At 68.4% G+C, this 113625-nt stretch carries 103 protein-coding genes (2 of these 103 cut by a window edge); 46 read left to right on the plus strand and 57 right to left on the minus strand.

Going from position 1 to position 113625, the window contains the following annotated elements; translation table 11 throughout:
• The 6 genes in view from OHA70_RS24465 to OHA70_RS24490 are tightly spaced (at most 5 nt apart) and all read right to left on the minus strand, a layout consistent with a single transcriptional unit that may run on beyond the window.
• A protein-coding gene (locus OHA70_RS24465) for a phosphomannomutase/phosphoglucomutase (RefSeq protein ID WP_328321473.1) crosses the window boundary here: on the minus strand, positions 1-986 show its 5' portion. 373 nt of this gene lie to the left of the window's left edge; the window shows 986 of its 1359 coding nt (coding positions 1-986); the start codon lies at positions 984-986; the stop codon falls past the left edge of the window.
• A 3-nt stretch (positions 987-989) separates the two neighbouring features.
• Positions 990-2045, minus strand: coding sequence for a glycoside hydrolase family 130 protein (locus tag OHA70_RS24470; protein ID WP_328321475.1), 1056 nt, complete (start codon positions 2043-2045; stop codon positions 990-992).
• Between the two features lie 5 nt (positions 2046-2050).
• Entirely contained in the window at positions 2051-2869 is an 819-nt protein-coding gene (locus OHA70_RS24475; RefSeq protein WP_328321477.1) for a carbohydrate ABC transporter permease, read from the minus strand.
• On the minus strand, positions 2869-3765 hold the full coding sequence (locus OHA70_RS24480) for a carbohydrate ABC transporter permease (protein WP_328321479.1): 897 nt from the start codon (positions 3763-3765) through the stop codon (positions 2869-2871). Before OHA70_RS24480 ends, OHA70_RS24475 begins: the two co-directional genes overlap by 1 nt.
• Positions 3762-5042 (minus strand): extracellular solute-binding protein, encoded by a 1281-nt coding sequence (locus OHA70_RS24485; protein ID WP_328321481.1) that lies wholly within the window; start codon positions 5040-5042, stop codon positions 3762-3764. Before OHA70_RS24485 ends, OHA70_RS24480 begins: the two co-directional genes overlap by 4 nt.
• Complete coding sequence (locus OHA70_RS24490) at positions 5039-5626, minus strand: sigma-70 family RNA polymerase sigma factor (protein WP_328321483.1); 588 nt, start codon at positions 5624-5626, stop codon at positions 5039-5041. Before OHA70_RS24490 ends, OHA70_RS24485 begins: the two co-directional genes overlap by 4 nt.
• Positions 5627-5814: 188 nt before the next feature.
• Between OHA70_RS24490 and OHA70_RS24495 the strand changes: the two genes are divergently transcribed.
• From OHA70_RS24495 to argF, 3 genes are read left to right on the plus strand one after another with little or no spacing between them, the layout of a single operon-like run.
• Positions 5815-7179 carry an amino acid permease gene (locus OHA70_RS24495; protein WP_328321485.1) on the plus strand — a complete coding sequence of 455 codons (1365 nt, stop codon included), beginning with the start codon at positions 5815-5817 and terminating at the stop codon, positions 7177-7179.
• Complete coding sequence (locus OHA70_RS24500; protein ID WP_328321487.1) at positions 7176-8435, plus strand: arginine deiminase; 1260 nt, start codon at positions 7176-7178, stop codon at positions 8433-8435. Before OHA70_RS24495 ends, OHA70_RS24500 begins: the two co-directional genes overlap by 4 nt.
• A gap of 9 nt (positions 8436-8444) precedes the next feature.
• The gene (gene argF / locus OHA70_RS24505; protein WP_328321489.1) at positions 8445-9461 is read left to right on the plus strand and encodes an ornithine carbamoyltransferase; all 1017 of its coding nucleotides are present in this window, start codon (positions 8445-8447) and stop codon (positions 9459-9461) included.
• A 6-nt stretch (positions 9462-9467) separates the two neighbouring features.
• Here the strand turns inward: argF and OHA70_RS24510 are convergent, their stop codons facing one another.
• From OHA70_RS24510 to OHA70_RS24520, 3 genes are read right to left on the minus strand one after another with little or no spacing between them, the layout of a single operon-like run.
• Entirely contained in the window at positions 9468-9833 is a 366-nt protein-coding gene (locus OHA70_RS24510; RefSeq protein WP_328321491.1) for a nuclear transport factor 2 family protein, read from the minus strand.
• A 3-nt stretch (positions 9834-9836) separates the two neighbouring features.
• Positions 9837-11702 (minus strand): helix-turn-helix transcriptional regulator, encoded by a 1866-nt coding sequence (locus OHA70_RS24515; protein ID WP_328321493.1) that lies wholly within the window; start codon positions 11700-11702, stop codon positions 9837-9839.
• Positions 11699-12268, minus strand: coding sequence for a redoxin domain-containing protein (locus tag OHA70_RS24520; protein WP_328321495.1), 570 nt, complete (start codon positions 12266-12268; stop codon positions 11699-11701). Before OHA70_RS24520 ends, OHA70_RS24515 begins: the two co-directional genes overlap by 4 nt.
• A 211-nt stretch (positions 12269-12479) precedes the next feature.
• Between OHA70_RS24520 and OHA70_RS24525 the strand changes: the two genes are divergently transcribed.
• Both OHA70_RS24525 and OHA70_RS24530 read left to right on the plus strand, forming a co-directional pair.
• Entirely contained in the window at positions 12480-15242 is a 2763-nt protein-coding gene (locus OHA70_RS24525; protein ID WP_328321497.1) for an ATP-binding protein, read from the plus strand.
• Between the two features lie 88 nt (positions 15243-15330).
• A complete protein-coding gene (locus OHA70_RS24530; RefSeq protein ID WP_328321499.1) occupies positions 15331-18111 on the plus strand; it encodes an ATP-binding protein in 2781 nt (926 codons plus the stop codon).
• Here OHA70_RS24530 and OHA70_RS24535 read toward each other — a convergent pair.
• Positions 18101-18826: an SDR family oxidoreductase gene (locus tag OHA70_RS24535; RefSeq protein ID WP_328321501.1), complete on the minus strand. Its 726-nt coding sequence runs from the start codon at positions 18824-18826 to the stop codon at positions 18101-18103. The two genes, OHA70_RS24530 and OHA70_RS24535, sit on opposite strands and share 11 nt — an antisense overlap.
• A gap of 22 nt (positions 18827-18848) precedes the next feature.
• Positions 18849-20357: an MFS transporter gene (locus OHA70_RS24540; protein WP_328321503.1), complete on the minus strand. Its 1509-nt coding sequence runs from the start codon at positions 20355-20357 to the stop codon at positions 18849-18851.
• 178 nt (positions 20358-20535) lie between these two features.
• On the opposite strand from OHA70_RS24540, the gene OHA70_RS24545 reads away from it, so the two are divergent.
• Positions 20536-21279, plus strand: a complete 744-nt coding sequence (locus tag OHA70_RS24545; RefSeq protein WP_328321505.1) for an SDR family oxidoreductase — start codon at positions 20536-20538, stop codon at positions 21277-21279.
• Here OHA70_RS24545 and OHA70_RS24550 read toward each other — a convergent pair.
• From OHA70_RS24550 to OHA70_RS24590, 9 genes are all read right to left on the minus strand, one after another.
• The gene (locus OHA70_RS24550; RefSeq protein ID WP_328321507.1) at positions 21239-21601 is read right to left on the minus strand and encodes a hypothetical protein; all 363 of its coding nucleotides are present in this window, start codon (positions 21599-21601) and stop codon (positions 21239-21241) included. The two genes, OHA70_RS24545 and OHA70_RS24550, sit on opposite strands and share 41 nt — an antisense overlap.
• Before the next feature lie 11 nt (positions 21602-21612).
• Complete coding sequence (locus OHA70_RS24555) at positions 21613-22299, minus strand: YoaK family protein (RefSeq protein ID WP_328321509.1); 687 nt, start codon at positions 22297-22299, stop codon at positions 21613-21615.
• Positions 22296-23603 carry a threonine/serine exporter family protein gene (locus tag OHA70_RS24560; protein WP_328321511.1) on the minus strand — a complete coding sequence of 436 codons (1308 nt, stop codon included), beginning with the start codon at positions 23601-23603 and terminating at the stop codon, positions 22296-22298. Before OHA70_RS24560 ends, OHA70_RS24555 begins: the two co-directional genes overlap by 4 nt.
• Positions 23603-25069 (minus strand): class II fumarate hydratase, encoded by a 1467-nt coding sequence (fumC, locus tag OHA70_RS24565; RefSeq protein ID WP_328321513.1) that lies wholly within the window; start codon positions 25067-25069, stop codon positions 23603-23605. Before fumC ends, OHA70_RS24560 begins: the two co-directional genes overlap by 1 nt.
• Before the next feature lies 1 nt (position 25070).
• The gene (locus OHA70_RS24570; protein ID WP_328321515.1) at positions 25071-26078 is read right to left on the minus strand and encodes a DUF4331 family protein; all 1008 of its coding nucleotides are present in this window, start codon (positions 26076-26078) and stop codon (positions 25071-25073) included.
• A gap of 105 nt (positions 26079-26183) precedes the next feature.
• Positions 26184-28937 carry an ATP-binding protein gene (locus tag OHA70_RS24575; protein ID WP_328321517.1) on the minus strand — a complete coding sequence of 918 codons (2754 nt, stop codon included), beginning with the start codon at positions 28935-28937 and terminating at the stop codon, positions 26184-26186.
• A gap of 172 nt (positions 28938-29109) precedes the next feature.
• Positions 29110-29847: a GntR family transcriptional regulator gene (locus OHA70_RS24580; RefSeq protein WP_328321519.1), complete on the minus strand. Its 738-nt coding sequence runs from the start codon at positions 29845-29847 to the stop codon at positions 29110-29112.
• A gap of 79 nt (positions 29848-29926) precedes the next feature.
• Positions 29927-30901, minus strand: a complete 975-nt coding sequence (locus OHA70_RS24585) for a glycoside hydrolase family 16 protein (RefSeq protein ID WP_328321521.1) — start codon at positions 30899-30901, stop codon at positions 29927-29929.
• A gap of 162 nt (positions 30902-31063) precedes the next feature.
• Positions 31064-31492: a MarR family winged helix-turn-helix transcriptional regulator gene (locus OHA70_RS24590; protein WP_328321523.1), complete on the minus strand. Its 429-nt coding sequence runs from the start codon at positions 31490-31492 to the stop codon at positions 31064-31066.
• A gap of 91 nt (positions 31493-31583) precedes the next feature.
• Between OHA70_RS24590 and OHA70_RS24595 the strand changes: the two genes are divergently transcribed.
• A complete protein-coding gene (locus OHA70_RS24595; RefSeq protein WP_328321525.1) occupies positions 31584-32471 on the plus strand; it encodes an LLM class flavin-dependent oxidoreductase in 888 nt (295 codons plus the stop codon).
• Between the two features lie 4 nt (positions 32472-32475).
• Here the strand turns inward: OHA70_RS24595 and OHA70_RS24600 are convergent, their stop codons facing one another.
• The 7 genes from OHA70_RS24600 to OHA70_RS24630 all read right to left on the minus strand — a co-directional run bounded on the left by OHA70_RS24600 (position 32476) and on the right by OHA70_RS24630 (position 40774).
• A complete protein-coding gene (locus OHA70_RS24600; protein WP_328321527.1) occupies positions 32476-33321 on the minus strand; it encodes a haloalkane dehalogenase in 846 nt (281 codons plus the stop codon).
• Between the two features lie 31 nt (positions 33322-33352).
• Positions 33353-34861, minus strand: a complete 1509-nt coding sequence (locus OHA70_RS24605; protein ID WP_328321529.1) for an agmatine deiminase family protein — start codon at positions 34859-34861, stop codon at positions 33353-33355.
• A 190-nt stretch (positions 34862-35051) separates the two neighbouring features.
• The gene (locus OHA70_RS24610; protein WP_328321531.1) at positions 35052-35627 is read right to left on the minus strand and encodes a TetR/AcrR family transcriptional regulator; all 576 of its coding nucleotides are present in this window, start codon (positions 35625-35627) and stop codon (positions 35052-35054) included.
• Between the two features lie 38 nt (positions 35628-35665).
• Entirely contained in the window at positions 35666-37381 is a 1716-nt protein-coding gene (locus OHA70_RS24615; protein ID WP_328321533.1) for an ABC transporter permease subunit, read from the minus strand.
• A complete protein-coding gene (locus OHA70_RS24620) occupies positions 37378-38496 on the minus strand; it encodes a polyamine ABC transporter substrate-binding protein (RefSeq protein ID WP_328321535.1) in 1119 nt (372 codons plus the stop codon). The genes OHA70_RS24615 and OHA70_RS24620 overlap by 4 nt, the downstream gene beginning before the upstream one ends.
• Entirely contained in the window at positions 38493-39599 is a 1107-nt protein-coding gene (locus tag OHA70_RS24625) for an ABC transporter ATP-binding protein (protein ID WP_328321537.1), read from the minus strand. The genes OHA70_RS24620 and OHA70_RS24625 overlap by 4 nt, the downstream gene beginning before the upstream one ends.
• Positions 39596-40774, minus strand: a complete 1179-nt coding sequence (locus OHA70_RS24630) for an agmatine deiminase family protein (protein ID WP_328321539.1) — start codon at positions 40772-40774, stop codon at positions 39596-39598. The genes OHA70_RS24625 and OHA70_RS24630 overlap by 4 nt, the downstream gene beginning before the upstream one ends.
• A 70-nt stretch (positions 40775-40844) precedes the next feature.
• Between OHA70_RS24630 and ureB the strand changes: the two genes are divergently transcribed.
• Genes ureB through OHA70_RS24655 form a run of 5 tightly spaced genes read left to right on the plus strand, consistent with a single transcriptional unit; the run spans position 40845 to position 47097 of the window.
• The gene (ureB, locus tag OHA70_RS24635) at positions 40845-41624 is read left to right on the plus strand and encodes an urease subunit beta (protein WP_328321541.1); all 780 of its coding nucleotides are present in this window, start codon (positions 40845-40847) and stop codon (positions 41622-41624) included.
• Positions 41621-43294: an urease subunit alpha gene (locus OHA70_RS24640; protein ID WP_328321543.1), complete on the plus strand. Its 1674-nt coding sequence runs from the start codon at positions 41621-41623 to the stop codon at positions 43292-43294. Before ureB ends, OHA70_RS24640 begins: the two co-directional genes overlap by 4 nt.
• Positions 43295-43312: 18 nt before the next feature.
• Complete coding sequence (locus tag OHA70_RS24645; RefSeq protein ID WP_328321545.1) at positions 43313-44707, plus strand: aspartate aminotransferase family protein; 1395 nt, start codon at positions 43313-43315, stop codon at positions 44705-44707.
• An 18-nt stretch (positions 44708-44725) separates the two neighbouring features.
• Entirely contained in the window at positions 44726-45838 is a 1113-nt protein-coding gene (ald, locus tag OHA70_RS24650; RefSeq protein WP_328321547.1) for an alanine dehydrogenase, read from the plus strand.
• The gene (locus tag OHA70_RS24655) at positions 45835-47097 is read left to right on the plus strand and encodes an ATP-binding protein (RefSeq protein WP_328321549.1); all 1263 of its coding nucleotides are present in this window, start codon (positions 45835-45837) and stop codon (positions 47095-47097) included. The genes ald and OHA70_RS24655 overlap by 4 nt, the downstream gene beginning before the upstream one ends.
• A gap of 9 nt (positions 47098-47106) precedes the next feature.
• On the opposite strand, the gene OHA70_RS24660 is transcribed toward OHA70_RS24655, so the two are convergent.
• Positions 47107-47721: a TetR/AcrR family transcriptional regulator gene (locus tag OHA70_RS24660; RefSeq protein WP_328321551.1), complete on the minus strand. Its 615-nt coding sequence runs from the start codon at positions 47719-47721 to the stop codon at positions 47107-47109.
• A gap of 46 nt (positions 47722-47767) precedes the next feature.
• Here OHA70_RS24660 and OHA70_RS24665 point away from each other — a divergent pair, with 46 nt between their 5' ends.
• Positions 47768-49156: an agmatine deiminase family protein gene (locus tag OHA70_RS24665; RefSeq protein ID WP_328321553.1), complete on the plus strand. Its 1389-nt coding sequence runs from the start codon at positions 47768-47770 to the stop codon at positions 49154-49156.
• Here the strand turns inward: OHA70_RS24665 and OHA70_RS24670 are convergent.
• Positions 49153-50502, minus strand: a complete 1350-nt coding sequence (locus OHA70_RS24670) for an NAD-dependent succinate-semialdehyde dehydrogenase (protein ID WP_328321555.1) — start codon at positions 50500-50502, stop codon at positions 49153-49155. The two genes, OHA70_RS24665 and OHA70_RS24670, sit on opposite strands and share 4 nt — an antisense overlap.
• Entirely contained in the window at positions 50499-51845 is a 1347-nt protein-coding gene (gabT, locus tag OHA70_RS24675; RefSeq protein ID WP_328321557.1) for a 4-aminobutyrate--2-oxoglutarate transaminase, read from the minus strand. The genes OHA70_RS24670 and gabT overlap by 4 nt, the downstream gene beginning before the upstream one ends.
• An 86-nt stretch (positions 51846-51931) precedes the next feature.
• Between gabT and OHA70_RS24680 the strand changes: the two genes are divergently transcribed.
• Positions 51932-53428 carry a PucR family transcriptional regulator gene (locus OHA70_RS24680; RefSeq protein ID WP_328321559.1) on the plus strand — a complete coding sequence of 499 codons (1497 nt, stop codon included), beginning with the start codon at positions 51932-51934 and terminating at the stop codon, positions 53426-53428.
• On the opposite strand, the gene OHA70_RS24685 is transcribed toward OHA70_RS24680, so the two are convergent.
• Positions 53416-54441 carry a hypothetical protein gene (locus OHA70_RS24685; protein ID WP_328321561.1) on the minus strand — a complete coding sequence of 342 codons (1026 nt, stop codon included), beginning with the start codon at positions 54439-54441 and terminating at the stop codon, positions 53416-53418. The two genes, OHA70_RS24680 and OHA70_RS24685, sit on opposite strands and share 13 nt — an antisense overlap.
• 136 nt (positions 54442-54577) lie before the next feature.
• Here OHA70_RS24685 and OHA70_RS24690 point away from each other — a divergent pair, with 136 nt between their 5' ends.
• A complete protein-coding gene (locus OHA70_RS24690; RefSeq protein ID WP_328321563.1) occupies positions 54578-56293 on the plus strand; it encodes a cation:proton antiporter in 1716 nt (571 codons plus the stop codon).
• A 30-nt stretch (positions 56294-56323) separates the two neighbouring features.
• Here the strand turns inward: OHA70_RS24690 and OHA70_RS24695 are convergent, their stop codons facing one another.
• The 3 genes from OHA70_RS24695 to sigJ all read right to left on the minus strand — a co-directional run bounded on the left by OHA70_RS24695 (position 56324) and on the right by sigJ (position 59638).
• Entirely contained in the window at positions 56324-57187 is an 864-nt protein-coding gene (locus OHA70_RS24695) for an ABC transporter substrate-binding protein (protein ID WP_328321565.1), read from the minus strand.
• Between the two features lie 86 nt (positions 57188-57273).
• On the minus strand, positions 57274-58596 hold the full coding sequence (locus tag OHA70_RS24700) for a hypothetical protein (RefSeq protein WP_328321567.1): 1323 nt from the start codon (positions 58594-58596) through the stop codon (positions 57274-57276).
• 160 nt (positions 58597-58756) lie between these two features.
• Positions 58757-59638, minus strand: coding sequence for an RNA polymerase sigma factor SigJ (gene sigJ / locus OHA70_RS24705; protein ID WP_328321569.1), 882 nt, complete (start codon positions 59636-59638; stop codon positions 58757-58759).
• Between the two features lie 126 nt (positions 59639-59764).
• On the opposite strand from sigJ, the gene OHA70_RS24710 reads away from it, so the two are divergent.
• From OHA70_RS24710 to OHA70_RS24720, 3 genes are all read left to right on the plus strand, one after another.
• A complete protein-coding gene (locus OHA70_RS24710; RefSeq protein ID WP_328321571.1) occupies positions 59765-60244 on the plus strand; it encodes a nuclear transport factor 2 family protein in 480 nt (159 codons plus the stop codon).
• A gap of 429 nt (positions 60245-60673) precedes the next feature.
• A complete protein-coding gene (locus OHA70_RS24715; RefSeq protein ID WP_328321573.1) occupies positions 60674-61672 on the plus strand; it encodes a Gfo/Idh/MocA family protein in 999 nt (332 codons plus the stop codon).
• Entirely contained in the window at positions 61669-62661 is a 993-nt protein-coding gene (locus OHA70_RS24720; RefSeq protein WP_328321574.1) for a Gfo/Idh/MocA family protein, read from the plus strand. Before OHA70_RS24715 ends, OHA70_RS24720 begins: the two co-directional genes overlap by 4 nt.
• A gap of 21 nt (positions 62662-62682) precedes the next feature.
• On the opposite strand, the gene OHA70_RS24725 is transcribed toward OHA70_RS24720, so the two are convergent.
• Genes OHA70_RS24725 through OHA70_RS24735 form a run of 3 tightly spaced genes read right to left on the minus strand, consistent with a single transcriptional unit; the run spans position 62683 to position 64981 of the window.
• A complete protein-coding gene (locus OHA70_RS24725; RefSeq protein WP_328321575.1) occupies positions 62683-63081 on the minus strand; it encodes an MAPEG family protein in 399 nt (132 codons plus the stop codon).
• Positions 63078-64049: a hypothetical protein gene (locus OHA70_RS24730; protein WP_328321576.1), complete on the minus strand. Its 972-nt coding sequence runs from the start codon at positions 64047-64049 to the stop codon at positions 63078-63080. The genes OHA70_RS24725 and OHA70_RS24730 overlap by 4 nt, the downstream gene beginning before the upstream one ends.
• Positions 64046-64981 (minus strand): glutamate-cysteine ligase family protein, encoded by a 936-nt coding sequence (locus OHA70_RS24735; RefSeq protein ID WP_328321577.1) that lies wholly within the window; start codon positions 64979-64981, stop codon positions 64046-64048. The genes OHA70_RS24730 and OHA70_RS24735 overlap by 4 nt, the downstream gene beginning before the upstream one ends.
• A 56-nt stretch (positions 64982-65037) precedes the next feature.
• On the opposite strand from OHA70_RS24735, the gene OHA70_RS24740 reads away from it, so the two are divergent.
• The 3 genes from OHA70_RS24740 to OHA70_RS24750 all read left to right on the plus strand — a co-directional run bounded on the left by OHA70_RS24740 (position 65038) and on the right by OHA70_RS24750 (position 67504).
• Positions 65038-65526: a MarR family winged helix-turn-helix transcriptional regulator gene (locus OHA70_RS24740; protein WP_328321579.1), complete on the plus strand. Its 489-nt coding sequence runs from the start codon at positions 65038-65040 to the stop codon at positions 65524-65526.
• 88 nt (positions 65527-65614) lie between these two features.
• Positions 65615-66202 (plus strand): NAD(P)H-binding protein, encoded by a 588-nt coding sequence (locus OHA70_RS24745; protein WP_328321581.1) that lies wholly within the window; start codon positions 65615-65617, stop codon positions 66200-66202.
• 9 nt (positions 66203-66211) lie between these two features.
• The gene (locus OHA70_RS24750; protein WP_328321583.1) at positions 66212-67504 is read left to right on the plus strand and encodes an MFS transporter; all 1293 of its coding nucleotides are present in this window, start codon (positions 66212-66214) and stop codon (positions 67502-67504) included.
• Here OHA70_RS24750 and OHA70_RS24755 read toward each other — a convergent pair.
• Positions 67390-68220 carry a PHP domain-containing protein gene (locus OHA70_RS24755; protein ID WP_328321585.1) on the minus strand — a complete coding sequence of 277 codons (831 nt, stop codon included), beginning with the start codon at positions 68218-68220 and terminating at the stop codon, positions 67390-67392. The genes OHA70_RS24750 and OHA70_RS24755 overlap by 115 nt on opposite strands.
• A gap of 14 nt (positions 68221-68234) precedes the next feature.
• Complete coding sequence (locus tag OHA70_RS24760) at positions 68235-68642, minus strand: MarR family winged helix-turn-helix transcriptional regulator (protein WP_328321587.1); 408 nt, start codon at positions 68640-68642, stop codon at positions 68235-68237.
• 76 nt (positions 68643-68718) lie between these two features.
• Here OHA70_RS24760 and OHA70_RS24765 point away from each other — a divergent pair, with 76 nt between their 5' ends.
• Both OHA70_RS24765 and OHA70_RS24770 read left to right on the plus strand, forming a co-directional pair.
• Positions 68719-69651, plus strand: a complete 933-nt coding sequence (locus OHA70_RS24765; protein WP_328321589.1) for a quinone oxidoreductase family protein — start codon at positions 68719-68721, stop codon at positions 69649-69651.
• A gap of 10 nt (positions 69652-69661) precedes the next feature.
• The gene (locus tag OHA70_RS24770; protein WP_328321591.1) at positions 69662-71716 is read left to right on the plus strand and encodes a GMC oxidoreductase; all 2055 of its coding nucleotides are present in this window, start codon (positions 69662-69664) and stop codon (positions 71714-71716) included.
• A 5-nt stretch (positions 71717-71721) separates the two neighbouring features.
• Here OHA70_RS24770 and OHA70_RS24775 read toward each other — a convergent pair whose 3' ends face one another.
• A complete protein-coding gene (locus tag OHA70_RS24775; protein WP_328321593.1) occupies positions 71722-73737 on the minus strand; it encodes an MDR family MFS transporter in 2016 nt (671 codons plus the stop codon).
• An 87-nt stretch (positions 73738-73824) separates the two neighbouring features.
• On the opposite strand from OHA70_RS24775, the gene hemW reads away from it, so the two are divergent.
• The 3 genes from hemW (at position 73825) to OHA70_RS24790 (ending at position 77705) form a co-directional block, all read left to right on the plus strand.
• On the plus strand, positions 73825-75036 hold the full coding sequence (hemW, locus tag OHA70_RS24780; protein ID WP_328321595.1) for a radical SAM family heme chaperone HemW: 1212 nt from the start codon (positions 73825-73827) through the stop codon (positions 75034-75036).
• 217 nt (positions 75037-75253) lie between these two features.
• Positions 75254-76582, plus strand: a complete 1329-nt coding sequence (locus OHA70_RS24785; RefSeq protein ID WP_328321598.1) for an extracellular solute-binding protein — start codon at positions 75254-75256, stop codon at positions 76580-76582.
• A 109-nt stretch (positions 76583-76691) separates the two neighbouring features.
• Positions 76692-77705: a LacI family DNA-binding transcriptional regulator gene (locus tag OHA70_RS24790; protein ID WP_328321600.1), complete on the plus strand. Its 1014-nt coding sequence runs from the start codon at positions 76692-76694 to the stop codon at positions 77703-77705.
• Here OHA70_RS24790 and OHA70_RS24795 read toward each other — a convergent pair.
• Both OHA70_RS24795 and OHA70_RS24800 read right to left on the minus strand, forming a co-directional pair.
• The gene (locus tag OHA70_RS24795) at positions 77702-78535 is read right to left on the minus strand and encodes a hypothetical protein (protein ID WP_328321602.1); all 834 of its coding nucleotides are present in this window, start codon (positions 78533-78535) and stop codon (positions 77702-77704) included. The genes OHA70_RS24790 and OHA70_RS24795 overlap by 4 nt on opposite strands.
• Positions 78528-79106, minus strand: a complete 579-nt coding sequence (locus tag OHA70_RS24800) for a hypothetical protein (RefSeq protein WP_328321604.1) — start codon at positions 79104-79106, stop codon at positions 78528-78530. The genes OHA70_RS24795 and OHA70_RS24800 overlap by 8 nt, the downstream gene beginning before the upstream one ends.
• A gap of 137 nt (positions 79107-79243) precedes the next feature.
• Here OHA70_RS24800 and OHA70_RS24805 point away from each other — a divergent pair, with 137 nt between their 5' ends.
• The gene (locus OHA70_RS24805) at positions 79244-81838 is read left to right on the plus strand and encodes a DUF3376 domain-containing protein (protein ID WP_328321606.1); all 2595 of its coding nucleotides are present in this window, start codon (positions 79244-79246) and stop codon (positions 81836-81838) included.
• Here the strand turns inward: OHA70_RS24805 and OHA70_RS24810 are convergent.
• From OHA70_RS24810 to OHA70_RS24835, 6 genes are all read right to left on the minus strand, one after another.
• Complete coding sequence (locus OHA70_RS24810) at positions 81813-82673, minus strand: DUF3097 domain-containing protein (protein ID WP_328321608.1); 861 nt, start codon at positions 82671-82673, stop codon at positions 81813-81815. The two genes, OHA70_RS24805 and OHA70_RS24810, sit on opposite strands and share 26 nt — an antisense overlap.
• A gap of 421 nt (positions 82674-83094) precedes the next feature.
• Positions 83095-84729 (minus strand): fatty acyl-AMP ligase, encoded by a 1635-nt coding sequence (locus tag OHA70_RS24815; protein ID WP_328321610.1) that lies wholly within the window; start codon positions 84727-84729, stop codon positions 83095-83097.
• Complete coding sequence (locus tag OHA70_RS24820; RefSeq protein WP_328321612.1) at positions 84726-86447, minus strand: acyltransferase domain-containing protein; 1722 nt, start codon at positions 86445-86447, stop codon at positions 84726-84728. The genes OHA70_RS24815 and OHA70_RS24820 overlap by 4 nt, the downstream gene beginning before the upstream one ends.
• Before the next feature lie 44 nt (positions 86448-86491).
• Positions 86492-88042, minus strand: a complete 1551-nt coding sequence (locus tag OHA70_RS24825) for an NCS1 family nucleobase:cation symporter-1 (protein ID WP_328321614.1) — start codon at positions 88040-88042, stop codon at positions 86492-86494.
• Between the two features lie 108 nt (positions 88043-88150).
• The gene (locus tag OHA70_RS24830) at positions 88151-88939 is read right to left on the minus strand and encodes an MBL fold metallo-hydrolase (protein ID WP_328321616.1); all 789 of its coding nucleotides are present in this window, start codon (positions 88937-88939) and stop codon (positions 88151-88153) included.
• 23 nt (positions 88940-88962) lie between these two features.
• Positions 88963-89340 carry an EF-Tu/IF-2/RF-3 family GTPase gene (locus OHA70_RS24835; protein ID WP_328321618.1) on the minus strand — a complete coding sequence of 126 codons (378 nt, stop codon included), beginning with the start codon at positions 89338-89340 and terminating at the stop codon, positions 88963-88965.
• A 130-nt stretch (positions 89341-89470) separates the two neighbouring features.
• Between OHA70_RS24835 and OHA70_RS24840 the strand changes: the two genes are divergently transcribed.
• The 6 genes from OHA70_RS24840 (at position 89471) to OHA70_RS24865 (ending at position 94900) form a co-directional block, all read left to right on the plus strand.
• Positions 89471-90112 carry a ThuA domain-containing protein gene (locus tag OHA70_RS24840; protein ID WP_328321620.1) on the plus strand — a complete coding sequence of 214 codons (642 nt, stop codon included), beginning with the start codon at positions 89471-89473 and terminating at the stop codon, positions 90110-90112.
• Positions 90097-91200, plus strand: coding sequence for a Gfo/Idh/MocA family protein (locus tag OHA70_RS24845; protein ID WP_328321622.1), 1104 nt, complete (start codon positions 90097-90099; stop codon positions 91198-91200). Before OHA70_RS24840 ends, OHA70_RS24845 begins: the two co-directional genes overlap by 16 nt.
• 110 nt (positions 91201-91310) lie before the next feature.
• Positions 91311-92330: a heat-inducible transcriptional repressor HrcA gene (gene hrcA, locus OHA70_RS24850; RefSeq protein ID WP_328335204.1), complete on the plus strand. Its 1020-nt coding sequence runs from the start codon at positions 91311-91313 to the stop codon at positions 92328-92330.
• 49 nt (positions 92331-92379) lie between these two features.
• Entirely contained in the window at positions 92380-93522 is a 1143-nt protein-coding gene (gene dnaJ / locus OHA70_RS24855; RefSeq protein WP_328321624.1) for a molecular chaperone DnaJ, read from the plus strand.
• Between the two features lie 22 nt (positions 93523-93544).
• Entirely contained in the window at positions 93545-94261 is a 717-nt protein-coding gene (locus OHA70_RS24860) for a 16S rRNA (uracil(1498)-N(3))-methyltransferase (RefSeq protein WP_328321626.1), read from the plus strand.
• 6 nt (positions 94262-94267) lie between these two features.
• Positions 94268-94900 (plus strand): SAM-dependent methyltransferase, encoded by a 633-nt coding sequence (locus OHA70_RS24865; RefSeq protein ID WP_328321628.1) that lies wholly within the window; start codon positions 94268-94270, stop codon positions 94898-94900.
• Here the strand turns inward: OHA70_RS24865 and OHA70_RS24870 are convergent.
• Positions 94888-96006 (minus strand): Gmad2 immunoglobulin-like domain-containing protein, encoded by a 1119-nt coding sequence (locus OHA70_RS24870; protein WP_328321630.1) that lies wholly within the window; start codon positions 96004-96006, stop codon positions 94888-94890. The genes OHA70_RS24865 and OHA70_RS24870 overlap by 13 nt on opposite strands.
• A complete protein-coding gene (locus OHA70_RS24875; RefSeq protein WP_328321632.1) occupies positions 96003-96512 on the minus strand; it encodes a SigE family RNA polymerase sigma factor in 510 nt (169 codons plus the stop codon). Before OHA70_RS24875 ends, OHA70_RS24870 begins: the two co-directional genes overlap by 4 nt.
• A 125-nt stretch (positions 96513-96637) precedes the next feature.
• On the opposite strand from OHA70_RS24875, the gene OHA70_RS24880 reads away from it, so the two are divergent.
• From OHA70_RS24880 to OHA70_RS24910, 7 genes are all read left to right on the plus strand, one after another.
• The gene (locus OHA70_RS24880) at positions 96638-97597 is read left to right on the plus strand and encodes a hypothetical protein (RefSeq protein WP_328321634.1); all 960 of its coding nucleotides are present in this window, start codon (positions 96638-96640) and stop codon (positions 97595-97597) included.
• A 214-nt stretch (positions 97598-97811) separates the two neighbouring features.
• Complete coding sequence (locus tag OHA70_RS24885) at positions 97812-98738, plus strand: PhoH family protein (protein ID WP_328335206.1); 927 nt, start codon at positions 97812-97814, stop codon at positions 98736-98738.
• Positions 98735-99214, plus strand: coding sequence for an rRNA maturation RNase YbeY (ybeY, locus tag OHA70_RS24890; RefSeq protein WP_328321635.1), 480 nt, complete (start codon positions 98735-98737; stop codon positions 99212-99214). The genes OHA70_RS24885 and ybeY overlap by 4 nt, the downstream gene beginning before the upstream one ends.
• 7 nt (positions 99215-99221) lie before the next feature.
• The gene (locus OHA70_RS24895) at positions 99222-100532 is read left to right on the plus strand and encodes a hemolysin family protein (protein WP_328321637.1); all 1311 of its coding nucleotides are present in this window, start codon (positions 99222-99224) and stop codon (positions 100530-100532) included.
• Between the two features lie 25 nt (positions 100533-100557).
• Complete coding sequence (locus OHA70_RS24900) at positions 100558-100899, plus strand: cytidine deaminase (RefSeq protein ID WP_328321639.1); 342 nt, start codon at positions 100558-100560, stop codon at positions 100897-100899.
• A complete protein-coding gene (gene era, locus OHA70_RS24905) occupies positions 100883-101836 on the plus strand; it encodes a GTPase Era (RefSeq protein WP_328321641.1) in 954 nt (317 codons plus the stop codon). Before OHA70_RS24900 ends, era begins: the two co-directional genes overlap by 17 nt.
• A gap of 1 nt (position 101837) precedes the next feature.
• A complete protein-coding gene (locus OHA70_RS24910) occupies positions 101838-102518 on the plus strand; it encodes a GNAT family N-acetyltransferase (protein ID WP_328321643.1) in 681 nt (226 codons plus the stop codon).
• Here OHA70_RS24910 and OHA70_RS24915 read toward each other — a convergent pair.
• A complete protein-coding gene (locus tag OHA70_RS24915) occupies positions 102496-103185 on the minus strand; it encodes a nitroreductase family protein (protein WP_328321645.1) in 690 nt (229 codons plus the stop codon). The genes OHA70_RS24910 and OHA70_RS24915 overlap by 23 nt on opposite strands.
• Positions 103186-103256: 71 nt before the next feature.
• Here OHA70_RS24915 and OHA70_RS24920 point away from each other — a divergent pair, with 71 nt between their 5' ends.
• Positions 103257-104192: a LysR family transcriptional regulator gene (locus OHA70_RS24920; protein ID WP_328321647.1), complete on the plus strand. Its 936-nt coding sequence runs from the start codon at positions 103257-103259 to the stop codon at positions 104190-104192.
• Here OHA70_RS24920 and OHA70_RS24925 read toward each other — a convergent pair.
• Entirely contained in the window at positions 104152-105141 is a 990-nt protein-coding gene (locus OHA70_RS24925; RefSeq protein ID WP_328321649.1) for a GNAT family N-acetyltransferase, read from the minus strand. The two genes, OHA70_RS24920 and OHA70_RS24925, sit on opposite strands and share 41 nt — an antisense overlap.
• A gap of 41 nt (positions 105142-105182) precedes the next feature.
• Complete coding sequence (locus OHA70_RS24930; protein ID WP_328321651.1) at positions 105183-106172, minus strand: oxidoreductase; 990 nt, start codon at positions 106170-106172, stop codon at positions 105183-105185.
• A 55-nt stretch (positions 106173-106227) separates the two neighbouring features.
• On the opposite strand from OHA70_RS24930, the gene OHA70_RS24935 reads away from it, so the two are divergent.
• The gene (locus tag OHA70_RS24935) at positions 106228-107193 is read left to right on the plus strand and encodes an AraC family transcriptional regulator (protein WP_328321653.1); all 966 of its coding nucleotides are present in this window, start codon (positions 106228-106230) and stop codon (positions 107191-107193) included.
• On the opposite strand, the gene OHA70_RS24940 is transcribed toward OHA70_RS24935, so the two are convergent.
• Positions 107159-107557, minus strand: a complete 399-nt coding sequence (locus OHA70_RS24940) for a PPOX class F420-dependent oxidoreductase (protein ID WP_328321655.1) — start codon at positions 107555-107557, stop codon at positions 107159-107161. The genes OHA70_RS24935 and OHA70_RS24940 overlap by 35 nt on opposite strands.
• Before the next feature lie 264 nt (positions 107558-107821).
• On the opposite strand from OHA70_RS24940, the gene leuA reads away from it, so the two are divergent.
• The 4 genes from leuA to OHA70_RS24960 all read left to right on the plus strand — a co-directional run bounded on the left by leuA (position 107822) and on the right by OHA70_RS24960 (position 111543).
• Positions 107822-109540, plus strand: a complete 1719-nt coding sequence (gene leuA, locus OHA70_RS24945; protein WP_328321657.1) for a 2-isopropylmalate synthase — start codon at positions 107822-107824, stop codon at positions 109538-109540.
• Between the two features lie 40 nt (positions 109541-109580).
• Positions 109581-111047, plus strand: a complete 1467-nt coding sequence (locus OHA70_RS24950) for a GNAT family N-acetyltransferase (RefSeq protein ID WP_328321659.1) — start codon at positions 109581-109583, stop codon at positions 111045-111047.
• A 75-nt stretch (positions 111048-111122) separates the two neighbouring features.
• Positions 111123-111431, plus strand: coding sequence for an SAV_915 family protein (locus tag OHA70_RS24955; RefSeq protein ID WP_328321661.1), 309 nt, complete (start codon positions 111123-111125; stop codon positions 111429-111431).
• Positions 111421-111543 (plus strand): hypothetical protein, encoded by a 123-nt coding sequence (locus tag OHA70_RS24960; RefSeq protein ID WP_328321663.1) that lies wholly within the window; start codon positions 111421-111423, stop codon positions 111541-111543. Before OHA70_RS24955 ends, OHA70_RS24960 begins: the two co-directional genes overlap by 11 nt.
• A gap of 3 nt (positions 111544-111546) precedes the next feature.
• Here OHA70_RS24960 and OHA70_RS24965 read toward each other — a convergent pair whose 3' ends face one another.
• The 3 genes in view from OHA70_RS24965 to OHA70_RS24975 are tightly spaced (each overlapping or abutting the next) and all read right to left on the minus strand, a layout consistent with a single transcriptional unit that may run on beyond the window.
• On the minus strand, positions 111547-112224 hold the full coding sequence (locus tag OHA70_RS24965; protein WP_328321665.1) for an ABC transporter ATP-binding protein: 678 nt from the start codon (positions 112222-112224) through the stop codon (positions 111547-111549).
• Complete coding sequence (locus OHA70_RS24970; RefSeq protein ID WP_328321667.1) at positions 112221-113060, minus strand: ABC transporter ATP-binding protein; 840 nt, start codon at positions 113058-113060, stop codon at positions 112221-112223. Before OHA70_RS24970 ends, OHA70_RS24965 begins: the two co-directional genes overlap by 4 nt.
• Positions 113057-113625, minus strand: partial view of an ABC transporter permease gene (locus OHA70_RS24975; RefSeq protein WP_328321669.1) — the final stretch only. It continues 2536 nt past the right edge of the window; only the last 569 of its 3105 coding nucleotides appear in the window; its start codon lies beyond the right edge, outside the window; the stop codon is at positions 113057-113059. The genes OHA70_RS24970 and OHA70_RS24975 overlap by 4 nt, the downstream gene beginning before the upstream one ends.

The following is a 113625-nucleotide window of genomic DNA, read 5'->3' on the forward strand; positions in this document are numbered from 1 at the left end:
TGGAAGTAGTAGTGGCCGGAGTGTTCGCCGCCGAAGACGGCGTTGTTGTCCGCCATCACCTGCTTGACGAACGAGTGCCCGACCCGGGTACGGATCGGCCGGCCGCCGTGCTCGGTGACCTGCTCGGGGACCGCTTTGCTGGTGATCGCGTTGTAGACGATGGCGGCACCCGGGCGCCTGGCCAGTTCGCGGGTCGCGATCAGGCTGACCACGGCGCTGGGGCTGACCCGGTCGCCTTCTTCGTCGACGAAGAAGCAGCGATCCGCGTCGCCGTCGAAGGCGAGCCCGAGGTCGGCGCCGTGCAGCCGGACGGCGATCCGGAGATCCTCGAGGTTCGCCGGGTCCATCGGATTGGCGACGTGGTGCGGGAAGGTCCCGTCGAGCTCGAAGTACAGCTGGACCAGGTCGAACGCGGGGTGTTCGAGTACCACCGGCACGATCCGGCCGGCCATTCCGTTGCCGGCGTCGATCACGATCTTGAGGGGCCGGCTGCCGTCGAGGTCGACCAGCCGGCGCAGGTACCCGGCGTACGACGGCAGCAGGTCCTCGGACCTGATCCGGCCCGGTACTCCGTCGTACTCGGGCAGACCGGTCTCGAGCAGCGCCCTGATCTCCCGCAGCCCGGTGTCCTGGCCGACCGGCGCGGCTCCGGGGCGGCACAGTTTGATGCCGTTGTACGCCGGTGGGTTGTGGCTGGCCGTGATCATCGCTCCGGGGATGTTCTGGCTGCCCGAGGCGAAGTACAGCAGGTCGGTCGAGACGAAACCGATCGCGAGTACGTCGGCCCCGCGGCTGGCCACGCCGGCCGAGAACGCCGCCGCCAACGACGGGGAGGACACCCGCATGTCATGGCCGACGGCAAGGAGGGTCGCGCCGAGGTGGTGCGCGAAGGCGGCGCCGACCTGGAAGGCGAGGTCGTCGTCGAGTTGGTCGGGGACGGTACCGCGGATGTCATAGGCCTTGATCAGCGTGCTGAGGTCGTGCATGGCTCACACCTTGTCCAGTCGGGCGACGCCGATCCTGGCGTCCGCCATTCCGTAGAACACGTAGCGGACGCCGTCGATCTCCTCGACCGCGGTGGGGAAGACCACGTTCGCGACGGTGCCGACCCGCTCGTCGTCGGTCTCCGGCGCCAGCAGCGGCTCACTCGTCCGGTCGATGATCTTGGTGACGTCGTCCAGGTCGAGCAGCAGCGCGCCTGCCGAGTAGGTGACCCGTTGGGTCGTCGGATCGAAGCCTGCCGGTTGCTCGCCGGTGACGCCGTGATGGATCACCAGCCAGCCGTCCGGCGTCCACAGCGGCGGCGGTCCGGCGCCGATCTTCAGTTCCTCGAACGGGTACTCCGGTAACGCGACGAGCCGATGATGCCGCAACCGCGTCAGGTTGCCGAGGTCACTCTCGACGGCGGCGACCGGGGTGAAGGACACCCAGATACCCGGTCGCTGGTCGGTGACCCCGGCCGGCAGATGGACCCCTTCGCCCTCCCGGAACCAGCCCAGGTCCCACATCGGCCGGTGCAGCATCGCGTACGACGGCTCACCGTCCGGCCCGGGCACCGGCCGGGGGAAGAACACCGTGTCCTTGTTCGGGAACAGGTTCAGATCGGTGTCCAGCAAGGGCTGGTACTCGAAGTGCAACGGGCCGAGCCGGCGCCAGTCGCGCAGGTTCGACGAGACCGCCAGTGCCGGTTTCGGGCCGAGCGGGCCGTAGGCGATGTACGCCATCACGTGCAGGCCGAGCGTCGCCAGGTAGGTCACCCGGGGGTCCTCCACGCCGGCGTTGTTCTTACCGCGCTCCCAACCCTCGTCCGGTGCGAGCACGACGCCCTCGCGCTCGACACGGACCGGTACGCCGTCGTCCAGCACCACCCGGGCCAGGCCGACCCGGGAGACGTTGCCTGCAGCAACCAGTCGGGGAAGCAGGTACAGGGTTCCGTCTGGGGTGTGGCCGGTCGCGGGGTTGAGCACTCCTTCGACTTCGAACTCGTTGCCCGGCTCGGGGCTCATCAGCACGCCGGCCCGGGTGAGGGTGTAGGGAATGGTCATGGCGGTCACCCTTTGATTCCGGACTCTAGGCCCTGGGAGATGAACTGACGCTGGAAGATTACGAACAGGCCGACGGCCGGCGCGGCCAGTACGCACGCTCCGGCGAGTACGGCGCCGAACGGGTTGGCGGCCCTGGCGGAGACGGTGGTGAGGTAGTTCGACAGTGAGACCGCGAGTGGCTGCAGATCTTGTTGTTTGGTGATCAGGAACGGCCAGAGGAACTCGTTCCACGGGCCGATGAAGGTGAGCAGTACGCCGGTGAGCAGGGCAGGCCGGACCAGCGGGACCGCCACCCGCCAGAGAATGCCGAGCTCGGACGCCCCGTCGATGTGGGCCGCCTCGAACAACTCGGCCGGCAGCTGCAGGAAGTACTGCCGGAAGACGAAGACCGCGGTGGAGTTGACCGCGAAGGGCAGGATCATGCCGAGGTAGGTGTCGGCGAGGCCGTAGCTGCGGACGATCAGCACGTAGAGCGGGATCGTCAGCAGTTGGAAGGGGACGACCTGGATGAGCAGCATCAGGTTGAACACCAGCCCGCGGCCGCGGAACCGCAGCCGGGCCAGGGCGTAGCCGGCGAGTACGCCGAAGACCAGGGTTCCGATGATCACGCCGCCGGTGAAGACGCCGGAGTTGACCAGCGAGCGGCCGAGGTTGATGGCGTGGTCGATCTCGCTGTAGTTGTGACCGGTCAGGTTGCCCGGCGCCGGGAACGCGCCGGTGATGGCCGGATCCGGTTCGGTCTGCAGGCTGCCGATCAGCATGTAGTAGAAGGGGAAGAGGAAGACGAACGAGCCGATCAGCAGTGCGGCGAACTTGACCTTCATCAGTCCTCGTCCCTTCCGACGATGCGTCGTTCGACCAGCGCGAGCAGCAGGACGCCGATGATGAGCAGGACGCCGATCGCGGAGCCGACGTCCGGGTTGCCTTGCTCGATTCCGCGCTGGTACATGATCAGGACCGGGGACGCGGAGGCGCCGTCGGGTCCACCGCCGCCGGTGAGCAGGTAGGGCTCGGTGAACAGGTTCGCGCCGGTCACGGTGGAGACGAGGACGACCAGGGTGGTCGCCGGTCGGACACCGGGCACGGTGACGTTCCTGAACCGCTGCAGGCGATTGGCGCCGTCCATCTCGGCAGCCTCGTAGAGGTCGGCGGAGACGTTTTGCAGGGCGGCGAGATAGAGCAGGATGAAGAACCCGAGTTGCTTCCAGGTGACGTAGATGGCGACGGTCGGCATGGCGAGTCCGGAGTTCACCAGCCAAGAAGGGCTCGGAGCCAGTGGACCGAGCACTGAGTTGACCAGCCCGTTGGAGTTGAACAGGAACAGCCAGACCCCGACCACTGCGACGCTGGCGCTCACGTACGGCACGTAGTAGCTGACCCGGAAGAACGTGCGCCAGCGGACGGCGGCGTTCAGCGCGTTCGCGAGTACCAGCGAGAGGATGACGGTCAGCGGCACGTTGATGACCAGGAACACCACGACGTTGCCGAAGGCCCGCCGGACCGCCGGGTCCGACAGTACGGTGACGTAGTTGTCGAACCCGACGAACGGGCGGCTGACGTCCGCCCCGGGTGCCGCGAAGAAGTAGTCGTGGAACGAGATGTAGACGGCGAACCCTAGCGGGTAGGCGAAGACGGCGAGCAGGAACACGACGTACGGCGCGACCAGGGCGGCTCCGATCGGCTGCTTGCCGGCGAGGCGGCCGAGCGTCGTGATGGTCATGGCCGGGACACCAGTTGGTCGACCTTCTGGGCCGCGGCGCCGAGTGCCTGGGCGGGGTCCTGCCGGCCGAAGATCACCGATCGGGAGTAGGCGTCGCGGAAGGTCTGCCAGATGGTGATCGAGTTCGGAACGTTCGGTACTCCGACCGTACGGGACGCCTGATCGGCGAACACCCGGTAGTCCGGGTTCTTGGCGAAGTACCCGGCGAACTCGGTGGTGACGTCCTTGCGCAGCGGGATCTGTCCGGTGGCAGCCAGGAACTTGCCGTCCTGGTCCTTGCCGGTCGCGAACTTCAGGACGTCCCAGGCCGTTCCGCGGTTGGCGCAGGCGGAGTACATCGCGACGTTCTTCGCGTCGCTGAAGGTGTAGGTCTCGGCGAGAGACTTACCGGTCGACGTCGGCACCGGGACCACACCCCAGTCGATCTTTCCCTGGTACGTCGCGATGGCCCAGGGACCCACGATCGCCATCGCCGCGGTGCCGTCGACGAACGAGTCGCCGGTGTACTTCTCCTGCGACGCGAGCTTGCCGGCGTACAGGGTCCGCCAGAACCGCGCGACCTCCGTGCCCTGGTCCGAGGCGAACGTCGCGTGGCCGTTCTCGACCAGCTGCTTGCCGCCGGTCTCGGCCGCGTACAACGGGTAGAAGTCGAACCAGGACTGATAGAACTCGTTGCTCGGCGCCGGGTAGATCGCGAACTTCGCGGCCTTCGAGGAGACCAGCTTGCGAGAGGTGGCGAGGAACTCGTCGTACGTCGACAGCGGCGGCTTGGCCGTGTCGATACCCGCCTTGGCGAAGGCCTTCTTGTTGTAGAAGATCATCACCGGGTTCGCCTTCCATGGCAGCTGGTAGTACTTGCCGTCGGGCGACTTGTACTGCTGGGCCACGTCGCCGGAGCGGTCTTCGACGTACGACTTGCCGTCCGGGAAGTCGTCGAGCGCGACCAGGCCACCTTGCTTCTGGAACTGCGAGACCGAAGCCGGTGACGTGTTGAAGATCAGGCAGGGCGCGTTGCCGGCCGTGATCGCGGCGCCGATCACCTCTTCGGAGCTCTTACCGGTCGGGATCTCCTGCGCGGTGACCTTCTGGTCCGGATGACCGGCGTTCCAGGCGGCCACCATCTGCTTGCCCCAGGCAACTTCTTCGGCGTTGTTCGAGTACCAGACCGTGATCGGCCCGCGGGCGGTGGCGCCCGAACTCCCGGTATCGCCGTTGCCACACGCGGTGATCGCGGCCAGGGCCACGACGAGCGCCGCGGCGGTGATGGTTCGCCTCATGGTTCCTCCAACGAGATCGGTGCGAGTGGCCCACCCGATGAGATGTCCGCGCCGGCAGTGGCTTTGTGACAGGGCGCGCGGTGCGCGAGCGACACCCGCAGGTGCGCTCGGCCGCGGTGCACCCGGCTGCCGACCGTGCCGACCTCGACCCCGAGCAGCGCGGCGATCTCCTTGTAGGAGAAGGCCTCGATGTCGCGCAGCACGACGGCGGCCCGCAGCCGCGGGTCGAGCTTGCCCAGTGCCGTCTGGACGTCGTGGTCGAGGCTGCGCGCGGCGAAGGTCTGCGCGGGGCCGGGCTCCCGGGTAGGCAGCCGGCCGTCGAGGTCGCTGGACAGCTCGCCGAACCTGATCCGCCGGCGGTGCCGGATCTGGTCGAAGAACAGGTTCACGGTGATCCGGTACAGCCAGCCTTCGAACGTGTTCGGCCGGTAGGTGTGGAGATAGCGGAAGACGCGCACGAAGACGTCGTGGCTGAGGTCCTCGGCGTCGTACCGGTTACCGGTCAGCCGGTAGGCGAAGTGGTAGACCCGCGCCGAGTGCGTGCGGACGATCTCGTCCCAGGCCGATGTCTGCGAGCCGTCCATCACCAGCTCCTTTCGCTCGGTATGCACTCGACAGTGCGGCGGCCGGCCGCTGTTCGCCCCAGGGAAGATCCCTGGTCGGCCCGGCCCAGTACGGCCAGGGGTTTCCGTAGTCGAATGACAGACGCGCGGGCGGTTCTGCCCTTCGTACGTTGGAGGTCCGGTTTCGCCAGTCAGCTGGAAGGAATGCCATGGGCACCACCTCGTCCTCGCCGGCCAGGCAGGGTTTCGGGCTCGCGTCCGCGTCGGCGCTGGTCGTCGGCTCCGTGATCGGCACCGGGGTCTTCGCCCTGCCGGGCGCGCTGGCGGCGTACGGTCCGATCTCGCTGGTCGCGTTCGTGCTCGTCACCGTCGGCGCGATCGCCCTGGCGCTCACCTTCCGCTCGCTGAACACCCGGCTGCCGGGTTCCGGCGGCCCGTACATCTACGCGCGGGACGCGTTCGGCGAGTTCGCCGGTTTCCTGAACGCGTGGAGCTACTGGATCACCGCCTGGGCGGGCAACGCGGCGATCGTGGTGGCCTGGGTCGGGTACGTCGAGGTCTTCTGGAACACCGGCCACGACCGGACCTGGTCGATCCTCATCGCAGTCGCCGGCCTGTGGCTGCCCGCGATCGTCAACCTGGCCGGGCTGCGCAGTATCGCCGCCTTCCAGGTGGTGACCACGATCCTGAAGTTCGTGCCGCTGCTGCTGGTCTCGCTGATCGGCCTGTTCGCCATCAGCCGGGTGAACTTCGGCCGGTTCAACGCGTCGGGAGGGTCCAGCTGGAGCGCGATCAGCTCCGCGGGGGCGATCGCGCTGTTCAGCTACCTCGGCATCGAGACCGCTTCGGTCGCGGCCGGCCGGGTCCGCGATCCCGAGCGCAACGTGGGCAGAGCGACGGTACTGGGCACGCTCGCCTGTGCCGTGGTCTACCTGATCGGCACCCTCGCGGTCTTCGGCACGGTGCCGCACGCGCAGTTGCTCGGCTCGACCGCGCCGTTCACCGATTCCGCCGATGCGATCTTCGGCGGGAGCTGGGCGGGGAAGACCGTTGGTGTCGCGGCGGTCGTGTCCGGCTTCGGCGCACTCGTCGGCTGGACCCTCATCGTGGCCGAGATGCCGCAGGCGGCGGCCAGGGACGGGGTCTTCCCGGCGGTGTTCCAGCGCGAGAGCCGACGCGGCGTACCGGCGTTCGGCATCGTCGCCTCGACCGTTCTCGCCACGCTGCTGACCGTGGTCAGCTACACCTCGTTCGATCAGGTCTTCACCACGGTCGTGCTGCTGTCGGTACTTACCTCGGTGATCCCGTACCTGTTCTCCGCGGCGGCCCAGGTCTATTGGCTCGCCACCGAGGCCCACCTGAGACGCCCGCTGCATTTCGCGCGTGATCTCACCGTCGGTCTGCTCGCCCTGGTCTTCTCCTTCTGGTCCCTCCAGGGCAGCGGTGCGACAGCGGTGTACTACGGCGTCTTCGGTCTCCTCCTCGGAGTGCCGGTCTACGTCTGGCACAAGGCCCGCAAGGGCGAGTACGGCGAAGTCACCCCCACCGTGATCGGCCAAGGAGCCAGCAAATGACCACTGACGTCCGGGCCCCGCTCAGCGTGGGCATCCACTCCGAGGTCGGCGTACTCCGGGAGGCGATGGTCCATCGCCCCGGCCTCGAGCTCGACCGCCTCACTCCGGCCAACGCGCCCGGTCTGCTCTTCGACGACGTGATGTGGGCGGACAAGGCGCGCGAGGAACACGACGCGTTCAGCGCCGTACTGGAGTCCCGCGGAGTACGTGTGCACCACTTCGCCACCCTGCTGGCCGAGGCACTGGCCGGCGACGAGGGGCGCTCGTTCGCGATCGAGCGTACCTGTACCGATGAGCGGTTCGGCCCGGCGCTGGCCCGCGATCTGCGCGGCCTGCTGGCGGACACGGACCCCGCCGGCCTGGCCGAACTGCTCATCGGCGGCGTGGTCGCCTCGGACCTGCGACCGCTCGGCTGGTCCGGACTGGTGTGGTCCACCCAGGGCGTCGACGACTTCGTCATCCCGCCGGTCCCGAACACGCTCTTCCAGCGCGACAACACTGCCTGGATCGGCCACGGCGCCACGGTCAACCCGATGGCCAGGCCGGCCCGTCGGCGCGAATCCCTGCACACCCGGACCGTCTACCGGTACCACCCGCTCTTCGCCGCGGCGCGGGAGGCCGGGCACTTCGTCGTCCACTACGGCGACGACGAGCTCGACCACGCGCCCGCGACGATGGAGGGTGGCGACATCCATGTGCTCGACCACGACACCGTGCTGGTCGGCATGGGGGAGCGCACGACCCCGATGGGCGTCGAAGTACTGGCACGCAGTCTGTTCGCCTCGCACAGCGCGCACCGGGTGCTGGCGATCGAGCTGCCCAAGGCGCGCTCCGCGATGCATCTCGACACGGTCCTCACGATGATCGACGTCGCCACCTTCGTGGCGTACCCGTACTTCGACACCGACAGCGTCCGGATCTGGCAGCTCACGCCGACCGATGACCCGGACCGCCCCGAGGTGACCGAGCTGTCCGGGCTGGAGAGCACGCTGGCCGAGGCGCTCGGACGCGACGACATCCGGGTGCTGCGAGCGGTGCAGGACCGGCGTACCGCCGAGCGGGAGCAGTGGAACGACGCCGACAACTACCTGGCGATCGCCCCCGGCGTCGTCGTCGGCTACGAGCGCAACACCGATACCAACCGACTGCTCGCGGACCACGGGATCGAGGTGCTCCCGATCGTCGGCAGCGAGCTCGGCCGTGGCCGAGGGGGATCGCGGTGTATGACCTGCCCGATCCGCCGCGACCCGATCTGAGGAGGACCCATGACCACTACTGCCGATCGGCTGACGCCGGCACCGGGATCGCTGCTGACTGAGTCGTCACTGGGCCGGGACGGTTTCCTGGCGCTCGTCGACCTCGCCGCCGAGCTGAAAGCCGCGCGTGCCGAAGGACGCGAGGTACGCCGGCTGACCGGCAAGAACATCGCGCTGATCTTCGAGAAGGCCTCGACCCGGACCCGCTGCTCCTTCGAGGTCGCGGCGGCCGACCAAGGCGCCAGTACGACGTACCTCGGCCCTGACGGCAGTCACATCGGGCGAGAGGAGAGCATCGCGGACACCGCGCAGGTCCTCGGCCGCCTGTACGACGGGATCGAGTTCCGCGGCTTCGCCCAGGAGACCGTCGAGGAGCTGGCCGCGTACGCCGGCGTACCGGTCTGGAACGGGCTGACCGACCAGTGGCACCCGACCCAGATGCTCGCCGACGTCCTGACCATCCGCGAAACGATCTCGCCGGACCTGACAGGCCTCTCCTGGACCTATATCGGCGACGGACGCAACAACGTCGCGCGCTCGATCCTGGTCACCGGCGCGATGCTCGGCATGGACGTCCGGATCGCGGCCCCCGGCGCGCTGCAGCCTCCTGCGGACGTCCGTCGGCTGGCCGCTGGCCTGGCCGTACTGTCCGGCGGCAACACCTTCGTCACCGGCGATGCCGCCGACGCGGTGATCGGCGCAGACGTCATCTACACCGATACCTGGGTGAGCATGGGCGAGCCCGACTCCGTCTGGGACGAGCGGGTGGAGCTGCTGCGGCCGTACCGGGTGACCGCGGAGCTGATGGCGGCGACCGGCAAGGCGACGACGAGGTTCATGCATTGTCTGCCGGCCGTCCACGACAGTTCGACCGAGCTCGGACAGCGTGTGCACGAGCGGTACGGACTGTCCGGCGCCGAGGTCACCGACGACGTCTTCAGCTCGCCGGCCTCAGTGGTGTTCCAGCAGGCAGAAAACCGCATGCACACCATCAAGGCCGTCCTCGTCTCGAGCCTGGTCGACTGATCGGAGTCACTGATCGGTGAGCGCGGCTCGCCAGGCCGGCGCGGGGAACGGGTCCGCGAAGTACTGGGTCTCGTGGACGACCGCGTCGTCCGCGAACTCCATCACGGAGACCGAGTACGTCGGCACCCCGTCGTACGAGATCGTGCACTCGCTCACCCAGAGGTCGCCGCTGCCGACGATGCGTCGGACCGCGAAGTGCCGCTCAGCGGGGTGACCACCCCGCTGAGCCGCGATGGCCGCCCGGCCCCGGAAACGCTCACCTGACTGTGGGTACTCGAGCACGGCGTTCACCGCGTAGATCGCATGCTCAGCCTCGACATCCCCGCTCTCGGACGCGCGCCAGTGCTCTTCGATGGCGGTTTGCTTCGTCATTGCTCAGGCCTCCAGCGCCGACGCGAGCTGGATGCGCTTGGTGATGCCCAGCTTCGGGAAGATCCGGTAGAGGTGAGCGCCGACCGTTCGCGGCGAGAGTGCGAGCACGGTCCCGATCTCCTTGTTCGTCAGGCCTCGCGCGGCCATTCGCGCGATCTCCAGTTCCTGCGGCGGCAGCGACGGCGACGTGTCGATCGATCCACCGGTACGCCGTACGCCGCAGGCCCGCAGTTCATGGGTGGCGAGGCGTTCCCACGGCTGTGAGGCCATCGCCGTGAACATGCGCTGGGCGGTGACGAGATGGCGCCGGGCGTCGGAGGCCCGCCGGGTCCGGCGGAGCTGTTTGCCCCGCGCGAGGTGCGACCGGGCACTGAGCCACGGCCATCGCCCCGGGTCGTGCGAGAGCAATGCCTCGTAGCTGGTGTCCGCGTGGGCCTGGTCACTGAGGACGGCCGTTGCGTACAACAGTTCCGCGAGGGCGATGTCGTTCTCGAAGAGCCCCTCGGTGTCCGCGAGGGCGGAGATCAGCGCGCGAGTTCGCGGTACGCGATCCGTGTGCAGCGCGGCGTCGGCGAGATGGCTCAGCAGTCCCCAGGCGATCAGGACGCGAATCGACGCTCGGGGACGGTCGACCAGGGTGACGAGGATGTCGTAGCCGTCGACCCATCGGTCGTGGGCGAGCAGCTCCACGGCCTGGATCAGCTCGGCCCGGTCGCGGCGATTGGGACAACCCGAGAGCAGCGCGCTCTGCAGGATGCCGGACTCGGGCGGCACGTACTGCCCCCGTCGCGCGCCCAGGAGGGAGGTGGCCAACGCGACGCGTTCCAGCCAGCGGGGCTGGACGGTCTCGGAGCTGAGCTGCCTGGCTTGGAGCAGAGCGGCCGTCGCGGTCGACACTTGTCCCAGGCAAGCGGCCGTTTCGCCGACAAGAGCCAAAGCGATGGCGGCTGCACCGTGCTCCCCGTTGGCCTCGAGTTCCTGGACCGCGCGCTCGAGTACTGGGAGCGACAGCGATACCGAACCCGTGTTGAGGGTCACGAGGCCGGCCAGCGCTCTTGCTCCCGCCCGTCCGGTGGGTGGGGCTGACCGCTCTGGCGTAGTACCGAGGTCGCCCCACGCATGAGTGGGAGTCGCGGCCATGACGGCAAACGCGGCCGATGTCTGGCCCCAGTCGCGCAGCACCTTCGCGGCCGCGATCTGTTGTTGCCAGGTGCCCATCGCATCCCCCGAGCCGAGGAAGGAAGACTCGAGTACGTCGATCACGCCCGCCAGCTCGTCAGGGGTTTCGATCCGGCGCGCGGTGACCAGCAGCTCGGTGGCGCGACGCCACAGACCGGCCGCGAACGCGCAGGCGGCGCCTTCAGTCAGCAGTTGGGCACTCTCGCTCGGGTCCTCGGTCAGCCACGCCGCGCGGTCGAACAGGTCGACTGCTTCGTCGTGCCGGCCCGAGGCCTGGAACCGTTGGGCAGCCGCTCGAGCCCGGCGGGCGGCTGTCCGGTCCGGCAGGAGATGGGCCATGGACTCGTGCCAGGCGCGGTTCAGTGGATCGCCGGCCAGGACCTTCGCCCAGGCAGTGTGCGCTCTCGACACCGCTGAGGGTGCCTCGGCGTCGAGCACCGTGGTCACGACCTGGTCGTCAACGAGAGTCAGGCAGGTTCTGCGGCGAGTGACCAGGCCGGCCGTGATCAGTGCTTCGACCTCTGTTTCGTCTATCGCGCGGCTCAGGATCAGGGAGGCGGCGGAGAGCAGCCGCCACTCCTCGGTCAGTCCTTCGGTCGCGAGGAGCAGGAGCAGCGTGCGAACGGCCGGCCGGGGAGCAGCCGGTTCTTGGCTCGGCGCCGCCGGCGCCTCGTTCAGTTGAGTGCTCATCGCCGGTCCCAGCCGTGGAAGGAGGACAGGTCGCCTGACTCCCAGGCCGCGCGCAGCCCGGGCGTACCGAGGTCCCAGTCGGGCCGGATCTCCATGGTGGCTGCCCGGAGGTCCCGCCACAGGTCGTCGGTCGACGGGCGGCCCCAGAACCAGTAGCCGTTGTACACGCTGTGGATCACGAGGCCGGGCTTGAGGACCAGGGTGTACGGGACCATCGGGTTGTGGTCCGGGTCGGTGTACTCCTGGATGTCCAGGTCCTGCTGGACGATCCGGCCGGGATCGGACAGGAACGGCCAGTACGCGCCCACCGAGGCACGGAACTCCTGGAGAGTGTGGTGCTCGTCCGTCGCGATCGTGGCGACCTTCGTGTAGGCGACCGCGATCTTGGACTGCATCGCCGCCAGCTCGAGATGCTGCTGATGCTCCTTGGGGCAGTAGTGCCCGCGCGCCAGGGTGAGGATCATCGGGTCGTCACCCTGCAGCTCGCTCAGCCGGCGCAGTGTTTCGGTGTGATCGGGGAGCTGGTAATCGGGGAAGACACCCCCGGGGATGATGTCTGAGCGCATGGCAGCCGCCTCTCGAGTTCGGTAGCGAAGTACTGGCGCGTCACTGAGCGACGCAGTGCCACCGTGCCGCGCGGGCACCGGGGTTCGCGCCAGTGGCGCTCACTGGCCGGGCGCCCCCGGGGGTGCCCGGCAGCGGGGCCCGTACGAATCGCGGACGACCGATCGCGCATCGCCTAGCATGAGGACAACGCGAGGCAAGGCAGGTCCTTGGATGGAGTCGGTCGGGAACACCGCGGAGTCCGGTCCGCAACGGCTGGTCGACCGTGAGGTCGAGCGCTCGGCGCTCGACGAGCTCCTCGCGGCCGTTCGATCGGGCGAGAGCCGCGTACTGGTCGTCCGCGGCGACGCGGGCGTCGGAAAGTCCACGCTGCTGGACCACGTGGCGACCGCTGCCGAGGGCAACGGGATCCTGCGTGGCCAGGGTGTCGAGTCCGAGATGGAGCTGTCCTTCGCCACGCTGCACCAGCTGTGTACGCCGTTGCTGGATCCGCTGCCGGATCTACCGGGACCGCAACGCGCCGCGCTGGAGACGATTTTCGGCCTACGGACCGGGACTCCGCCGGATCAGTTCCTGGTCAGCCTGGCGGTACTGAGCCTGCTCTCCGAGGCGTCGCGGGACCGGCCGCTGGTCTGCCTCGTCGACGACGCCCAGTGGATGGACCGTGCCTCCGCCCAGGTACTGGGCTTCGTCGCACGCCGGCTTCAGGCCGAGTCCGTGTTGATGATCTTCGGGACCCGCGATCCAGGGGACGCCTTGCTGGGGCTGCCGGAGTTCCTGGTCCAGGGCCTCCGCGACGCCGATGCCCGCGCGTTGCTCGACTCCGTCACGCAGGCGCCGCTGGACGAGCGGGTGCTGGACCGGATCGTTGCCGAGGCCAAGGGGAACCCGCTGGCGTTGCTCGAGTTCCCGCGCGGACTGAGCACGACCCAGGTGGCCGGCGGGTTCGGCTTGTTGCATGCGGCCACGGTGCCTGAGCAGATCGAGCAGAGCTTCCTGAGCCGGATCGAGGAACTGTCCGAGGAGGCGCGGGTGCTGCTGCTGGTGGCTGCCGCGGAGCCACTCGGGGACCCGGTCCTGACTTGGCGCGCGGTCGAGCACCTCGGTGTCGCGGTGGACGCGGCGGTCGGGCAGGGGACGGAGGGTCTGCTCGCGGTCGACGATCGAGTTACCTTCCGCCACCCGCTGGTCCGCTCGGCCGTCTACCGCGCGGCTACCGCCGGTGACCGCCGGGCCGCGCACCGCGCGCTGGCAGCGGTCACGGACGAGCACCTCGACCCGGACCGCCGCGCGTGGCACCTGGCCGCCGCGGCCGATGGGCCTGACGAAGCGGTGGCGATCGAGTTGGAGCGGGCAGCCGAGCGGGCGCGAGCGACCGGCGGTCTGGCCGCTGCTGCCGCCTTCCTGCAGCGGGCCGTGATTCTCACCGGCGACGTTCACCTCCGGGCCGGGCGTGCCCTGGCTGCTGCCGGCGCGAGCTTGCAGGCCGGTGATCTCGACGCCGCACGACGGTTCGCCGAGGTCGCCGAGCGCAACGAGCTCGACGAGTTCCAGAGCGCCCAGGCCCACCTGCTGCGCGGTCAGCTCGCCTTCGCGTCCGGTCTGGGCGCCGACGCCGCGCCGCTACTGCTGGAGGCCGCCCAAAGACTCCAGCCGTTCGCGATGGAACTCGCTCGCGAGACCTACCTGATGGCTTGGGGAGCTGCGATCTTCGCAGGCCAGAGCGACGTCATTCTCTCGGTCGCTCGTGCGGTGCAGGCCTTGCCGCAGCCGGAGGAGCCGCGGCCTCTCGACGTACTGCTGGAGGCCTACGCCCTGCTGACCACGGCTGGCCGAGCCGCCGCGACACCGGCCTTGCAGCACGCGGCCGTGGCGGTGTCGGAACTGCCGGTGAACGACCTCCTGCGGTGGGGGTGGGTGGCCACCGGAGCGAGCTCGGCCGTCTGGGACCAAGATCTCATGCTGGCGACCTTCACCCGGCAGGTCCAGCTCGTTCGGGAGGCCGGTGCGCTGGGGCAGCTCCCCATCCACATCTCCACGCTGGCGATCGCGCTCACCGGCCGGGGTGAGTTCGGGGCCGCCGCGGCTCTGATCGACGAAGGCAATGCTGCCGCCGCGGCCACGGGGATCCCGATCGCGCCGTACCCGGCCTTGTGGATGGAGGCACTGCGCGGCAGAGAGGAGCAGGCCTCGGCGCTGATCGAGAACACGATCGAGTGGGCCGGCGCTACCGGACAGCGCCACGGCGTCACGACCGCCCAGTGGGCCTCGACCGTCCTGCACAACGGCCTGGCCAAGTACGACCTGGCGGCTACGGCTGCCCGGGTTGCCACTGCGAACACCTATGAGCCATGGGTCTCCGCCTGGGCGCTGCCCGAGCTGATCGAGGCAGCCGAACGGCTTGGTGACACCGCCTCGGCGCGTGCGGCGCTCGACCGGCTGGTGGAGAGTACGACGACGTCCGGAACCGATTGGGCGCTCGGGATCGAGGCCCGGTCACGTGCATTGATCAGTACGGGCGCGGAGGCCGAGGCGCTGTACCGCGACGCGATCGACCGGCTCGGGCGAACGACGATGGCGCCGGAGCTGGCCAGAGCCCGTCTGCTGTACGGAGAGTGGCTGCGGCGCGAGGGCCGGCGCATCGACGCCCAGGAGCAGTTGCGCACCGCTCACGAGTCCTTCGTCGCGATGGGGATGGAGGCATTCGCCGAGCGGGCTCGCCGTGAGTTGGTGGCGACGGGGGAGAAGACGCGTCGGCGTACCGTCGAGACCCGGACCGACCTCACCGCCCACGAGCAGCAGATCGCGTTGCTCGCCCGGGACGGGCTGTCCAACCAGGAGATCGGCGCCAGGCTGTTCCTCAGCTCACGCACTGTCGAATGGCACTTGCGGAAGGTGTTCAGCAAGCTCGAGATCACTTCGCGGCGTGGACTTCGAGATGCCCTTCCGAGCCGGGAGCAGATCTTGCCGGCCTAGTGCCGACCCGCTGCCGGCAGGTGTTTCGCCGGAAGACCAGTACTGACCACCGGCTCGAAGCCTGCTGGCAGCCCGCAAGAGTGTGGCCATGGTGAGCAGTGGCACGACCTATGACGGTTCCGGTCTGTTGGGACGCGAGGCGGAGATCGCCCAGCTCCAGGAGTTGCTTCGGTCGGCCCAGGCCGGCCGGAGTGCCGTACTGGTGGTTCGGGGCGGCGCCGGGGTGGGGAAGTCCGCCGTCCTCGACCAGGTCGTCGACGGCGCGAAGGGCCTGCGGGTACTGCGCGCGCTGGGGATCGAGTCGGAGATGGAGCTCGCCTTCGCCGCGCTGCACCAGCTCTGCGCGCCGCTGCTCAGCAGGCTCCCGGAGTTGCCGGCGCCGCAGCGCGCCGCCCTCGAGACAGTGTTCGGCACCAGCACCGGTACGCCGCCTGACCGCTTCATGGTCGGCCTGGCCGTGCTGAGCCTGATCTCGCTGGCGGCCGACGAGCAGCCGATGTGCTGCGTGGTGGACGACGCCCAGTGGCTGGACCGGGCCTCGGCCCAGGTACTCGGGTTCGTGGCTCGCCGGCTGCTGGCCGAGCCGATCGCGTTCGTCTTCGGTACCCGGCAACCCGGGGACGAGCTGCTCGGGCTCCCGCAGCTCGAGCTGTCCGGGCTGCGCGACAGCGATGCCAGAGCGTTGCTTGATGCAACGACCAGGGCCCGGCTCGACCACCGCATCCGCGACCAACTGGTGGCCGAGGCCCGGGGCAACCCGCTCGCGCTCGTGGAGCTGCCGCGCGGACTGACCACGACTCAGCTGGCGGGAGGCCTGGGCCTGCTGACCTCCGGCTCGGTCCCGGGACGGATCGAGGAGAGCTTCCGGCGCCGGGTCGAGGAGTTGGCGCCGGGCGCGCGGATGCTGCTGCTGATCGCTGCCGCCGATCCGGTGGGCGACCCCGCCCTGACCTGGCGGGCAGCAGAGCGGCTGGGCGTCGAGGTGGGTGCCGTGCTCGACGGTGGGACCGATGGCCTGCTGTCGATCGACGAGCGGATCAGATTCCGTCATCCGCTGGTCCGCTCGGCCGTGTACGGCTCGGCCAGTCCCGCGGACCGGCGTACGGTGCATCTCGCGCTGGCCGAGGTCACTGATCCACGGCGCGACCCCGATCGTCGGGCCTGGCACCTCGCGGCGGCCGCGGCGGGGCCGGACGAGGCGGTGGCCGCGGAGCTGGAGAGGTCGGCCGAGCGCGCACAGGCCCGTGGCGGCCTGGCCGCTACCGCCGCCTTCCTGCAGCGCGCGGTGGCCCTCACCACGGACGTGGAACGGCGGGCGGACCGGGCAGTGGCAGCGGCCCGGGCGAGTCTGCACGCCGCCGATCTGGACGCCGCCCGCCGCTTCGCCGAGATCGCGGCCGAGGACGCCCAGGACGAGTTCCAGGGCGCGCAGGCGCTGCTCGTCCGGAGCCAGATCGCCTTCGCGGGCGGGCTGAACAACGAGGCGCTGCCGTTGTTGCTCGAGGCGGCGCGGCGACTCGAGCCGTTCGACATGGCCTTCGCCCGGGAGACCTATCTCGTCGCGTGGGGGTCGGCGGCGCTGATCGCCGCCGACCGCGACAGCCTGGAGAAGATCTCCCGGGCGGTCGTGGCGCTGCCGCCGGTGATCGGGGATCCGAGGCCGCTCGATCTCGTACTGGACGGGTGCGCGCGGTTGGTCACCGCCGGCCGGGTGGTGGCGATCCCGCTCCTGCAGGAGGCCGCGAAGACCATCGCCGAGCTGCCGGCCCGGGATGTGCTCACCTGGGGATGGCAGGCCAGTGGAGTGAGCGCGGCGATCTGGGACGACGAGTTCATGCGCTCGATGTACACCCGCGAGGTGCAGCTGGTGCGCGCGGCCGGTGCGTTGACCGAGTTGCCGATCCACCTTATTTCGTTGGGGGTCGCCGTCATCTGGACGGGAGACTTCGCCGCGGCCGATGCCATTGTCGGCGAGGGGGACCTGGCCGCCGCGGCCACCGGCACGTCCCTCGCGCCGAACGCCAAGCTGATGCTCAGCGCCCTGCGCGGCAAGGAAGCCGAGGCGATCCCGCTCATCACGACCACCATCGAGCAGGCCGGCGCGGCCCGTCAGCTGATGGGCGTCACGTGCGCGAACTGGGCAGCGGCCGTGCTCTACAACGGATTGGCGAGATACGAGCAGGCCTTGCAGGCAGCCGAGGTGTGTACGCGGATCGGCGAACTCTGGGTCTCGGTCTGGGTACTGCCCGAGCTGGTCGAGGCCGCGGCCCGGATCGGCAGCGGCGATGTCGCCCGGTTCGCCCTGGCCCGCCTCGCGGATGCGACCGAGCCCTGCGGGACCGACTGGGCGCTCGGGATGCTGGCCCGGTCGCGAGCGCTGCTTGCTGACGACGAGTCCGCAGCCAAGCTGTACGACGAATCCGTCGAGCGACTCGGCCGGACCCGGCTACGACCGGAGCTTGCCCGGGCCTACCTGCTGTACGGCGAGTGGTCTCGTCGTACCGGTCGGCGTGAGGACGCACGCGACCGGCTGCGCACGGCGTACGAAATGTTCGTGTCGATCGGGATGGAGGGCTTCGCCGAGCGCGCGCGCCGTGAGCTCCTGGCGATGGGGGAGACCGTGCGCGGACCCGCAGCGCCCTCGGTCGCCGTCGAGCTGACACCGCAGGAGCAGCAGGTGGCGTTGATGGTGCGAGCCGGCCTGTCGAATCCTGAGGTCGGCGCCCGCCTCTTCCTGAGTCCGCGGACCGTCGAGTGGCACCTGCGCAAGGTCTTCGTCAAGCTCTCGATCAGCTCCCGGCGGCAGTTGCGTGACGCGCTGCGGGAGGCCGACTGGGCCCCGGACGACTCGGCCGCCGTCACGAGATGAGTTGCTGGCCGCCGTCGACGTCGTACGTCGCTCCGGTCACGGCGGTGTTGAGCATCAGGTGCAGGACGGTCGCAGCCACGTCGCTGGCGCTCACCACGCGCCGGATCGGGAGGGTGTGCCGGAGCTGATCCCGGCGCTCCTCGAGGTCATCGCCGAGCAGTCGCGCCGACAGCGGTGTGTCGACGAATCCGGCGGCGACGGCGTTCACCCGGATCGGCGCCAGCTCGACCGCCGCGTTCGCCGCGATGACGGGCACCGACGCGGCGGCGATCGCGGCGATGCTCAGACCTGGACCGGCTCGTCGGGCATGGGACCCGGTCAGGAAGGTGATGGAGCCGCCCGGCCGGACGTGTCCGGCGGAGTACCGGGCGACCCGGAGCGAGCCGAGCAGGTGCTCGTCGAGCACGCGGCGCGCCCGCTCGAAGTCCAGGTCGGCGATCGTCTCGTACGTCGGCCCGCCGCCGGTCACCAGGACGTGGTCGACCTGAGTCGGCAGACCGGCGAAGAACGACTCGAGGCCGGCCGTGTCGGCGAGATCGAGCCGGGCCGTGCGAGTGGCGCCCACCTCGTCGCCGGCCCGGTCGAGCCGGGCGCGGTCACGACCGGTGAGCAGTACCTCGGCGCCCGAACGGCTTGCCTGGCGGGCCGTTTCGAGCCCGATCCCGGAACTGCCGCCGAGGACGACGACGGTCTGGCCTTCGAGAAGTGCGTTCATTGGGAACCTCCCATTGGTTGGGTCAGTGCTTCCGTTGGAGAGCAGGGTTGGGAAGGACACAAACGGCGACCCGGGGCGACGGGGCCGGCATCCGGCGATGTGGTGTGCGGTCGCGCGAGACGAAGGCGATCGTGAGCACGGCAGCCGCGACGCACAGACCGGCGATGACGAGCATGGCGGTCGAGAACCCGGCGGCCAGTGGTTCGCTCAGGCTCCGGGCGTTTCCCGCTCCGAGTAGGGCAGGCACCAGGGCCACCATGATCACGCCGCCGACGCGCGAGGCCGCGTCGTTGATCGCCGAGGCCTCACCGAGGTCGGCGTCATCGACCGCGGCCAGTACTCCGGCGGTGAGCGGTGCTACTGCCAGGCCGATCCCGAGGCCCCAGAGCAAGGCGCCCGGCAGGACGGCAGCGACGTACGAGTCACCGGTCTCCGCGGTCGACAGCCAGCCGAAACCGGCCGCGACAACCAGGATGCCGATGGCCATCGGCCACCGGGTGCCGATGCGCGCCACCAGACCGCCTACGAACGGCGAGACCAGCAGGAAGACGACTGACTCCGGAATGAGCGCCGCGCCGGCCTCGGTCGCGCTGTATCCCAACCGGAGCTGGCACTGGAGAACGACCAGGTAGCTCGCGGCCGCGAGAGCGCCGTAGAACAGCAGGGTGGCGGCGTTGATCGCGTCGAACTGGCGGGACTTGAACAGTGCCAGTCGCAGGAGGGGTTTCGGCCGGCGTCGCTCGAGCGGCACGAGGCCGGCCAGTCCGACAACGCCGACGATCCCGGACGACAACACCAGCGGGTCGTCCCAGCCGCGGCCGGGTCCTTCGGTCAGCGCGTAGATGACTCCGCCCAGTCCGACGACGCCCAGCAGGGCGCCGAGCAGGTCGAGGGACAGCGGCCGCGGCGTCCAGGTCACCTCGGGCACGCGGGTGATCACCAGCAGGGCCACCACGATCAGCGGGAGGTTGAGCAGGAAGACGTAGCGCCAGGACGCATGGTCCACGAGCCAGCCTCCGCCGTAGGGGCCGAAGGTGCTGCTGAGCGTCGCGAGCCCGGCCCAGATGCCGATGCCCCGGGCTCGGTCGGAGGGGATCAGTGTCCCGTTGAGAAGTGCGAGGCTGCTCGGTACGACCAGGGCTCCGCCGGCTCCTTGGAACAGCCGCGCGACGACAAGGGCTTCGACCGACCCGGCTGCGGCACAGGCGATCGAGGCGGCCAGCATGACGAGCAGACCCGCGATCAGGACCCGTCGGCGACCGAAGTGATCGGCCAGGGCGCCGGCCAGCAACAACAGCGCGGCGACCGTGATCAGGTAGCCGGTGAGGACCCACTGGAGCTCGCTCACACTGGCGTCCAGGTCGGTCGCGATGGCCGGCACCGCGACATTGATCATGAACGCGTCCAGGAACCCGATCATGGACGCCATCACAGTGGCTGCCACCAGGGCCACCCCGGCCGGGCTGCGCAGTGCGACCAGCTCACCGCCGGCGGGCCGGTTGCTGGTCAGTGATGGTTTCTCTGTGGTCATCGGATGCTCCTCATCCCCTGGATCGGCACAACACCCACCTTCAGGCGACGGTGCGCCGGCTCGCGCCCGTGGTGCTCCCTGGGGCCCCGGCACCAGTGATCAGCACTGGCGCAAGGGAGGCGGGGATCGGATCAGTCTGGAGGCGTCCGCACCCGCACCAGCCGAAGGAGCTGAGCTCATGGACCTGCGCGGGACGGTGGCACTGGTGACTGGGGCCAGCAGCGGTATCGGAGCCGCGACCGCCCGTCGGCTCGCGCGGGAAGGGGTCGTCGTCGGGCTGGTGGCCCGCCGTTGGGAGCGGCTGGCGGCACTTGCCGAGGAGATCGTGGGGACGGGCGGGGCGGCGCTCGTGGTCGAGGCCGACCTCACCGATCCGGTACGCGCGGCCGGTGCTGTACAGGAGGTCGTCGACACCTTCGGGCAGCTCGACATCCTCGTGAACAGCGCCGGCGTCATGCTGCTGGACTCAGCGCTTCATGCCTCGCTGGAGGAGTGGGACCGGATGGTCGACCTCAACGTGCGTGCCCTGCTCCACGTGACTCATGCGGCGTTGCCGTATCTGATCGCCGCCGCCACGACCGCAGCGCGCGGAGTGGCTGACATCGTGAACATCAGCAGTACCGCGGGCAGGGTCGCGCGCCCGACGAGCAGCGTCTACAACCTCACCAAGTTCGGTATGAACGGGTTCAGCGAGTCCTTGCGGCAGGAGTTACTGGTCGAGCGGGTGCGGGTGTGCTTGATCGAGCCCGGCGTGGTGGGCGAGGTGGGGGACTCGATGCGCGGCGCGGCCCAGCGCCTGGTCGACGGCGTGGAGCCGCTGGAACCCGAGGACGTCGCGGACGCCATCGCCTATGTCGTCACCCGGCGGCGTCGGGTGGCGATCAACGAGCTGTGCCTCCGCGCCGCCAACCAGACCTGGTAACCGAGAGGACCCGGAGCGCGGCCGCGGTGCTGACGCCGGCCAGCGCCGCGTACGACCAGTGCGTGATGTTGCTGACCAGGGCGGCCCGGCGTACGGGCAGTTCGCGCTGGGTCACCCCTTCGACGAGACGGCGCCCGACCTGCGCGGGCACCGGGGCGTCCGCCCAGTCGTCCAGGCCGGCGTTGAACTCCCAGATTCCGAACGGGCAGGCGCCACCGTCACGCCGGTACCGGGTGAACAGCACCGCGTCCATGGCCAGCGTCCCGGCAGTACCGGCGAGCAGGCCGCCAGCGATCGCGCCCAGCGGAGTAGTTGTCCTCATCTTCTTCCCTCTCACTCTTCGCGCCGCAACGGCACGGGCAAGCCGGACTTGGTGACGCCTGCCGCCAAGAGGCCACTGGTTACGGCGGGCACCAGCCAAGCCAACCGGTCGACGACCTCGCTCGCCGCGGCACCGAGTACGCAACCGGCGACGAAACCGAACAGGAGCGGCCGCAACGTGGTCCACGCGACGCGGTCGGCAGCGCGGGTCGCCGGTGTCCGGGATCGCCCGGTCGCCAGTCCGACGAGAGCGACCGTCGACGCGACGATGTTGCCGGTCATCACGGCCGTCGACGGCGCACGTCTGAAGGTCAGGTGCAGCAAGGCGTTCTGGCAGGCCATCGCGGCCACGGCGAGAAGGGCGACGGCGGTCTCGACGCCAGGCCCGGCCAGCAGTGCCGCAGCGACGAGCAATGCGAACTGCAGCCAGAGGAACGGGGCGGCCCACCGGTACGGCGGGCGCTGCGAGCGGTCGACCACGACGGTGAGTGCGGCCGTCACGGCGATGAACACCGCCACGGCGAGCACCACCGTGGCCCGCACCGGTCGATGCACGGCGGCATCGGCGGCGAGGACGACGACGTTGCCGGTGATGTGCGCTGTGAAAAGCCCGTGCAGCAGGACGTACGAGGTGACGTCGACCATGCCCGCGACGAAGCTGAGCAGGAAGGGGACGAGCTCGACCCTGAGGCTGGTCATCTCGACGGGAACCGCATAGTGGCGTCGAGCAACCGGGAGTGCGACCAGACCGCGTCGGCGATCAGGAACCCGAGTGGCATCGCCAGCAGGATGAGCGCCGCCGTGCTCGCTTCGGCGGCGGTCGTGGCGAGAAGCTGCTGGCTCTCTGCGCCCGTGGCCGACGACAACTGCGCGAAGGCGGCCAGCGCGCGGAAGATCAACGAGCCTGGGACGAGGGAGACGACGGAGGCGAAGCCGAGAGCGGAGAACGGGAGCTGCCATCGCTCGCACACAGGTACCAGCACCAGGCCGACGAACAGACATGCCAGGCCGGCGCCGATCCACGCCTGAGCATGCCAGTGGTCGACCACCGTCCAGCGCAGTGCATGAGCCGCTGCGCCGACGAGGAAAGCCCAGTAGAGCACCCGGAGCGGTACGGCGTAGAAGACTCCGTACGCGACAGCGAGCACCCCAGCGGTCGGGACGTCGACCCAGATCGGTACACCCGGACCGGCGGGATCGGCGACGAGGTGCGCCCGGCCCAGCCACAGCCCGATCAGCAGTCCTGCGGTGACCGCGGTCATCAGGGCCGCGGCGAACACCAGGCGGCTGGCGCCCAACGGGATCCGCAGGGTGGCGATGTCCAGGCTTCCTTTGAGCAGGTGCGGGCCGGGCACGAGGATCAGACACGGACACAGCGCGGCGAGACCGAGTGCTGAGTTCATACCGAGTCCGCTCGCTGCCGCGCCACCCAACCCGGCAATCAGCGCAGCGGCCGCCACCTGTGCGTAGGCGTTCGCGCCGGCCTTCCCCAGCCCGCGGCGAGCGAACGCCCCCGCAGCGCAGCACACGGCGATGAGCGCCAGGGTCGTCAGTTCGCGTACGCCGAAGATCACGGCCAGCCCGCAACCACCTACGACGCAGGCGATCGCGTACAAGGCGATGTTGGGAGGCGGCAGCGTCGCCGCGGACCGTAGCCGCTCGAACGCGTCGGCGAGGGCGAGCTTGCCGGCGTCCAGGTCGTTGATGATGTGGTCGACGGCAAGCACCCGGTTCTCAGCGAGGCCGCTGGGAACAGCGCCGTTGCCGCGGACGTCGTAGGCCCCGGCCTTGGACTCGAAGGAGAAGTCCGACCACGACCAGCCGAGATCCACCCGGGCGTTGAGCCCGAGCGCGCGAGCCAGTTGCCCGGTACGCCGCTCCGCCCGGTCCGTCTCGGCCCCGTTGGCATGCAAGACACTGATCGCCTCGACGAGGAAGCGCTCCGCCGCCAGCGCCCCGTCTCCGCTGTGTGCCGCCTTCCGTCCCTCCTGCCGCGTGGACATCAGGCTCCGCCGACGCCGTGCCCGACCATCCCCAGTGGGTCGATGGCGGAGTCGAACTGTTCGGCGGTCACGTGCCCGGATGCCAGCGCCGCCTCCCGCAACGTCTGGTCCTTCGCCAGCGCGTCCTCGGCGATGTGCGCCGCGTTCTGGTACCCGATCAACGGGCTGAGCGCGGTCACCAGCATCAGGCTTTCGTCCACGTAGCCGGAGATCCGCTGCTCGTTCAGGGTCGTGCCGCGCACGGAGTACCGGAGGAACTTCTGCAGGCCGTCGCCGAGGATCCGGGCCGAGTGCAGGAAGTTGCTGATGATGATCGGGCGCATCGCGTTGAGCTCGAAGTTGCCCTGCGAACCGGCGAAGGCGACCGCGGTGTCGTCGCCGATCACCTGGATCGAGATCATCACCATCGCCTCGCACTGGGTCGGATTGACCTTGCCGGGCATGATCGACGACCCCGGCTCGTTGGCGGGCAGGATCAGCTCGCCGAGACCCGTGCGTGGACCGGACGCCAGCCAGCGCATGTCGTTGGCGATCTTCATCAGGGCGACGGCGAGGCCGCGCAGAGCGGCATGGGCGCGCACGATCGCGTCGAGCGAGCCTTGCGCCGCGAACTTGTTCGGCGCCGTGACGAACTGCTTGCCGGTGAGCCGCGCGATCTCGGCCGCTACCTCCACGCTGAATCCCTCGGGCGCGTTCAGCCCGGTTCCGACGGCGGTACCGCCGAGAGCCAACTGGTACAGCCCCTGACGGCTGTGCTTGATCTCCTCGCCGCAGGCGTCGAGCTGCGCGGCCCATCCGGACCACTCCTGGCCGACCGTGAGCGGTACGGCGTCCTCCAGATGGGTCCGGCCGATCTTGACGACGTCCATCCACGCTGTCGCCTTGGCGTGCAGTTCTGCGGCGAGGTCCCGCACCGCCGGTACCAGCCGGTCGTCGATCTCCGCGATCGCCGCCAGGTGCATGGCAGTGGGGAAGCTGTCGTTGCTGGACTGCCCCAGGTTGACGTCGTCGTTCGGGCCGACCGGCTGTTGACTGCCCAGCTCGCCCCCGAGCAACTGGATCGCCCGGTTCGCCAGTACTTCGTTGACGTTCATGTTGCTCTGCGTGCCGGACCCGGTCTGCCACACGTAGAGCGGAAAGTGGTCGTCGAGCTGGCCGGCGATCGCTTCGTCGGCTGCCCGGACGATCGCGTCGGCCTTCCACCGGGGGAGCCGTCCGGCTCGCTGGTTGACGATCGCGGCCGCCTTCTTGACGTACCCGTAGGCGTGGTAGACCTCCTTCGGCATCCGGTCGTCGCCGATGGAGAAGTGCAGCAGAGACCGTTGGGTCTGCGCGCCCCAGTACCGATCCGCCGGGACGTCGACCGGGCCCATGCTGTCGAACTCGGCGCGGGTGCCGGTCGCGTCGATTCCGATCGGCAGCTCACGGAGTACGGGGCCGGTGGTGGCTTGCTGAGAGGTGTCCATGTCAGCTGCCCTCGTCGACACCCGGGTAGCGGTTGGGGACGCCGAGGAACGGGAACGCCGGCTGCAGGTCCTTGTGCGGCTCGAGACCCTGGGCGCCGATCTTGCCGTTGGACATCCAGGCGAAGCGGGCGCTGAAGGCGTCGTCGGTGATCGCGCGGCCGTTGGGATAGGCGGCCGGCTCGCCGCGGTCGTACCGGAGGATGTCGGGCAGCACGATCAGCGCCGCCGACTTCGCCTCCTCGGGCGAGTAGCCGCCGTTCTGCTCGAGGAACCCGGACCACAGCTCCAGATAGTTGGCCACGTCGTCGACCGGCTGCCTGAGGTTGTACTCGTTCTTGACGTTGTTCGGGTTCACGAACGGGTTGATCGTCGGGTGCCCGCCGCGGTCCACCTGGACGATCGCGCCGTCGCGGCGCACCCCGACGGTGACCCAGACGCCGATCGCCGGATCCGCGCTGAGCATCCCGTTCGGTACCTCGAGCGCGATCGTCAGGACGTTCCGGTCGGCGAAGGCGTCCTGCCCGGTCCACTGGAAACCGTGGAAGGAGCCGTCGGCGTCGGCGAAGAACGGGTCGCTGCGCACCCCGATGAAGAGCCGGACGTCGCCCAGGGTGATCGGTTCGGCCGCTGCGTCGAAGCCCACCGGAGTTCCGGTGATGATCAGCTCGCCCGCGGGCCCGGGGCTGCGCGCCTCGGCTCCGGTGGCGAAGTAGACCGACCCGGTCTGCCCGCCGTCCTTCAGCTCGGAGAACACGAAGGTGAAGGCGGCGTCGGCCTGCGCGTCGCCGTCGGTGTCGATGTTGATCCGGTAGACCCCGTCGGGATGGAACTCCCGCTTCATCAGGAACGGCGGCATCGCGCTCATCCCGGTCGTGTACGGGTTGAGGTCGATGATCAGGACCGTCCGGCCGGGATCGTCCGGCGAGGCGAAGAGGTACAGGTCGGTGAAGTCGAGGCGGGCGTCGTCGCCGGGAAACCGGAGATTGGCCGCGCTGTAGTGGTTGGACACGAGATCTCCTTCGGTGGTGGTGGTCTGTGCCAGCCTGGGACCTCACCACCACCTGTCGCGCCCGTGATACTCACTGGCCGGCGCCGGCCAGTGAAACCGGTGGCGCTAGCCGCGCGCCGCTTCGTAGCCGCTCTGGAAGGGCACGTCCCGCAACTGCCGGCGGGAGGTGATGGACAACTTGTCGAAGACCTTGCGCAGGTGCCACTCGACGGTCCGCGGGCTGAGGAACAGCCGGGTGGCGACCTCGGAGTTCGACAGTCCGTCGCGGACCAGGAGCGCGATCTGCCGCTCCTGTGAGGTCAGCGCCTCGCCGGTCGACGGAGCGGCCGTACGCTTGCGGGCAGTCTCTCCGGTCGCGTGCAGCTCCCGATGCGCGCGCTCCGCGAAGGCGTCCATGCCGATCGAGGAGAACAGCTCGTAGGCGGACCTCAGCTCCGAGCGGGCTTCCATCCGCCGGCCTCTGCGGCGCAACCATTCGCCGTACAGCAGCCGGGTCCGGGCCAGGTCCGGTCGTAGCCGGGTGCCGGCCAGCAACTCGATCGCCTCGACGTACGCGGCCTCGGCAGTGTCGTCGGTACTGACGAGTGCCCGTGCACGCGCCTCGGCAGCGAGCGCCCACGGCTGCCGGCTGTAATGGGTGTTTTCCTGAAGCCGTGCCAGCGCGGCAGCCGCTTCGTCGGGCCGCCCGGTCCGGGATGCCGCCTCGACCTGTTCGATCAGCGCCCACGACGACATCCAGAGTTTGGCCGTGTCCTTGTCCGCCAGCCGTGCCATCGCCAGCGCCTCGTCGTGGCGGCCCAGCGCGTTCAGGAGCAATGACTTGGTCCACTGGGCGTGCCGCACCGCCATCCCTTGGCCGTTGGCGGTCGCTTCGGCGATCGTTTCGTCGATCAGTGGGAACGCCTCGTCCTGATGTCCCCGGAACGCCGCCAGGACCACGGCGCCGTAGTGCGCCATGTGGGTGCCGGTGGCCTCCCGGACGGCATCCGCCTCGGCTTTCAGAGCGGTCGCCTCGGCGAAATCACCGGCGAACGCGGCGACCTGCTCCAAAACGTTCACGCCGACGACGAGGACCGCGAGGGCTCCGGCGCTGCGCGCTGCTTCGACCTGCCGGCCGGCGGCCGCGACACACGCTTCGAAGTCCCACACCGTCGCGGCTGCGACGGTAGCGAGCCATCCCCAGCGGAGCGCCTCCTCGGCCGATACCTCCGGGCTGCCGAACGCGGTGGCGGCCTGTTCGAGCAATGGCACGGCATCGCGGCTTCCCTCGACGAACAGGGTGGCGAATCCGTCGAGGAGCAGGTCGGAGCTATGCGGACTGCCCTCGGGTGCCGCAGCTGCCCTGACCGCGCGGGAGACCTCGGGGATGCCGACGGTCTGCACCAGGCCGCCGGCCAGGAGGGCGGCGCTCCAGGCGTCTATGTACGTCTCTCTGGCGAGCCTTACGTCCAGTGGCTCCAGCGTTCGGGCGGCCCGTAGTAGCAGCCCCGCAGCATCATGTCCTCGTTGCTGGGCCAACGCCGCTTCCGCGCGGATCTGGTCGATCCGGGCCCGGCCGAGGTCATCGAGCTGGCCGACCTCGGCGGTGACAAGCAACCGCGAGGCAGTCGCGAAGGCGCCGGCCCGGAGGCTCGCGTGAGCGCCGGCCATCGCGCGTTGGGTCCGGCGGGCGGGATCGACGGTCAGCGCGACCGCGCGCTGCCAGCAGGCCGCGGCCGCCGCGAAGCCGCCTCGGGCCTGCGCGCGATCGGCCGATCGTTCCAGTGCGGCGGCGACCTCCTCATCGGGTCCGGTCGCCGCCGAGGCGAGGTGCCAGGCGCGTCGATCGGGGTCGGCTGTCGCATCCGTGGCGGAGGCCAGGGCCAGGTGGATCGCTTGACGCTCCGAGTCGGCCGCGGCCCCGTACAACGCGGATCGCACCAAGGGATGCCGGAAGGTCAACCGCTCGCTCAGCGTGAGCAGGTTGGCAACCTCGGTGAAGTCGGCGGCGATCCCGAGCAGGTCGGCGGCTCGCCGCACCAGGACCGGATCACCCTCTGGCTCGGCGGCAGCGATCAGCAGCAGTCGCCGGGTCGAGGTCGGCAGCGTCTCTGCCTGCCGCAGGAAGCTCTGCTCGATCCGCACCGGCAGGCCTGGGCCGCCGGCGAGGCCGAACCCGGCCGCGAGCTGGGTCGCGGTGAGTCCGCGCGGAAGCTCCAGCAGCGCCAACGGGTTGCCACGCGTCTCTGCCACGATCCGGTCCCGGATCGGCCCGTCGAGCAGGAATTCGACGGACGACCCGAGCAGCGCGCGAGCATCGCGGTCCGGCAGCCCTTCGACCATGAGCCCCGGGAGGTCACGCAGTTCTGTTCGGGGCTCGCGAGCCCCGAACACCAGTCCGACCGCCTCGGCGCCCAGCCGGCGGGCCACGAAGCCGAGCGTCTGAGCGGTCGCCGTATCGAGCCACTGGGCGTCGTCGACGATGACGAGGACCGGCTGCTCCCCGGCCAGGTCCGAGATCAGGCTCAGGACCGCGAGACCGACCATGAAGGGATCTGGCGCCGGCCCCGGCGCCAGACCGAAGATCGTCGCGAGTGCCTGCCGCTGAGGTTCCGGAATGCGATCCGCCCGGTCCAGGATCGGCGCGCACAGCTGGTGCAGCGCGGCGAAGAGCAGCTCCATCTCCGACTGGACGCCGACCGCGCGCAGGATCCGCAGGTCCCCGGTGGGTCTCGCCAGGTGGTCCAGCAACGCCGTCTTGCCGACCCCGGCCTCACCCAGTACGACGAGAGCGCGGCTCTCGCCATCGCGCAGACCCGCGAGAACCCCGTCGAGTACCGCGCGTTCGACCTGGCGCCCGAGCAACCCGGTTGCCGGCACCCCTCCTGCGGCTTGGCCGCCTACCCCGTTTTGTGGACTCAACGTCCGCCGCCCTTCAAGCGGTGAGCAACCGCGCCCGTACCGCGAGCCACCGGCCAAAGCCGGTCGAACTGGGCCAGCGTAGGACGCGATCGGCCGGTTGGCCAGGAAGCCACCCGCAGCGGCTCGGCCCTCAGACAACGCTCGGAGAATCACCAGTGGGCTTGGCGAGACTCAACTGGGTGGTGACCTGGTAGCGGTCACCGCGGTAGGCGGCGCGGGTGAACTCGAAGCGGCGACCGTTCTGGTCACTGGTGGTTCGTTCCAGGACCAGGATCGGAGCGTCCAGTGCGAGGCCGAGCAGGGCTGACTCGGTGGCATCGGCCGCCGCGGCCGCGTGAGTCTGCTCGGCGTCGGTCGGGATCACCCCGTACTGCTGTTCGAGCAACGCGTAGAACGAACTCTGCTCGATAGCCTGGACGTCGAGGTCGGGGACGAGCTCCTGCAGGACGTGGATCGTCTCCAGGCAGATCGGCTCGCCGTTGACGAGGCGTTGCCGGGCGATCCGCAGGACCGCGGTGGTCGGGGTGACCCGGAGCCGGTTGGCGACCACGTTGCCGGCCTGGATCGTGGCATGGCTGAGCACCCTGCTGGTCCAGGCCGCGGAGGCTCGCGGGTACGTCGCTCCGTGGGTGCCGGTGATCTGCTGGGCGATTCTGGGGCTGCCGACGAACATGCCGCGACCGTGCTCGCGTACCAGCCGGCCGTCGCGGACCAGGTCGTCGACCACTGCGCGGAGGGTGGGGCGGGAGATGTCGAGCTCGGCGGACAGTTGCCGCTCGGACGGGATCGCTTGACCGACCGCTCGTGACTCGACCAGCCCGAGCAGGTGCTCGCGGGCCAGATCTCGCTTGCGCTGGCTGCCTGCCACGAGCACCCACCCTCCATGCGCCGGACGTTGACGCGAACATAGCCCAATCAGCTATGCCGCGGCGCCCGGAGCCACGGGATCAGTGCTCCGGAGGCTGGTAGTTCTCGCAGCTCCCGGTGTTGATCATGGTGTCCTGGTAGGTGGTGTCGTGCTTGCGGTACTTCGTCACCCGCGCCTCGGCCTGGCTGGGCGATACCGTCTCGTTCTTGGCGTAGTACGCCCAGTCGATCTGCTCGCGGTACTCACTGGTGGCCGTGCCTTGGTGCCCGTCCAGATCGATGAACCACAGGTTCCAGTTCATACTCATGTCCTGGCGCGGCAGGACGGTGTTGCCGTCCTGGTCGACGGTGTGGTCGGCCGTGAGCTTTCCGTCGATGTAGTACTTCGCGTGGCCGTTACCGACCTGGGTGACAAAGGTGTGCCAGCCGTCGAGCGACCTTTCCTGGCTGTCGGCCGCGGAGCGCGCGTCCCACGGGTCCTCACGGAAGGTGTGGTAACTGGTCTGGAAATTGATCGGGCCGGTTTCTCCCCAGCCGCCGTTCGGCAGGTATTCGGTGAAGTCGAGTTCGCTGTAGATCGGGTCGTAGTCGAACTTCGTCGGGCCGATGGCGAAGGCGGTCTCGTTGATGTGGTCGCCGTCCGGTCCGGCGGCCGGCTTGTCGGCGTACCGGACCCGGGTCGCGTAGGTCCCGTTGCGCAGGTTCATCGTGGTCCGGCGGAGTTCGGCGTGGCTCGTGCCGGCGGCGGACCCGTTGGTCGCCGCGCGGAGCTGAGCGACCTGCTGCCCGCCGGTACTGACGAAGGAGACGTTGCCGGCCGGCCAGGTCGCGCCCGGAATGCCTGGCCCACCTACTTCGGTACGGGCATTCCAGCCATGGGCGCCGAGCTGAGGATCGGTCGCCGACTTGTACTGGAAGTCGTCGAACAGGACGCCGCAGTGACCTGAGTCGTGGCCGGGGTGACCGGTCGAGCCGATGGCAGCAGCGCCGCCGCTCACGATCGAGGCGATCGAGGCGGCCGCGGCGAGAAAGATTGTCGTTCGCTGACGTGACATGTCGCTGAGCATGAATGCCGCCTGCGTGAATCGCAAGAGTTTCACCCGATCTTTCCGAACGAACCCATCGATATTCGCCCGGAAAGTTATTCTCTAATGCACTGGTAAATACCAAAGGTGGCGATCCACGGCTTTATCGGAACCGATGGTATTTACCAGTTGTCAGTCCGCCTCGGTGGTGATGTGGGTGACGGCCTTGGTGAGGGTTTCGCGAGTGCTGGGCGGGAGACCGGCGGTGAGGGCCTCGACGCGGTCGGTGAAGGCGGTGTGGGCCTGGGCGGCGAGGGTGTGGCCGTCGGGGGTCAGGGCTATTTGGCTGGCTCGGCGGTCGGTGGGGTGGGGGTTGCGGGCCAGGAGCGACCGGCGTTCCAGGCGGTCGACCATGCTGGTCAGGCTGGAGCGTTCGATGGACATGATGCGGCTCAGGTCGGTCATGCCCTGGGGGCCGGCCAGGAGTACGCAGAGCAGGTGGGCCTGCTGAGGGGTGAGGCCTAGCGGGCGGCTCGTTTCGGCGTACAGGTCCTGGAGGACGTGCATCAGTTGCACCAGGGAGCCGACCAGCTCGGTGTGCCTCGTTGTCGTCGTCGCCACCCCACCACTGTAGTCCGACCTGCGGACAGTTTGGGGTTCTGATAGTTAGGAGGTCTAGTATTTCGGTGTCCGAACTACTTAGGAGGGCAAGATGATGAACGTGCGCTTTGGGTATGGCTCCCCGGATCACCTCCGGGAGGTGCCGGAGATCCTCCGGCTGGCCGAGCAGACGGATCGGGACGGGCTGGATCTCTTCTCGCTCTCGGATCACCCGTATCTGCCCCACCTCCTCGACCCCTACGCGACGCTTTCCTTCGTACTCGGCCGGACGACTCGCATCGCCGGGCTGGCAAACGTCACCAACCTCCCGCTGCGGCCGGCCCCGGTGCTCGCCCGGACGGCGTCCTCGCTGACCGCCATCTCCGGTGGCCGGTTCGTACTCGGCCTGGGTGCGGGCGGCGCGTGGGACCGGATCGAGACGATGGGCGTTCCCAGAGTCCGCCCGGCGGAGGCGGTGAAGGCGTTCGAGCAGGCGATGATCCTGGTCCGGCAACTCTCCGGCGGTGGTCCCGCGATCACCGACCCGTACTACGGCGTGACCGCGCTCGAGCCTTCCCAGGTACCGGCCCCGCCGATCTGGACCGGATCCAACGGGCCCAAGTCGCTGGCCGCGACCGGTCGTCAGGCTGACGGCTGGATCCCTGGCCACGCAGCCGATTGGCTCAGTGAGATCTACCGTCAGGCCCGCCCGATCATCGACGAGGCAGCCTTGTCGGTTGGCCGCAAACCCTCCGACGTGGCCACCATCTACAACTTCCCCGGCCGGATCACCGCCCAGCCCCTCGACCGCGTCCGCGACGAGGACGGCCGCTGGATCGGCGGCTCGCCGGCGCAATGGGTCGAAGAGCTCACGGGTGCCGTACTAGACCACGGCGCGGCCGGCTTCATCCTCTTCCCCCGAGGCTCCGACCCCTTCGAAACCACCCTCACCCGCTGGTCCCAGGAGGTCGTTCCCGCAGTCCGAGCGGCCATCGGCTGAAGGGCTAATGCTCCAGCCAGTTGGTAAGGGCTGCAGCGATCTCGGCGGGACGGTCCTCGGGTAGGAAGTGGATCCCCGGCCCGACGTCGGCGATGGCCAGGTTCCGGCCGTTGGCCCGGCACCATTCGACCTCGTCGGGGCCGATCACGGCTCCTGGTCTGGCGTGGATGAGGAGCTTGCGAACGGCCGGGTCCGAGATGACGGTCTGGTTGGCGCGAACGAGTTCGGCGACGTCGGCCGGGTCGCCCTCGATCGGGATCTCGCGCGGCCAGACGAGCATCGTGCGCCGGTCCCGGGGGTCGAGGAACGGCGCGCGGTACGCATCCAGTTCCTCGGTGGTCAGGGGCCGGAGAATCCCCGCCGGGAGGACGGTCTCGATGAAGAAGTTCTGTTCCAGGATGAGTGGCCCGGCGAGCTCCGGGTCCCGCAGCCGCCGGAACAGTTCGCGGCTGCCGTCGTCGAAGTCCGCCCACCGATCGATCGGATGGATATGCCCCTCGAGGAACGCGACACCACGGACCCGGTCAGGCCGGCGGCGCAATTGATCCAGCGCGAGGACCGCACCCCAGTCGTGCCCGACCAGCGTGACCTCGTCGAGCGCGAGCGCCGCGAGGAACCCGTCGAGATACGCAATGTGATCGGCAAGCCGATACTCCAGCTCCGGCCGACCTGACCGACCCATACCGATCAGGTCCGCAGCAATGCATCGGCGCCCACCCTGGGCAACCACCCCGAAAACGTTGCGCCACAGGTACGAAGACGTGGGATTCCCATGCAGGAAGACGACCGGCTCACCGCTGCCGACCTCCTCGTAGTACATCCAGCTGTCCAGTACGTCGACCGTCGCCACCGTTGCAACGTACTGGACCGGATCGCCCGCGTCAGGTGACGGTGAAGGTTGGGGTGGTGGCGAGGAGGGTGTAGGCGTCGTTGGCGAAGAAGCGGAAGTTGTAGGTGCCGGTGGTGTTGGGGGCGGTGAAGGTGATGGTGGCCGAGGTGAGGCCGGTGGATGGTGGGGTGGTGCCGCCGTTCAGGTACTTCTCGTCGACGCCGCCGGCGGAGTTGGTGGCGCTCGCGCGGTAGAGGCCGACCCAGTCGCGGGGGTTGCCCGGACCGTTCGTCACCGTCGCGTTGATCTGGGCGCCGCGGCGTACCGTCGTACGGTCTGCCGTGATGGTGGGCACGCCCGGCGTCGGAGTGGGCGTGGGAGTGGGGCCGCCGGGGCCGGCCAAGGGTTCGTTCATGGTGACGCAGTGCGCGCCGCCGCCACCGTCGCCCATCAGGTGGTCGAGATTGAGCTGTACGACGGGTTTGCCGAAGGCGCTCTCCAGCGCTGCCTTGGCCGCCGCGTCAGCCTGCGTGTCGCCGAACTGGGCGGTGATGATCGCCGAGTTGGTCATCGCGCAGTTGAGGTAGCCGTCGAAGAACGTGGACCACTGCGAGCTGGGGATCCGCGGCAGCGTCGACGGTCCGTAGATTGTGGTCACCTGGAAACGGCGGCCCTTGGCGTCGGTGGCGGCGGTGAGAATGTTCTTGGTGTTGATCGCGTCCTGCGACCAGACGCTGGTCGGCCGGGACGGGCTGGAGAGTTGCACGATCACCACGCCGGGCCGCACGAAGAGGACCGTGCTGTCGATGTGGTCGTCGGTGATGTCCTCGTTCGAGACGCCCTGGCACCAGATCATCTTGGTCGCGCCGTACTGCGCGAGCAGCTCCGCCTCGATCTGGGCCAGCGTCTTGCCCGGGTTGCGGGCCGAGTCGAGCCACGAGCTCTTGTTGGCGATCAGGGTGCCGTCGCCGTCGTAGACCACGCCGCCGCCCTCGCCGATGACGCTCGCCCTGGTCAGCGGTACGCCGTCGTACGTCGCGATGTTCTGCGCGACCAGACTGTCCTTCGCGTGGGTCTGCTCGTTGCCCCAGCCGTTGAAGTTCAGGGCGAACGCGTTCATCCCGCCGGCGCCGTCCAGCCGGAAGATCGGCCCGGTGTCGCGGATCCAGCAGTCGTTGACCGGGATCGAGCTGATCACGGTGACCCCGGCGCCGACCCGGCCGCGGGCGGTGGTCGCCGCGGACGAGCCGTCGGCGCACAGGATCACCGGGTTGTACTTGACGATCTCGTTGGCCAGCTTGGCGATGTCGCCCTGGATCCCGGACAGCAGGTTGCCCCAGATCGACGTACTGGAAGGCCATGCCATCCACGTCCGCTTCACCAGGGCATCCTCGGCAGGGACCTGGTACGGAAGGGCAGCGAACGCCGCACCGTGGGTACTGACCGCCCGCAACCCGCCGCCGGCCAGGGCCAGCCCGGCCGCGGCAAGGCTGGTGCGGGCCACGAACTGCCGCCGGGACAACCCCGCCGCGGGTGGCGCCTCGGTCTCGATTTCGCTCATCGTCGGTTCCTTTCAGCTGGGCCAAAACTTGGTTGGCATCCAAGTTTTGCGGCAACTGTGCGCCCGGCTCGAATTGATGTCAAGAGCCCGCCGCAATCTCCTGAAACTGCTTGTCCAGAAGGCTTTCAGGGCATGCCGCAGCGACCGGACAACGTTGCTTGCCGCAACGTTTCCGGTCGGTTGCTTCCGGTCAGCGCGGTGGGAGCTCGATCGTGATCGCGTCGGCGAGTAGTTCCTGCAGGTGCTCGGGCTCGACGGCGCCGGTGAGCCAACGCCCGGACAGGCCCTCGACGAGAGCCACCAGCCGCTCGGCCACAGCGCCGGCGTCGAGGGAGCCTGGCGAGCCCTCCTCGGTACGCACTCGCTCGACCAGTTCCGCGATCTCGTCCACCCATTCCCCAGTGAGCTTGTGCACCGCGGGCCGGAGCCTCTCATCGAAGACCGAGGCCCAGCGCAGTTCACCCCACGCCGCCGAGTTGGTCTGGATCTCGTCGGTACCGCGAAGCTCACCCACCAGCCGCGCGACCAGCTCGGCCCGCGCGGAGGTCGCACCTTCCGCGGCCTGGGCCGCATAGCGCCCAGCCTGATCGCTGACCGCCTCCAGCGCCGCCTCGAGCAGACCTTCCCGACTGCCGAAGTAGTGGTAGAGCAGGGTCACCGAGACACCGGCGTCCTTGGCCACCTCCTGGACCCGCATTCCGCGCACGCCACGGCGGGCGATGACGGTGATGGTGGCCTGAAGGAGCTGCGTGCGGCGGTCGGTCACGCTGCCGATTCTAGTTGGACTGGGTTTGCGATTCGCGGTCATCGGCCCACCAGCCCGTCGGTGAAGGACTTGCCCTGGCCCTTGCGATGGAGGATCCAGCCGATCAGTACGACGCCCAGCGCGATGCCCAGCATCATCACGACCGACGCGGCGGCCGCATCGCCGCGCAAGCCGTTGCGCAGGGTCGAGTACACGAAGACCGGCAGGGTGGTCGTCCCGACGGTACCGAGCATGCTGGAGGCGACGACGTCGTCGAGCGATGCCGTGGAGGCCAGCACCGCGGCAGCGATGACGGCCGGCGCGGCGAGTGGTGCGGTGACGTGGCGGAAGACCGACACCGGCGTGGCGCCGAGGTCGGCGGCCGCGTCCGGCAACCGCGGATCGAGGCTGGACAGCCGGGCCTGTACGACGAACGCGACGATCGCGACGGCGATCACGGAGTGCGCGATCACCAGCCGGACAGTGCCGTCCGACAGGGCCGGCCCGGCGCCGACGTACAAGAGCAGGAGGCCGATCGCGGAGACGATCTCCGGGGTGATGAAGACGATCAGCAGCAGGCTGAGCAGGCTCCATCGCAACGGCCGCGAAGCTCGGGCGAGCGCGGCACCGGCGAGCGTTCCGACGATGACGGCCAGCAGGGTGGAGAGCGCCGCCACCCGCAACGAGACTCCGATCGCATGAACCAGGGCGGTGTTCTCGCCGACGGAGGCGTACCAGTGGGTGCTGAAGCCGGACCAGACGGGCAGCGTCCGCCCGCCGTTGAAGGAGTAGACCACGATCGTGAGGATCGGCAGCCAGAGGAAGACGCACAGTGCGACTCCGAAGACCCGAAGAGCAGGACTCCAGAAGTCGGGCGACCGTCTCGGCGCCCGGAAGTACCGCGCGGTCAGGTCGAGAGGGCGGATGATCCGGGCGAGAGCCGTGACGACACGGAGCAACAGCGCGGCACAGCCCAGAACGACCAGTACCAACGCGATCAGCAGTACTGCGGCAGCCGCGCCGAGCGCCCAGTCCTGGCTCTCCAGGAAGGAACTGCTCACCAGCGACCCGACCACGGATGCCTTCACCCCACCGAGCACCGAAGGAGTCACGTAGTCACCCATCAACGGGATGAACACCAGTAGAGCCGCGCTGATCACACCCGGTCGTGCGGCCGGCAAGGTCACCTGCCAGAACACCCGCCAGGGACTGGCACCCAGATCGCGTCCAGCCTTGCGCAGCGCCGGGTCAAGCCGATCGAGCGCGACCGCGATCGGCAGCACGGCGAGTGGGAGGTAGTTGTAGACGACGCCGAGTTGCGCGCCGGCGAGAGTGTCCAGTACTCCGAGGCCGTCGATCCTGAGCATGCCCGTCAGCGGCCCGTGGTCACCGAGCAGGATGCGCCAGGAGTAGGTGCGGAGCAGGAACGGCATCCAGTACGGCACCACGACGGCCGCGATGGCCGCGTACTTCCAGGCGCCGGTCAGCCGGGTCGTGATGAGGTACGCCATCGGGAACGCGAGCAGGACGCAGACCGCGGTACCGATGATCGAGAGCTGGAGGGTGTTCTGGAAGACGATGCGGAAGGTGTCGCTGGCCGCTTCGCCGTACCGGCCGAGCGAAGGGGACGACAGGTCGACGGGACTGGTGCCGAAGAACGACGACTCGCCGAGGCTGAAGACGCCTACCAACGCGCCGGGGAGCAGGAAGAAGAGGCACAGCCACCCGAAGGCGGGCAGCGACGGCATCAGCCCGCGGACCTTGAGTACCCTCACCGGGAGCCCACCGCCTTGAGCCGTTGGAAGGTCGAGACGGCCAGCTTCCGGGCCGGAGTGACCTCGGCCGGCTCGAATCGATCGGCCGGGACGCCTTCGTCGAAGAAGACGATCTCCTTGTACGGGAGGTTGTCGGGCAAGTACGTGCGCGATGCCTGGACGCCGGTGTAGTAGCCGTGGAACTCGGTCTCCTTGGCCGCGTTCTCGGGTTTGAGCAGGAACTCGACGAACGCGTGCGCGGCCGCGGTGTTCTTCGAGCCCTTGGGCAGTACCCAGTGGTCGACGTACAGGTCGGTCTTCGGTGACCCGAGGGCGAACCGCAGGGTCTTCGGTCCGTCCATGAGGGCGCCGCGGGCGTCGCCGGTGAAGGCCTGGGCGAGGACGATGTCACCCGAGGCGATGTCGGCGCGGGGATAGGAGTTGAACTCCTTGAGGTGCTGCATGACCTTCGACTCGTAGTACTGCTGCGCCGCCTCGTAGTCGGCGGGTTGGGTGGTCTGGTCGGAGATGCCGTGGCCCCAGAAGTACGAGCCGACGAAGGACGGCGCGCCGTCGATCACCGAAGTACGGCCTTTGACGCCTGGGTCGGCGAACGCATCGTAGAAGTCGTTCCAGGAAGCAGGCGGCGTCTTGATGATCGAGCTGTCCCAGACGTAGCCGGTCGAACCGCCCGACTTCGGGATCGCGTACGTGTTGGTGGGGTCCCACGACTTGCCGGTGAAGGTGTGTGAAAGACCCGCGACGCCCGGCAGCCGGCTCTTGTCCCACGGCAGCAACGCGTTGCCTTTGACGAGCTGCGGGACGTAGGAACCGTCCATCACGACGAGGTCGTAGCCGCTCGTGCCCTGGGTGAGGCGAAGCTTCGCCACCGCTTCCTCGGCAGAGGCGTACGCGTCGACCTTGACCTTCACTCCGGTCGCCTTCTCGAAGGCGGTGATGTTCGCGGGCGAGATGTAGTCGGCCCACGAGTAGATGGTCAGTGTGGAGCCCTTCTCCACCGCGGTCGGGTACGACGGCGCCGGGGCGGAGACCGCCGAGTCGTCGCCCGAGCCGCAGGCGGCCAACCCGCCCATCGCGAGCGCTGCCGCCAGCAGAGCGGCCAACCGGTACTTCATGATTCTCCTTCCGGAGCAGGGAAGATCCGGACCTGGGCCGCGTCCCACGAGCAGCGGATCTCATCGCCGACGCGGGGGAGCACCCGGCCGTCGCGCGGGATCCGGGCCAGCAGGTTCAGTCCGCGGCAGTGCACGAGTACGGCGCTGGAGATGCCCGCGATGCTGACCCCGCGGACGATCCCGTCGATGCTGTTGACTCCGGCCGGGGCGGTGAGGTCCGCGCTGACCCGGACGTGTTCGGGACGGATCAAGGCGATCGCCGCCCCGGCCTCGATGCTTCGCTCAGCGGCTACCGACACATCAGCATGGTCGACCCGGCCGTGAGCGTCGCCGGCGCCGCGGATCTCGTTCTGTTCGCCGACGAACCGGGCGACGAAGAGGCTGGCCGGATGGTCGTACACTTCCTCCGCCGTGCCGATCTGCTCGGCCCGGCCGTCGGACATGATCACGATCCGGTCGGCCAGGCTGAGTGCCTCCTCCTGGTCGTGCGTGACGAGCACGGTGGTGATGCCCAGGTCCTGCTGCAGGAGTCGCAGTTCCAGTTGCATCGCTTGCCGTAGGCCACGATCGAGAGCGGACAACGGCTCGTCCAGCAACAGGACACCCGGCCGGTCGATGATCGCCCGGGCCAGCGCGATTCGTTGCTGCTGGCCACCGGACAGACTCGCCACCGCCTGCCCGCCGACCGACGGGAGATGGACCAGCGCGAGCGCGTCGGCGACCCGGCCACGGATCTCGGTGCGGGAGACGCCGCGTTGCCGTAGCGGGAAGGCGATGTTGTCCGCGACGTTGAGATGCGGGAACAACGCGTAGGACTGGAAGACGGTGTGGATGTCCCGCCGGTACGCCGGTACGCCCGTCACGTCGATACCCGAGAGATGGACCCGGCCGCGATCGGGTTGCTCCAGGCCGGCCAGGATTCGCAGTGTCGTGGACTTGCCGCAGCCGGAGGGACCGAGCAGCGCGACGAACTCGCCGGCCGGCACGGTGATCGACAGGTTGTCGACGGCAACGGTTCCGGCGTACCGCTTCGTCAATCCGACCAGCTCGACCTCGGCGCTGGTGCGATCGGCGGCGGGTGGATGGTCTGCCAGCAGCGTCATGTGGTGTCTCCGCCTTTCGGGACAGCGGCTGGGATCTGCATGGTGATGCAGTGCGGTCCGCCGCCGCCGTACGCGATCACCCGGCCGGTCACTCCGATCGTCCGGCGGCCCGGGAACTGTGCGCCGATCAGGTCGAGGGCCCGCTCGTCGTCGGCGCTGTTGCCGCTGACCGGGACGACGACCACGCCGTTGGCCACGTAGAAGTTGGGATAGGAGACGTACTCGGTGACGCCTTCCAGATCGAACGAGGAGAACAGGTCGAGCCCGAGGACCTCGACCGTCCGGCCTTGCCGATCGGCGTTGTCGCGGAGATAGCGCAGGTTGCGGGACATCGCCTCATGGTTGAGGTTGCCCGTATCGCTGCAGGTCTGGGCGACGACCCGGCCCGGGGTGACGTATGTGCAGACGCCGTCGACGTGGCCGTCGGTGTGCCGGTCGTCGAGGTGGCCGAACGGCAACAGCAGCAGGGTTTCGATGCCGAGGGCACGGCGGACGGTGTCCTCGATCACGGCCTGCGACAGCCCGGGATTTCGGTTGCTGTGCAACAGGCACTGGGCGGTCGAGATCAGGGTGCCGGCGCCGTCGACGCTGATACTGCCGCCTTCGAGGACCAGGTCGACCGGTACCCGCTCGATGCCGAGATGGTCGAGGATCAACGGCGTCAGGGCGGCGTCCCGGTCGTACGGGAGGAACTTGCGGCCCCACGAGTTGAAGGCGAAGTCGACGCCGAGTCGGTTGCCCTGGGCATCGCGGACGACCAGCGGGCCGTTGTCGCGGATCCAGGAGTCGTCGACCGGTGCTTCGAGGACGTCGATGTTCGCCGTACCGCAGTAGTCGAGCACTTCTTGCGTCGTACCGGGGAGCGCGATCACCGTCACCGGCTCGAAGTCGGCGATCGTCCGGGCGACCGCGGCGTACTCGCGTTTCGCGTCGTCGAAGACGCCGGCCCACAGCTCGCGACGGGTCGGCCAGGTGAGCAGGGTGCGTTCGTGCAGGTCCCATTCGGCCGGCATCCGGAAATGCTGCAACCGCGGGTCCACCACGGGTGGCGGAGTCGCGTCGACGGCGGTCAGGCCGTGGTGGGACAGCTCGGCGGGATAGCTCGCCGCCATGCCCGGCTCGGTGCCTGATGCGGGGCCCGGCGGAGCTGAGGGAGGCGTTGTGGTCGTGGTCATAGTGAGTTAGTTTGTGGTTGACTTAATTTTTAGTCAAGGCTTCAGAGTGACCCGGACAAGGACTCCCACGATGCGTCTCACCCCCACCGAACGTGACCGGCTGCTGCTGTTCACGGCCGCCGAACTGGCCCGCCGGCGCCGTGCGGCCGGCGTGCTGCTGAACGTGCCCGAGGCGACCGCGTTGATCGCCGACGAGGTGTGCGAGGTCGCCCGCCGCGGTGGGCGGCACGCGGAGGCCGTCGAGGTCGGGCGGTCCACCCTGTCCGCCGCGGAGGTGCTTGCGGAGGTCCCGTACGTCGTTCGCAGCGTGGCCGTCGAGGCCGTCTTCACGGACGGATCCCGGTTGGTGGTGATCGGTGAGCCGTTCGGGCCGGTGGTCGAGCGGGACGACATGCCTGGGTCGGTGTTGACGTTGGCCGCTTCAGAACGAGCCGAGTCCGCTGATCGGGTCAGCATCGAGGTGGTCAATACGGCGGACGTCGTGATCTCGGTGACCAGTCACTTCCACTTCTTCGAGGTGAACGCGCGTCTGCGGTTTCCTCGGGCCGCGGCGTACGGGCGGCATCTCGACGTACCGGCCGGGACGCACGTGCGGTTCGAGCCGGGGGAGGTGGTTCGGGTCGAGCTTGCGCCGATCCGCGGTGAGCGGGTGGTGATCGGGTTCGCCGGGTTGGTCGATGGAGCGCTGGACGAGCCGGGGATGTTCGAGCAAGCCCTCGGTCGGGCGCGGGACTGGGGATTCCTCGACAGCGATGCGCCGGAGAATGCGAAGTCGCCGACCCAGGCTGCCGTCCAGGCGACGCGGGCCGCGCGGACGAGCCAGGCGGCTCACGGTGCGGTGACGGGATGACGTTCGACGCGAGGGCTCGGGCAGGTGCGTACGGGCCGGGGCTCGGGGACCGGGTGGTGCTGGGCGATACCGGGTTGGTCGTTCGAGTGGATCGCGACGACCGGGGCTCGGACCGGGACGAGGTGTTGCTCGGGTTCGGGAAGACGGGGCGCGATGGGATCGGGCTGCGCGCGGTACGGACCGCGGAGTCGTGTGACCTGGTGGTCAGCAACGTCCTCGTCATCGATCCGGTGCTGGGGGTCCGGGCCACCAATCTCGGGGTCCGCGACGGGCTGCTCGTCGGCGTCGGGAAGGCCGGCAATCCGGACACGATGGACGACGTCGACCTGGTGATCGGCAGTGGCACGGCGGTGGTGTCCGGCGAGGGCCTGATCGCCACACCGGGCGGCATCGACACACACGTACACCTGTTGTCGCCGCGGGTCTGCGAGGCCGAGCTGGCATCCGGAGTCACCACGGTGATCGGCCAGGAGATCGGGCCGTTCTGGGGCGTCGGTGTCGGCTCGGCCTGGATCTTGCGCACCGGGTACGGCGCCTTCGACGACTATCCGCTGAACATCGGCATCCTCGGCCGGGGATCATCAAGCCGCCGCGATCCGTTGCTAGAGGCAATGGAAGCCGGGGTCTGCGGGTTCAAGGTGCATGAGGACACCGGCGCCCATCTGCGCACGCTCGACACCGCGTTGTCGGTCGCCGAGGAGTACGACGTCCAGGTGGCAGTCCACACCGACGGGCTCAACGAAGGGCTGACCGTCGCGGACACGCTGGCGGTGCTCGACGGGCGGGCGATCCACGCGTACCACGTCGAGGGCTGCGGCGGGGGCCATACGCCGGACGTGCTGAGCCTGGCCGGAGTACCGCATGTCCTTGCCTCGTCGACCAATCCCACCCTGCCGTACGGGCGTGACGCGGTCGCCGAGCACCGGGCGATGATCGCGCACGTGCACGGGTTGCGCGGCGATCTTCCGGGCGACTTGGCGCTGGCCGACGACCGGGTCCGCGGCGCGACCATGGGCGCCGAGAACATGTTGCACGATCTCGGCGTCATCCCGATCACTTCCTCCGACGCCCAGGGGATGGGCCGGGCGGGCGAGACCTGGCGCAGCACCTTCGGCCTTGCCTCCGTACTCCGGACGCCGCGCGACCCGCTCGGCGACGACAACGCCCGCGTACTGCGCTATCTCGCCAAGCTCACCATCAACCCCGCTCGCGTGCACGGACTCGACCAGCAGGTCGGCAGCCTGGAACCCGGCAAGGTCGCCGACATCGTCCTGTGGCGACCGTCCTCGTTCGCGGCCAAACCCGAACTCGTCCTCAAGTCCGGCTTCCCCGCCTGGGGAGTGACCGGTGACCCGAACGCGGCGATCGACAGCGCGCAGCCGCTCGTCCTCGGCGCCCAGTTCGGCGGCCACGGAGCGACTGCCGCAGAACTGTCCCTGCTGTTCGTCAACGCGGCCGCCGCTGCCGCTGGTACCACCGCCGTTCCCACTCGCCGCCGGCTCGCCCCGGTCCGGGGCTGCCGAACGGTGCGGCTCGACTCGATGGCTCATCACGGCACCACCGGACCTGTCGTCGTCGACGCTCGCACAGGCCAGACGCGATTCCGCGGCGAACTGCTCACGATGCCGCCCGTCGACCGGGCGCCGCTGCAGCAGCTCTACCACTTCTGATCACCAAGGAGAACCACCATGCTCGACGTCGGGACCACCCCTGCCCCCATGGACCAGGCGCGCCTCCAGCGTGCCGCTCGCGACAACCTCTGGATGCACTTCACCCGGATGTCGGCGGTCCAGACGGCCGACGTGCCGGTCATCGTCCGCGGTGAAGGCGCCTACATCTTCGATGCCCAGGGCAAGCGATACCTCGACGGGCTGGCCGGCCTGTTCGTCAACCAGCTCGGCCACGGCCGGACGGACCTCGTCGAGGCCGGTGCGCGGCAGGCATCCCAGCTGGCCTTCTTCCCGGTATGGTCCTACGCCCACCCCAGTGCCCTGGAGTTGGCGGAGCGGCTGGCGTCGAGGGCGCCGAGTGACCTCAACCGCGTCTTCTTCAGCACCGGTGGTGGTGAGGCCGTCGAGACCGCCTGGAAGCTGGCCAAGCAGTACTTCAAGCTGACCGGCAAACCCACCAAGCACAAGGTGATCAGCCGCGCGATCGCCTACCACGGAACCACTCATGGCGCGCTGTCCATCACCGGCCTGCCCGGCCTGAAGGCGCCGTTCGAACCGCTGGTGCCGTCGACCTTCCGGGTGCCGAGTACGAACTTCTACCGCGCGCCGGAGCACGGCGACGACATCGAGGCGTTCGGCCGCTGGGCCGCCGACCAGATCGCCGTCGCGATCGAGCAAGAGGGCCCCGAGACCGTCGCGGCCGTCTTCCTCGAGCCCGTCCAGAACTCCGGCGGTTGCTTCCCGCCGCCGCCCGGCTACTTCCAGCGGGTCCGCGAGATCTGCGACCAGTACGACGTTCTGCTCGTCTCCGACGAGGTGATCTGCGCGTTCGGCCGGCTGGGCGAACTGTTCGGCGCCGAGCGGTACGGCTACCGACCGGACCTGATCACCTGCGCCAAGGGACTCACCTCCGGCTATGCCCCGCTCGGCGCCACGATCGCATCCGACCGGCTGATGGAACCGTTCCTGCGGGACACCGCGATGTTCGCCCACGGCTACACCTTCGGCGGCCATCCGGTCTCGGCGGCGGTCGCGCTCGCCAATCTCGATGCCTTCGACAACGAAAAGATCCTGGAGCACGTCCGGGACAACTCCGGTGCGTTCCGGGCCACGCTCGAACGGCTGCTGGACCTGCCGATCGTCGGCGATGTGCGCGGCGACGGCTACTTCTTCGGGATCGAACTGGTCAAGGACAAGGCGACCAAGGAGACCTTCGACGAGGACGAGTCCGAGCGGCTGCTCCGCGGCTTCCTCTCGAAGGCGTTGTTCGACGCGGGTCTGTACTGCCGGGCCGACGATCGCGGCGATCCCGTGATCCAGCTGGCGCCGCCGCTGATCTGCGACCAGTCCCACTTCGACGAGATCGAGCAGATCCTCCGGGTGGTACTCACCGAGGCCGGTTCCCTCCTCTAATCAGAAAGGTCTGACGCCATGAAGATCGGCGTACCCAAAGAGATCAAGAACCACGAGTACCGCGTCGCGATCACCCCGACCGGAGTGGACGAGCTGACCAGGCGCGGTCATGACGTGTACGTCGAGACGGCGGCCGGACTCGGCTCGTCCATCACCGACGCGGAGTACCTGGCGGCCGGGGCGAAGGTGCTCGACACTGCCGACGAGGTCTGGGCGGCCGGCGACCTGCTGCTCAAGGTAAAGGAACCGATCGAGCCGGAGTACAGCCGGATGCGCGCGGGCCAGGTTCTCTTCACCTACTTGCACCTGGCCGCCTCCCGGCCATGCACCGACGCGCTGCTCAAGCGATCCGTGACAGCGATCGCGTACGAGACGGTCCAACTCCCGTCGGGCGCCCTGCCGCTGCTGGCCCCGATGAGTGAGGTCGCCGGCCGGCTGGCTCCGCAGGCGGGCGCTCACCATCTGATGGGGCCGATGGGCGGTCGCGGCGTGCTCTCCGGCGGCGTACCGGGGACCCGCCCAGCCAGGTTCGTGATCATCGGGGCGGGCGTCAGCGGGATGAGCGCAACGGCCGTCGCCGTCGGGCTCGGGGCCGAAGTCACCCTGCTGGACCTGGATGTCGACCGGCTTCGCGCCGCCGATGCCCGGTACGGCGGCCGGGTCCGCACGGTCGTGTCGAGCCTCCCGGAGATCGAGAAGGCCGCGCTGGAGGCCGACGTCGTGATCGGCGCCGTTCTCGTCCCGGGCGCCAAGGCTCCGCGGCTGATCTCGAACGACCTCGTCTCCCGGATGAAGCCGGGCAGCGTCCTGGTCGACATCGCGATCGACCAAGGCGGCTGCTTCGAGGACTCGCGCCCGACCACCCACGCCGAGCCGACGTTCACCGTGCACAACTCGGTCCTGTACTGCGTCGCGAACATGCCCGGAGCCGTCGCCAACACCTCGACCTACGCACTCACCAACGTCACCCTCCCGTACGTCGCCGCGCTCGCCGACCGTGGCTGGCGCGAAGCCGTCCGCCGCGATCCCGCCTTGGCCGGCGGACTCAACACGTACGCGGGACAGGTCACGCATCGCCCGGTCGCCGAGGCACATGGCATGCCCTGGGCGGACCTGGAGCTCGCGGGGTGAAGCGATGGCTGATCCGGGAGTACCACGATGACGACCTGGAATCCGTGGTGCGCCTGTGCGACACGACGTCCGACAGTCAGCAGTCCGTCTTCTCGCTGGCCGACTGCATCGGGGTACTGCGCGGCCGGCAACCGTCGGTCGTTGCTGTCAGCAACGGTAGGGTGGTGGGCGCGGCGCTGTCGATGGTCTCCGGAGATCGCGCCTGGGTGACCCGGATCGCGATCCCTGACGACCTGCGTGGTCAAGGGCTCGCCAGTGCGCTCCTGCTCGCCCTCGAGACCCAGCTGGTCGACCGAAGGGTGCGAAGCATCGCCTACGTCCTGCGTGAGGAAGAGCTGCTGGCGCAAGGCCTGGAGAACGCCGGCTACAGCCGCCGGCCTGCCGTCGCCTACTACGACAAGACGATCTCGGTGGACGCCGACCAAGCCGTCGTACTCAATCGGCTGGGAGGCCACCTCTTGCCACGCGGCCTCTGGGAAAAGCTGGCCGGGATGGACCAGGAGAAGGACCTGATCGAGAAGCGGGTGCTGCTGCCGCTGGCCGAACCGGAACTGGCCCAGCAGCACGGCGTCGAGCCGCCGCGGGCGATCGTGCTGTTCGGTCCACCGGGGACCGGCAAGACGACGTTCGCCCGCGCGATCGCGTCGAGGCTCGGCTGGCCGTTCGTCGAGCTGTTGCCATCGCGGTTGGCTGGTGGCCCGCAGGGGTTGTCGGCGGCGCTGCGTGACGCGTTCGCCGAGGTGACTCATCTCGAGCGGGTGCTGATCTTCATCGACGAGGTCGAGGAGATCGCGGCGGCCCGCGCGGGGTCGGCGCACAACGGGGTGACGAACGAGCTGCTCAAACTCATCCCCACGTTCCGGCAGCACGACAACCGGCTGCTGGTCTGCGCGACGAACACGGTCGCGGAGCTCGACCCAGCCTTCCTCCGCCCCGGCCGCTTCGACTACATCCTGCCGATCGGTACTCCCGACCACGGCGCCCGTCGGGCGATCTGGCAGCGCTACGCGGCCGACGGCATCGATGTGGACGAATTGGTCGAGGTCAGCGACCGGCTCACCCCGGCCGAGATCGAGTACGTCGCCCGAGCCGCCGCCCAGGCATCCTTCGAGCGAGACCTGTACTCCGAACAGCCGGCGAACCGTCATCGGCCAGTGACCACGGACTACCTGGACGCGTTGACCAGGCTCAGGCGAACCGTCACGGAGGAAGTCCTGGACGGGTTCGGTCTCGACATCGAGACCTTCGCGCGGACGTAGATGATGAGATCAGGGGGAGAGCAGGGCGCGTGCCGTGGTCAGGCAGAGCCCGACGATGCCCTTGCCGGTCAGCCCCGGCCGGCCAAGAGTGAGCTGGATCGACAGCCCGTCGATCGAGGCCGAGAGCAGGGTCGCGGCCTGGTCCGGGTCGTCGGTGCTGAAGGTCCCCTGCTCGCACCCGTACCGGATGATGCCGGCCAGGATCCGGCGCGACCGGGCGTCGAGCTGCTCGTGCAGCTCGGCCACCTCGTCGTCGAGCGCGGCGTTGCTCCACACCTCGAACCAGAGCACCCAGCCCGGGTCACGTGGTCCGTTCGCGGCCGACAGCTCGACGAACTTGGTGAGCCGTTTCCACGGGTCCCGGATGCCGTGGACGGTCGCCTCGACCCGGTCGATGAAGGCGTCCTCGGACTGCTGGATCGCCCGCATCAGCAGCGCCGTCTTGGACCGGAAATAGTAGGAGACGTGACCGGCGCTCATCCCGGCGCGTTCGGCGACGTCGGTGACCCGGATGTTGGCCAGCCCTCGCTCGGCGATCAGCTGGGCGGCGGCGGTCACGATCTGCCGCTCCCGCGCGGCGCCCCGCTCCTGCCGCTTGGTCACCCCACCGTCTGCCTCGGCCATGAGCGCGAGCTTAATCTGATCACCACGAAGGAGAAGAGAATCCATGATGGGTCGTCGTACATTCCTCGGGACCGTCGGCTTCGGCCTGGCCCTGGGGCTGACCGGCTGCGCTGACGACAAACCAGTGTCAGGCGGCACCCCGCGTCGAACCGGCTACCGGTTGGCCGCTGAAGGGGGTCCGCACGAGTTGACCTGGATGGCGTACGGCGCGACGCCCGGGGTTTGGGGTGAGGAAACGACCACGGCGTACGGGCGTGATCTCACCAATGCGCGGCTGGTTGCCCGGCAGGATCTCGTGCGGCTGGCGGCGACCATTTCGCGGTTCGAGCCGGTGGCGCTGCTGGTGAACTCGGCGGCGGACGAGGCGGAGGCCCGACGGTTCCTGGCGGCCATCGTGGCGGAGACGTCGCCGAAGGATCAGGTCGGCGAGGAGTTGGACGGGTCTGGGCGGGTGTACGTCGGCGACGTACCGGCTGGTGAGTTGCCGCCGATTCAGACGCATCCGCTGGATCTGGTGCGGATTCCGCTCAATGACTTGTGGGTGCGCGATACCGGGCCGGTCTTCGTCACCGATACCGCCGGCAAGCTGCACGCGGTCGACCTCAACTTCAACGGCTGGGGTCAGGAAGCCAGCGGGTTGAGTGGCTGGCGCAAGGACGCGAAGAAGGCGGCCAACGGGGTGGCTGATCAGCCGATCGGGCGGGATCGCCTGGTGGCGAAGGCGATCGCGGCGGACAGCGACGTACCGATGGTGACGACTTGGCTGACGATGGAGGGCGGTGGCCTGGAGGTCAACGGCGCCGGTCTGGGCGTCGCGACCGAGAGCTGCATCCTCAACCCCAATCGCAACCCGGGCAAGACGAAGGCGGAGGTCGAGGCCGAGCTGCGGCGGCTGTTCGGGGTCGAGCAGATGCTGTGGATGCCCGGCCGGCCAGGGCTTGAAGTCACCGATTGGCACGTCGACTTCCTCGCCCGGTTCACCTCGCCGGGAATGTTGCTCTATGCATCGGCTGAGCATGGGGAGGCCGAGGACAAGCGTGACCGCAAGGCTCTGCTCAAGGCGGTCGACAACGTCAATGCGCTGCAATGGACGGATCTGCTCGGCGGGGCCAAGAAGCTGTCGACCGCGACACTGCCGGAGCCCGATTCCGCTGAGGTCTACAAGACGTACAAGGCGCGGAATCAGGCGCTGCCCTTCACCGAGCGGAACGTGGACGACTTCAGCCAGACAGCAGCGCCCGGCTACATCGGGTACTACGAGGCGAACGACTGCATCGTGATGGGCCAGTACGGCGACAACGCCACCGACGCGGAGGCGTTCGACACCATCTCGAAGCAGTACCCCGACAAGATCGTCGTACAGATCACCACCGACGGCCTCTGCGCAGGCGGCGGCACCATCCACTGCGCCACCCAACAACAACCGAAGGTCTAGGTCCAGTCGACCGAGAAGAACTGGGTTTCCTGGAATTCGCGGAGGCCGTCTCGGGCGCCTTCGCGGCCGAGGCCGCTTTGTTTGAAGCCGCCGAAGGGGGCGGCTGGGTCGGAGACGACGCCGCGGTTGACGCCGACCATGCCGGCTTCGATCGACTCCGCGATTCGGAGGGCGTCCTGGAGGCGGCCGGCGTAGACGTAGGCGGCCAGGCCGTACTCGGAATCGTTGACCTGGGCAAGCATTTCCTGCTCGTCGCGCCAGCTGATCACCGGCGCGACCGGGCCGAAGATCTCCTCGCGGACGATCCGGAAGCCTGGCTCGACATCGACGAGCAGCGTGGCGGGGTAGTACCAGCCGTCGGCCGGTACCGGGCCGGTGTTGGTGATGCGGGCGCCATCCGCGACGGCGTCGTCGACGAGTCCGCTCACTCCGGCGACGGCTTTCGCGCTGATCAGCGGAGCCACCTCGAGCTTGTCGATCGCTGCGCCGAATCGAGCCACGAAGTCATCGAGGACATCCTCGTGGACGAAGAAGCGGTTGGCCGCGGTGCAGGCCTGGCCGCCGTTGCGGAACTTCGCGATCATCGCGCCACTGACGGCAGCGTCGAGGTCCGCGTCGGCGGTGACGACGAAGGGGGCGTTGCCGCCGAGTTCCATGCTGGTGTTGAGAACGCGGTCGGCCGCCCGCCTGAGCAGGGTGTGGCCGACCCGGGTCGAGCCGGTGAAGGAGAGCTTGCGGATCCGGTCGTCCTCCAGCCAGGTGGTGACAACCTCGGCGGGCGAGTCAGTCGTGACGACGTTGACCACGCCTTTGGGTACGCCGGCCGCGGTCAGCAGATCGGCGATCGCCAGCGCTGTCAGCGGAGTCTCGGAGGCTGGTTTGAGTACGACCGTGCAGCCGGCGGCGAGGGCTGGGGCGATCTTGCGCGTCGCCATCGCGGCCGGGAAGTTCCACGGCGTGACGAGGGCTGCGATGCCGACCGGCTGGTGGGTCACGATCGTGCGGGTGCCGCCTGCGGGGGAGGAGCCGTAGCCGCCGTCGGTCCGGACGGCCTCTTCGGAGAACCAGCGGAAGAACTCGGCGGAGTACGCGACCTCGGCTCGCGCGTCCGCTTCGGACTTACCATTCTCAGCCGTGATCAGACCGGCCAGGTGGTCGGTGTCAGCGATGATGAATTCGTAGGCCTTTCGTAGTACCTCCGCCCGGACGCGTGGTGCCGTGGAGGCCCAGTCGGGGAAGGCCTTTGCGGCGGCGTCGACGGCTGCGGTCGCATCGGCGGCGTTACCGTTCGGCACCTCGGCGATGACCGCCTCGGTCGCCGGGTTGTAGACGGCAAAGGACGTCACCGGGACTCCTCCAGGATGGTGTCGAGGAGGTCGAGGCCCTCGGTCAGCAGGTGATCGGGGATCGACAGCGGCGGCAGGAAGCGCAGTACGTTGCCGAACGTCCCGCAGGTCAGCACGATCAGGCCCTTGGCATGTGCCGCGGCGGCGACCCGGCGGGTCAGATCGGCGTCGGGCTCGGTCGTCCCCGGTACGACGAGTTCGACCGCGAGCATCGCGCCCCGCCCTCGGACGTCGCCGATCCGGTCGTCGGCCGCCTGCGTTGCGCTGAGACGCTTGGTCATCAGCTCGCCGATGGCACGAGCGCGGTCCACCAGCCCCTCGGTCTCGATCAGCTCGATGACGGCAAGGGCGGCCGCGCAGGCGAGCGGGTTGCCGCCGTAGGTCCCGCCGAGGCCACCGACGTGAGGAGCGTCCATGATCTCGGCGCGACCGGTCACGGCCGACAACGGCAGCCCGCCCGCGATGCCCTTCGCGGTCACGATCAGGTCGGGTACGACCCCCTCGTGTTCACACGCGAACAGGTCGCCGGTCCGGGCGAACCCGGTCTGTACCTCATCGGCCACGAACACCACGTCGTGGTCCCGGCACCACGCCGCAAGTGCTGGCAGGAAACCAGCTGCCGGTACGACGAAGCCGCCCTCGCCCTGGATCGGCTCGATCACCACGGCCGCGAGGTTCTCGCTGCCGACCTGCTTCTCGATCACCTCGATCGCCCGCCGCGCCGCTGCCGGACCGTCAACGCCCTGATCGCGGAAGGGGTACGACATCGGAGCGCGGTAGACCTCGCCGGCGAAGGGGCCGAAGCCACTCTTGTACGGCTGGTTCTTCGCGGTCATCGCCATCGTCAGGTTGGTCCGGCCGTGGTAAGCGTGATTGAAGGCGACGACGGCCTGCTTGCCGGTGTACGCGCGGGCGATCTTCACCGCGTTCTCGACTGCTTCCGCGCCGGAGTTGAACAGGGCCGTCCGCTTGGCGTGGTCGCCGGGGGTGATCCGGTTGAGCGCTTCGGCGACGCGGATATAGCCGTCGTACGGGGTGACCATGAAACACGTGTGGGTGAAGGCGGCCAGCTGGTCCTGGACGGCGTCGACGAGGGCGGGCGCGCTGTTGCCGACCGTGGTGACGGCGATGCCGGAGCCGAAGTCGATCAGGGAGTTGCCGTCCACGTCGACCACGACGCCGCCGCCTGCTGCGGCGGCGTAGACGGGCATTATCGTGCCGATGCCCTTGGCGACGGAGGCGGCCTTCCGGGTCTGCAGCTCGAGGGAGCGAGGGCCGGGGATGGCCGTGAGCAGGCGACGTTCCTGGGGGAGCGAGGGGCCCCCGGTGGGTAGGTTCGGCATGTTTCCCACGGTGCGGCCTGGAGTGGCTGGGAAGCGATGGCATATCTGCACAATCTGCGCCGCCTGATTGTGCAAAACTGTCGAGTGTGATCCCGCTGACCGCAGTACTAGCCGAGCAAGGCCTGGACCTGAAGGAGGTCCACGTTCCCCGGCCGGAGGCGCCGGTGCGGTGGGTGGCGACCAGTGAGCTAGTCGATCCCACTCCGTTCTTAGAGGGCGGGGAGCTGCTGCTGACCACAGGGCTGGCGACGGCGGGCTGGCGGAGTCAATGGAGCTCGTACGTCGGCAGGCTCCGGGACGCCGGAATCGCCGGACTCGGGATCGGGACCGGGCTGACCCATCGGACACCGCCGCGAGGGCTGATCCGGGCGTGCGAGGAACTGGGCGTCAACCTCATCGAGGTGCCCCGGCTGACGGCGTTCGTGGCGATCAGCCGGCGTACGGCCGGACTGCTGGAGCAAGCCGAAGAACGCGCGGCCCGCACCGCTCTCGACCTCCAACGCCGGCTGACCGCCGCCGCTGCCGGCCCCTCGCCCTCAGAGGCGATCCTCCAACAACTCGCCAAGGCAACCAGTGGCGTCGCCTGCTTGTTCACGCCGGCCGGTCAGCTGGTGACCGGGGTGCCCGCCGAGCTCGATCTGAAGGAGATTCGCGAACAACTGAAGGCGATCCGCTCCCAAGGCATGCACGCCGCCCTGACCCTGAGCGAACCCGGACAGGTCATCATCATCCAGCCGATCGGCCTGAACCAACGCCCGGACAGCTATCTGGTCACAGCCACAACGAGCCGCCCCACCGAACCACAGCGCCGAGCCGTCGGTACCGCCGCCGCTCTGCTCGCCCTCGTCTCGGAGCAACAGCGCCAGCAACTCGAAGACCACCGCCGCATCGCAGCCCGGGCCTTCGACCTACTAATGACCGGCGACCACCGCACCGCGCAATTGCTGCTCGATCGCGACGAGTTCCCGGCCAAGCTCCAGGTCCTCGCCGCGAGCGGCTCACCCGAGGCCGTCGACGACGCCATCACCCTGGCGGAGGCGGCAACTCCTGCCGCGAGACCCCACGGCGGCGGCGACGCCGACGCTCGCGGGACTCTGGCCGCTCGAGTGGGCGGCGACCTCTTCGTCGTCGCCCCGGTCAGGGCCGCGAACTCCATCGCCTCCGCGCTGGCCGACTTGGGCCTGGCCGTCGGCATCGGCGACTCCGCAGGCCCCGGTGAGCTCGCCGGGAGCCGCGCGACCGCAGTACAGGCTCTTGCTCGGACGTCTGCGGCAAGACCTGTCGTTCGGTGGAACCGGATCGTTCACGAAGGCCTCACCGGTTTGGTCGACCAGACGACGGCGGCAGCCTTCTCGGCGTCGTACCTAGGCATCCTGACCGCAGAGCAACTCGAAACTCTGCGGTCCTACCTACGCCACCACGGCTCCCATCTGAAGACTGCCGAGGACTTGGGGCTTCACCGCAACACGGTCCGGAACCGGCTGGCTCAGATCGAGCACCAGCTAGGCGACTCCCTGGACGATCCGGACGTCAGAATGACCGCCTGGTTCGCCCTCCAGGCGGTGGGTGATCAGCACTTGTAGACGACCGCCGTCATCCGGCCGTCGAGGTTTTCGTAGCCGCCCGCGGTCCACGGGGCGTTGCGGTTGAAGATGTGGGTCAGCATGGTGCCTTCGGGAAAGGTCAGCTTGGTGCCGTTGCTTCTGACCAGGATCGACGGGTAGTGGTCGATGAAGTCGTCGCCTGCGGTGACGGCGTCGCCGGAGCTGTTGACGTCGGCCACAGCGTCCTCGAGCCGTGCGACGAGAGTGCCGTGAGTGTTCCAGATGAACCCGGTGGAGTAGATCCCTTGGCCCACCTGACCGCCGATCCAGCTGCCCTCGATGTCCCGGACGGTGACGCCGTCCTGATGGGTTCCGCGGAGCCGGATCGGCCGGCTGTTCCAGGAGTTCCAGACGTAGTTCGAGAACTTCGACGTGTCCGGGGTGCCCGCTGACCCGATCATCCGGCCCTCGTCGGAGATGTCGGCGACGGAAACCGTCGTGAAGCCCTTCGGTACGGGAGGCAGTTGCGGTTGCCCGCCGGCCGGCCAGACGAAGGAGCGGGTGGCGAAGTGGCCCTCATCGGCCCAGGCGATACCGATGATGTCCTGGCGGGCGTTCATCCCGGTGAGCGCGAAGATGTCCAGGCCTTCGGGCACTTGGAGGATCCGGTACGAGTCGGTCTTGATCGAGTAGATCCAGTAGTCGGTACCGGCCTGGTTGCCGGTGCTGCCGAGGACGAAGCCGCCGGCTATCGCCGAGCCGGACGACTCGCTGTCGGGTTGCGTCCCGAGCCAGCGCGGTACGCCGTCCACCCAGAGCACTGCCTGAGCCGACTGACGTCCTTGCCGCGGGGCGTGCCCGAGGATGTACCGCCCGGACGGATCGGCGCCCTTGACGATGCTTACGCCGGGCTCGGTGTCGGCGGGCAGCGGGAGAACGGTCTTGACACATGCGCTCGGCCCGGCTGCCGTGGCGGCAGAGGACTGTGCGGCGGGGAGTGCGGTGACGAGAAGTGCGGTGGTGGCGCAGAGCGCGGCCAACTGTCGGATCATGTGAGCCCCCCAGACGAAATGACGAACGACGCCAGAGGTTCCCATCCGGCCGGGTCGACCTGCCAGGCCTTTCACCAAGGTTGCAGGTTGCTGCAATGCGGGGTTTGGCAAAGGCCGGGACCTAGACTCCCGTTGCGTGGAGCATCAGTTTCTGCTTGTGGCGGGTGCCGGGCTGGCGATCATGATCACGGCGTCGGTGTTCGCGCGGCGTACCGGCGTAGCGGCGCCGTTGTTGCTGGTGGGGCTCGGGATCGCGGCGAGCTATCTGCCCGGTACGCCGGCCATCCACATCGAGCCCGAGTTCATCCTGGCGGGCGTGCTGCCGCCGCTGTTGTACGCCTCGGCCGTCCAGTTGCCGGTACTCGACGTACGGCGGAATCTCGCGTTGATCAGCTGGCAGTCAGTCGTCATGGTGATCGTCTCGGCGTTGACCATCGGCGCCTTGGTACACGCGGTATTCCCGGGGATCTCGTTCGCGCTGGCGACGGCGCTCGGTGCCGTGGTGAGTCCGACCGATGCGGTCGCGGCGACGGCGATCGGGCACCGGATCGGGCTGCCACCGCGGCTGATGACGGTGCTGGAGGGGGAGAGCCTGGTCAACGACGCTTCCGCGCTCGTCGTCCTCAGGACTGCGATCGCCGCGCTCAGCGCCTCGGCCGGCTTCAGCTTCGGCGATACGGCGCTCGACTTCGGCTGGGCGGTGGTCGGGGCAGTCGTGATCGGGTTCCTGGTCGGGTGGGTGACTGCGTTGCTGCGCCAGCGCCTCGACGATCCGGTGCTCAACACAACGATCTCCTTCGCGGTCCCTTTCCTCGCGTACTTCCCAGCTGAGGAGGCCCACGCTTCCGGCGTACTGGCCGTGGTGATGGCAGGGCTGGTGACCGGCGCAGTGGGCAGCAAGCGGTTCAGCGCTCGCGATCGGCAGACGCAGGCAACCACCTGGACGACGATCAACTTCATCCTCGAGAGCGCCGTTTTCCTTGCCATGGGCTACCAATTGCCCGAACTCGTCGACGCCGCCCGGGCCGAGACCACCACCGGCGAGATCACCGGCCTCGTACTGCTCGTGGTCGGGCTGTTGATCGTCCTCAGGTTCGTCGGCCTGGTCTGGCCGGCATTGCGCGAGCGGTTCGGCCGGCCTGACCGCAACGAGAAGGCCCGCGTCCAGCTCGGCCAGTTCGAGGAGAAGCTGGACTCGATGACTCCGGCCGGCGAGCGAGAGGAGAACCGGCTGGCGTGGGCGCGTCGCCGGCTCGCTCGTGGCCGGGCGGATGTGGAGTTCGAGGAGCGGGAGCCGATCACCGTCCGCGGCTTCGCCGTTGTGGGCTGGGCGGGCATGCGTGGCGTTGTGACGGTCGCCGCCGTCCAGACGATTCCGGCCGGTACGCCGCAAGTCGACACCGTGGTCCTCGCGGCGTTCCTGATCGCCCTCATCACGCTGGTGCTCTTCGGCCTGACGCTGCCGATGGTGATCGCGCGGATGAGCTTCGCCGCCGAGAGCGCGGAGGACAAGCGTGACTCGGTCCAGTCGCTGCTGCGGCGGGTCGGCGAGGACGCGATCGACACGCTCGGTCCGCTGGAGGAGCAGACCATCGGCGGCGAGCCGCTCGACCCGGAACTGGTCACCACGATGAAGGACCGGATCGTGCCCGGCATCGTCTCCGGGAGCAGCCAGTTGCGGGCTACCAGACCCGACTCCCTCGAGCAGATGATGATCGTCCAGCGCCGCTACCTCGACGCGATGCGCGACGCCCTCGGCGCCGAACGCAGCATCGGTGCCTACAGCTCCGCGACGTACCGCCAGGTCGAGTCCCTACTAGACGCCATCGAGCAACGCTTCGGAACCCGCTAACCGCCTCGAACCGTCAACGGCCTCGGAACGCTAGCTGTTGGCGGTGATCGCCGTGGTCAGCGCGTCGACGGACGCGGCCGTCGCAGCGAAGGTCAACGGCGGCTCCGGATTCCACGGCAAGACCTGACCACCGCGGACAGCCGGCACCTCCGCCCACGCCGGGATGTCAGCCAGCTGATCATCGCCGAGCGAGTTAGGCCGCTGGTCGTACAACAAGATGTCGGCCGGATGACTAGCGGCAAGTTCGGTCCACTTCACCACCTCCCACCCGCCCTTCGCCGGAGTCGGCGTGAACGGCAGCCCCGCATCAGCCAACATCCGTAGCGCCGGCCAGTACGCCGGGTTGGCCACGTACGCGTCCGTCGGAGTACCACCAGAAAGAGCAGTCACCCGTACGCCGGGCCGCCCGCCAACGGCAGCGCTCAACCGACCAAGCGCCTCGGTCAGTACCGCCTCATCGTCCGCAACATCCGAGCCCGTCAACGCCTGCGCCAGCTGACGAAACCGTCCGATGATCGTCCCGAGCCCCGGCTCACCGGCGATCCGGATCAGCGCAATCGGCGCGAGCTCACCAAGCTTGGCCGCGACGCCTTCCGACAGCCCATAAACCTCACCCCCATAACTCACCCCGACCAGCAGATCAGGCTGCAGCGTCGCGATCAGCTCGTCGTCGACAGCATCGCCAGACCCGACGCAAGGCACATCCAGCCCCGCCAACGCAGGCTGCGCACCCGAATCGGCGTGATGCTGCGACCCGAAGTACCCGACAACAGAAACCCCGAGCCCGACCAGCGTCTGGGCCGCCTGCGCATAGGCCAACACCCGCGTCGGCCGCTCGGCTGCCACGACCCGATCTCCACGATCATCCTCGAACGACCAGCCATCGGACCCCATGCTGTCCCCAATCTAGGTGTGCCGAACACCCATCATGCCCGCCGCGCACCATCCCCGCCGTGCCACGCCGACGCCCGCCCGATGGTTCAGGAGTCCCAGATCGGGCCCAGGGCTGGGATCCCGAGCCGCTCCATGCCGTGGACGACGGACCAGGTGACCTTCTTGTTGGACACGCAGATCACCGCCTCCGCACCAGACGACCGGTACTCCGAATACGCCAACCTCACCATGTCCGGCTTCCCGTAGGCGTCGGTGTCCCAGATGAGCGTGTCCGGCTGAGCCGCGAGAATCTCGTCAACCAGCGCCTGCCCGTAAGTCTTCACCGGATCGCGTGTCACCCACACCAACTTGTGGGGGACCCGAGCCGCCAAAACATGCGCCAGCACCGGCCCGATCCCACTACCCGTCACGACATACACGACCCGCCGAAAAACCGTGCCGTAGTTGGCCATTCCCGCAGTGGCGACGCCGCGGACCCAGACATGCGACGGGGGATTGTCGATGAAATCTCCAGTCCAGTCGCCGGCCCGTGACACCGCCATCCGGAAGCCTGGGGCACCGGGCGTCGGGATGACCGCGAAGCTGTGCCACTGACGCAACGGATGCCGCGAGATCGATCGCGTCGACCCAGCCATCGGCCGGCTACGGCCACTGCTCACCAGCGCGACATGCGACGACGGCCGGACGACGTCGATCGGGATCCGGCGCAGCAACATCCATGGCACCAACGAGCTGACCGTCGTCAACGCGAGCACCCACACCGTCGGCGTACCGGCAACCGCTGTCACCAACGATGACGTGCCGCACCGCTCACTCACGAGTAGTACCGCGCCAATCCAGAACAGCGACGACAACCCCCACCCGCCAAAACGGTGAACCCGCTCGAACAGGTCATGCCGCTTGGCCCGCATCGACGGCGGCGAGGTCATCACGATCGCCAGCAACAGGAGCGCCTGCATGTAGTACACGCATAGCAACCCCAACCCCACCTGCCCCGTCGCAACGACGGTCAGCGCGAGGAACCACAAGGTCCCGCAGACAGCGCCACCCACATGCAGCCCGCCCAGGTGATACCCCTTCGCCAACGCCCACCGCACCCGCAGCGGCCAGGACTTCGGCACCTTCATCACCAACTGGGACAGCAGATTCACGAAGAACTGCTGCCGCACCACGATGCCCAGCGCGAAGTTCACCTGCGCCACCAACGCCAGGTTCACCACCGAGTGCCACCAGCCACCGCTCAGCCCCCAGCCGAACACCAGCACGTTCGACATCACCACGAACAACGTGAGCCGATGGCTCTGCATCATCCGCGGATGCTTCAGCACCCGCCGCCCCACCGGAAGCGGCTCCGGTAGCTTCACATCCGGCAAATGGACAGGCGTCAGCGCCTCGAGTACCGCAGTCATGAAATTCCCCCAGAATTTCCGAATCACCCCGAACGCCGAGAACGTCTCAACCCGGCGGTTACTGGTTGAGACGCCTCGGCAGCCGATTCGGTTGATCCTGCTCCACAGGTGTTAAGCCATTCACCGGAGGAGACGGGCTACGGCTGGCCGGCCGGCCGCGTCAGTTCGTGGTCCAGGGGCGGAGTTTTTCTGGGTTGCGGACTGCCCAGATGTGTTTGATCTTGTCGCCGTCCAGGTCGAAGGCGAGTACTGCGGCGGCGGCGCCTTCGTCGAGGACGACCAGGCCGGGCTGGCCGTTGACGGTGCGTTCCTCGATGGTCAGGCTGCCTCGGCGTTCGGCGAGGTCGACGAAGTACCGGGCGATGGTCTCGCCGCCTTCGACCGGGTAGAGGGCCGCGGTGGCCAGGCCGCCGCCGTCGCCGATCGAGACGGCCGCCGGGTCGAGCAGGCCGATGAGGGCCTGGATGTCCTTCGCTTCCCAGGCCTGCTTGAAGCTTCGGACGATCGCGGCGCGTTCGGCCTCGGGAGGTGGTGGGGTTTGCGAGGTGCGGAGGCGACGGCGGGCGGACGTCGCCAGTTGGCGGCAGGCTGCCGGCGTACGGCCGACGATCTCGGCGACTTCCGGGAACGGGTAGCGGAACACGTCGTGCAGGATGAAGGCGACGCGTTCGGCCGGGGTCATCGATTCGAGGACGACCAGGAAGGCCATGTTGACCGACTCGTCGAGGGTGACGCGGTCGGCGGGATCGGTCTCGGCCTGGTCAGGTACCGGCTCGGGGATCCACTCGCCGACGTAGCTCTCCCGGCGTACCCGCGCTGAGCCGAGCAGGTCGAGGCAGATCCGGCTCGCCACGGTCGTCAGCCAGGCGGCCGGCGTCTCGATCGCGTCCTGCTTCTCCCGCGACATCGCGTACCAGCGCGCGTACGTCTCCTGTACTACGTCCTCCGCGTCCGCCAGCGAGCCGAGCAGCCGGTACGCGAGGTTGATCAGCTGCCGCCGCTCGCTCATGATCACGCTCAGCTTCGGGTCGCCACCGGTCACTGCCGCCTCCTCGGGTCGTCATCTCTCGGAGTACCGACGCAACAGCCTCCCGGATTGTGAGGTCCTCACACCCCGGCCCGCTGCCTCGTCGGGAGGCAGACGACAACAGACCGAGGGAGAGCACTCATGACCGACCTTCAGGCTATCGCCGACCGGCTCGAGCTCCAGGCGTTGCAGGCCGACTTCACCGACGCCGCGATGAACCGCGACTGGGACGGCTTCGCGGCAGTCTTCGCATCGGACGGCGCCTGGCGGATGCCGCACGCCAAGATCGAGTTCACCAGCCGGGACGCCATCCGCGCCGGCGTCGAGCAACTCCGCAAGCACTGGGAATTCTTCGTCCAGACCATCCACCCCGGCGCCCTCACCATCACCGGCGACACCGCCACCGGCCGCACCTACATCGAAGAGTTCGGCCGCCTCCAGGACGGCACCTCCCACCGCAACTACGCCCGGTACCACGACACCTACCGCCGCACCCCCAACGGCTGGAAATTCACCGACCGCACCTACGAAATCCTCTACTACGAATCCACCCCGATCACCGGCACAGTCCCCAACACCACAACCTTCTTCGACCTCCCCGAGAGCGCCAGGAACGAGTAACCCGCCCGCGACCGTCCGACCTCGCCACGGCGACCCCGCCAGGGCGAGCCCACCCGACAGCGACTGCGACCCCTCTAGGCCGACCTCACCCGAGCAGCACCCAATCCGGCCAGGCTCCAACACTCCCGCCGAGCGTGCGGCACACCGATGGCCCACCACCAGCGCCGACCACAGGAGCGGCTGCGAAGCCCTGGCCACCGATGCCATCCACGGCACCCGCCGCGGAGCCCCTCGCCGCCAACGTCATCCACAGCACTTGCCGGGGGAGCCTGCGACGCGGACGCGACGAAGGAGCGGGCGGGCGGAGCTGGCGTGGGGTTCGACGGTCGCAGCCGAGTGGTGGGTGGGCGACTCGCAGGGTCTGCCGGGGGTTAGTTCATCGTTGTAATGTGGCGGGGATCGCGAAATCGATTTCGCTAGGAGGAGCCGGTGGCTACGCCGCTCAAGGTTGCTGTTCTGGGGTTCTGGCACGTTCATGCGAAGGATTACGCCCGGCAGGCACAGGAACATCCTGGTACGGAGCTGGTCGCCGTCTGGGATGACGATCTCGAACTCGGGCAGGCGGGTGCGGATCAGTTCGGGGTGCCGTTGACCGACGATCTCGATGCCTTGCTGGCCCGCGATGACCTCGACGGGGTCATCATCACCACCTCGACCGACGTCCATCGCGACGTCATGGTCAAGGCGGCCAATGCCAGCAAACACATCTTCACCGAGAAGGTGCTCGCGCCGACCGTCGCGGAGGCTACCGAGATCATCGAGGCGGCCGATGCCAACAACGTGAAGCTCGTCGTCTCGTTGCCGCGGCTCGCGCACGGGTACACGCTGGCGATCAGCGAGGTGATCGCCAGCGGCGTCCTCGGTCGACTCACGTACGGCCGCGTCCGGCTGTCCCACGACGGCGCCATCCCGCGTGACGGCAACGAAGGCTGGTTGCCGCAGCGGTTCTTCGATCCGAAGGCCGCCATCGGGGGAGCGCTGACCGACCTCGGCTGCCACCCGGTCTACCTGCTGCAGCTGTTCCTCGGGGCCGACCCCGAGACCGTCAGCGCGACGTACCGGTCAGTGGCCGGGCGCGGGCTCGAGGACAACGCCGTCGTCACCGTCGGCTATGCCGATCAGAAGGTCGGCGTGATCGAGGCGGGGTTCGCCAGCCCGAACCCGTTCACGATCGAGGTCTTCGGTACCGACGGCAGCCTCAGCTACACCGACGAAGGCAACGTACTCCGGGTAGCGGGCAACCAATTGCCCGTACCCGACCACAACCCGGACCCGTTCGCCCAATGGGTCGACCACATCACCACCGGCACCCGAGCCGACGACAACCTCGCCCGCGCCGTCGAGCTGACCCGGCTGGTCGTCGCCGCCAACGAGGCCGCGGCCAAAGGCGTTTCTATCGCGTACGACGGGAAGGTGATCAACCGATGACGCAGCTCAAGGTCGGACTCATCGGCGGTGGCGGGATCGCCTCCGCACACATCAAGGGCTATCGCGAGCACTCCGCCAAGATCGGCATCACCGCCGTCGCCGACGCAGTCGAGGAAACGGCCAAGGCCCGCGGCGAGGAGCTGGGCGCGACGCCGTACACCGACTACACCCAGATGCTCGCAGCAGAAGAACTCGACGCCGTCGACATCTGCCTTCCGCACCATCTGCACAGGGACGCGATCGTCGCCGCGGCCCAAGCAGGCAAGCACATCCTCTGCGAGAAGCCGCTCTGCCTCTCAGCGGGGGAAGCCGCCGACGTGCGCAAGGCGGTCACCGAGAACAACGTCACGCTGATGTGCGCGCACAACCAGCTGTTCATGCCGGCCGTGGCGAAGGCGAAGGAGCTGCTCGACGCCGGAACGATCGGCACGGTCTACGAAGTACGGACCACGGACAGCTTCTACAACGACTTCGACCCGGCGAACATGGGCTGGCGGGCGAGCGCGAAGACGAGTGGCGGCGGCGAGCTGATCGACACCGGGTACCACCCGACGTACCTGATGTTGCACCTGGCCGGCGGCCTCCCGGTCGAGGCGACCGCGATGCTGTCGACGCACCGGCTGAAGTTCATGGAGGGCGAGGATTCGGCGCAGGTCCTCATCCGGTTCGACAACGGCGTCGTCGGGCAGATGGTGACCAGTTGGGCGTACCAGCCGGCGCCGAACACCGAGCGGTTCTCGGTGGTCGGCGAGCTGGGGTCGTTGCGCAGCGACGGCAACTCGGTCACCACCCAACTCCGGTCCGGTGAGACCGAGACGGTCGAGCTGGAGCCGGTCGACACCTTCGTCGCGGAGATCGGGCACTTCGCCGACTCGCTGCACGGAAAGACCCGTCCGATCCACACCGAGGAGGAGGGCATCGCCGTGCTCGGCATCCTGCTCGCCGCCTACGAAGGATCCCGCTCGAAGACCATCGCCCCGATCGGCTGACACCGAGTCGATGGCGTCGACTCAGATGAAGGCGATGGCGCTCACCCCGAGGGTGATCCCCACCAGATAGGTGCCGAGGGCACCGATATCGCGGAGCGGACCGTGCGCGGCGAGGGTTTTCGCCGTCAGCATGCCGACGGCGTGCACGGTCCGTACCACGAGCGCCGCGATCGACAACGCGTCGACCCACCAGCTGTCGGACAGGGCCGAGCAGACCAGCAGCAGCACGATCATCGTCGGGATGTACTCCGCGGCGTTGCCGTGCGCCCGGACCGCGATGAGCAGCCGGTCGGCGGGGTCGGTCGAGGCCTGGGGTCCGCCGTTCTTGCCGCGGGTCACCCGCCACCGGGTGACGTTCGCGCCGAGCAGGAACAGCAGTACACCCATCAGGGCGATGCAGACGATCGTGGTAGTGGTCATGCGAGTACTCCTTCGAGATGGCGGCTCGAGGTGGCGAGCCGGTTGACGATCGTGTGACTGAGTTGAGTGCCGAGCAGGGCGTCGGTCTTGTGCATGCCGCCGGGACACGTGACGTTGACCTCGATCAGGCGGCCGCCGATCACGTCCAGGCCGGCGATGGCGATTCCGTGCTGGAGCAGGTGTGGGCGGAGTGCCGCGACGATCGCCCGGTCGGCGTCGTCGATGTCGGCAGGCGCGACGGGCGGGCCGATCCGGAAGTCGTCGGCGCACGGCCTGCGGAGTACGGCGCCGACGATCTCGGCATCGAGCAGGAACAGCCGTTTGTTGCCGTGCTCAACGGCTGGGAGGTACTGCTGGGCGATCACCTGACGACGGCCGCCATGCGTGGCCGACTCCAGGAGCGAGGTGGCTGCGTGGTCGTTGCCGACCAGCCAGACATCGAGGCCGGCAAAACCGTCGACGGGCTTCACGACCGCAGTACCAACGGTCTCCAAGAACTCCCGCAGGCCGGTGACGTCGGCGCTGATGTACGTCGGTGGGCAGAGCTCGGGGAAGCGCAAAGCGATCAGCTTCTCGTGCACAGCCCGGATCCCGTCGGGGCGGTTGATCACCGGCGTACCGGCGAGGTCGAGCAGGTAGGTGGTGTGGAGGTAGCGCTCGTCGACGGGCGGGTCGATCCGGAGCTGCACCAGGTCGAAGGTGGCGACCTCGACGACAGCGACGGCGAGCTCGTCGTACCAGTGGGAATCGACGATCCAGCGGTGATCACCACCGGCCGGATGTCGCGGCCGGAGCCTGATCCGCTGAGCCCGTGCGTGAAGCTTGCCGTTGGCAACGATGAGGTCGGCGGGCTCGCAGCACCAGACGTCGAGGCCGAGGTCCTGGGTCGCGCTCATCAGGCCGATGGTGGCGTCGACGTCGGCCTGCAGGCCGTTGAGTGGGTCGGTGACGAAGAGGACGCTGTTCATGCGGCCGGCTCCAATTCAGGTAGTAGCAGGCGGCCTCGGCCCATCGCGGCGGCGTGCCAATGGTCGGCCAGGTGAGGTTGCTCGGATTCGAGTTGGCGCAACGTTCGGCGGCGGAGCTCGTCGTCGTACATGAGGTTCGCGAGAGCCGTGATCACTGGGCCGACCGTCGCGGGTTCCTGGGCGTCGAGGAAACGGACCTCCAGATACGTCCCGCGCGGGCGGACTGGTGGGAACAGCGTGGTGAGGTGGTCGGCCGGGCCGCCGGTGACGAAGACCTCGGCTGCTGCTGCGAATTCGGCGTACGCCGTCACTGGATCGCCTCGCAGCAGCCGGTCGTCGAAGCCGGTCCGATCGGGATCGGTGCGCAGCCAGGTGGTGAGCCTGCTGTCCAAGCCGGAGCTCCTGGCGAATCTCGCGGCCAGAAAGGGCCCTGCGAGGTTGAGGACTCGCCATTGCTCGATGCCGGCCGCGCCGGGCCACCAGTCCAGGCATACCTGGGTGGAGGCGGTTCGGCGCATCATGCGGCGGCCGGCCGGGCCGATCGTGTCGAAGTGGCGATGCATCGCGACGTACCGAGGGGTCGTCAGTTGCAGCGGGACCTCGTGTTCGGGGCGTGGGTCGCAGGGGCTGGCGTCGAGTTGGATTCCGGCCTTGCCGAGGTGTTGCCGGAGGTCGTCGGTGAAGGCGCAGAGGTTGGCGGCCGGGTCGGGGGTGCAGGGCAGGCTCAGTTCGAGTTGGCCGCCGGGTTCGAAGGTGACGTAGGGGGTGGCGTGCGCAGTACCGGCTGCTTTGCGTACTCGGTCGATCGGTACGGCGGCGCCGGTGACTGCGTCGGCGACCAGAAACTCCTGTTCGACAGCGACGCGCGTGGTCCGCCGGCGGCCCCGGGCGAACAGGTCCGCCACGAGTGGGCGCAGCTCCTTGGTGTCCATCGTCGCTCCTGATACTGTAAGGATTCCTGTCGAAATATTGGAAGGAATCCTTACGGATGTCAAGGGCTGAGTTGCCGCGGCCGGATCGCAAGCCGCTGATCGCGCTGGTCGAGCGGGCGAATCGGGCCCTGCAGGCCGACATGGTGCGGATCGCTCATCTGCGCGGCCATCCGGAGGTCAAGCCGGCCCACAACTCCGTCTTCGGGACACTGTCCAGGGAGGGGTCTCGGGCCAGCGACATGGCCGAGCGGGTCGGAATCACCCGGCAATCGATGGGGGAGGTGGTCCGCGAGATGGTCGGCCTGGACATTCTCGAGATGCGCCCGGACCCCGAGGATCGGCGGGCCAAGCTGGTGACGTACTCCGAGCACGGGCTGGAGGTCGCGGCCGACGGCTATGGCCATCTGGTCGAACTCGAGCAGCGATTCACTGCCGAGTTCGGCGAAGCGGAGTACGAGATCGCCCGTGATGTCCTCAGCCGGATCGTGGACCTGCTGGACGACTGGGCCGCCGAGGAGGCCGGGCAGGAAGCCGTCGGCGAGTAGCTGACTTGACTCGTTCGTAGTCAGTGCCTACAGTCGTGATCAGAACCTGGACATCAAATATCCAGAATAAGCTGAGGAGAGGGCGACGATGGCGATGAGGATCTTCCTGGCGGGCGCATCCGGCCGGATCGGGCAGCGGCTGATCCCGCTGCTGGTCGAGGACGGGCACGTGGTCGGCGGTATGACCCGGTCGGCGGGCAAGACGGAACTGCTCGAACAGCTCGGGGCCGAGGCGATCCTGTGTGACGTCTTCGACCGCGAGGCACTGATCCAGGCGGTGACGGACTTCAAGCCCGACCTGATCCTGAACGAGCTGACCGACCTGCCGGACGACCTGGCGCGGATCGGCGAGCACGTCGAACTGAACGCCCGGATCCGAACCGAGGGTAACCAGAACCTGATCGACGCGGCACGGCAGGTCGGCTCGCCGAAGCTGCTGGTGCAGAGCGTCGCGTGGCAGCTGCCGGACGGACCTGACGCGACGGCGGTCGCCTCGCTCGAGAAGTCGGTGCTCGCCGAGGGCGGCGTCGTCCTGAGCTACGGGCAGTTCTACGGCCCGGGCAGCTACAACGAGCAGCAGATCCCCGCGGATCCGCGGGTGCAGATCGACCGCGCCGCTTCGCTCACTGTCGCCGCGCTGGGCGCGCCGTCGGGCGTCGTCGTCATCACCGACTAGGAGTTTGTCGTGTCAACACCAGAGACATCGCGGCGCCGCACGCTGCCTGCCGGACTCGCGCTGGCGGGTGCGGCGATCACCTTCACCAGCATGTACCTGGCGGCGGGCGCGCTGACACCGTTGCTCGTCGTCTACAAGGAGCGGTTCGATTTCGCTCCCTCGATGCTCACCTTGGCCTTCGCCGTCTATGCGATCGGCTTTCTCGCGGCCGTACTGACCGTAGGGTCGCTCTCCGACTATCTCGGTCGGCGGCCGGTACTGATCGGTGCGCTGGTCGTCCAGATCGCGTCGAACCTGCTCTTCCTGTTCGCCGCCGACGTCGGGTGGGTGATCGGCGGGCGGATCGTGCAGGGGGTGGCGAGTGGAGCCGCGACGAGCGCTTTCACGGCGATGCTCGTCGAGGTCGCGCCGGCGAATCGCAAGCGGCTCGGCACGATCCTCGGGAGCGTCGGGTTGACCGGCGGTCTCGGTGGCGGGTCGCTGCTTGCGGGGTTTGCCATCCAGTTCACGTCGTCGGCCAACACGATCATCTTCGTCGTACTGACGGTCGCGACTGTGCTGGGGATCGTCGTCGTCGCGTTCTCGCCGGAGAGCGTGCTGCGTGCGTCGGGGGCGGCGCGGTCGTTGATTCCGCGGATCTCGTTCCCTGCCGCGACTCGGCGGGAGTTTGCGGCTGCGGCCCCGGTGGTTGCTGCGGTCTGGATGCTTGCTGGGCTGTCGGGTGGGTTGGCGCCGAGCATGGTTCGGAGCGTCTTTCACTCGGACAGCAGCTTGTTGGGTGGGTTCGCTGGGTTCGTCGCGCCGGCGGTCTCGGCTGTGATCGGGTTGGCGTTTGCTGGGGTTGCGCCGCGACGGGCGATGACGATCGGGATCTACGCGTCGATCATCGGGGCTGCGGGCATCATCACCGGCGTACTGGTTGGCAGTCTGGCGGTCATGATCGTCGGGCAGGCCATTGCTGGGGTGGGCTTTGGTGCTTCGTTCACCGCTTCGCTGCGGCTCATTTTTCCGTTGGCTGCGGAGAATCAGCGGGCTGGGGTTGTCGCGGGGATCTACCTGGTGTCGTACCTGGCGCTGGGGGTGCCGATCGTGATCGAGGGGCAGTTGGTGGGTCCGCTTGGCGAGGTACCGGCCGTGTTCTGGTACACGGTTTTCGCGATTCTGCTGGCCTTGATCAGTCTCGTCGCTCAGCTGCGGCTCAAGAGCCAGGGATCGCCGGGGACCTTGTCCGGGCGGAACCCGTTGGATCCGGCCAAGGTGGCCGCTGAGGCGAGTCCCGCGGCGAGCGCTTCCGGTAGGTGAGCGTCGCTGCCGAAGGCGACGCGCTGGCCGCCCTCCTCCCGCCACCACCCGAGAATCGTCGGGTGGAGCGGGAGGCGGGTGTTGATCTCCAGGGCGCGATCACCGTCGGCCAGTGCTCTGAGGGCGTGCCGCAGTTCGTCTTCGAAGTCTTCTGGAGCGAAGGGGGTGGCGGTGTCGGGCCAGGAGCGGATGGGGTAGTCGATGTGGGCGAACACCTCGAACAGGTCCGAGCCGGCGACCATGCGCGGGATCTCGAGGAGGTACTCGCGGAAGACCTCGTCGGCGGGGCGGTGGGGGAAGAGCTCCCATGGTTCGGCGTACTCGGTGCCGTCGAGCAGGCAGTGCAGTGAGCCGAGCAGTCGGTCGAAGGTGCCTTGGGCAAGCAGTTTCTTGAGCTCGGCGTCGTGGAGGTGCGGCTGGCCGATCTCCATGCCGGTGAGGATCCGCAGGTCCGGGTACTTCGCTCGGCACTTGTCGACCGACTCCAGATAGCCCTGCGCGTCGAGCTCGGTGGCGTGCAGGATGCCGTCGGTGACGAGGTCGGGGAACTTGTCATCGAGGAAGCCGGCGCGGAAGGGCGTGTAGTCGACGTGCTCGGTGAAGGCGATCGATGGGAGGCCAAGCTCGACGGCTCGCGCGCAAGTCAGGTCCATCGCTCCTTGGTCGGCATCCCAGGAGTATTCGCTGTGGACATGGCCGTCGCCTGGCAGCTCCATGTCTGCATTCTGCCTCAGTCGAGGAGCTTGGCAAGGAGGATGCCGAGCCTCTTCTGCTCGGCGGGGGGCAGCTTGGCGGTGAGTGGGGCGAGGGCGTCGGCGATCTCGACGGTCAGGGTCGCGGCGAGGCGGTGGCCGGCCGGGGTGAGGCTGACGTGGACGGCTCTGGCGTCGTCCTTGCTCGCGGTACGGCGTACCAGCCCGCGTTTGGCCGAGCGGTCGACCAGGCCGCTCACCGAGGACCGGTCGAGGCCCAGGTGGGCGGCGAGCTCGGCCATCTTGGGCTGATGGTCGCGCAGGATCGCGAGGACCCGCAGTTGAGTGAGCGACAGGTCGTGCGCGGCGGCCGCTTGGCTCAGCACGGCCATCACGGTGAACGACGTCTGCACCAGGCGGTCGAGCGTTTCGGCTTCTGCGTCCATGGACTCAGCCTAGCTTGCAATAGGTTGGAATACCATCTAATTTAGATGGTAATACCACTCATCTTCAGGAGGCATCATGCGCGCTGCTGTCGTTACTTCGTTCGGTACTCCGCCGTCCTGTCAGGACTTTCCCGTTCCGGTGCCTGGGGCGCCGTCGCAGGAGCTGGTTGAGGTGGTCGCGGCCGGGCTGCATCCGCGAGTGCGGTCGCAGGCGGCGGGGTCGCACTACACGAGCTCGGACGAGTTGCCGCTGGTGCCGGGGATCGATGGGGTTGGGCGCTTCGCCGACGGGACATTGCGGTACTTCGTACTGCCCGACACGACGATGGGCGCGATGGCCGAGCGGACGCTGGTCGACGTACGGCGCAGTGTCGTGCTGCCCGAGGGGACGGATCCGGTGGTGATCGCGGCGGCGATGAATCCGGCGATGTCTTCGTGGGTGGCGTTGCGGCGGCGGATCAGCTTCGAGGCGGGGCAGAGTGTTCTGGTGCTTGGTGCGACGGGCAATGCGGGGCGGCTGGCTGTTGAGGTCGCCAAGCATCTTGGTGCGGGGCGGGTGATCGCGGCTGGGCGTCGCGCCGATCGGCTTGCTGCGTTGTCGAGTGCTGATGTGACGGTTTCTTTGGGTGATGAGCGGCTTGGTGAGGTGGCGGCGGAGGTTGATGTCGTCATCGACTACCTGTGGGGAGAGCCCACTGCCGAGGCGATGCGCGCCGTCGTGACGGGCCGGAGTGATCGCGATCGGCCGTTGAGCTGGATCGAGGTGGGGTCGGTCGCGGGGCCGACTGCGGCTATTCCGTCGGCCGCTTTGCGCGCTGCTCGGCTGCAGATCGTGGGGAGTGGGCAAGGGTCTGTGCCGACGCGCGACATTCTGGCGGAGTTGCCTGCGCTCGCTGAGGTGATCACGGCCGGGGGTCTGCAGATCGACGCTCGGGCGGTGCCGCTTGCTGAGGTCGAGGCGGCGTGGAAGGAGACGGACGCTTCGCAGCGTCTTGTCATCACGCCCTAACGTTTCGGTTATGCAGCTCACTGACTACCAGCGTTCGCTCCTCACGCAGCTGGCAGACCTGGCGGTCCCGCGAGATGACTACCCCTCGGCCGCTGACGTGGGTGCTGTCGCCTTTATCGAGCGAGTGCTCGCTGAAGACCGGCCCGACTGGCGGTCGCGCGTCGACCGCGCCCTGAATGCGGTCGCCGCAGCGCGGTCTGCCCTTGGCCCAGTTGCTCAGCCTCAAGCCCCGGGCGCCGCGGCTGGTGGTGGGCTGGAGCGTGTGCTCGACGATCCCGATGTTGCGTGGCTTGTGCGGCTGTTTGCGCAGGGGTATTACTCCTCGGCGGCGAGCTGGCCGATGGTTGGGTGGCGACCTGATGCCGGTGGTGCTTGGTCGGCGACGGAGACGGAGCTTGCGGTGACGCCTCGGGCTGCGGTTGCTGATCGGTATGACTGTGTGGTCATCGGATCGGGAGCTGGTGGCGGTACGGCGGCGCAGGTGCTGGCGGAGTCGGGGCGGTCGGTGCTGGTGGTGGAGACGGGTGGCTATCCGTCGACGGCCGCGTTGGCAAGCGATCACCTTCGCAATCCCCGGTCGGTGGTTGGGCTTCCGGCGCCGACGGATCCTGATGCGGCGGGGCGGCCGCGGGTGTCCGTCGTCGACGGAGTGGCGAGTGTGGTGTTGCCGCCCGATGGTGGGTGGGGGAACAATGCGTTCACGGTCGGCGGTGGTACTCGGGTCTATGGCGCGCAGGCTTGGCGGTTTGCGCTGCTCGACTTCACGATGGCTAGCGCGTACGGCGTACCGGAGGGAAGTGGGTTGGCCGATTGGCCGATCACGTACGCCGAACTCGAGCCGTACTACAGCCTGGCCGAGCAGCGATTCGGGGTGAGTGGCGGCGGGGTCGACCCGTGGCATGGTCCGCGCTCGATTCCGTTGCCGATGCCGCCCCTGCCGCGCACCGTGCCGGCGCGATTGCTGGCGGCTGCGGCGGATCGGCTGGGGTGGGGGACTCTCGACGTACCGCTGCTGATCAACTCGGTCGACTATCAGGGGCGGCCGGGATGCGCGCGCTGCGGGCAATGCGTCGGATTCGCCTGCCCGGTGGAGGCCAAGTCGGGTACTCACAACACTGCGCTGCCGGCCGCGTTGGCGACCGGGTTATGCACGCTCGTCACCGAGACGACCGCCTCGCGCCTGGTGACCGACGATCGCGGCCGGGTCGTCGGCGTCGAGCTTGTTGCCTTCGACAACGGCCGCGTCTGGCGGCGTACCGTCGACTGCGCCGAAGTCGTCGTCGCAGCGGGTGCCACCGAGACGCCGCGGTTGCTACTCAACAGCGCGCATCCCCTTGAACCACAGGGAATCGGCAACAATCACGACCAGGTCGGCCGGTACCTCCAAGCCCACGTCTATGCGGGCGCTACCGGCCTGTTCGACGAAGAGGTGACCGACCTGATCGGCCCCGGAGTCTCGATCGCGACCTGCGACTTCCGCCACGGCAACGAGGGCATCATCGGCGGCGGCATGCTCGCCAACGAGTTCGTCCCCACCCCGGCAGCGACGTACGACTACCTGACCTCCGCCGGCCTGATCCCGCGAGCAGGCGCCGAAGCCAAACAAGCGATGCGCCACGAGTCCCGCCGGATGATGCGAGTCGTAGGCCCCATCCAAGAAGTCACCTCACCCGACTCCCGAGTCCAGCTCGACCCCTCGGTGACCGACCGCTTCGGCCTTCCTGTCGCCCGGATCAGCGGTTCCATCCACCCCGAAGACCTCCGCACCCAAGCCTTCATGAGCGCCAAAGCCCGAACCTGGCTCCAAGAAGCCGGCGCCACCCGTACCGCCATCTCCGCCCTCACCACCACCAGCCGAGCCAGCGTCGGCCAACACCAAGCAGGCACCTGCCGAATGGGCACCGACCCCACCAACTCGGTCACCACCCCCAACGGCAACCTCTGGACCCACAACAACGTCTACCTGACCGACGCCTCCCTCCACGTAACCAACGGCGGCGTAAACCCAGTCCTAACCATCCTCGCCAACGCCCTCCGCATCACCACCCACCTGACGCGGAGGTGAGCGAACTACGCGTTGGTGAGGGCTGTGTGTTTGCCGGTGGTTAGGGATTGGCCTCGGTCGATCATTTGTTCGGCGATTCGGTCTACCGCGGTGGAGAAGGCGGGGGCGTTGTCGGGGTCCCAGTCTTCCAGGCGGGCCAGGATCCAGGTGCGGTAGGCGCCGACGAAGCGTTGGAAGAGTTCCAGGCCGGTTTGGGTGAAGCGGTAGTGGCCCAGGGTTTCGGACAGGTAGCCGTCGGCAACTAGTTGCGTCGCCAGGGGTTCGAAGACGCCTGGCGGGACCTTCAGGTCGCCGGTGATTTCTTGCAGGGTGGCTGAGCCGCTCTCGGCGCCACCGCGGAAGACGCGCATGATCATCCAGGCTTGGGCGATCGAGAGCGGGATGCCGGACTCGGCCAGTACTTCGGGGCCGGGGTTGCGCTTGTGGTTCTGGACCACGAGCGCGAACAGCTTCTGCAGCTCGTGTTCCGAGTCGAACGACGCCGGTGCCGCGAAGCTGTCGCCGACCCCGGAGTTGCCGCCGGCCGCGACCCGTGCGGTGTCGCGGAGCGGGACCTCCTTCAGCAGCAGGGCAACCACAAACCCAACAACAGCAACCGGTACTGCGGCCAAGAACACCACATGCAGCGCATCCGCATAAGCCGCCGTGATCGGTTCACGAGCCGCCTCAGGCAGCGAACGCACCCCCTCGACCGAAGCCGCCAACCGCGGATCGACCCCAGGAGGAATCGCCCCGGCCAGCTTGTCGGGAAGTGTCGATGCATAAAACGACCCGAAGACCGCAACCCCAAACGAGCTCCCCATCGTCCGCAAGAAGCTCACGCCAGACGTGGCCACCCCGAGATCCGCATAGTCGACCGTGCTCTGGACGACGACGGTCGGCACCGGCATGCACAGGCCGACACCGAGGCCCAGTACGACCATGAAGCCCGCTGTGGTCACGTACGACGTGTGGTTGGTCAGCAGCGACAACAGGTAAAGCCCACCAGCGATCAGCACCGTCCCAACGATCGGGAACAGCCGGTACCGCCCTGTCTTGCTGATGATCGTGCCGACCGCGATGGATGCGACCAGCAGCCCGACCACCAGCGGCAGCATCTGCAGCCCGGACTCCGTGGCCGAGGCACCGTGCACGTACTGCAGGTACGTCGGCAGGAACGTGACTCCGCCCAGCATCGCGAACCCGATGATGAAGCTCAGCAACGCGCAGACCGAGAACACCCTGGACTTGAACAACCGCATCGGCAGCAACGGCTCGGCGGCCCGCAGCTCGACCATGATGAACAGCCTGAGCGCGATCAGCGACCCGATCGTCATCGCGATGATCGTCGGCGAGAGCCACTCGTACTCGTTCCCGCCCCAGGTCGTCACCAGCGTCAGCCCGGTCGCCGCCAGCCCGATCAGCAGGATGCCGGCATAGTCGATCGCCGGTTTCACCGCGGCCTTCACCGACGGCAGCGTGATGGCCGCGACGATCAGCACGATGACACCCAGCGGCAGGTTCACGTAGAACGCCCACCGCCAGCTCAGCTGGTCGACGAACAGCCCGCCGAGCAGCGGCCCGGCCACGGTGGAGACGCCGAAGACCGAGCCGATGAACCCCTGGTACTTCCCGCGCTCGCTCAACGGCACGACGTCCGCGATCACCGCCGTAGCGGTCACCATCAGCCCACCGGCACCGAGTCCCTGGACCGCCCGCGACCCGACCAGCCAGAGCATGTCGTTCGCCATCCCGCACAGCGCAGAGCCGGCCAGGAACAGCACGACGCTGATCAGGAACATCCGTTTGCGCCCGTACAGGTCGCCGAACTTGCCGACCAGCGCCGTCATGATGGTCTCGGCCAGCAGATAAGCCGTCACCACCCAGGACAGGTGGTTGGCGCCGCCGAGATCGCTGACGATGGTCGGCAACGCGGTCGCCACGATCGTCTGGTCGAGGGCCGCGAGCAGCATTCCGAGCATGATCGCGACCACCACGGCGTTCTGGGTGGCTTTTCCGACGGGCTGAGCCTCGGTGTCCATGAGCTGAATGTAGCGACTCGGCGACGGAGCGCTACCACGGAATCACCGCGATCGGGTCTCAGAATTTCCGGCCCGTACGATGGTCAGGTGCCATCGACACTGCCCGAGGGGGAGGTTGCGCCCCGGGACGGGTCGCTGCCGGAGCCGGCCATCCATGAGGCCGCCACCAGGCCTTTCGGGTTCTACCTGCACGTCCCGTTCTGCGCCGCGCGCTGCGGCTACTGCGACTTCAACACGTACACCGCCAAGGAGCTCGGCGGCGGTGGTTCGCAGGCGTCGTACGCCGAAACCGCCGTGGCGGAGGTCCGACTGGCCCGCAAGGTGCTCGGCGACCTCGATCGGCCGGTCGACACGGTCTTCTTCGGCGGCGGTACGCCGACCCTGCTGCCGGCCGAGGATCTGGGCCGGATGCTGGCCGCCGTACGGGACGAGTTCGGGCTGGCTCCCGGCGCCGAGGTGACGACCGAGGCGAATCCCGAGTCCGTCGATCCGGCGTACCTGGCCGCGATCCGCGAGGCGGGCTTCAACCGCGTCTCGTTCGGCATGCAGAGTGCGACCCCGCACGTGCTTCAGATCCTCGATCGCAAACACACGCCCGGGCGAGCGCTCGAGGCAGCCAAGGAAGCGACCGCGGCCGGATTCGAGCACGTCAACCTCGACCTGATCTACGGCACGCCAGGCGAATCGCTCGACGACTGGCGCCGATCCCTCGAGTCCGCCTTGTCGGCCGAGCCGGACCACGTGAGCGCCTACGCGCTGATCGTGGAGGACGGCACCCAGCTCGCCCGCCGGGTACGCCGCGGCGAGCTGCCGATGCCCGATGACGACGATCTCGCCGACAAGTACGTGCTCGCCGACGACCTGCTCACCAGCGCCGGTCTCGGCTGGTACGAGGTCTCGAACTGGGCCCGTACTCCGGAAGCCCGCTGCCGCCACAATGAGCTCTACTGGCGTGGCGACACCTGGTGGGGGATCGGCCCCGGCGCCCACAGCCACGTCGGCGGAGTCCGTTGGTGGAACGTCAAGCACCCCACCGCGTACGCCGAGAGGCTCGCGGCAGGCGACAGCCCGGCGTACGCGAGAGAGACCCTGGATGCCGAGACGCGCCGGGTCGAGCGGGTCCTGCTCGAGATCCGGCTGGCCGACGGACTGCCGCTGGACGTCCTGGACGAGGCCGGCCGACAAGCCGTGAAGGATGCGGTGGGCAACGACCTGCTGATCGAGCGAACCGGCCGGCTGATGCTCACGCGCCGTGGTCGGCTGCTGGCCGACGCCGTCGTTCGTGACTTGTTGCCGTAATCCGGAACTGCCAGGAAAAAGGCAGGAAAACAGCGATCCGTCACCGGCGTGGTTCGCACCGTGACGATTTACGCGGCTATGTACTGACGAAGTGGTTCCGGTATCTCAGCGTGACCATGTGGTCCTTGACACATTCAGTTGAAACGCTCGAAACTCAATCCACTTTCCCTCAACGAAAGCGCTCTCAACCCGTCCTCTGTAACAGGGAGCATTTCCCATGCGGCCCAGTGCCCGCCAACGCAGCGCCGTAGTGGCCCTCGCCTGCAGCCTCGCCCTGCTCGCGTCCGCCTGCGGCGGCAGCAGCGACCAGCAGTCCTCCTCGGATTCCGGATCCGGCGACGACGGCCCGAAGATCGAACTGACCATCGCGACGTTCAACGAGTTCGGTTACGACGACCTGTACCGCGAGTACGAGGCCGAGCACCCGAACATCAAGATCACGCCGCGCAAGGCCAAGACGGTCGACGAGCACATCAAGAACCTCGACACGAACCTGGCCGCCGGTTCCGGGCTGGCCGACATCGAGGCGATGGAGGTCAGCTGGATCTACAACTACCTGGCCAAGGCCGACAAGTTCGTCGACCTGCGTGACTTCGGTGCGAACGATCTGGCCAACCGATGGCTGGACTGGAAGACCGCGGGCGCGACCACCACCGACGGCAAGATCATCGGCTACGGCACCGACATCGGCCCGGAGGCGATCTGCTACCGCAAGGACCTGTTCGCCAAGGCCGGTCTGCCGACCGACCGGGCGGCCGTCGCCAAGCTGTTCCCGGACTGGACGTCGTACTTCGCCACCGGCCGCAAGTTCAAGGCCAAGGTGCCGGGCTCGGCCTGGTACAGCACCTCGGTGCTGACCTGGGAGGCGATGCGCAACCAGCTGATCGAGGCCTACTACTCGAACAACGACCGGTACCTCGGTGACGAGAACCCGCTGCTGAAGAAGACCTGGGACCAGATCGTCCAGGGCTACGAGGACGGTCTGTCGGCCAAGCTGCCGGCCTGGACCGATCCGTGGACGAAGTCCTTCCGCAGTGACGCGTTCGCCACGATGGCCTGCCCGGGCTGGCTGCTCGGTGTGATCCAGGAGAACGCCGCCACCTTCGGCAAGGGCAAGTGGGACGTCGCCGACGTGTTCCCCGGCGGCGGTGGCAACTGGGGTGGGTCGTACCTGACCATTCCGAAGCAGTCGACCAACCCGGCCGAGGCGGCCAAGCTGGCCGCCTGGCTGACCGCGCCGGAGCAGCAGATCAAGGTGTTCAAGAAGATCGGCTCGTTCCCCTCCACCCTCGACGCGTACGACGCGCCGCAGGTGAAGAGCCAGGTGAACGCGTACTTCAACAACGCGCCGGTCGGCAAGATCTTCATCAACCGGGCCAAGAACGTGATCCTCAAACAGCACAAGGGACCGCGCGACGGTGAGATCAACAAGGTCTTCTCCGACGCGCTGACCCGGGTCGACGAGGGCAAGCAGAAACCCGACGACGCCTGGAAGCAGGCGCTGCGCGAGGCGGACAAGGCGGCCAACACCCGCAAGGGCGGGTAGGCCGGATCCGCAGACCTGCCCCGGCCGTTACGGCGGTGTTTCCGGCGGCCAGGCCCCGATTGGTACTACGGTGGCAAGGTCAGAATCAGCCGGGGGAGGTCCGTAGTCGATGCAGGGTCTGGGCAGTGGGTCTCCGACGCTGGAGCAGGTGGCTGCGCTGGCAGGAGTCTCGCGCGCGACCGTGTCCCGGGTGGTGAACGGATCGCCGAAGGTACTGCCGGAGACGGTGGCGGCGGTGGAGCGCGCGATCGGCGAGCTCGGCTACGTGCCGAACCGGGCGGCCCGCGCGCTGGTGACGCGCCGGACGGACTCGGTCGCGCTGGTGGTCCCCGAGCCGGACAGCCGGGTCTTCTCGGACCCGTTCTTCGCCGGCATCCTGCGCGGGATCAGCATGACGCTGGCACCGACCTCGTCGCAGCTCGTGCTGCTGATCGAGCCCGCCGAGGGTGACGACCAACGCCTGCTGCGGTACCTGCGCGGCGGGCACGTGGACGGCGCGATCATCGTCAGCCACCACGGTCGCGACAACGTGCTGCAGGAACTCGCCCAGCTGCCGCTGCCGATCGTGTTCAGCGCCCGGCCGCTCGGCGTCGAAGTACCGGTGGCGAGCGTCGACGTGGACAACGTCGCCGGAGCCCGGACCGCGGTCGAGTATCTGCTGTCCAAGGGACGCCGCAAGCTCGGTACGGTGGCCGGCCCGCTCGACATGACGGCCGGCCTCGACCGCCTCACCGGGTACCAGGAAGCGATGAAAGAGGCCGGGATCGAGCAGGCGGTTGCCTATGGCGACTTCACCGCCGACGGTGGTGAGCAGGCGACGTTGCGGCTGCTCGACCAGCATCCTGACCTCGACGGGATCTTCGTCGCCAACGACCTGATGGCCACGGCGACCCTGCGCGTGCTCTCCCATCTCGGCAAGCGGGTGCCCGAGGATGTCGCGGTGGTCGGATTCGACGACTCCGTCGTGGCGACGACGACCACGCCGATGCTGACCACCGTGCGCCAGCCGGTCGAGAAGCTCGGCGCCCGGCTGGCCGAGATGCTGCTGGCGAAGCTCGCGGGTGCTGACCTGACCAGCCCGGAGATCTACGACACCGAGCTGATTGTGCGCGGTTCCGCTTAAGGCGGATCATTCTGGAACTGGAATTGCACCCGGACCGAGCCGTCGAGCGGTACGATGAGGGTCGTGTTCGCCGCGTTCCACTGCTGCGGCACCAGGAACAGCCGGTTCTGCCCGACCACGAGCAGCCGCAGCCCGCGGTACCGGTAGTTGAAGCTCTGCTCGGTTCCGGTCCGGATCGACGTCTCCTCGATCCCGGGTGAGCGCAGCTGCAGCCGTTCCTTGGTGTCGAGGATGACGACCGGGAACTGCTTCAGGTTCTGTGCGTCCGACTTCGCCAGTCCGCGGCCGGAGTACTGCGCTGTCGTCGCCGTCGCCCAGAAGGCGCAGATCGTGGTGACGACGCCCAAGAGCACCAGGAGCACGTACTGCGGGGTGAGGCCGGCCGCCTTGCGATCGAAGTACGAGAGGTAGGCGAGTGTTGCCGCGGCCAGGCCGATCACGGCGGGGACCACCAGGGCGTAGTACGGGAGATGGCCGAGGAGGGGATAGCCGAGAAGCCCGACGACGCCGAGGAGCAGGAGCGCGATGGTGACGACCTTGGCGCGCCGGACCGTTGTGGCGGACGGCTGGATCGCGTTGTGCAGCAGGAGTCCGGCGACGGCGAGCAAGGTGAGGCCGAGCAACGGGACGAGCAGGGGCTGCGGGCTGCGCATCACGTAGTCCTGGGTGCGCAGGCCGATCGTGTCGACGTCGATCCCGAAGTACTCGTACTGCGCGCGAGCGGACACATAGCCGAAGTAGAAGAGCAATCCGCTGATCAGCGTCACCGGCGCGACGATGCGGGTCGCGAAGGTCACCCAGCGCTCGAGCTGGGACTGTTCGTCAGCCACTCGGCGGGCCTGGGGAGAAGGAGATCTGACTGCCCGGTACCTGGCCCTGCAGCGACGCGCAGTCCGCCTCGGTCGCGCATTCGGCGCTGGCCGAGACGATCAGCTGGGCGGCCTTGCCGGTGGCGATCTGCCGTACCCCGACGAAGCAGGGCTTGAAGGTGTTCGACTGCCAGACAAGGTCGCTGCCGCACGGTGGTGTCTTGTCGCCGCAGCCGGTCTGGTCCAGTTCGAAGACGCCGCCTGGTTCGAGATGCGGCGAGCCGACCTGGATCGTCGTACCGGCCGGGATCGGGTTGCGGCCGAGCCAGTTGACCTCGGCGCATTGGTAGCCGGTCTGGGTGCTCTCGACGTTGCCGCCGATCGGCGCCGACGCGATCTGGATCGACGGCTTCTGCTGCGTGGGCTGGGTCGTCTCCGGATCGGTGGGCTCCACTGGTGGCTCGCTGGGCTGGCTCGCGGCCGGGCTGTCCGTGGTCTCGATGGTGATCGGGTCGTCGCCAGAGCTGCTGCCGCCACAGCCGATCAGCAGCAGGAGCAGGCAGAACGCCATCAGCGAACGTGCAAGGGTCATGACAACGACCACCCCCATAGTCGGCCCTTGCCATCAGCATGCGCTCAAGGGCACTGCGCGACAACAGTTCGTGGTTTCTCGCTCTGTCGAAGGTCGTCGCGATCGTGGTAGATCTACCAACAGACAAGGGGGGATCCATGTCCGATCATGAGATCCGGATCGCGTTGGTGCTCAACGGTGGCGTCAGCCTGGCGGTCTGGATGGGTGGAGTCACGCACGAGCTGGACCTGATCCGGCGGGCGTCCGGTGCGGCCGGGGCACCGAAGGCACAGTCGTACGACAAGGAGCTCTCGACTCGGTGGCGCGAGCTCTGCCGTCGTGGCGGTGAGCATCGAAAGGTCGTGGTCGATGTCATCGCCGGTACGAGCGCCGGCGGGCTGAACGGATCGTTGCTCGCAACGGCTGTCTCGCACGGGTCGACGCTCGATCCGCCCGGTGCTGATGACGAGCGAGGGCCGTGGCTGCGGCAGCGGTGGGTCGGGCTCGGGTCGCTCGAGGTGGGCAAGCTGGTGCCTGCCTTCGGGGTCGCGTCGACGTCGGTGCTGGACGGCAAGTACTTCCTCAAGGAGCTGAAGAGTCTGCTCGATGGGGTCGCCAAGGCCGGCAAGACGACGGCGGCCGAGCCGGTCACCTTGTTCGTCACGGCGTCCGGGCTGGGGGTCCAGCAGTTCGAGGCGAAGGACGCGGCGGGGCAGGAGTTCGTCGTACCGGATCATCGGTACCTGTTCTGCTTCACCAGCGAGAAGGCAGCTGTCTATGACGGGGCCAAGCGCAAATTCTCGGTGAATGCGAAGAACGGGTTGGGGGACACGGATCTGCTCGCCCGGGCCGCCCGTGCGTCGGCGTCGTTCCCGGCGGCCTTCGGACCGGTACTGGAGACGCCGAAGATGGCCGCCGCGCCACCACGCGTCCAGCCGACGCAGGCGAAGTCGGGGACCTGGCTGGTCGACGGCGGGGTGCTCGACAACGCGCCCTTCGGGCCGGTGCTCGACGTGGTTGCGCGCCGGCCGGTCACCGGACGAGCCAGCCGCTACGTCCTGTACGTCGTACCGTCGGCCGGCATCGGTACTGCGGCCGAGACCCGGCTCGCCGATGCGAACGAACCCAACTGGCGGGTCTCGGCGATGTCAGCCGTGAAGTTCCCGCGGGAGGTGGATTTCCGGTCCGACGTGGAGCAGCTCGAACGGTTGCTGCTCGAGGCCGACGCGTCCTGGTCGGACTCGCAGCGGCTCTTCGATCGTTGCATCGAGCAACAGATCGAGCGGGACCGGCTGCGGCAGGCGGCCGGATTGCTGCAGCCTGCGTACGCACGAGGGCGGGCAGCGGGTGGCGTCTGGGAGGCCGTGACGATCGCGACACACGACCAGTCGACCGTGCTGGACGCGGCGACCGCGTTGTCGGAGGAGCAGATCGACGACATCCTCGACACCGATCATCCGTGGGTACCCGAGCCCGATGGGTCGATCGCGCCGCTGGTGAAGGATTTCGCTGGGAACCCCTGCTGGGCTTGGGGAACCGGCGCGGCCGAGCGGGTCGTCCGGCTGGTGTTGCGGTCGTTGCGGACCAAGATCGACAACGCTCCGCGCGAGCAACGCGCGGACCTCGAGCGCCGGTTGAAGGCGACGAGCGACAGCCTGCAGAAAGTACAGGCTGTTCGTGACGCGTTGTCCGACGAGCTTGCCGAGGCGGATCTGGATCTGCAGCCGGCCGGGGGAGCCGAGGCGGTCGCGGTCGCGCTGAACGACATCTTCGAGTCGTTGCAGGTGCAGCGGGCGCTGGGGGACGAGTTCGCGGAGCTGATCGCTGTCGTCGGTGACGAGGTCGTCGAGACGGCGCTCGAGGTCGAGATCGTCTCGCGCTGCACGTCGGCTCGGACGCCACAGCAGCGCAGCGCGCCGTTCCAGTTCCTGCGGCTCGGACCGGACATCCCGCTCATGCTGCTCGACTCGTTGCCGGCCGGGTCGATCGCCAACGACCTCAAGGAACGGATCCTGTACGGGTCTCAGGTCGGCCATTTCGGCGCCTTCGGGGCGGCCGACTGGCGGCGCTGGGATTGGCTGATGGGCCGGCTGCACTGTGTGGCGCATCTCGGGGCGATGCTCGGTGCTGAGCCGGACTGGATCCGCGAGACCCAGCGGCTGGTACTGGAGGCCGAGGAGTGGGAGCTGGACGATGTCGCCGAGCGGGTCCAGCGGCTGGCCAACGACTTCCCGGTCGACACTGGGCTGGCCGCGCTCACGACGATGCGGAACGAGCTCAACACCACTCGGGAGGGCATCGAGACGACCAGGGGACTGGCCGACCGGATGGTCGAGGTGTCGGGCGGGCTCGGGCCGGCGGTCGGGCACTGGATCAAGTCGATGGCGGGACGGAAGTACAAGCCGGATACGTGGTTGCTGCAGGTCGCCCGGTGGTTCACGGAGCCGGCCCGGTTCAGTTTGTGGCACCGGCTGGTGAAGCACCCGGAGCTGACGCCGGCGCGACGGCCGCTGATCTTCCAGCGGTGGTTGCCGGTGGCCTTGGTCGGTGCCGCGGTGCTGTTGCTGGTCGCGGCTGGTGTGGTCGATCTGGCGGCGATCCGGGTGGTGGCGGGCGTACTGGCTGGGGTCTTGCTGACTGTTGGAGTGGCGCTCTTCGTGGGGTCGCTCTTGATTCGCCGGCTGCGACGAAAGATCCGGGGGTGGATCGAGGAACGGGTGCCGGCGATCAGTCCTGCGTCACGAAATCGATGAGCTCCTCGACCCGGCCGAGCAGTTCCGGCTCCAGGTCGGCGTAGCTGCGGACCTTGGACAGGATGTGCTTCCAGGCGGCGGCGACGTCGGCCTGGTCGGTGGCCGGCCAGCCGAAGGTCTCCAGCACGCCTTTCTTCCACTCCTGACCGCGCGGGATTTTCGGCCAGGCGGCGATGCCGACCGAGGACGGCTTGATCGCTTCCCAGATGTCGATGTACGGGTGCCCGACGACCAGGACGTCCCGGTTGTTGATCTCGGCGGCGATCTTCGACTCCTTCGAGCCTTCGACCAGGTGGTCGACCAGCACGCCGAGCCGCCGCCCGGGCCCGGGCCGGAAGCGGCTGACGATGGCCGGCAGATCGTCGATGCCTTCCATGTACTCGACGACGACGCTCTCGATCCGCAGGTCGTCACCCCAGACCCGCTCGACCAGCTCGGCGTCGTGCCGACCCTCGACGTAGATCCGGCTGGCGCGCGCGACCTTGGCCCGCACGTTCGACACCGCCACCGACCCGGACGCCGTGTGCGTCTTCTTGGCCGGCGCGGCCTTCTTCGGCGCCACCAGGTTGACCGGCTTGCCGTCCACCCAGAACCCCGGCCCGAGCGGGTACGTCTTGATCTTGCCGTGCCGATCCTCGAGATCGACCACGCCGTGCTCCCACCGCACCACCGCCCCGACGTACCCGGAACTGGGTTCCTCGACCACCAGCCCCTTCTCGATCACCAGATCGACGGTCCGCCCGTTCTTGGGCTTCCGCCAATCCCCTGCCAGCACATCCCGCCCATACCGATCAGCCACCCCCCAACCGTAGGCGCTCAACACCCCCTTCCCCATCAACCACACACCACGATCCGACACCCAGGGGTGAATTCCCTTCGGGACAAGGGACTTGGGGAGGGTCCTACCCCCGAATCGGCACAATTGGCTCCCCGGCACCGGGGAAATCCCTCCCCAAACCGGTTCAGCCTGGTGTTGCCGGCTCGGCTGGCGGGTTTTGGTGCCGCTGGCGTGATGCTTGACGCCAGCGACCCGAAAACCTGCCACTGGCCGGCAAGCAAGGCCGCAGCCGGGGTGGTGCCCCACCCATCGGGATCGGCTGTGCCCATCCGGGGCCTCAACACGGGTCCGCCGGGCGTTGGTGGTGATCCTGTCGATTGTTGCCGGTCTTGTCAGCGGCTCCGTGACTAGGACGCTCAAGCAGCCCGGCGACGCGATCCAGAGTCCCTCACCATCAGCAACCCCGCCCCCGGCGCCGCTAGGCGAGGTGCTGCCTCAGGTACCAGGTGCGGGTTGGGTGGCGGGCGAGTTTGCCGCTGGAGGTTTTGTGGATGGTGCCGCGAGGGGCGAGGACGACCTGGTGGACGTGGAGGTTGTGGTGGTGGTTGATGGCGGCGCGGATGGTGTCGGTGGGGTCGTCGGGGGTGGTGTGCTCGACGACGATGATCAGGTGTTCGGAGTTGTCCGAGGGGATTGAGAAGGCGGCTACCCGGCCCGGCTTGAGGGTGGGGTGGGTGGCGTGGATGGTGGCTTCGAGGTCTTGGGGGTGGTGGTTGCGGCCGTCGATGATGATGACGTCCTTGAGGCGGCCGGTGATGTAGAGCTCGCCGTTGTGGAGGGTGCCTAGGTCGCCGGTACGGAGCCAGGGGCCGGTGCCGTCGGTGAGGGTGGTGTTGAAGACTTCCGCGGTACGGGTGGGGTCTTCCCAGTAGCCGCGGGTGACGTTGGGGCCTTTGACGCAGATCTCGCCGATGCGGCCTGGGGGCATCGGGCTGCCCGCCGGGTCGGCGATCACGACGGTCTGGCCGCGGGGTGGGCCTACCGAGACCAGGTCGTTGTGATCGAAGGTGGTGATGGTGGGGAGGGCGTCGACTGGGGCGCTGGCGACGAAGACGACGGCTTCGGCGAGGCCGTACGCCGGTACGTGGGCGGTGGGGTTGAAGCCGTGGTCGCGGAAGGCTTCGGTGAAGGCGGTGAGGGTTGCCGGGCGGATCGGTTCGGCGCCGTTGAGGAAGGCTTTGTAGCGGGACAGGTCGAGCTTGGACTTGTCCGTGATCCTTTGGACGCAGTGGTCGTACGCGAAGTTGGGTGCGGCGGTGTAGACGTCCATTGCTTCGTCGGCCAGTTGGAACCAGCGCGCCGGGCGCATCAGGAACGCGACTGGATCGGTGAACGCCGACCGGTCACCGTGCAGGATCGGTACGCCGAACGCCAGCATCAACCCCATGTCGTGGAACAACGGCAGCCAGCTGACCGTCATCGACCGCCCCGGTTCGAACGCGAACGCCTCGATCAGCTGGCCGATGTTGGCGACCAGGTTGGCGTGCGACACCATCACGCCGGACGGCGAGCCCGTCGAACCGGACGTGTACTGGAGATACGCAAGCTCATCAGGATCGATCGGCTCCAGCTCCCAGCTGGCTGGCTCGACCTGATCGACAGCGATCACGGGAAGTCCTTCGACGCTCCGCGGGATCGAGGGCGGCATCGAGGGCGGCATCGACGGCGGCATCGCCCGCGGCATCGACGGCGAGCCTTCGAGCGCGGTCGAGGTGGTGAGCGCGCAGACCGGTGAGCTGTCGGCCAGTACGCCGTCCAGCCGCGCGCGATGCCCGGGCAGATCCGGCGGGAACAGCGGCACCGCAATCGTCCGCGCATAGCAGGATCCGAGCACCGCCACGAGATAGTCGAGTCCTTGCGGTGCGAGGATCGCGACCCGATCGCCCGGCGCTGCGCATTGACGGATAGCCGCGGCGACGGCGCGGGCGCGAGCGTCGATCTCGCCCCAGGTCAGCGTCGTCCGCGAGTCGGCGCGGTAGTCGACGTACGTGTAGGCAGGCTGGTCGGCCTTCTCCTCGGCCCACCGCACCACCAGGTCGACGATCGTCGTCATGACCCCGGCCAGGGAGCAACCGGTACGTCGGTGACGCGACCCGGTGGCGGGATGATCGGCAGGCCGAGTACTTCGAGCATCGCGAGCTGGGTATGGAAGGCGAGCGCGTCAGCCGTCAACTCGATCGACAGCTGGTGTCCGTCATCGGCCGCGCGGTCGAGCAGCGCATCAACTGAAGTACTCGGCTTCCGCCCAGCAATCCAGTACTCCGCACCGAACGGTGCGGCATCGGTGGACGTCGCGGAGTAGAACGGCACCCGCACCTCCGCCGGCGCCAGATCGGCAAGCATCGGCCCAAGCTGATCCGGCGTCCGAGCCAGCGCCGCAATCACCCGAGCCCCCTCGGTCGCGGTCAGCACACCCGCAACCACCGCCGCCGCAACCTCCCCGCTCCCCTCAGCCACAATCGCCGCTGGCACCACCCCGTACTCCCGCCAAGCCAACGCCAACGCCACCTGCACCGCAAACCCCACCGGCAACTCATCCCCAGCCGCCACCACGTCCTCCCGCACGGCTTCCCGCAGTGAGACACCGGCAGCCCAAACCATCAACGGATCAAGCTCAGCAATCACCCCGACAAACCCAGGCACGCTCTCAGCCAACTCCCGCAACCCAGCCGACTCCCGCGGGCGGGAGGGAGCGGCTATCCCCGCCCCAACCCCGGCAACCGGCGTCAGCCCGAGCCCGGCGCCGAGTGGTCCCAGCGGCTGGCTGGGGAAGACCCATACCGGTTGCGGTGGGGTGCTGCTTGCTTCGCCGGCGAAGTTGCCGGGGTGGGGGTTGCCTTGGGCTAGGGCTGTGAGGGCGGCGGTTAGGTCGGGGCGTTGGCGGCCGGTGACGGTTGCTCGGAGGGGGCCTCGGCCGAGGCGGCGGGCGAGGGTGTGGGCTACGTCGGCGGTGCTGTTGCCGGAGTTGGTTCGGAGGTGGTCGGCGAGTTGGCCGGCGTAGGCGCGGATTCCGTCGAGTGAGGTGTCCGACAGCAGCAAGCGGGTCGGGCCGGTGGACGGAGTGCGGGCGGCGGGGCGGGCTCGGCGTACGACCGCTTCGGGGCAGGAGATGGTCGCACCGACCGGAAAGGGGATGAGGTCGGGTGTGAGTCCGTGGTCAGCAGTCAGTACTGCTTCGAAGAAGTCGCCGTCGGCGTCGCCCTCGGGATCGGTGCACAAGGCAAGTACTTGGTCGAGATCGCGCTCGGCGTCGGCGAGGCGCTTGAGGACGACTACCCGGCACCCCGGACCGTCCAGGACTGCGACCGCCAACTCCCCAACACCGGTACGCAAGCGCGCCATCGCCTCCGGGAGCGGGATGCCATCGACGTCGTGCGGCGAGATACCGGCGTGTTCGAGCGCCTCCCAGGTCACCTCCCGCAACGTCTGCCCGGTCGCGGCCGACTCAAGCAGCCGCCGCGCCACCCCGATGACAGCGATCTCGGCACCGGACAAAATCTCCGGCGGGCTAAGAGCAACGCCATCAGGCTGGTCCGAGTTGAGCAGACCGCGGACCAATTGGTTGATGGTCGGATAGCGCCAAACCGACGTCGGCTCCAGGCGCCGCCCGAGAACTTCCTCGAGCTCACCAGTGGCCGCGACCGCGTCCCGAGACGCGATGCCGTACTGCTCCAGCAGCCGGTCAGGGTCGACCTCCGCCGCCGACAGCTCGCAGGCCCGGGCGACCCGGTCCACCAGGAAACGTCTGAGGTCGAGCTCGCTGATAGCCATCTCGCGAACGAAGATAGGTCATCGCTCGCGAGATGGCCGTGACCTCAGTAGCTTTCGATCGCGTGGGTCGGGGCGGGGTGGCGGATGGGGGAGAGGATCGTCAGCAGGAGGTAGACGAGGAAGCCGGCGACCAGGCCCACGATCCACGAGTAGTCGTAGAGCGGCTTGAGGAACGGGATCAGGCCGTCTGCCGGGAACGGCCCGGCGCCCGGGTTGGAGTAGGCGCCGCCAACGGCCAGCAGGGAGCCGACGAGGGTGGCGACGACGGCTCGCCAGTTCCAGCCGGCGGCGTACCAGTACCGGCCTCCTGCGAGGTACAGGTCGGCGAGGAAGAGGTTGGTGCGGTCGACGAACCAGTAGCCCGCGATCAGCACGCCGGCCACCGACGCGAGCAGGCCGCCGTAGAAGGACAGCCAGACGAAGATGTAGATCGACGGGTCCGAGATCAGCCGCCAGGGCTGGATCACGATGCCGATCACGCCGGTCAGCAGGCCGGCGGTACGGAAGTTCAGCCAGCGTGGCAGCGCGTTGGCGAAGTCGTACGACGGGCTGACCACGTTCGCCGCGACGTTGCACGACATCGTCGCCAGGATCGCCATCACCAGGCCGACCGTGACCACCACCGGGTTCTCGAACCGGCGGGTCAGCTCGACCGGGTCCCAGATCGCCGAGCCGTAGACGATCACGGTGCCGGAGGTGGTGATGATCGAGACCAGCGCGATGAACGACATCGTCGTCGGCAGCCCGATGATCTGCCCGATCACCTGCTGGCGCTGGCCTTTGCCGAACCGGGTGAAGTCGGGCATGTTCAGCGACAGCGTCGCCCAGAACGCGATCATGCCCATCAGCGACGGTGCGAAGATCTTCCAGAAGTCGGCGTCCCAGCCGAGCTTGGACGGCTGCGACAGGATCGGGCCGAAGCCGCCGGCCTTGACCAGCACGGTGATCATCAGCGCCAGGAAGGCCAGCGTGACCAGCGGCGCGGCCCAGTTCTCGAACCGCCGCAGCGCCTCGATACCGCGCCAGATCAGCACCATCTGCAGCGCCCAGAAAAAGAAGAAGCTCAGCCACATCGTCCACGGATGGCCGCCGATGACGCCTGCATTCGACCATCCGGATCCGGCCAGCTCGCCGACGATCACGTAGATCGCCTGGCCGCCGATCCAGGTCTGGATGCCGAACCAGCCGCACGCGACGAACGCCCGCAGCAGCGCCGGGAAGTTCGCCCCGCGCACGCCGTAGAAGGCGCGCGCGAAGACCGGGAACGGGATCCCGTACTTCGTGCCCGCATGACTGTTCAGCAGCAACGGGACGAGCACAATCAGGTTCCCGAGCGTGATCGTCAGGAACGCCTGCAGCCAGTTCATCCCGAGCGCGACCAGCCCGGCCGCGAGCAGGTAGCTGGGGATGTTGTGCGCCATCCCCATCCACAGTGCGGCGTAGTTGTACGTCGTCCAGTGGCGCTCGGGTAACCGGGTGGGCGCCAGCTCCGCGTTCCCGTACCGGCTGTCGGCTATTGCGGACGGGTCGGACAGCTCCACCCGCCCGTCCGGATGAGTGATCTGGTCAGGAGAAGCCGGGGCCGCATGCGCCATCGTCGCCACCTCGTCCGCAGTCGTGTTTCGGACCAACGTGCGGGATCGCGGACGTCCTGTCAACGCATAACAACACAGCGTCACCGTCGTCGCCGACGGTGGCCGTCCTTACTCGTCTTTGGCGAGGCCCAGCAACGGCAGAGTCGGGCGGCGGGGTGCTCCGAGGGCGGCGTAGCCGCGGCGTACCGCCTGCTCGAGGTGTGCCTGCGGCCAGGGCCAGTCGTCGGTGTGGGCGAGGGCGTCGTCGAGCGAGGTGCCGTTGTGGTGGAGGCCGGAGATGGTGTTGGCGACCGTGCCGATGTCGCCGTTCTGGTCGCGGACGAACTCGGCATCGACCACCGCGCCATGCCCCGGTACGACCTTGGCCGTCGCGGACAGCAGCCCGATCAGCCGGTCGACGGTGTCGGCCCACTCCAGCGGGTACGAGTCCTCCCCGTACGACGGCGGCGCCGACTCCTCGATCAGGTCACCGGCGAAGAAGACATCCACATCCGGTACGACGACCACCACATCGCCGTCCGTGTGCCCGTTCCCCAGGTGCAGCACCTCGACCCGCCGGTCACCCAGCTCGATCACCTTGGCCACGGCGAAGGTGTTGTCGATGGCAACGGTCTCCGCGACGGCGGCAGCCGTGTTCTCCTGCGCGTAACTCGTGGCGTCCTTGAAGGCGGGGTTGCCGAAGACGTGGTCGAAGTGCGCGTGCGTGTTGACGACCCAGCGGATCGGCGCGTCGGTGACCTCGCGGATGTGGCCGAGCAACTCCTCGCCCTCGGCGGGAGTGCCCCGCGTGTCGATCACCAGCGCACCCTCACTGCCGACGACCAGCCCGATGTTCACGTCGTACTTCTCGTACCGCCGGACCCAGGTGCGGTCGGCCAACTCCACCCACGTACTCATGCCGACGACCCTAACCGGAGGGGTCAGCGCGAGATGACGTCGCCTGCCAGTACCTGACTCTTGTCGATGCCGTCGAGCAGCAGCCCGACGTTCTCGCCGGCGCTCGCGGTCGTGAGGATCTTGCGGAACGCCTCGACGCCGGTGACACGGGTCATCGCCACCTGCTGCCCGGCCCGCATGATCAGCACCTGATCGCCGACCGTCACCGTTCCCGCGGTGATCCGGCCGGTCACCACTGTCCCGCGCCCGGTGATCGAGAACACGTCCTCGACCGGCAGCACGAAGCTCCCGGCGTCCTGCGGCCGCGGCGCGTCCTGCAACCGCGCGGCAGAGTGCGCCTGGTTCAGCAGTTGCTGCGGATCCATCGGGTTCGGCTCGCTCTTCCAGAACTTCCATCCCATGGTGGTCGACCCTAGTGCCTATCCAGCCGCCGGGATGGGGGTTGAAGGCCCCCGATCAGCCGCCTAAGGTCGCAGAGCTGAACCGATTCATCCGATCTCTACACCGATGAACCTTATGAAGGGCGGCGGCGTGACGACACGACGGGCACTGGTGGTCCGGGGCGGCTGGGAAGGGCATGTCCCGGTCGAGGCGACTGAGCTGTTCATCCCCTTCCTGAAGGAGAACGACTTCGAGGTGACGGTCTCGGACACCACCGAGAGCTACCTCGACCTGGCCGGTGTCGATCTGGTGCTGCAGTGCATCACCATGAGCGAGATCACCGCCGAGCAGGTCAAGGGCCTGGAGACCGCGGTCCGGGCCGGCACCGGCCTGGCCGGCTGGCACGGCGGCATCATCGACTCGTTCCGCAGCAACAGCGACTACAGCTTCATCACCGGCGGCCAGTTCGTCTCGCACCCCGGCGGAGCGGTCGACCACCGGATCGAGATCGTCAATGACGACCCGATCGTCGAGGGTCTGACGCACTTCGACCTGCGCACCGAGCAGTACTACGTGCACGCCGACCCCACCAACAACGTGCTCGCCACCACCACCTTCCGGGCGCACCCGGACTTCCCGTGGATCGACGGCGCGACGATGCCGGCCGTCTGGACCCGCACCTGGGGCGAGGGCAAGGTCTTCGTCTGCACGCCGGGCCACACCGTCGCCGACCTCGACACGCCAGAGGTCCGCACGATCATCGAGAGGGGCCTGCTGTGGGCGAGCAAGTGAGCAAGGTCGGCATCGTCGGCACCGGTGTCATCAGCGGTACTTACCTCGAGCACCTCGCCAAGCTGCCCGGCGTACAGGTGGTGGCCGTCGCGGACCTCGACCTCTCCAGGGCGCAGACGATCGCCGACCAGAACCCGGGCATCCGCGCGCTGACGTCCGAGGACCTGTTCGCCGACCCCGAGGTCGACATCGTCCTCAACCTGACCATCCCGGCCGCGCACGCCCCGGTCCACCAGGCTGCGCTGCAGGCCGGCAAGCACGTGTACGGCGAGAAGCCCCTGGCCGTCGACCGTGCCGAGGCAGAGCCCCTGCTCAAGCTCGCAGCGGCCAACAACCTCCGCATCGGCTGCGCCCCCGACACAGTGCTCGGCACCGGCACGCAGACTGCCCGCGTCGCGCTCGACCGTGGCGACATCGGCGTACCGACGGCTGCGACGGCTTACTTCGTCACGCCCGGCCATGAGTTGTGGCACCCGGCTCCCGAGTTCTACTACCAACCAGGTGGCGGCCCACTGCTCGACATGGGCCCGTATTACATCACCAGCCTCGTCACGCTGCTTGGGCCGGTGAAGCGAGTCACGGGTCGCGCTGGTCGCTCGCAGGAGGAGCGCAAGGTCCATACCGGGCCGCGGGCGGGGGAGGCGTTCCCTGTCGACGTACCGACGCATGTGACCGGCGTACTGGAGCACGAGTCGGGTGCGCTCACCACTGTCCTGATGAGCTTCGACGTGTGGGCCGCGCGGCTGCCACGGATCGAGATCTACGGCACCGAGGGCAGTCTGTCCGTACCGGACCCCAACGGCTTCGACGGCACGGTGGAGATCGCCACTGCCACCAACCGTGACTGGACGGCACTCCCTGTAGCCGGTGGGTACGCCGGTGCCGGCCGCGGCGTCGGTGTGGCCGACATGGCTCGCGCATTGCGCAACGACGAGCCGCACCGGGCCAACGGAGTACTGGCCTACCACGTGCTCGACGTGATGGAGTCGCTGCTCGAGTCGGCAGTTCAGGACCAGTCGGTGGACGTGGCGAGTACGGTCGAGCGGCCTGCCGCCGTACCTTTGGGAGCGTCCCCGGAATCCGCCTGAGACCTGCCCCACGCCGTTACGCGTCGGTAGGTGCTGCGGTGGCTCGGTAGACTGGCACTCGAATCTCGGGAGTGCCAACCCGAGGGGCCGACGTGAGAGGGGTGGTGCGCGTGCTGGACGACCGCAAACTGGACGTGCTCCGGGCCATCGTCGAGGACTACGTGGCCACCCACGAGCCGGTCGGCTCGAAGACGCTCGTCGACCGGCACAATCTCGGCGTCTCCCCGGCGACGGTCCGCAACGACATGGCCGCGCTGGAGGAGGAGGGGTACATCACCCAGCCGCACACCAGCGCGGGCCGGATCCCGACCGATGCCGGCTACCGGCTGTTCGTTGACAAGCTGAGCACGGTCAAGTCGCTGTCGCCGGCCGAGAAGAAGGCGATCTCGTCCTTCCTGGTCGGCGCGGTCGACCTGGACGACGTAGTCCGGCGTACCGTCCGGCTGCTCGCGCAGATCACCCGGCAGGTCGCGATCGTGCAGTACCCGACCCTGAGCCGGTCGAGCGTGCGGCACGTCGAGGTGGTCACGATGACGCCGCGGCGGCTGCTGCTGGTGCTGATCACCAGTACCGGCCGGGTCGAGCAGCGGATCGTCGAGACCCACGACGACGTCGACGAGCAACTGATCGCCGACCTGCGCTCCCGGCTGAACACGGCGCTGACCGGCCAGCGGCTGACCGACGCGGCGACCTCGCTGGCCAGCGTCACCGAGACCTTCGCGCCGACGGACCGGCCGCTGGTGGCCGCCATCGTGACCAGTCTGCTCGAGGCCTTCACGGTCGAGGGTGAGCAGCGCATCGCGGTCGGCGGCGCGGCCAACCTGACCCGCTACGGCGACGACTTCGAGCGCAACGTGAAGCCGGTGCTGGAGGCGCTCGAGGAGCACGTGATCCTGCTCAAGCTGCTCGGCGAGGCAACCAGCCCGCAGACGCTGACGGTCCGGATCGGCCACGAGAACCCGTACGAAGGACTTGCCACCACCTCGGTCGTCGCCACCGGCTACGGCTCCAAGTCGGAGGCGCTGGCCACTCTCGGCATCGTCGGCCCGACCCACATGGACTATCCGAGCACGATGGGCGCAGTCCGCGCCGTCGCGCGCTACGTCAGCCAGATCCTGGCCGACTCGTGAAGCACCACGAAAGAACTCACCGAACACTGCCTACCAAGTGGTCTGGAGTATGAGCACCGATTACTACGCCGTCCTGGGCGTCAGTCGCGACGCGACACAGGACGAGATCAAGAAGGCCTACCGCAAGCTGGCCCGCCAGTACCACCCGGACGTGAACGACTCCGAGGACGCGCACCACAAGTTCCAGGAGATCGGCCGCGCCTTCCAGGTGCTCAGCGACCCGCAGAAGAAGCAGGTCCACGATCTCGGTGGTGACCCGTTCGCGAGCGGTCCCGGCGCGGCCGGGGGCGCCGGCTTCGGCCAGGCGTTCACCTTCACCGACATCATGGACGCCTTCTTCGGCCAGACCGGCGGGGCGACCCGCGGGCCGCGGCCACGCACCCGGCGGGGCCAGGACGCCCTGATCCCGCTGCGGATCGATCTGGCCGAGGCGGCCTTCGGCACGACGCGTGAGCTGAAGGTCGACACGGCCGTACTGTGCCCGACCTGCTCTGGCTCCGGCGCTGCTGCTGGCTCCGAGCCGGTCACCTGCGAGATCTGCCACGGTCGCGGCGAGGTCACCCACACCCAGCGCTCGTTCCTCGGCGAGGTCCGGACCATGCGGCCGTGCCCGAACTGCCGCGGCTTCGGTACGACCATCCCGAACCCGTGCGTCGAGTGCGCCGGCGACGGCCGGGTCCGCTCGCGTCGTACCGTCACCGTCAAGATCCCCGGTGGCGTCGACAGCGGGACCCGGGTGCAGCTGACCGGCCAGGGCGAGGTCGGCCCTGGTGGCGGCCCCGCCGGCGACCTGTACGTCGAGATCGAGGTCGAGCAGCACGAGATCTTCACCCGCAGCGGTGACGACCTGCACTGCACGGTGACGCTGCCGATGACGGCCGCGGCGCTCGGTACGACGATCGACCTGCCGACGCTCGAGGGCGAGACGACCCCGCTGGAGATCCGGGCGGGCACGCAGTCCGGGACGGCGATGACGCTGACCGCTCGCGGCGTACCGAGGTTGCGGCACGCGGGGCGCGGTGACCTGATCGTGCAGGTGATCGTCGAGACGCCGACCAAGCTGGACGACGCGCAGAAGGCGTTGCTGCAGCAGATCGCGGCAGCACGGGGCGAGGAGCGGCCGCAGGGTCATGTCCAGGCGGCGCACAAGGGTGTCTTCGGGCGCCTGCGCGACGCCTTCGGCGCGCATTGAAAACGACTTAGGCTGCCGGGCGATGGGACTCGCGGTCTTCTACCTGCCTGACCTGGACGGCCCCGAGCTGGTACTAGACGGGGCCGAGGGTCGTCACGCGGCTGTCGTACGCCGAATCGGCCGGGGCGAGCGAATCCGGCTGACCGACGGCCGGGGCTCGTTCGCCGAGGGTGCCGTCACGGCTGCCTCCAAGACCGGGCTCACCGTTGCGGTCGACCAGCGTGGTGAGGTCGAGCCGTCGAGCCCGCGGCTGGTCGTAGTACAGGCGCTGCCGAAGGGGGAGCGGGCCGAGCTCGCGGTCGAGATGCTCACCGAGGTCGGGGTCGACCTGATCGTCCCGTGGAACGCGGATCGCAGCCAGTTCCGCGCCAACCCCGAGCGGGTCGCCAAGACGCTGACGAAATGGCAGTCCTGGGCCTTCGAGTCCAGCAAACAGTCCCGCCGCTCCTGGTTCTGCGAGGTGGCCCCCATCGCGTCCACCCCCGAGGTGGCCAAACTCCTGGCGGACGCGGCCCTGTCCGTAGTACTCCACGAAGAAGCCACCACTCCGATGGCTTCCCTGGAGCTGCCCACGGCTGGCGACATCGTCATCGTCGTCGGCCCGGAAGGCGGCATTGCCCCCGCCGAGTTGGAGGCATTCGCGGCGACCCCGGTCCGCCTCGGCGACACAGTGCTCCGTACTTCGACAGCCGGCGTCGCAGCCGCAGCCGCCCTACTCGCCCGCTCCCGCTGGAGTTGATCGGTCATGGACTGGCTCGAATGGCACCAGGACTACGACGACGAGTCCTCTGACCTGAGCGGCCGCCTCCGTTCGGTCCAACGGTCCATCCGCACCCACCTGGACGCGCACTCCGACGGCCCGATCCGCGTGATCAGCGCCTGCGCCGGCCAGGGCCGCGACCTGATCGAGGTCCTCGCCACCTACCCCACACGCGACCGGGTAACAGGCCGCCTGGTCGAGCTGGACCCGCGCCTGGCCGAAACGGCCCGCACCGCCGCCGCAGCGAACGGCCTCACCGGCATCGAGGTCGTAGAGGCCGACGCCGGAGCAAGCGAGAGCTACGCGGGCGCAGTACCGGCCGATCTGGTCCTCTTCTGCGGCGTCTTCGGCAACATCACCCCCGCCGACACCGAGGCCACAGTCCGCGCCCTCCCCGCCTTCTGCACCCCAGGCGCCACAGTCATCTGGACCCGAGGCCGCCACGCCCCCGACATCCGCCAGGACATCCGGGCCTGGTTCACCGAAGCGGGCTTCGAAGAGCTCGCCTTCGATGCCCCGGACGGCGTCGCCTGGTCCGTCGGCACCAACCGCTACCTCGGTCCGACGGCCCCAGCCGCACCCGAGCGCCTCTTCACCTTCACGTCCTACTTGACGTAGATCGTCTTCGAGTCGGTATCGGTGATGCGCCCGTCCTCGGGGGAGGTCAGGTAGACCTCGATCAGCCATTCGCCTGAGCCGAGCTTGGGAACGAAGACGTAGGGGGAGAACTTCTGGCCCTCGGCGGTCTTGGCGTAGTTCTTCACGATTTCCTTGGTCTTCAGGTTGGTGGCCTGCCAGTCCACCTGTGCTTCGTACGCCGCGGCGGTGCCGGTGACCTTGAAGGATTGCTTGACCGTCTGGTTGTTCGCCGGGGTCTCGATCCAGACCATCGCCTGGACGTTGAGGGCCTGCGCGCGGTTGAGCGGCTCGGTGGTGTCGACGACGCCGAACAGCTTGGCCGGGGAGCGGCCGTCCTCGGTGATCTGGACCGGCGTGCTGGACTGACGGAGCACGCCTTGAACGGTGTAGACGAGCTGCTGGGCGGCCATGTCGGCGACGTCGGGTTCCAGGGTGGCGGTCGGGAGTTGCTTGAAGTCGACCGTGATCAGGTCGTCGGTGTAGCGGACCGAGTTGACCGCGGCGCCGTCCCAGGGCGAGGTGTAGTCGGGGTCGCCGGCGACCTTCGACATGGTCATCAGCCGGAGGGCTTCCTCGGCCGGGCGGCCGTTGATCGACTGCCAGGTGCGGTACAGGCGGTAGTCCGGGCCGTTGGTGTTGCCGACGACCTTGCCGAGCCAGTAGATCGGCACGGCCTTCTGCTTGACCTCAGGCTCCTGGCGCGCCCGAGGCTTGTCCGACGGGGCGACGGTCGGCGCCAGGGTGGCTGCCTTGGTGGGGGCGGGCTTGGAGGAGGCAGGCAGCGTGGGTGCGGTGCTCGGGTCGGCCGAGGCGCTGTTGGTGGTGTCCGGGCCGCCGGCGATGCTGGGCTGGTCGGCCGTCTTGGTGTTGTCGTTCAGTACTGCGAACGCGCCGATCGCCGCCGCCGTACCGAGCACTGCCGCGCCCGCGGTGATGACCCAGGGGCGCCGGCTGACCGGTGCGCGCTGGGTCCGGACCCGGGCCTGGATCTCGTGCAAGCTGTCGGTGGGCTCGATCCGGTCGGCCTCCTCGGCCAGACTTCGCCGCATCAGCTCGTCGAAAGGGTCTTCCCCGTGGTTGTTCATGCGCTTTGCTCCAGGACCTGGCGCAGCGACTTGGTCGCCCGCGCGGCGTGGCTCTTCACGGATCCGCGGCTGATCCCCATCGTGTCGGCGATCTCCGCCTCGGACAGGTCACCGTAGTACCGCAGCACCATGACGGTGCGTTGCTTCTCGGGCAGGCTGCGCATCGCCTCGATCACCCGATCGGTCTCGGCGGTACGCAGGGCGGCCTGCTCCGCGCTCGGTTCGTCCGGCAGGGACTTGGGCAGGTGCTTGTCGACGACCACCAGGTGCCGTTGCCGCGAGCGGCAGCGGTTGACCACTGCGGTCCGCAGGTAGGCCAGCGCCTTGTGCGGGTCGCGGAGCCGGTTCCAGCGCCCGTGCATCGCCACGAAGGCGTCCTGCACGATCTCCTCCGCCGAACCGGTGTCGCGCAGCAGTAGGGCGCCGAGGCGGACCAACGACGTGTAATGCGCCGTGTAGACAGCCGTCAACGCCTCGTCTGCATCCCACGAGGACTCATGCGTCACGCACTCATCGAACACCACGGCCGGTTGTGCCACACAACAGAGACGCGAAGGTCGGGTTCCAGGTTGACAACGCCACCGCCCCCAACTGGTGAGACCCTGATCGCACGGCTTGCCTGGGAGGACGGATGAAGCAGCACGGCGACGGACACTGGCACGGCCACAGCGAGGTCACCACGGCGGCGGTGAGCCGGTTGTACGCCCACCTGTCCGGGCCCGACGGCCGGATCATGGGCCTCAGCCGGGCCGAGTACGCGCGGGCACTGGACAAGGCGCAGGCGCTCAAGGACCGGGTATACGGCGCCGGGCTGATCAGGAACTTCGCCAACACCGGGCTGACCGTTCCGTACGCCGGGCCGGGCAAGACGGTCCATTCGGCGTGGGTGAACGGAGCGGCGCAGCGCGAGCATGCGATGGCCGATCCGGCGTTGAGCGGGCCGGAGAACCTGGCGCTGATCCGGGAGTACATCGCCGAGAATCTGGCGGCGGCGCACGGCTCCGCCGACCAGGAAATGATCCGGTTGGGCGCTGCCTCCCATGCGTTGCAGGACAGCTACAGCGGGGCGCATGCCTGGCGCGAGGACGCCGTCTACGACGGCGAGCCGAACGCGCCGATCACGACCCTGCACGTGTTCGATCCCGGGCATGCGGTCGGGCTGAACAAGAATCGCAACACCCACTCGGACGAGTTCGACAAGCCACCGGCGGAGTCCGGTACGGTCCGCGCCGCCGTCGAGGCGAACTACCGGATGCTGCGCGCGTACCACCTCAACCGCGACAAGAGCCCCGAGCAGTTCCAGGCCGGTATCCGCGCGGCGATGGATCCATTGCTGACCCCGTCGGCCGCCGGTGTCGAGGTCAGCCTGTCGCCGACCCCCGAATGGGCCACCGAGCGCGACCGCCGGGTCACCCTCGAGCACGGCGGCGCACCCGCACGACCCCAGTTGCCCTCCGACGAGCTGAAACGGCTCCGCGCCGTCACGGCACCCACAGCGGCGGCCGGTAGCGCGGCAGCCAGCTCCCTGGGTGCGGCGGGGCGGGGCGTAGTACGGGACAAAACGCCTGGTCAGGATGTCGGCAGGGACTGATCAGGGTTTTATCGGGTGAGGCTGTCGGGCGGGGCCGCTAGCATGGGTAGGTCACACCATCGTCATCAGGAGGAACAGGCTGTCCAGGCCACGCAGTATCGAGCCGTCGCACCCAGATGCGGCGCGCGCTGGCAGCAGCGCGGCAGGCGCCGGCCACGGTGCTGGCGAGAGTCACAAGGCGTCCCACAAGATCATCGTGCCGAACAGCATCGACATGGTGGCCCTGATCGGCGCCAGTGACGAGTTCCTCCGGATCATCGAGAAGGAGTTCGACGCCGACATCCTGGTCCGCGGCAACGAGATCACGATGACCGGCGAGCCGGCCGAGCTGGCCCTGACCGAGCGGCTGATCGACGAGCTGATCGCCGTGGTCCGGACCGGTCACGGGCTGACCGCCGACTCGGTCGAGCGCAGCATCGCGATGATCAAGGCCGAGACGGCCGAGAGCCCCGCCGACGTGCTGACCCAGAACATCCTGTCCAGCCGCGGCCGGACGATCCGGCCGAAGACGCTGAACCAGAAGCGCTACGTCGACGCGATCGACAAGAACACGATCGTCTTCGGGATCGGCCCGGCCGGTACCGGCAAGACCTACCTGGCCGTCGCCAAGGCGGTCCAGGCGCTGCAGGCCAAGGAGGTCAACCGGATCATCCTGACCCGGCCGGCCGTCGAGGCCGGCGAGCGGCTGGGCTTCCTGCCCGGCACGCTGTCGGAGAAGATCGACCCGTACCTGCGGCCGCTGTACGACGCGCTGCACGACATGCTCGACCCGGACTCGATCCCGCGGCTGATGACGGCCGGCACGATCGAGATCGCGCCGCTGGCGTACATGCGCGGCCGGACCCTGAACGACGCCTACATCATCCTGGACGAGGCGCAGAACACCTCGCCCGAGCAGATGAAGATGTTCCTCACCCGCCTCGGGTTCGGCTCCAAGATGGTCGTCACCGGCGACGTCACCCAGGTCGACCTGCCGAGCGGGACGAGCTCCGGGCTGCGGGTCGTGCAGGACATCCTGGAGGGCGTCCAGGACCTGACGTTCTGCCGGCTGACGTCGCACGACGTGGTCCGGCACAAGCTGGTCGGCCGGATCGTGTCGGCTTACGAGAACTACGAAGGCAGCGCTGACAACCACCGATGAACGTAGAGGTCAACAACGAGTCCGGCGTCGAGATCGACGCACACGGACTGATGCGGCTGAGCCGTTTCGTGATGTCGTCGCTGCGGCTGCACCCCGAGTGTGAGCTGTCGATCAAGCTGGTCGACGAGGACACGATGGCGCGGTACCACGTGGAGTTCCTGGACCTGCCGGGCCCGACCGACGTGATGTCGTGGCCGATGGACGAGCTGCGCCCCGGCGGGGACAGCACCGATGACGCCGACCTGCCGCTCGGGCATCTCGGCGACATCGCGCTGTGCCCGACGGTCGCCGCCGCCCAGGGCGCGAAGGCCGGCCACGGCACCTGGGCCGAGCTGGAGCTGCTGACCGTGCACGGCATCCTGCACCTGCTCGGCTACGACCACGCGGAACCCGCCGAGAAGGCGGAGATGTGGGACGTCCAGGGCCGGCTGCTGGAAGCATGGCGAGCACCAGGAAACAGGCTCGGTCAGGAGTGAAGTTCCGATGAGTTCCCACGACGGCGTTCTGCTGGTTGTGGCTGCGGTGCTCGTTTTGCTGGCCGGGTTGTTCGCGGGTGCGGAGGCGGCCTTCTCGGCGTACTCGAAGGTGCGCGCCAACGAGCAGGTCGAGCAGGGCAACCTGCGCGCGGTGAAGCTGCGCAACCTGCTCTCGGACGCCCCCCGGTACCTGAACTCGCTGCTGCTGATCCGGCTGATCTGCGAGATCACCGCGATCGTCCTGGTCACCCAGGCGCTGTCCAACATCTTCACCGTGACCTGGGAGCACATCCTGATCACGGCGGTACTGATGGTGCTGGTCTCGTACGTGATCATCGGTGTCGCGCCACGCACGCTGGGCCGGCAGCACTCGGACCGGTTCGCGATGGTCTCGGCCGGCCCGATCATGGCGCTGACCCGGGTGCTCGGACCGTTGCCGAAGCTGCTGATCCTGATCGGCAACGCGCTCACCCCGGGCAAGGGCTTCGCCGAAGGCCCGTTCGCGACCGAGGCGGAGCTGCGTGCGCTGGTCGACCTGGCCGAGAAGTCGTCGGTGATCGAGAAGACCGAGCGGCAGATGATCCACTCCGTCTTCGAGCTCGGCGACACCATCGTCCGCGAGGTGATGGTGCCGCGGACCGACATGGTCTACATCGAGCGGCACAAGAAGCTGCGCCAGCTCACCTCGCTCGCGCTGCGCAGCGGCTACTCCCGGATCCCGGTGATCGGTGAGTCGCTCGACGACATCCTCGGCGTCGTCTACCTCAAGGACGTGATGCGCCGCGTCTACGACAATGCGTCCGCCGAGTCGACCGAGCGGGTCGAGTCGGTGATGCGGCCGTGCATGTACATCCCGGACTCCAAGCCGGTCGACCAGCTGCTGCGCGAGATGCAGGCGGCCCGGATGCACGTGGCGATCGTCGTCGACGAGTACGGCGGTACCGCCGGCCTGGTCACCATCGAGGACATCCTCGAGGAGATCGTCGGCGAGATCACCGACGAGTACGACGAAGCCCCCGAGGCGGTGCAGGCGCTGTCCGACGGCGCCTACCGGGTCTCCAGCCGGTACCCGATCGACGAGCTCGGCGACCTGTTCGGCGTACCGCTGGACGATGACGACGTGGACACCGTCGGCGGCCTGATGGCCAAGCTGCTCGGCAAGGTGCCGATCCCGGGTGCCCAGGTCGAGATCGAGGGGCTCGGACTCTCCCTCACCGCGGAACGGCCGTCCGGCCGGCGCAACCAGGTCGGTACTGTGCTGGTCCGGCGCGGACTGCCGGCCGACCAGCCGCAGGACAGCAGCCATCAGAACGCCTGACCCCATCGATCACCTGGAGCCATCTTTGTCTGCCGACCTCACGGCCGAGGACGCCAAACTGGTCACCCTGGCGCGCGCCGCCCGGGCCCGTACCCGCGCCACCGAAGGCGCCGCCGTACGGGACACCGACGGGCGGACGTACGCCGCCTGCACGGTCCAGCTGGACACCGTGCTGCTGAGCGCATTGCAGCTCGCGGTGGCGATGGCCGTATCGTCAGGGGTCAAAGGCATCGAGGCAGCCGCCGTGGTCACCGACCACGAGCCCGCTGAGGTCGATGTCGAGGTGGTCCGCTACTTCGGCGGTGCCGCCCTTCCGGTAGTCGTTGCCAATGGCAACGGAGAGGTTCGTGATGTCGTCCACACCTGAGAACTCGACCGAAAGCACGGTCGCTGAGTTCAAGTCCGGTTTCGCCTGCTTCGTCGGCCGGCCGAACGCGGGCAAGTCGACGCTCACGAACGCCCTGGTCGGGCAGAAGATCGTGATCACCTCGTCGAAGCCGCAGACCACCCGGCACGCCGTCCGCGGCATCGTGCACCGCGTTGACGCCCAGCTGATCCTGGTCGACACCCCCGGCCTGCACAAGCCGCGGACGCTGCTCGGCGAGCGGCTGAACGACATCGTCAAGACCACCTGGGCCGAGGTCGACGTGATCGGCATCTGCCTGCCGGCCAGCGACAAGATCGGCCCCGGTGACCGGTTCCTGGTCGCCGAGGCCGCCAAGGTCGCGAAGACGCCGAAGGTGGCGCTGGCGACCAAGGCCGACCTGGTCTCGCCCGAGCGGATGATTGAGCACCTGTCCGAGATCCAGACGCTGGGCGAGTCGGTCGGGATCGAGTGGGCCTCCGTCGTACCGGTATCGGCGACCTCGGGGTACCAGGTCGAGACCGTCGCCGACGAGCTGGTGAAGTTCCTGCCGGTCGGCCAGCCGCTCTACCCGGACGGCGACGTCACGGACGAGCCGGAGGAGATCCTGGTCGGCGAGCTGATCCGCGAGGCCGCGCTCGAAGGCGTCCGGGACGAGCTGCCGCACTCGATCGCCGTCACCATCGACGAGATGGGGCTGCGCGAGGGCCGCCCGGACGACAAGCCGCTGCTCGACATCTACGCCAACATCTTCCTCGAGCGGGACAGCCAGAAGGGCATCGTGATCGGTCACAAGGGTGCCCGGCTGCGCGACGTCGGCGCCAACGCCCGCCGCCAGATCGAGGCCCTGCTCGGTACGCCGGTCTACCTCGACCTGCACGTGAAGATCGCCAAGAACTGGCAGACCGACGCCAAGCACCTGCGGAAACTCGGGTTCTGACGTGGGGCCGGCCGAGGTGCTGAAGAACCCCGCGTACTACGCACTGAACGGCCCGCACGCCCGACTGGCGGTGAGCCGCGGCCGGGTCCGCCGGTACCAGCCCGAGGTCGCGCCCTTCCTCGGGCTGCCCGACGAGCCGACCGAGCAGGACTGGGCGGACGCCGCCGAGCTGGTCGGCGTCGGCAACACGGTCGCCTTCAAAGGCCCCGATCGGCCGTTGCCCGACAGCTTCAAGCTGGTCCAGAAGTTCGGCCTGGTGCAGTTCGTCGCCCCGGACTCGTTCGGTGTCGAGGATCCGGAAGCGGTGCTGCTCGGCCCGGACGATGTGCCCGAGATGGTCGCGTTGGTCGCGCTGACCGACCCGGGTCCGTTCCGGCCCCGCACGATCGAGTGCGGCCGGTACCTCGGCCTGCGGCGCGACGGCGAGCTGATCGCGATGGCCGGCGAGCGCTACCACCTGCCGGGCTACATCGAGATCAGTGCAGTCTGCACCCACCCGGCGTACCGGGGTCAGGGGCTCGGCAGCCGGCTGGTCCGGGCTGTTGCCGCCGGCATCGAGCAGGCGGGCGAGCGGCCGTTCCTGCATACCGGTGCGACGAATGCGACCGCGATCCGGCTCTACGAGAAGCTGGGCTTCAGCGTCAGCAACCGGATGTCGGTCACGATCGTCGAGCCGGTCTGACCAGCAACGCCTCGCTCAATGGCTTGCGGTCGAGGTCGGGGACCTCGCAGTCGGTCGCTGGGTAGCCGACCGGGAAGATGATGTACGGCCGCTCGGTGCGCGGGCGGTCGAAGACCTTGCTGAGGAAGGCCATCGGGTTCGGCGTATGGGTGAGCGTCGCGAGACCCATCCGGTGCAGCGCGGCGATGAAGAACCCGCAGGCGATCCCGACGCTCTCCGAGACGTAGTAGTTCTTGCGCAGACTGCCGTCGTCCAGCGGCGTGTGCTTCTGGGCGAAGGCCACCACGAGCCAGGGCGCGACCTCGAGGAACTCCTTGTGCTCGTCGGTCTCCAGCCGGGCGAGCGCATCGTGCCACTCGGGTAGCTCACGCTCGAGGTAGAACTTGCGCTCCTCCTCTTCGGCGGCCAGCCGCACACTGCGCTTGATCTCCGGGTCGTCGGTCGCGACGAACGTCCACGGCTGGTAGTGCGCGCCGCTCGGCGCCGTGTTGGCCGCGGCGACCGCAAGCTCGATCGCCTCCAACGGCACCGGCTCGTCCGAGAACCATCGCACTGATCGTCTGGCCTCCAACTCGTCCCGGAAGTCTGCGCCGCGCCGCAGCCCTTCGTGGATCGGGACTCTGGGCGGTGTGTAGGGGATGAAGGGATGCTGATGGTTACGGCTCACCTCTTGACCGTAGCTAGAGGTTTTGGGATGAGTCCAGCTTGAGAAACTAGGTCGACCCATATGCTTTCCTCATGGCACTCCCGAACGTCTCGCCGCGTCAATTGGAGTACCTGATCGCCATCGCCGAGACCGGCGGCATCACGGCCGCCGCCGCGCGGTGCCATGTCTCGCAGTCGGCGGTGTCGCTCGCGGTGGGTGAGTTGGAGCGCGCGCTCGACGTCACCCTCGTACTCCGGGGCGCGCGGCGAGGTACCCGATTGACCCCGGCCGGACAGCGGGTGGTGGCCGACGGACGCAAGGTACTGGCTGCGCTGTCGGAGCTGGGCGCCGGAGCACGGAGTCTTGGTCAGGAGATCGACGGGCGGCTCACGATCGGTTGCTATGCGCCGATCGCGCCCTTCCACCTGCCGTTGGCGCTCGCCGGCTTCCGCGAGGCTCAGCCAGGGGTGGAGATCGACTTCCTGGAAGGTACGCTGCCCGACCTGCAGGCTGCGCTGCTCGACGGCCGATGCGAGCTTGCATTCCTTTACCAGCAGGACTTGCTGCCAGGGATCGACAGCGTGGTTCTGCATGATCGCGCGCCGTCCGTGCTGCTTCCCGGTGGGCATCGGCTCGCGCGGCGGCGGTTGATCCGGCTGGCCGAGCTCGCCGATGAGCCGTTTGTGTTGCTGGACGTGCCGCCGAGTGAGAGGTATTTCCAGGCGGTCTTCGACGCGGCCGGGGTGGAGATGGCGCCGACCCATCGCGCCGGCAGCTTCGAGCTCGCGCGGGCGTTGGTTGCCCGGGGCATCGGTTATTCGCTGGCCGTGCAGACGCCAGCGGTCGAGCTGAGTTACGAGGGGTTGCCGGTGGTGACGCGGCCGCTGGCGGACGGAGTACCGACAACTCCCGTAGTGATGGGCTGGGCCGGCGGGGGACGCCTCACCCGGCGGGGTGAGGCGTTCCTCGCTTACTGCCGGGATGCGTTCAGATCGTCTTCTGGTAGTCGATCCCGCGACCCACGATGAAGTAGCCCATCTGCTCGTTGATGCCGATCATGTGGTTGTTGGACTCGGCGTTCCAGGTGTCGATCTGGGTGAGGGCCGGCTCTTCCTCGCGCAGCCAGAGCAGCATGGCGGTCTTCACCAGGGCGCCCAGCCGGTGGCCGCGGTGGTCACGGGAGACCGCGGTGTCGTTCTGGTGGCCGATGTGCGGGCGCTCGCGCTCGATCGTGACGACCGTGTGGCCGGCCGGTTCGCCGGTCGCGCGGTGGCGGGCGATCACCCGGTACATGGTCTCGTTGTGGCCCTCGCGGGCCTTCTCGTAGTTGCGGATCCGCTCGGGGCTGATCGCGTCGTCCTCCATGTCGAGGTCGTCCTTGGGGGCGTCGTTGATCGAGGCGGTGACCGCGACCATGCCCTCCAGTAGGTCCTCGGGGAGGGCGCCGACGATCCGGAGTACCTCGTAGTCGGCCGCAGCGAGCACTGCCTCGTCGTACAGCTTCTGCACCGTCGCCCAGTCCAGGTTCGCGATGTCCTGGCGGCGGTTGACCTCGACGGCCTTCTGCTCGAAGCCGTTGCGGCGGATGAGTTCGTCCTTCTCCGGCCGGTCCCAGGCGGCGATGCCGAGCGAGTGCCGGTCGAGGCCGAGGGCCAGCTGTTCGGCGTACCGGATCAGCTCGTCCTCGAGTCCCTGGCCGCGATGGTCCGGATGGACCTCGACCTCGATCCAGACGAGGTTTAGGTTGTCGTAGTTCGGTGCGAAGAAGTCGAGCAGGCCGACGACCGACCCGCGCTCGTCGCGCGCCAGGTAGACGCTGCCCGGGTCGCCGTCCCAGCCGTGGGTGAGGTGCGCCTGGTAGCCGAGCGGCGTCGATACGATCGCCGCCGGGCAGTCGACGGCGTGCGTCGCGGTCAGTAACGCCACCGCCTCCGCGCAGCCGGATGCGTCGTCGGGGGAGAGCTGGGTAATGTCCACGGCCTCAGAATGGGGGCTGGCAGGCGGTCACCGCGAATCATTTATGGGCGGTGGAGAATTTCCTCGCTGAGCTTCCAGAGCCGCCGGGCGTTGTCGGGGTCGATCGCGTAGGGCAGCACGCCGAAGGCGCCCGGCGTCAACGCCAGTACTTCGGTGTCCGGCTCCTCGCCGCTGTGCACCTTGGCGATCTCGATGTCCTCGCAGTAGACACCGCCGAATCCGTCGAGCTGCGGGCTGGTCGCGCACCAGACCTGGGTCGCGGCACCTTGCTCGGGGTTCTTCAGGCCGCGGCTGGGGTCGATGATCGGCTCGTAGTTGTCATCCAGGAACCCGCCCTGCCGTAGTACCTCGCGATCGGCGTTCTGGGCCAGGTTGGTCATGATGCTGCCGGGGTGGACGGCGAATGCGCGGATGCCGTTCTCCCGCTCGCGGGCGTCCAGCTCCACCGCGAACAGGACGTTCGCGGTCTTCGACTGCCCGTACGCCGAATAGGGGGCGTACTCGCGATGCTCGAAGTTCGGGTCGTCGAAGTCGACCGCGCTGTACCGGTGCCCGCGGGACGAGACCGCGACGACGCGGGCACCATTGGCCTGGCGCAACGCGGGCAGGAGACGCGTGGTGAGCTGGAAATGGCCGAGGTGGTTGGTGGCGAACTGCGACTCGAAGCCGCGGGTGTCGCGGCGCAGCGGAGCGGCCATGATCCCGGCGCTGTTCACCAGGAGGTGGAGCGGACGGCCGGTGGCGAGGAGGCGATCGGCGAAGGCGTCGATGCTGGCGGGGTCGAGAAGGTCCAGCTCGTCGACGACCACCCCGTCGATGCCGTCCAGTTGTTTGCTTGCCCGGTTCTTGTCGCGGGCCGGGACGATGACCTCGGCGCCGGCGGCGAGGAAGACCCGGACGGTCTCCTTGCCGAGGCCGGAGTAGCCGCCGGTGACGATCGCGGTCTTGCCGGTCAGGTCGATGCCCTTGACCACCTCGGCCGCGGTGGAGGCCGCGGTGAAGCCGGATCCGATGGGTTGCTGTGTGCTCATACGTTGAAGCTAGTTCGGGGGAGCCGTACTCTGAATACTTGTGAGTCCTGAATACTTGCGCGATAGTACGGCGGATCCGCTGGCGCAGACCCTGGCATTGACCGAGGCGCATTGCTTCGTGTCGCGGGGGTTCGAGGCGTACGGCGACTGGGCCCTGCGCTATCCGGCGTCGCAGCGGCTGAAGTTCAGCGCGCTGGTCGAGGGTTCTTGCTGGATCGACTTCGAGGACGGCGAGCCCAGGATCGAGCTGCGGGCCGGCGACGTCGTGCTGTTCGACGGTCGGCGGGGATTCGTGAAGGGCAACGCGGACGTACCGCTCGGAGATGCGCTCGTTGCCTTCGGTGCCACCGATGGTCCGATGGCTCGCTTCGGTAGCGGAGCCGCGGATCGTTCTGGTCCTAGGGTTGTGGGCGTCGGCGGGCATGTGAGCGTCAACCGGACCGGCGAGGAACTGCTGCTGCGTGCGCTGCCGCCGGTGATCGTGTTGCGGGCGACGGACGAGCGGGCCGCGACCTTTCGCTGGTTGCTCGACCGATTGTTGTACGAGGCAACGACTGCGCTGCCCGGCGCCGGGCTGGCCGGTGACAACGTGGCGCACCTGCTGTTCGTGGAGACATTGCGCGCGTGTCTGACCGAGGCCGAGTCGCTGCCGGTCGGCTGGTTGCGGGCGATCGCCGACGAGCGGATCGCCCCGTCGCTCCGGCTGATGCACGAGCAGCCGGGGCGGGCGTGGCAGTTGGAGGAGCTGGCGCAGGCGTCGGCGATGTCGCGGACCACCTTCGCAGAACGGTTCCGGTCGGTCGCCGGCGTACCGCCGCTGACGTACCTGACCAACTGGCGGATGAGGCTCGCCGAGCGAGCCCTGCGCGAGGAGAACACGCCGCTGTCCACCCTGGCCCACTCGCTCGGCTACACCTCCGACAGCGCCTTCAGCAACGCCTTCAAGCGGGTCAACGGAATGGCCCCGAAGCGCTACCGCGACGCGGCTACATCCCGTACGAGTGGTCCACGGTCATCGTGAACAGCAGCCGTTTGTCCGCCACCATCGCCCGCCGGTAGTCATCCCAATCGGGGTGCTCACCGGACGCCTCGCGGTAGTACGCGACGAGCTGCTCGACGGTGTCGTCGTGCTCGTCGGCCGCGACCGGAGTCAGCTCGGCTTTGCCTTCCAGTACGACGTACGAGCGACCGCCGGGCCCATTCACGTAGAGGCTCGCCCGTGGGTCGCGGCGGAGGTTCTTGGTCTTCGCCCGCCCATCGGTGAGCGACACACGGATCCGCTCACCGTCGTACAGGTAGGTGACGTTGGACAGCTGAGGGCGGCCATCGCGCTTGATCGTGACGAGCACACCGAGGCCGGTCTTACCGGGAAGCTCTGAGGTCATACTTCCAAGCTTAGAAATTCAACCAAGCTTGAGCGCAACCGTCACTCTCCGTCTCGGTGTGCGAGACCCCGGGTTCGACCTCTGGATGGGGTTGTGCATAGACTCACAGGCATCATGCGGCACCAGCTTCTTCTCCTTCGCTGCCGCGGCGAGGCCTGACGTAGGCCGGTTTCCTCGCCGCGGAGTTTCGCCATTCTTTTTGTGGCACTGCGCCGGTCGATCGTTGACCCAGCTGTAGACACTCTCGCGAGGAGACCCCGCATCATGGCACCGAAGAATCAGCCCAAACCCGTTCAGCAGTCCTCTGGTATGCCCATCGGGCGCTACAGCGCGTTCCCGCCGATCGCGCTGCCGGATCGCACCTGGCCGGCCAAGTCGGTCGACGCGACGCCGCGCTGGCTGTCCACCGATCTGCGCGACGGCAACCAGGCGCTGGTCGAGCCGATGTCGCCGGCCCGCAAGCGGCGGATGTTCGACCTGCTGGTGAAGATGGGCTACAAGGAGATCGAGGTCGGTTTCCCGAGCGCCAGCCAGTACGACTTCGACTTCGTCCGCAGCCTGATCGAGGGCGACGCGATCCCCGACGACGTCACCATCTCGGTGCTGACCCAGGCCCGCGACGAGCTGATCGAGCGGACCGTGCAGTCGCTGGAGGGGTCGCCGAAGGCCACCATCCACCTGTACAACGCGACCGCGCCGCTGTTCCGCCGGGTGGTGTTCAACGTCGACAAGGCCGAGTGCCGCAACATCGCAGTACGGGGCACCGAGACCGTGATGAAGTACGCCGACGAGATCCTGGGCGACTGCGAGTTCGGCTACCAGTACAGCCCGGAGATCTTCACCGGCACCGAGCTCGAGTTCGCGCTGGAGGTGTGCGAGGCGGTCAGCGATGTCTGGCAGCCGGCCGAGGGTCGCGAGATCATCCTCAACCTGCCGGCCACCGTCGAGATGTCGACGCCGAACGTGTACGCCGACCAGATCGAGTGGTTCGGCCGCAACCTGACCCGGCGTGAGCACAGCACGATCAGCCTGCACCCGCACAACGACCGCGGTACTGCGGTGGCCGCCACGGAGCTGGCTTTGATGGCTGGTGCGGACCGGGTCGAGGGCTGCCTGTTCGGCCACGGCGAGCGGACCGGCAACGTCGACCTGGTGACGCTGGGGATGAACCTGTTCAGCCAGGGCATCGACCCGCAGATCGACTTCTCCGACATCGACGAGATCCGCCGTACGGTCGAGTACTGCACCCAGATGCGCGTCCCCGAGCGCCAGCCGTACGCCGGTGACCTGGTCTACACCGCCTTCTCCGGCTCGCACCAGGACGCGATCAAGAAGGGCCTGGAGGCGCTCGACAAGCAGGCCGCGGCCGAGGGCATCCCGGTCGGCCAGATCCACTGGGAGGCGCCGTACCTGCCGATCGACCCGAAGGACGTCGGCCGGTCGTACGAGGCGGTCATCCGGGTCAACTCGCAGTCCGGTAAGGGCGGCGTCGCGTACATCATGAAGTCGGAGCACCGCCTCGACCTGCCGCGCCGCCTGCAGATCGAGTTCAGCCGGGTGATCCAGCAGCACACCGACGCCGAGGGTGGCGAGGTCGGCCCGAAGCAGATGTGGGACATCTTCGAGGCCGAGTACCTGGCGCCCGGCAAGCTGTCGCTGCTGACCGTCAACTCGACGTCGGGCGAGGGTCAGAACGACGCCCTCCGCGTGCAGGTCTACTCCAACGGTGTCCCGCACGAGCTGATCGGCGAGGGCAACGGCCCGGTGTCGGCGTTCGTCGACGCGATCAAGCCGCTGAAGTACGACGTACGGGTGCTGGACTACCACGAGCACGCGCTCTCGGCCGGTGGTGACGCACTGGCCGCGGCGTACGTCGAGTGCGAGGTCGGCGACGAGGTCTACTGGGGTGTCGGCCGGGACGCCAACATTCTCACTGCCTCGTTGAAGGCGGTCGTCTCCGCCATCAACCGCGCAACGCGTTAATCCACTGGTGGATCACGCCTGGAGCTGATTGGCTCTGGGCGTGATCACTGTGCGCGAGGTCGACCCACATGACGAGGCGGCCTTCGACGCCTGGTACGACGTACTCCGAGCCGGCGCGGTCGCCGATCGCGAGGTGCCGCTCGTGTTCAGCCACGACGCGACGGCGAACTCGCTCCGCACGGAGAACCCGATCAAGACCAGGCTCCCGGTCGCGGCGTACGACGGCGAGCGGGTCGTGGGTGCGATGCTCTTCGAGTACTACCTGAAGAACGACCTCGACGCGGTCATCGTGGAGATCGACGTCCTGCCCGCTGAGCGGCGGCAGGGGATCGGTACCGCGCTGTGGGGCTGGGCGAGGTCGAAGGCCGCGTCGCTCGGCCGGACGATCTACCAGATCGAGCTCGCCATCCCCGATGGCTTCACGCCCGAGACCTGGCCGGCGTCGCTGTTCGCCACGAAGCTCGGGTTCGTGGTCGAGCATGTCGAGGACCATCTCGTAGTACCGCTTCCGTATGAGCACCAGGTGCAACTGGAGCCGCTGGAGGGGTACGAGCTGATCTCCTGGGCCGGTCCGTGCCCGGAGGAGTACCTCCCGGTGTACGCCGACCTGCGCAGCGCGATGGCCCGCGACGTACCGATCGGCGGCATGACCCGCGAGCCGAAGCTCTGGACCACCGACGAGCTCCGCACACTCGAGGAACGAACCGCCAAGAGCTACAAAGCCCTGGTCGTGCTGGCCCGCACTCTCGACGGCCGCCCGGCCGGCTACACGGTGATGTACCTCCCGCTCACCGACCCCGACAACGTCCAGCAACTCGACACGCTCGTACTCCGCGCCGACCGCGGCCACAACCTGGGCGCCCACCTCAAGGCCGCCAACCTCGACCAACTCGCCAAGCACCTCACCACCCAGAAGTGGCTGCACACCTGGACCGCCGAGACCAACGGTGCCATGCAGAAGGTCAACGCCCGCTTCGGTTTCGTCGCCCGCGAGAAGAACGTCGAATGCGAGCTGGAACTCCCGGCGCCGACTCTTCGACCGGCCGCACGCGCTGTTGTGCTGGATCCGGAGGATCGGATCCTCCTGCTGCGCTTCGAGTTCGCCGATGGGCATGCGGTGTGGGCGGCGCCTGGTGGTGGGGTCGAGCCGGGGGAGTCGTTGCCGCAGGCACTGGCTCGGGAGCTGGCCGAGGAGATCGGCATCGAGCCGCCCGCCGACGCGGCGCATCTGTGGCATCAGGTGACCGTTGCGGACGGTCATGCCCAGGGATTCGACGGCGTGATCAACGACTACTTCCTGGTGCGTACCGATTCCTTCACTCCGGCGGGGTCGATGTCGGTCGAGGAGATGCTGGCGGAGAACGTGCACGGGCATCGCTGGTGGACCTTCGAGGAGATCCAGAACCATCGCGGCCCGGAGTTCCTCTCACCGCGCAACCTGCCCTTTTTGCTTGCTCGGCTTCGTGCCGACGGGCCTCCCGCGAGCCCGGTTTTCATCGGCTTGTGAGAGCTGTGTTGGGAAGGTGTGTGAAGGGTGTGAGGACGCGGGTGCGGGGCGGTCGGGCGATCTAGCGTCGTTGCTGTGACTACATCGACTGGTGATCCTGTTCCGTTATTCGTGCCTACCCGTACTGCTGGGGCGCTGGATGTCGCGGCGTTGCAGTGGGGGCGCCGGCCGGACGGCGTACGGGTGGGCATCGCGTTCAGTTCGGCCCAGTTGTTGCGGGCGGCAACCGGTCCACGGCAGGAGTGGGTTCGGTTGCACGAGAGTTCGCTGCGGGAGATGCTCGAGCCGTTCGGGATCAGCGTGATCCAGCTCGACCCGGCACTGGTCGGCCCGGACGTCGCCCAAGTCCGTACGCCGGAACTGGTGGGCCACCATGGCGATTGAGCCCTACGACCCGCATCCACACAAGCAGCCGTTCGATCCCGAGTTCCTGGCGATTGTCAGAGTCATCCTGGTGGTCGGCGCCCTCGCCGCCTTGCTCTACTGGCTCGGCTGATCGCTACAGACGGCGTTCCCAGGTGAGGTGGCCTTCGTCCATGAGCGCGTGGCCGTCGGCGCCGGCGGCGACGCTGGGGTCGTGGGTGGCGATGATGACGGCGGCGCCGCGGTCCGCCTCGGTCCGCAGCAACTCGAGAACGCGCTCTCTGTTGGTGCTGTCGAGCTCGCTGGTGGACTCGTCGGCGAGGATCACCTTGCCACGCTGGGCCAGGCCGCGAGCGACGGCGACGCGTTGCTGTTCACCGCCGGACAGCTCCTCGACCAGGTGGTCGCCGCTCTCCTCCAGCCCGACATCGGAGAGCGCTTTCGCGATGATCTCGTCGATCGACTCCAAGGCTTCGTCGCGATCCTGGTCGTCCGACGGCAAGCGGCGCTCGGCCAGCAACGGCATCGACAGGTTCTCCCGGGCCGTAAGCACCCGGGCCAACCCGTTGCCCTGCGGAATCAGTACGACGCCGTGCGCCGCCGCCCGCGGCCGGTCGACGATCTCCAGCCCGTCGACCTCGACCGAGCCCGACTTGGCTGAGACCGCGCCGGCGATTGCCCAGAGCAACGAACTCTTGCCGGCTCCCGACGGTCCGCTGACCGCCAGCACATAGCCCGGCGGCACTCGGAGCGAGACGTCAGCCACTGCGACCAGATCGCCGTACGCGACAGTGAGGTTGGTGACGGTGATCATGTCTGGTCCTCCTGCTCAACCGGCGTCAACCGGACCTCGCCGTCCTCGGTGGTGGTCACGCGCAACAACGTGCCCGGCGGCAACAGCTCCGCGACATGCGGCGGCAACGGCAACGACCCGTCGGTCGCGACTACCGCGAACTCCTCACCCGACCGGCCTTCGGACGCGATCCGCCCGTCCTTGATCGTGATCGTGCGCGGCAGCACCGCCGCCACATCCGGGTCATGCGTGATCAGCAGAACGGTCATCCCGGTCGCCTTGTTGATCGTCGAGATCGCGGCTAGTACTTCGTCCCGCGCCCGGTGATCGAGCTGACTGGTCGGCTCATCGGCCAGCAACAACCCTGGGAAAGTCGCGATCCCGACCGCGACAGCGCAGAGCTGGATCTGACCGGGCGTCAACCGTTCCAGCGGAGTCTGCGCATGGTTGCTCAGGCCAACAAGATCGAGTACTTCCTTCGGGGCCGGCAGCGGCCGCCCGCGTACTGCGGCGCGTTGGGCGTACCGAACATTGTCCTCAGGCGTCAGATACGGGATGAGGTTGCGCCCGGCCCCCTGCAGCACGATGCCGACATCGCCCGCCCGCATCTGGTCGAGCTCGGACTCGGTCATGGTGGCGATGTGATGCTCACCGATCTGCAGCCGCCCGGCGCTCGGGGTCAGCAACCCACCACAGAGCTGAAGCAGGGTTGACTTTCCCGCACCGGATGGTCCGAGCAGGCCGACCAGTTCGCCCGGCCGGACGCTGATCCCGATCCCGGACAGGGCCGCGACGTCGTGCCCTTGACTCCGGTAGATGTGCACCAGGCCGGTCGTGTTGATCGCGAGGCCGGTCATGACAGTTCCTCCCGGATCCGGGTATAGCCCGCTCGCCGGTTGACGCCGGTGCCGAGCAGCAGGGTCGCCGCGGTCATGATCGCCGTACTGAGCAACGTCAGCGCCAACGCGACGGACCAGTTGGTGGCGAGGTCGAGGGGGATCGGTGACGGTTGGCTGGTCGGGGCGAAGAGCGGGATCATCGGCAGCGCGACGTGGGCCCCGATGACGCCGCAGGCCGACCCGAGCAACGCAGCCAATGCGACCGGCCCGGTCTGCTCCCACCGGGCCGCCCTGCCGGTCGTCGCAGCCGGTACGCCGGTGATGCGCAGGCTCGCGTAATCCTGGGCCCGCGAGCGCCACGAGGTGACGATCATCAGCAGCAACACGACGAGCGCCAGCGCCCAGCCCGCGATGCCGATCACCGGCGTCAACTGGAGAGCCAGTGCGCTGGCGGAGCGGCCGTAGGTGGCGACCTGGTCGGACTTGCGGTCGATGAGCGTCGCGAGGATCCCGGCCTTGCCCAGTTCGTCGATGATCTGTTGGGAGTGGGCCAGGCCGTCCTCGTTCAGCCAGAGCTCGAAGT

This window comes from Kribbella sp. NBC_00382, from assembly GCF_036067295.1.
Lineage (GTDB): Bacteria > Actinomycetota > Actinomycetes > Propionibacteriales > Kribbellaceae > Kribbella.

Excerpts from the sequence above, each read along its gene's own strand:
- OHA70_RS24470 (WP_328321475.1), bottom strand. The coding sequence starts at position 2,045 with ATGACCATTCCCTACACCCTCACCCGGGCCGGCGTGCTGATGAGCCCC.
- OHA70_RS24475 (WP_328321477.1), bottom strand. The coding sequence starts at position 2,869 with ATGAAGGTCAAGTTCGCCGCACTGCTGATCGGCTCGTTCGTCTTCCTC.
- OHA70_RS24480 (WP_328321479.1), bottom strand. The coding sequence starts at position 3,765 with ATGACCATCACGACGCTCGGCCGCCTCGCCGGCAAGCAGCCGATCGGA.
- OHA70_RS24485 (WP_328321481.1), bottom strand. The coding sequence starts at position 5,042 with ATGAGGCGAACCATCACCGCCGCGGCGCTCGTCGTGGCCCTGGCCGCG.
- OHA70_RS24490 (WP_328321483.1), bottom strand. The coding sequence starts at position 5,626 with ATGGACGGCTCGCAGACATCGGCCTGGGACGAGATCGTCCGCACGCAC.
- OHA70_RS24495 (WP_328321485.1), top strand. The coding sequence starts at position 5,815 with ATGGGCACCACCTCGTCCTCGCCGGCCAGGCAGGGTTTCGGGCTCGCG.
- OHA70_RS24500 (WP_328321487.1), top strand. The coding sequence starts at position 7,176 with ATGACCACTGACGTCCGGGCCCCGCTCAGCGTGGGCATCCACTCCGAG.
- argF (WP_328321489.1), top strand. The coding sequence starts at position 8,445 with ATGACCACTACTGCCGATCGGCTGACGCCGGCACCGGGATCGCTGCTG.
- OHA70_RS24510 (WP_328321491.1), bottom strand. The coding sequence starts at position 9,833 with ATGACGAAGCAAACCGCCATCGAAGAGCACTGGCGCGCGTCCGAGAGC.
- OHA70_RS24515 (WP_328321493.1), bottom strand. The coding sequence starts at position 11,702 with ATGAGCACTCAACTGAACGAGGCGCCGGCGGCGCCGAGCCAAGAACCG.
- OHA70_RS24520 (WP_328321495.1), bottom strand. The coding sequence starts at position 12,268 with ATGCGCTCAGACATCATCCCCGGGGGTGTCTTCCCCGATTACCAGCTC.
- OHA70_RS24525 (WP_328321497.1), top strand. The coding sequence starts at position 12,480 with ATGGAGTCGGTCGGGAACACCGCGGAGTCCGGTCCGCAACGGCTGGTC.
- OHA70_RS24530 (WP_328321499.1), top strand. The coding sequence starts at position 15,331 with ATGGTGAGCAGTGGCACGACCTATGACGGTTCCGGTCTGTTGGGACGC.
- OHA70_RS24535 (WP_328321501.1), bottom strand. The coding sequence starts at position 18,826 with ATGAACGCACTTCTCGAAGGCCAGACCGTCGTCGTCCTCGGCGGCAGT.
- OHA70_RS24540 (WP_328321503.1), bottom strand. The coding sequence starts at position 20,357 with ATGACCACAGAGAAACCATCACTGACCAGCAACCGGCCCGCCGGCGGT.
- OHA70_RS24545 (WP_328321505.1), top strand. The coding sequence starts at position 20,536 with ATGGACCTGCGCGGGACGGTGGCACTGGTGACTGGGGCCAGCAGCGGT.
- OHA70_RS24550 (WP_328321507.1), bottom strand. The coding sequence starts at position 21,601 with ATGAGGACAACTACTCCGCTGGGCGCGATCGCTGGCGGCCTGCTCGCC.
- OHA70_RS24555 (WP_328321509.1), bottom strand. The coding sequence starts at position 22,299 with ATGACCAGCCTCAGGGTCGAGCTCGTCCCCTTCCTGCTCAGCTTCGTC.
- OHA70_RS24560 (WP_328321511.1), bottom strand. The coding sequence starts at position 23,603 with ATGTCCACGCGGCAGGAGGGACGGAAGGCGGCACACAGCGGAGACGGG.
- fumC (WP_328321513.1), bottom strand. The coding sequence starts at position 25,069 with ATGGACACCTCTCAGCAAGCCACCACCGGCCCCGTACTCCGTGAGCTG.
- OHA70_RS24585 (WP_328321521.1), bottom strand. The coding sequence starts at position 30,901 with ATGTCACGTCAGCGAACGACAATCTTTCTCGCCGCGGCCGCCTCGATC.
- OHA70_RS24595 (WP_328321525.1), top strand. The coding sequence starts at position 31,584 with ATGATGAACGTGCGCTTTGGGTATGGCTCCCCGGATCACCTCCGGGAG.
- OHA70_RS24605 (WP_328321529.1), bottom strand. The coding sequence starts at position 34,861 with ATGAGCGAAATCGAGACCGAGGCGCCACCCGCGGCGGGGTTGTCCCGG.
- OHA70_RS24620 (WP_328321535.1), bottom strand. The coding sequence starts at position 38,496 with ATGAAGTACCGGTTGGCCGCTCTGCTGGCGGCAGCGCTCGCGATGGGC.
- OHA70_RS24625 (WP_328321537.1), bottom strand. The coding sequence starts at position 39,599 with ATGACGCTGCTGGCAGACCATCCACCCGCCGCCGATCGCACCAGCGCC.
- OHA70_RS24630 (WP_328321539.1), bottom strand. The coding sequence starts at position 40,774 with ATGACCACGACCACAACGCCTCCCTCAGCTCCGCCGGGCCCCGCATCA.
- ureB (WP_328321541.1), top strand. The coding sequence starts at position 40,845 with ATGCGTCTCACCCCCACCGAACGTGACCGGCTGCTGCTGTTCACGGCC.
- OHA70_RS24640 (WP_328321543.1), top strand. The coding sequence starts at position 41,621 with ATGACGTTCGACGCGAGGGCTCGGGCAGGTGCGTACGGGCCGGGGCTC.
- OHA70_RS24645 (WP_328321545.1), top strand. The coding sequence starts at position 43,313 with ATGCTCGACGTCGGGACCACCCCTGCCCCCATGGACCAGGCGCGCCTC.
- ald (WP_328321547.1), top strand. The coding sequence starts at position 44,726 with ATGAAGATCGGCGTACCCAAAGAGATCAAGAACCACGAGTACCGCGTC.
- OHA70_RS24660 (WP_328321551.1), bottom strand. The coding sequence starts at position 47,721 with ATGGCCGAGGCAGACGGTGGGGTGACCAAGCGGCAGGAGCGGGGCGCC.
- OHA70_RS24665 (WP_328321553.1), top strand. The coding sequence starts at position 47,768 with ATGGGTCGTCGTACATTCCTCGGGACCGTCGGCTTCGGCCTGGCCCTG.
- gabT (WP_328321557.1), bottom strand. The coding sequence starts at position 51,845 with ATGCCGAACCTACCCACCGGGGGCCCCTCGCTCCCCCAGGAACGTCGC.
- OHA70_RS24685 (WP_328321561.1), bottom strand. The coding sequence starts at position 54,441 with ATGATCCGACAGTTGGCCGCGCTCTGCGCCACCACCGCACTTCTCGTC.
- OHA70_RS24695 (WP_328321565.1), bottom strand. The coding sequence starts at position 57,187 with ATGGGGTCCGATGGCTGGTCGTTCGAGGATGATCGTGGAGATCGGGTC.
- OHA70_RS24700 (WP_328321567.1), bottom strand. The coding sequence starts at position 58,596 with ATGACTGCGGTACTCGAGGCGCTGACGCCTGTCCATTTGCCGGATGTG.
- OHA70_RS24710 (WP_328321571.1), top strand. The coding sequence starts at position 59,765 with ATGACCGACCTTCAGGCTATCGCCGACCGGCTCGAGCTCCAGGCGTTG.
- OHA70_RS24720 (WP_328321574.1), top strand. The coding sequence starts at position 61,669 with ATGACGCAGCTCAAGGTCGGACTCATCGGCGGTGGCGGGATCGCCTCC.
- OHA70_RS24725 (WP_328321575.1), bottom strand. The coding sequence starts at position 63,081 with ATGACCACTACCACGATCGTCTGCATCGCCCTGATGGGTGTACTGCTG.
- OHA70_RS24730 (WP_328321576.1), bottom strand. The coding sequence starts at position 64,049 with ATGAACAGCGTCCTCTTCGTCACCGACCCACTCAACGGCCTGCAGGCC.
- OHA70_RS24735 (WP_328321577.1), bottom strand. The coding sequence starts at position 64,981 with ATGGACACCAAGGAGCTGCGCCCACTCGTGGCGGACCTGTTCGCCCGG.
- OHA70_RS24740 (WP_328321579.1), top strand. The coding sequence starts at position 65,038 with ATGTCAAGGGCTGAGTTGCCGCGGCCGGATCGCAAGCCGCTGATCGCG.
- OHA70_RS24745 (WP_328321581.1), top strand. The coding sequence starts at position 65,615 with ATGGCGATGAGGATCTTCCTGGCGGGCGCATCCGGCCGGATCGGGCAG.
- OHA70_RS24755 (WP_328321585.1), bottom strand. The coding sequence starts at position 68,220 with ATGGAGCTGCCAGGCGACGGCCATGTCCACAGCGAATACTCCTGGGAT.
- OHA70_RS24760 (WP_328321587.1), bottom strand. The coding sequence starts at position 68,642 with ATGGACGCAGAAGCCGAAACGCTCGACCGCCTGGTGCAGACGTCGTTC.
- OHA70_RS24765 (WP_328321589.1), top strand. The coding sequence starts at position 68,719 with ATGCGCGCTGCTGTCGTTACTTCGTTCGGTACTCCGCCGTCCTGTCAG.
- OHA70_RS24770 (WP_328321591.1), top strand. The coding sequence starts at position 69,662 with ATGCAGCTCACTGACTACCAGCGTTCGCTCCTCACGCAGCTGGCAGAC.
- OHA70_RS24775 (WP_328321593.1), bottom strand. The coding sequence starts at position 73,737 with ATGGACACCGAGGCTCAGCCCGTCGGAAAAGCCACCCAGAACGCCGTG.
- OHA70_RS24785 (WP_328321598.1), top strand. The coding sequence starts at position 75,254 with ATGCGGCCCAGTGCCCGCCAACGCAGCGCCGTAGTGGCCCTCGCCTGC.
- OHA70_RS24790 (WP_328321600.1), top strand. The coding sequence starts at position 76,692 with ATGCAGGGTCTGGGCAGTGGGTCTCCGACGCTGGAGCAGGTGGCTGCG.
- OHA70_RS24800 (WP_328321604.1), bottom strand. The coding sequence starts at position 79,106 with ATGACCCTTGCACGTTCGCTGATGGCGTTCTGCCTGCTCCTGCTGCTG.
- OHA70_RS24805 (WP_328321606.1), top strand. The coding sequence starts at position 79,244 with ATGTCCGATCATGAGATCCGGATCGCGTTGGTGCTCAACGGTGGCGTC.
- OHA70_RS24810 (WP_328321608.1), bottom strand. The coding sequence starts at position 82,673 with ATGGGGAAGGGGGTGTTGAGCGCCTACGGTTGGGGGGTGGCTGATCGG.
- OHA70_RS24815 (WP_328321610.1), bottom strand. The coding sequence starts at position 84,729 with ATGACGACGATCGTCGACCTGGTGGTGCGGTGGGCCGAGGAGAAGGCC.
- OHA70_RS24820 (WP_328321612.1), bottom strand. The coding sequence starts at position 86,447 with ATGGCTATCAGCGAGCTCGACCTCAGACGTTTCCTGGTGGACCGGGTC.
- OHA70_RS24825 (WP_328321614.1), bottom strand. The coding sequence starts at position 88,042 with ATGGCGCATGCGGCCCCGGCTTCTCCTGACCAGATCACTCATCCGGAC.
- OHA70_RS24830 (WP_328321616.1), bottom strand. The coding sequence starts at position 88,939 with ATGAGTACGTGGGTGGAGTTGGCCGACCGCACCTGGGTCCGGCGGTAC.
- OHA70_RS24835 (WP_328321618.1), bottom strand. The coding sequence starts at position 89,340 with ATGGGATGGAAGTTCTGGAAGAGCGAGCCGAACCCGATGGATCCGCAG.
- dnaJ (WP_328321624.1), top strand. The coding sequence starts at position 92,380 with ATGAGCACCGATTACTACGCCGTCCTGGGCGTCAGTCGCGACGCGACA.
- OHA70_RS24860 (WP_328321626.1), top strand. The coding sequence starts at position 93,545 with ATGGGACTCGCGGTCTTCTACCTGCCTGACCTGGACGGCCCCGAGCTG.
- OHA70_RS24865 (WP_328321628.1), top strand. The coding sequence starts at position 94,268 with ATGGACTGGCTCGAATGGCACCAGGACTACGACGACGAGTCCTCTGAC.
- OHA70_RS24870 (WP_328321630.1), bottom strand. The coding sequence starts at position 96,006 with ATGAACAACCACGGGGAAGACCCTTTCGACGAGCTGATGCGGCGAAGT.
- OHA70_RS24880 (WP_328321634.1), top strand. The coding sequence starts at position 96,638 with ATGAAGCAGCACGGCGACGGACACTGGCACGGCCACAGCGAGGTCACC.
- OHA70_RS24885 (WP_328335206.1), top strand. The coding sequence starts at position 97,812 with ATGGTGGCCCTGATCGGCGCCAGTGACGAGTTCCTCCGGATCATCGAG.
- ybeY (WP_328321635.1), top strand. The coding sequence starts at position 98,735 with ATGAACGTAGAGGTCAACAACGAGTCCGGCGTCGAGATCGACGCACAC.
- OHA70_RS24895 (WP_328321637.1), top strand. The coding sequence starts at position 99,222 with ATGAGTTCCCACGACGGCGTTCTGCTGGTTGTGGCTGCGGTGCTCGTT.
- era (WP_328321641.1), top strand. The coding sequence starts at position 100,883 with ATGTCGTCCACACCTGAGAACTCGACCGAAAGCACGGTCGCTGAGTTC.
- OHA70_RS24920 (WP_328321647.1), top strand. The coding sequence starts at position 103,257 with ATGGCACTCCCGAACGTCTCGCCGCGTCAATTGGAGTACCTGATCGCC.
- OHA70_RS24930 (WP_328321651.1), bottom strand. The coding sequence starts at position 106,172 with ATGAGCACACAGCAACCCATCGGATCCGGCTTCACCGCGGCCTCCACC.
- OHA70_RS24940 (WP_328321655.1), bottom strand. The coding sequence starts at position 107,557 with ATGACCTCAGAGCTTCCCGGTAAGACCGGCCTCGGTGTGCTCGTCACG.
- leuA (WP_328321657.1), top strand. The coding sequence starts at position 107,822 with ATGGCACCGAAGAATCAGCCCAAACCCGTTCAGCAGTCCTCTGGTATG.
- OHA70_RS24960 (WP_328321663.1), top strand. The coding sequence starts at position 111,421 with ATGGCGATTGAGCCCTACGACCCGCATCCACACAAGCAGCCGTTCGAT.
- OHA70_RS24965 (WP_328321665.1), bottom strand. The coding sequence starts at position 112,224 with ATGATCACCGTCACCAACCTCACTGTCGCGTACGGCGATCTGGTCGCA.
- OHA70_RS24970 (WP_328321667.1), bottom strand. The coding sequence starts at position 113,060 with ATGACCGGCCTCGCGATCAACACGACCGGCCTGGTGCACATCTACCGG.